A 97311-nucleotide genomic window follows, 5' to 3' on the forward strand; every position below is an offset into this window, starting at 1 on the left:
TATGTTCTCTTTTTCATAATAACGTAATGTATGTGTGCTCACTCCTAATAATTTAGCTACCTCGCTAATTGTGTACATACTCATACTCCCTCCACATGCCATTTACCATCATATATTTGACTGCTTTATTAAATGTATAAAAAACATTTGACTTAGAGTATACTCTAACAAATAAAATCTAACCATACTAAATTAATTTGAACTTAGGGGGATTTTATATGAAATATACTGTTATTACTGGTGCTAGTTCCGGAATTGGCTATGAATCGGCTTTAGCCTTTGCATCTCGCGGAAAAAATTTAATACTTGTAGCTCGAAGACAAGAAGAATTAGACGGATTAAAATTAAAAATTAACGAAATGCATCCAGAGTTGGATGTTGTCATTCGAAGAACTGATTTATCCGTCACTGAAAATGTTTATAAACTTTATGAAAGCCTACAAACTTTTCAAATTGAAACGTGGATTAACAACGCAGGTTTTGGGAATTTCGCCTCAATTGCTGAACAAAATTTAAATAAAATAGAAACAATGTTGCATGTAAATATAGAAGCACTAACAATACTCTCTTCCCTTTTCGTTCGGGATTATTCAATGGTTGATGGAACACAGCTTATTAACGTTTCATCAGGCGGTGGATATACGATTGTTGCTGATGCTGTTACGTATTGCGCTACAAAATTCTATGTAAGTGCATTTACAGAAGGATTATCTCACGAACTGAAAGAACAAGGTGCAAAATTACAAGCAAAAGTTTTAGCTCCTGCTGCAACTGAAACAGAGTTCGCGAAACGCTCATTTGATATTGATGAATTCCAATACGATAATGTTGTACCGAAATTCCACACTGCAAAACAAATGGCACAATTTATGCTCGACCTTTATGATAGCGATAAAGTTGTAGGGCTTGTCGATGGTTCTACGTATAACTTTGAGCTTAGAGATCCGCTTTATAATTTTGCAGTAAGACAAACGAATTCAAATTCTTAACAACATCTCATTTCTGAATAAAATATAGATACCCACTATTTCTTAAATAATAGTGGGCCTTTTTTCTCTCTAAAAATTTCACCCAACATACCGTATCATCGCCACCTCATCACAATAATCAACTTTGGGGCAATGTCTACAATCAATCCACACTTTTTCTGGTAATGCTTCTCTATTCACAAAATCAAACCCGCACTTTTGAAAAAATTCCGTTTCATATGTTAAAGAAATTACCCTGTTCACTTTTATCTTTTCCGCCTCATTCATTACATGATTTACTAACTTACGCCCTATCCCTTTTCCTGCATATGTATGCGAAACTACTAACGATCGTACCTCTGCAAGATCCTCTCCTAACACATGTAAACCAGCAACTCCAACGATTTCCTCTCCTTCTTTCATAACATATAAACATTGTAAATATTGATAGAGAGATAAAAGAGAACGCGGTAAAACCACTCCCTCTTTTGCATAAGCTTCAATGAGACTATAAATTTCTTTCACATCACTCGTAACCGCATTAAAGATTTTCATATTATATCCCCTTGCCCCCGATATTAATATTCATAACTCGAACTGTATTTTAATACATAATTTTATATAATAATACATCTCTCCTTTCTCCCCGTCAATCACTTTATACAAACAAAAAACCAAGCAATCTAATCGATGCTCGGTTCCTCATTTCGTATCGGTAATACTGTCGAATATTTAATTTCACGAAGTGCTAAACTCGTCTGTATCCGTGTAATACCAAGCTTATTCAGCTTTCTAATAAACTGCTCCAGTTCTTTACGATCACGATTTGCAACCTTTAATAAATAATCATACTCTCCTGTTAAACAGTGACATTCTAACACTTCTGGCATCGCTTCTAATTCTTTTTCCAACACTTCCAGCTTATCTGATTGATGAATATTCGTACTCATAAAAATGAAGCATAGTAAATCAAAACCAAGCTTTTCTTGATTTAAAATTGCTACTTGCTTATCAATAAAACCTTCCCCATCTAACCTTTTTATTCTTGCATGCATAGCAGCCGGTGATAAATTAACGCGCCGTGCAAGCTCTGCGTTACTTACTTGTGATTCCTTCTGCAATATATCTAAAATTTGTACATCTAAATCATCTAACACTTTAATAACAGATGACTCCATCAAAATTCCCCCTTTTTATTACCGATGATTATTCGAAAAAACACCTCACACCTTACATAAAGCTGAACGTTTTTCTGTAAATCGTATTTACAACAAAATATTTTATTGATTTTTAACCATTATACAAAAGAATATATTACAAAATAAAGAAAAATGCTAAAATTATTTACAATTCATATTAATTACGGCAAAGGGGATTTTTGTATGCCTTATTTTTACGTCTTTTTACTATTATTAACGAGCTTACTATGGGGAGGAAATTTCGTCGTTGGGAAATCGCTCGTTGATCATGCATCACCAATGACACTGACAAGTTTAAGATGGATGATTGCGATTGTTTGTTTATTACCGATGGTATGGTTTAAAGAAAAAAAAATCGTTCCGCCTCGTGCTGCAATACTTCCGTTAATACTTATGGGCATTTCAGGCGTTGCTCTGTTTAACATTTTTCAATTTTTAGCACTTGAAAAAACATCCGCAACGAATGTAGGACTTATTTCTACATTAAACGCGATCTCAATTGCACTATTTTCATCTTTATTTTTAAAAGAAAAAGTAAATACGCTTCAAATTTTATCAATGATTCTTTCTTTCTTCGGGGTTATTCTCGTCCTTTTAAAAGGAAATTTCGCACTTTTATTTTCACTACATTTTAATAGCGGAGATTTATGGATGATTGCGGCAGTTTGTATTTGGGGAATCTATTCTGTTTGTAGTAAATGGGCTACAAAAACAACTACACCACTCATGGCAACATTATATTCTGGTATTTTCGGCGTTATTTTATTACTGCCATTTAACATAGGTAGCTTCACTGTTTCCAATATTAATTCTTCTTTCATTACATCACTTTTATATACAGGATTAATATCAACAGTACTTTGTATGGTGTTTTGGAATATTGGCGTACAAAAATTAGGAGCTACAACATCAGGTATTTTTCTAAACTTCAATCCCATTTTTACAGCGATTTTAGCATTTATTTTCCTTGGAGAAGAATTAACATGGATTCAAATTTTCGGTACAATTATCGTCGTGACAGGATGTTATTTATTTTCTCATTTCAAAACCGTTGCTATTCAGCCAACTAGAGCTTTAATGCGAAAACATTCTTAATCAAAAACATCGCCACCAAAGTGGCGATGTTTTTATTTACCTTTCATTTCTTTCACATACTGCTTTTCTTCTTCTGGCGATAAACGTTCTGTTGCTTTTCCAGTATCACCACCTTGAATTTCCCACAAAAAGTTATGCTCCTCAACCGTTTGTGAAAAATCCCCTTTCTCCCAGCGTTCCAACGTAGAAAGTAGCTTTGATTTATATTTGAAATTTGTACTGCTTTCTACTGCGTTCTTCGCGATACGAATTTCCTTATTTGTCATTTCAATAAATCCCCATTTTTCAGAGGACTTCACTTTTTGATGTACCATCCTATGCATTGTAGAAATAATTTCATCTTCACTAGCTTGTGGCTTCTCTTCCTTAACTTTCTTCTCCTGTTGCCCCATTACTTTTTGTTCTTTAAGACTCTTCTCTTCTTCCTCTATATAATTAAGAAGTTTCGTAACACCGAATACAGCTCCTATCGCAATTACAATCATTGTAATTGTCCCTATTATCCATTTTTTCATATTATGTACTCCCCATTCCCCTAATAATTACATAAACAAATGGAATCGCCTGCGCACAGCCGATTCCATTTGTTTCCTTATTTCATTTTAAACCTTCATCGCTTCTCGTACAATAAAACTATCCACATATTGCTTTAATTTTACAATTTTTTCATTTTTAAGCTGCCATACATGAACGAATTCTGCTTCAAACGATTTTCCCGTTTCTTTATAAACTCCTGAATAAACCCCTTCAGCAATAATTACATCTTTTTCGTTTACTTCATGGTACGTATTTACACTCGCTTTATAGTTATCCCACTCTGATCCTAAACGGCTAAATACATTTTCTATTATAGCTTCTACACCTATATACGTTCCGCCATAAGGAAAACCTTCTGCCTCTGTCCATTCTACTTTTTCAGAGAGGGCTTCCGCTAAATGTTTTGCATTCGAAGAAGCTGATCCTTCATATGTGCTTCGAATAATTTCTAAATTTGATTTAGGCATAGTACTTCCTCCCTCGTTTATTTATTCTTTACACAAGTTGTAACTAATTTAGTTACAACTTGTGTAAAAAAATATTCAAATTATTTTATTCTTAATTCAGTTATTGTAACCATTATAGTTACAATAACTATTTAAGTCAACAATTTATAAATAAAATTTACTTCGTTTTCATTACTTTCTCTTTTAAGAAACGATCTACATATCCTTCTGCTTTTACAACGAATAAATACGCACCCATTGATAATAATGCAAGATCTAATTCATATCCTGGATTCTTTCCATCTCCTAATAATCCTGCTGCTCCATTTACCTTTACGATAGCTCCAGCTAAAATAAGAGCGAATAACAATCCTACATATCTTACGCCTAAACCGATAATTAATAATATACCACCTACTAATTCAACTGTCGCTACGCCATATGCAAGACCACCTGGTAATCCGATGCTTGTAAACCATCCTGCTACGTTATCTATACCTGATTGAAACTTTGCTAAACCGTGTGCAAAGAACGTTACTCCTAACACGATACGAATAATTAAATTCCCAATATATTGATTCATTTTGAACTCCCCTTTTTTGTTTTGTTATGGTGAACATTTATTCACAAGACAAAACAATACGGTATTTCTTTTCATTCGTCAAATGCTTTTTTTAAAGAAAACAAAAAACATTATCCGTTTTACGAATAATGTTTTTTATAAAATAGCGCTAATTCAAGCTTTTACTCTATCACACAGAAAAAGTTGAAACTTTTTTCCAGCACCAATATAAGGCAATAACAGCACGTCCTCTTCCACAACCATTCCAACAACATTCACTTTCTCATCTACAGGTAAATCATTTACAACAATTTGCATTTCTCCAGCATATCTACCGTACAATTCATTATCAATTGTAATGCTGCCTTTCTTTCTTACAATGGTCTGCATCGGCTGTAATACGACTTTAGTTTCCTCTCGTGATTCTACAGAACGAATGACATCACGAGCTGGATCTAGTCTATTTGTATGCACTTGTTCTACCATTTCTAATACTTCTCTTTCCTTGATCAATGGTTCATATCGCACTGGAATAATTCCTCTACTCGCACTCGCTATTTCTTGTACACTTTCTAGACTTCCGCTTATATCCCCGATTAACACCTTATCGACACCACAATCTTGCACAAGTTCTAAATACGCTTCAAGCGGCCGCATATAGCGGTGTTCTTCTAATGTCGGTAAACCTTCATATAATGGACCGCGTTTTTCACCATCTCCCGGAATAAATGCCATCGTTTTTATTCCGCACTCATGTAAGTATTGGTTTTGTTTTTGTAAGAAGGACTTGGCTAGTCCTGTTTCTGGGCGCGGGTAAAAATTATGCCACGCTTCTACACAATCTACTCGGATATTTTCCGTAAGTAACTCTCTCCAAAATGATTCTGTAATCGTACTCGCATTTAAAGCTACTTTCATCTTATGGGATACGCGTGCAATTTCTTTCGGCGTGATGCCATAATCCATGCGTAAACCAGTAATACCCCACTCTACTAACTCTTCCACATTTTCGTACGTCATCCCTAAATGATGTAACGATTTTGGAGAAACATCGACCATTAATTCCATTTCATTTTCGAGAGCTTGTTTCCCAAGTATTTGAATTAACTCTTTATACGTATTTGGATCATCTTCTGGAATGTGCAATGATGTAAAAATAGATGAAAACCCGTTTTTCTTCGCTACTTTTAGCCACTCTTCTTGCTTCTTTACTCGTTCTTTTGAAAGATAAATTGAAACTCCTATCATATGAATCTCCCTTTCTATGAATAAAAAAAGAGAAAGGAATCCCTTTCTCTATATGTTTTCTGCCATTTCTTCTTTAAAGCCAAAGAAGTACGTAAAGATGAAACCGAAAGTATATGCAACTACTAACCCAAGGAAATATAATAAATATTTATTATCAGCAATTAACGGAATTAATGATAATCCTGATACACCGATTCCAAGTGCAGCTGTTTTCATAACTGCTTGGAATGCACCGCCAACTGCTGCACCGAGACAAGCAGTAAGAAACGGTTTCCCAAGTGGTAATGTAACCCCGTATAATAAAGGTTCGCCAATTCCTAAAAAGCCAACTGGTAATGCACCTTTAATTACGTTACGAAGTCGTTTGTTTTTAGTTTTTACAAAAATAGCAATCGCTGCGCCTACTTGCCCAGCTCCAGCCATTGCTAGTACTGGTAATAAAGGTGTTACGTGCGTTTGATTAATAAATTCCATATGAATTGGTGTTAAACCGTGATGTAATCCGACCATAACGAGAGGTAAAAATGTTCCAGCAAGCACCGCTCCCGCAAACGCTCCGCCAATACTTAAAATACCATTAATTCCGCTTGTAATTCCTTCAGATAAGAAACCTGCTACCGGCTGAATTGCTAACATCGTTACGATACTTACCACTAACACAGTAATAAGCGGTGTCACGATAATATCAACTGCATTTGGTACAGCTTTTCGAACTTGTCTTTCCACTACAACCATAAGCCATGCTGCAAAAATAACTGCAAATAATCCGCCCCGTCCGGGTACTAGCGCTTCACCGAATAATTTTACAGTCGCCATCGCCGGGTTAAAAATTAAAATACCAGCAATTGCCCCAAGAACTGGTGTCCCGCCAAATTCTTTCGCTGTATTCCAGCCGACTAAAATGCCTAAGAATGTAAAGATACCGCCACCAATCAGTAGTAGCATTTGTAGCCACGTTGCATTCGGATCGGCACCTGCATTTTTCGCAAAGTTAGCAACCCCATTTATAATTCCTGACGCAACAAGCCCCGGAATTAACGGAATGAAAATACTTCCTATTTTTCTTAAAAAGTTTTTCACTGGTGTATTATTTTTCTTCTTAATCTCTGACTTCATCTCTTGCCCAAGATCTTCAAGGTGATGATCTGCCACCTCACCAATTCGCAGGCCTGTTAAAACTTCCATTTCAGCTGCTACTTTATTTACTGTCCCTGGTCCAACAACAACTTGAAGCGTCTCATCTTCAATAACGCCCATAACCCCTTCAACCTTTTTCAAAAGTTCCATATTCACTTTACTTTCATCATGAAGCGTTAATCGCAGTCTCGTCATACAATGAGCAATGCCACGAATATTTTTTACTCCCCCAAGTTGCTCTGAAATCTCTTTGGCCATTCTCTCTTCTTTCTTCATAATAGAATCCCCCTCCCTATTATTTTATAGTGCCTTCTTCACAAACCCTTTCGCTTCTTTTAATTTCTCCAGTGCTTCCCCATACTCACACTGCAATAACACCATAACAATCGCAGCTTTCACATTACGTTCTGCTTTTTCATAATACTCCGCTGCTACTTCATAACTAACCCCTGTTGCTTCCACAATAATTCGTTTTGATCGTTCTACTAACTTTTCATTTGTAGATTGAACATCTACCATTAAGTTTTTATATACTTTCCCAACACCAATCATAGAAGCTGTTGAAATCATATTGAGTACTAATTTTTGCGCTGTACCAGCCTTCAAACGCGTTGAGCCTGTTAAAATTTCTGCGCCTGTTTCTACTTCCACATTTAGTTTTGCATATTTACTTATTTCAGCATTTTTATTACAAGAAATACTCGCCGTGCTCGCTCCCACGCTAGCCGCGTACTTCAAACCGCCAATTACATAAGGAGTTCGACCACTTGCCGCAATTCCAATCACTGTATCTTTCTCATTTAATCCAATACTCTTTAAATCTTCTTCTGCTAACTCTTCACGGTCTTCGGCACCTTCCACCGCTTTAGTAAACGCTTTCAAACCACCTGCTATAAATCCTTGTACCATTTTATCATCTGTTCCAAATGTCGGCGGACATTCCACCGCGTCTAAAATACCTAAACGGCCACTCGTACCAGCCCCAATGTAAATTAATCGGCCCTCATCTTCAAAGGATTTAATGACAGCCCCTACAATCTTTGCAATTTCTTCTATTTCATTTTCAACTGCTAACGCAACAGTTCGATCTTCTTGATTCATACTTTGTAAAACTTCTTTTATGCTCATCTCATCTAAATTCATCGTCTTCTCATTACGATGTTCTGTCGATAAATTTTCTAACATATTACCACCCACTTTGAAATTTAATTTCATACTTTTATGATAACTTTAAGAAATTTAAAATCAACATTACTTTATTATTTTATGAAATTTTATTTCTTTTCATGACGAATTTATGTCAGTATGCAAAAAAAGATGGGTTTCCCCATCTTCTCATTTTAACTTCCGTAACCGTAGAGCTTCTTCTCTTGTCTCCATAAATTGATCCAACACTTTATTACCAATACGATTAAAAGTAATCACATATAAAGCATCAATCATATTCAGTTGCGTCATTCTTGAAGCAATACTTGCAATACGATGATCTTGCTCTACATCCGGCATACAAAGACGAATATCCGCTTCTTTATATAAAGGTGATGATTGGTCAAGCTTTGTAATCGCAATAACTGTTGCACCTTGTCTCTTCGCATATTGCGCCATTTCAAGTACATCTTTCGTACGACCAGATGTTGAAATCGCAACAAATATATCGCCTTCTTTTAAATTCGTCACAAGCGGCAACATCATATGAAAATCAGATAGCATCATCGCTGTAAATCCGAGCCTTGTAAATTTATAAGCCCCATCCATCGCCGGAGTAGCTGATCCGCCTACTCCATAAAATATAATTTTATCTGCATTTACAATACGATCTGCCGCTTTCTCAAGTTCCTTTTTATCTATCGCAGTAACGCTCGCCTCAATTGCAGCTTTATTCACATACGTAACTTTATTAAACAAGTCGTACGGTCCATCTTCCGTATTCATCACTGAAAAATCATTAATATTATAATCAGCAATTGTTAATTCACGAACGAGCGCTATTTTAAATGCTTTAAAGCTCCCAATACCAATCGATTTACAAAAGCGAACAACACTCGCCTCACTTGCGCCTGCATTCGTTGACACTTCTTTCGTCGTTAAGTTCGGAACAATCTCTGCATTCTCCATTATGTACATGGCAACCTTCTTTTCAGCTGGTGAAAATTGATCCATATTACTTTCAATTTTAAATAGTAATGTTGAAGCTTTCACTATTTAACCTCCACTTCTTACGGTTGCGTATATTCTCTAATATCATTTACATCATATAGATAAAAACCATCATTACCAGGTGGGTGGTGAACAATTACAGTTCGATTCTCTTTTTTATATGACGTTATTTCACCTTCAGATCGCTGTTTTTCCCATCCATGCATCCAAATTGCAAAGTCAGGTACAAAAGCAGTGTACTTATAGTCTTTCAGGTTTTCGTCTTCTACATAGGAAGAAAAAATAGAAACTGGAAAATCTTTCACTTTTGATTCTTTCCATGCGGTAAATGGTATACATAATGCAATAAGTATGATTACACCGATAACCTTCCCCTTTGTAATCCTCACACTTTTTCTCCCCCTCGACTTATCATATACGTAGATTTTACCATAATTACAACCTATTCACGCTATATGACTATTGCTTTTTTCCAATAAAAAAGAGCTTATCTACATCAGATAAGCCCTTCCTCTCTATACAAAATACTTCTTCAAAAGCGGAGGCGTAATAATTGTCGTCAATATAACAACAATAACAATCGCTGTGAAATTTTCTTTCGCTAATAAATTCGCCGCAAGTCCATTCGCTGCGATGATAAGCGCCACTTCTCCGCGCGAAACCATCCCCGCACCGATACTAATAGAAGATTGTAAGTTAAATCCTGTCAGTCTTGCACCTAAACCTGATCCGATTAACTTTGTGAATATCGCAATAAGCGTCATGATGATAATGAACCAAAGTTGGCTTCCGATACCTTGAAATGTAATTTCCATTCCAATACTTACGAAGAACACCGGTACAAATATCGCATAAGCAATCGGTTCAATTTTATGTTCTACTTCGTGCTTATACTCTGTTTGAGAAATGGCAATTCCAGCTGCAAATGCTCCAATAATACCTGCAATCCCCATCATTTCACTGTAATAAGAAAATGAGAAACAAATAATAAGAGCTGCACTAATTAATGCTTCTGTTACGCGAAGTGGTACGAGCATTTTCATAATCCATGGAACAACTTTCCAAGAGATGAAAACAATACTTACAAAAAAGATGATTTTCTTTGCAATGACAAGCGTTACATTTACATCTTGTGTACCTAAAAAACTCATCACAAATGCTAATAAAATAACGACAATTACATCATCAAATACAGCTGCCCCTAAAATTGTCGTACTTTCTCTCGTATTCATTTTCCCTAAATCTCTTAGTGTTTGAACAGAAATACTAACCGAAGTGGCACAAAGTAATAACCCTAAAAAGATCGCATGCGACTGTAACATTCCAAACGCAAGTCCTGCTAAATACCCACCAAGGAATGGGAAAATAATTCCTCCCATCGCTACTGCGAATGCAGATTTCAAATTCCGATTTAACTCTTCTAAATCCGTTTCAAGCCCTGCCATAAACATAAGTAGTAAAACACCAATCTCACTCAGTTCATCAATCAATTCAGAACTATTAATAATACCTAGCACAGCCGGACCAATAATAATACCAACAATTAATTTACCAAGTACAGAAGGCTGTCCCAGTCTCACGCTCATATCACCAGCTAATTTCGTACAAAGTAAAATGACGACAAGTTCAAAATAAAATAACATAGCATCTTCTCCTACTTTATAAAGTGAAACTTTAATGAGTGGGGAATTTTCCCATCCCCACTGATTATTAGCTGAACCAATCGGGCATTTACGGGCAGTTAATCTCCCACCTAACTTCTTTGCTCCAGCCTAGTTTTGAGGTGGGAATCTTACTGCCCGTTAATGCGGGATAAAGTGAAACTTTAATGAGTGGTTTTGTCACTCTGTTAACTCTCGTCTATTTCTGCAAGTAGTTTCCCCTATTCATTCGCATTTTATTTGTCATATTTTTATTTGACAAAATATTCTGAATTATAATAAAATTAATCCAGCAATTTTAAAAAACTACATACCATAACTGTACCTCCATTTACTTACATACTCTTTCTAGTGGGCTCATACTATATTCGCAGTTATGGAGATGAAAAATGGGAGGAGAGTCTAAAGTGAAATCATTATTACGAAAAAAAGCGCTTAGTACTGAATCACCAAGGCAGCTAGATCGAACATTAACGGCACTCGATTTAACGTTTTTAGGAATCGGCGCCGTAATTGGGACAGGGATTTTTGTATTAACAGGTATCGTAGCCGCGAAACATTCTGGCCCTGGTATTATGCTATCATTCCTTATTGCTGCATTTACTTGTGCTTGTGTAGCCTTTTGTTATGCCGAATTCGCTTCTTCTATACCAGTCTCAGGCAGTGTTTACACTTACGCATACATGACAGTCGGGGAAGTCGTCGCCTTTATCGTTGGTTGGTGTTTAATGCTCGAATATTTACTCGCTGTTGCAGCGGTAGCTGTTGGCTGGTCTGGATACTTACAATCATTGCTTCAAGGGTTCAATATACACCTTCCCACCATTATTTCCTCGGCCCCTGGTACAGGGAAAGGTGGTCTCATTGATTTACCAGCTGTTTGTATTTTACTTCTCATTACTGGTCTTTTAAGTTTTGGTATACGCGAAAGCGCACGCATTAATAATGTTATGGTCCTTATAAAATTAGCAGTTATTATCGCCTTTATTGTAGCAGGCGCAAAATATGTAAAGCCTGAAAATTGGACACCGTTCATTCCATTCGGGTACGACGGTATTATTACCGGAGCTGCCACTGTCTTCTTCGCCTTTTTAGGTTTTGATGCAATCGCAACCGCGGCAGAAGAAACGAAAAAACCGCAGCGTGACTTACCAATTGGCATTATCGGTTCCCTTCTTATTTGTACAGTTTTATACATGATCGTATCTTTCGTTTTAACAGGCATGGTCCCTTATACGCAATTAGACGTTTCTGATCCAGTTGCATTTGCACTACATTTCGTTGGTGAAGATACTATTGCGGGGCTACTTGCAGTTGGTGCGATGACAGGAATGACAACCGTTCTTTTAGTCGTTATGTATGGACAAGTTCGTGTTTCTTACGCAATGAGCCGAGACGGCTTACTCCCAAAAGCGTTATCACGCGTAAATAAAAAAGTGAAAATCCCTTTACTAAACACATGGATTACTGGGGTATTTGCAGCTTTATTAGCAGGACTTTTAGACCTACATTTACTAGCGAACTTAGTAAACATCGGCACGTTAACAGCCTTCACGTTCGTTTGCTTTGCTGTACTTATTTTACGTAAAACTCATCCTGATTTAAAACGTGGCTTCCGCACACCACTCGTACCTGTACTACCAGTTGTCGCTATTCTTTGTTGTTTATATTTAATGATTAATTTGTCTAAAACGACATGGATCAGCTTTGCAGTCTGGCTTATAATCGGTTTATGCGTCTACTTCTTCTACTCTAGAAAACATAGTCATTTAGCTAATGAAAAAACAAATGATGAGAAAAAAGAAGCATAAAAAAATAGCTCGCCTATAATAAAGGCGAGCTATTTTCATTAACGATTGTAAAACGAAAAATATACCGTTCAACTTTTGTATACTTATTTTTCCCTTACTTCGTCTCTTTCTTTTTCTTTCTCCACGCGTTTACGCTATCAAAGAAAAAGTTAATAAATAGCGTTCCTAATCCCGCTAATAAAAATGTCATTAAAAATAGAACCCATATACTTTTATCTTTTAATAAATAATATCCTACAAGGAGCACAACGGCGATCCATACATATTCAAGAATTCTTTTTATCTTTTTCTCTTCCAAATTATTCGCTCCCTTTTTCTATACTACTTTTAGTATAACAAAAAAGAAGCCTATCATGATAAGCTTCTTTTTCTTATACCTTACTTATTGATACTTTTTTCAGCCAATGAAATAGCATGCTCTAACGTACGATTCATTGATTCCACATACTCATCTTTTACATTTTTATCTTTTAACACAGATTCTGCAACTGTGATTTTTTGACTTAATGATTTAACAGAACCGTCTGTTACATTTCCATCTTGTGCTTTCTTTACTAAAGCTTTTGCAGATTCAATATTCACTTGTAATTTTTCTTTCGGTGTTTTTGGCTGTTCTTCTGCTACCTTTGATTGGACAAATGTTTGGTTTGCTGTTTTTAATTCATTATACGTTTGAACAATTTGTTCTCCTGTACTCGCTATATTCTCAAACACTTTCTTTGCATTGTCATAACCTTTTTGTAATTCTTTAAAAGCTTCTTGAGAATACTGACCTGGCTTTTCACCAAATTCATAAGTACCTGCCAATACTTCTTTCACTTTTCCGATTTCTTCATATAACGTATTTACTTGCTCTAATTTTGTACGAGTAGAAAACTCGTTATATGCCGCTACTACTTCTGAAGAACTTAATGCTTTACTATATAATTTTGCTAATGCAATTTGTCCATTTAACGGAATACCGCCATTTCCGTTGCTATCAGGATCTGCACCAAGTGCGAATGGTACGTTCGGGTGATATACTTTCCCTTGAGCTGGCTGACTATTTACTTTTTTACCATCTACATAAATTGCTACTTCACTGCCGTTATATGTTCCTGTTAAATGATACGTTTTGTTTGCTTCTAATTGAACGCCCACACGTTTATAGCTTCCGCCAATATGAGCCCATAATTCTACATAGCCACTTCCTGTAGACTCAAAACCAATTCCACCGCTCTCTGTATTTTGCAAAATACCTTGGCCGCGAATTTCATTCATTGAAAATACAGTTTCTAACGTAAATGAATTAGCTACTTTTTCTTTTTGTGCTGCTGAAAATGGAAGATATCCAAATGTATTTGCTTGTCCATTTAATTTCATTACATTTGTTTTTAAAGCTTTATTATATTCAATAGATACATTACCTTTCACATCACCTTTTGTTCCAAATGATGAGTTGTCTTTAAATGTTCCATCTAAGAAATTCACATCAAAAACGTCTGCCTTTGGTACTTTTACATTCGGATCAATGTTATCTTTTTTCGTTGTGATTTCTGCTGTTAATGGCTGCGCACTCTCATTTCCAAACGAATCAATTGCAACTACTTCAAGTGTGTAGGCTTTCCCGCCATCTAATCCTGCAAGTGTAAATGTAAGTTCTTTCGGCACTGGATCACGATAAAACTCTGAGAATGCTAATAACTTATTTTTAATCTCACCTGTTTGCTTATCCTTCGCTTGTACACGATAAGAATGGACAAGAAGGTTATCCACTGCTTGCGGGAATGTCACAGTTGCTGCGTTTTCCGTTACATTTGATACTGACAATTTCGCATCTTTCGCAAATGATGGCTTTTCTTTATCACGATCTTCTACATGCGTAAATGTTTCTTTCTTTGATGGCAACTGAATTTTCCATGGCTCGCCTGTCCAAGAATTTGTATGGAAATCACGGCGATTAATTGTTACTTCTTTATCATCTACTTCCACTAATAAACCTTGGCTTAATGTGCTAGCCCCTGGAGGAATATTCCCTTGCACTTTACCACCTTCAACTTCCATATAGCTTACAGAAGATGTACCAACGGACGTAAAGTCTTTTTGATGAATCGATCTTGGATCATCTAACGGATAATGTGAATGACCTGAGAACGTAATGACTTGTGGATATTCTTTTAATACTGCATTAATTTTCGCACTATCTTGCGTTCCCCACTCATGGCTACCATATACTGTATCTTTAATATGTTGATGTAAAAATACGAAAATCGGCTTTTCCGGATCATCTTTTTGCGCCTTTGCCATTTCTTCTTTTAACCAATTAATTTGCTTGTCCGAATAATATCCATGTGTTGTTCCATTCTCTGGAGACATAACAAGGAAATGATAACCCTTTACCACTTTATGATAATAAATCGATTCCATTCCTGTCTTTTCTAAAAAGCGCTTCTGTGCTCCCTCTACAGATAAACCGTTCCAATAATCATGATTACCTAGAGAATTCATTCGTACCGCATCTTTATTTGCATTTTCATTGTACACTTGCATGAAACGATCATATTGTTGCAGCGATCCTGTATCCGTGAAATCACCTACAATAACAAAAGCATCTTGCTTTGGTGCAAGCGTATTGAATTGCTCAATCGCTCGTTTCCAGCGAAACGTATCATCTGTTCCACTATTTTTAATATGTACATCACTTACAACTGGGAAAACGATTTTCTTCTCACTTGGTGCCTTTTCTTGCTTTTTCTCTTCCGCTTTAACCGACGTACTCCACGGTAATGATACAAATGCCAATACAAACACCATTAATAATCCAATAAGACCTTTTACTTTTCGTAAAGCAGTTCTTTCCACGTGAATCCTCCTCATAATAATTGATTCATTACAAGGGCTATTTTATCTTAAACATATTAATATCGTTTAAATAACAAATTAATTTTATTAGATTTTTGTAAATATACAGTTAATTAGGTGTTAAGTCCAACATTACTCGTACTATTGTATACAACCACCTTTTGTCTAAAAGAGTCTGATCATTCTTTTCCCATGTCTATTCACATATAATCTTTTCTATAACATTAATGATAAGTTAAGCTGTAAGCCTATTAGACAATCTTAATTTTAAAAATTTTCTTCTTTTCTTAACACATCGGCCATGCTTCTACATTTAATAGTAGTAAAAGACAACTTAAAAAGGAGGGGTTGTATTGAAGAACAAAAAAAATATTGGCTGTTTCGCTCCTTTATCTATCATTTGTCCAGACCCTTGTCCACCGCCCCCTCCTCCAAATCCAAGTTGTGAGCGAGTAACAAATGAATTTGCAGGGAATTTCCTCATAACTAACAACACCATTCTCTCTACCAAAGATGCACTACAATCAATGATACTGTGGCAAAGTGATGGGATACTGCTTATATCAGGTACTGTCTCGGTTTACAATAGTACTAGCAGCACTGAAGCAATTACAATTCAAATCATTGGAGCAGTAACCAATATTTTCACTGTGTTTCCTGGCAATACAATATCTTACACAGGTAAAGATTTAAAATCCGTTAGTATTATTAATATACAAAATAATCCTTCACTATATTTAGAAGGCAAGTACTGTTGCCAATTTACATGTTGCTTATAGAATACCAATTTTATTACTTCCTCAATTTTAAAAAAGCATACCATTTACGGTATGCTTTTTTTATGAAATTGGATAACGTACTGTAATACAAAACTCGCCTTGATTAACAGTTGTTCCTGTCGTAGTAATTCGGACAGTAGTAAAATATCGTACAGTGAAAGTACCACTACTTTGTGGTTGTACAGTAATTGTATCAACTACTGTAGCACCGACTAAAAAATCAACTGTAATGGGATTCGCGCCTACATCATATTTCACATAACCTGAACCATATATTTCTTGTGTAATATTATTCGTATATACAATTTGAGTACCAGCACCTGTAATAGACCAGTCTGTACATACTTGATCTTGCACAAGTGTTTTATTAGAACAACAAGACAAACCGGAACTTCTCATTCCCATTTCTATCCTCTCCTATTCTACTATGAAAGTGGATAACGTGTTGTAATACAAAATTCTCCCTGATACGTTCCACCAGGTGTTGCAGGTAACACAACTTGTATACTAGCAAAGCGGCGATACGTAAAAGCGATACTCGTTCCTGGGTTTAATGTTTGTGTATCAATTGTAGCCCCAGCAGAATCAAGCGCTTCTACAGTAATTGGACCTGGACCAACATCATATTTAACAAAACCAGTACCAACTACATTTTGGTTAATATTATTTGTATAAAGAACATTATCAATTGCTGTTGCAACTACAGTAGCAGACCACGGACTACACACTTTATCTTGTACATAATTTTTATCTGGACAACAAGTTAATGCTGACCCTGAGCACTCACAAGACATAGCTGTTTCCCCTCTCTCTTTTATATTCCCTATATGTGTATGTCCTTCAGAGTCTTTTGCCTGTACTATTCATCTATTTTCAAGAAATATGCAAATTCCATTACCAATGACTAGATAGATTCCGTTCTGTTTCTTTTTTTCATAAATTTATAGATTAAAATACCACCTACAACAATAACCACGACTAGTAATATCGGTAGCATATATTGTCCAACAACACCCGCTGCTTTTTCCCAATGTGGACCTAACTTCATTCCAAAATAAATATACAAAGTCGTTAACGGAAACATTGCTACAAATGTATATATACTAAATTTCCATATATTCATTTTCGCCATACCACATGGAACAGAAATAAGCGTTCGAACCCCTGGCACAAAGCGTCCAACAAATGCTACAACTGGTCCATATTTCTCAAAGAAATCATCTGCTTTTTGAATTTGTTCTTCTTTAATAAAGAAGTATTTCCCGTACTTTATTAATAGAGGACGGCCACCGTAATAACCGAGTGCGTATAACGTTAATGGTCCTGTCGTTCCGCCAAGTGTCCCAGCTAATACAGCTAACCAAAAATTCATATCACCCTCGTATACCCAATATCCAACCATGGGCAAAACAACTTCTGCTGGAATAAATTCAAACGTTAATGCTAGTACAACTCCAAAATAAGAAAACTGCTTTAAAAACTCGATTATATCTAAAATAATTTGCTCCATATTTTCAACTCCTATCCGATATTTACATTATGCTTTTCTTGCAATTGAACTGGCGCCATCTTTACAATTCGATTCAAAATGAATAACACAATTCCAATATCATCTAAAATACCGATAAACGGCAGGAAGTCTGGAATTAAATCGAGCGGCATCGCTACATAACCAACTAAAAAAGCAATAGATAAAATTTTCTTCTTTATTGAAACCTCTTTTGAAGTGAAAAAGTCAAATAAGAATGGAATGAAACGACGGACATGAAATACAACTCTTAATCTACTAATAAGTTTTTTCATTATTATTTCTCCTCTCTTTGTATACAAAAAGGACCCTACCAAATATGGTAAGGGTCCTAAAAAAGACAATAAGGGGCCTTTACCATTGCTGGTAAAGGTCTCACTAACAACGAAACGTTGCCAATAAAGCCGAGGGTTTCTCCCTGTAATGACGACTTTACTGTAATAAGTTACTCCCCTTTATATACACAGTTTTATACAATCACATTAAAATATTTGCCTAAGCTTGTCAATATTTTTCTCATTCACCATTCAGATTATTAGATTGTAAAAGGCCCTTTGCCATGTTCTCTATTGAAATAAATTGGAGTGTATGACCATCTGGATCAAGAAATATTATTTTAACTTCTTCACCGCGGCGCTCTTCTACAAATGATATTTGGTAAAGCGCTAACTTTTTCTTTAACCGCTCGATATTTGCAGTTTTTAACAATAGTTCCTTCACTGATGATGTAACAGTTTCTTGATACTCTCCCAGTCCCCTATTTACAACAAAACAAATTCTCGTTGAACCGATATCATACCACACACCTGTTACACGTATTTGTGGCCTCTCCTCGCTCGGTTTAAACCCTAGAATTCCTTCATAAAAATATAATGTTTCCTTTAAGTTTTTAGATTCTAATACAATGCATGTTGTAACACTTTCCATCCGCACTCCCCCTGCCCCTTTTAGTTTTCTATATGAGTCATAATTTGCAATTATGTACGAATACAATACGTAGTGATGAATATTTCATTTATAAAGGAGGCGTGTAACATGGATAAATTCATGAAATCTTACATACCTTATCACGGTCCAAATGATCCTTGCCCTCCAATTGGAAAGAAATATTACTCAACTCCCCCACACCTATTTATGGGCTTTCAACCACCTAACTTACCCCAATTCCCACCAAAAGAAGCTTTAAGAAAAGGGACTTTATGGCCTGCTTTTTATGATTTTTATGAAAATCCTCACAAAAAAGGACGGTGAATAAAAACGTGACACAAACATTGCCTGATGAATATTACAAATGGATTGAAGAACTACAAGAACTAGACTTTGTATTAGTTGAACTTACCCTCTATTTAGATACGCACCCCGACGATACTGCAGCTATAAATCAATTCAACGATTTCTCCTATAAACGAAGAGTATTACAACAAAAAATTGAAGAAAAATACGGGCCACTTCAGCAGTTCGGAAATAGTTATTCTAACGCTCCATGGCAATGGAGCCAAGGACCGTGGCCATGGCAAATATAAAGTGAAACTTTAATAAGTGGGGGTTTTGTTCATCCTCCACTTATTATTAGTTAAACCAATCGGGCGTTTACGGGCAGTTGCTCTCCCACTTAACTTCTTTGCTTCAACCGAATTTTGAGATGGTAGTCTTACTGCCCGTTAACGCGGGATAAAGGAGAGAAACTATGTGGATTTATGAAAAAAAATTACAATATCCTGTTAAAGTGAGTACTTGTAATCCAGCACTCGCAAGATTATTAGTTGAACAGTACGGTGGTGCGGACGGTGAACTAGCTGCCGCCCTCCGTTACTTAAATCAGCGTTATACTATTCCTGACAAAGTCGTTGGCTTACTAACCGATATCGGTACAGAAGAGTTCGCCCATTTAGAAATGATTGCTACGATGATTTATAAATTAACGAAAGATGCAACACCTGAACAAATGAAAGCTTCCGGATTAGATGCGCAGTACGCTAATCACGATAGCGCTTTGTTTTATCATAATGCAGGTGGCGTTCCTTTTACCGCTACTTATATTCAAGCAAAAGGAGACCCTATCGCAGATTTATATGAAGATATTGCCGCTGAAGAAAAAGCACGAGCAACTTATCAATGGCTAATTGATTTATCTGACGACCCCGACATAAACGACAGCTTGCGCTTTTTACGTGAACGAGAAATTGTCCATTCACAACGTTTCCGAGAAGCGGTTGAAATTTTAAAAGAAGAACGTGATAAAAAGATTTTCTTTTAACGCACATATCGTAACGATATGTGTTTTTTTATATTTAAAGTTAAATTATTCCTAATTAACATATAAATAGTATATTTATTCAATTTAATGCATTATTTTTTAATATTTATAAAATTCCCTCTTGCTTTCTAGTCATCAGACCTTTAAAATAATAACAGTTACTCGACAAATTATTTGAATTTTCGACAAAAACACTCATTAGGAGGCTTTTCTTTATATGCGTACAACTTTAAAACCAGCGCAAATACTTTCGATTAGTTTACTACTATTCGCAGTTTTCTTCGGTGCTGGTAATATGATTTTCCCGCCTCTTCTCGGTCTTTCTTCCGGAGAGAATATGTGGGTTTCCATTACAGGATTTATTATTACAGACGTCGGTTTATCTTTACTAGCTATCGTCGCTGTTGCCCTTGCTGGTGGTAGCTTTAATACTTTAGCGAGCCGTGTTCATCCAAAATTCGCAGCAGTATTCGCCATCATTATTTATCTTTCAATCGGCCCACTATTTGTTATTCCACGAACTGGATCTGTATCTTACGAAATTGGGATTTCACCACTATTCCCAGATCAATGGTACTCTATGTTAGTCTTTAGTGCGATTTTCTTTACAGTCGTCTACTTCTTATCATTAAATCCATCCAAATTAGTAGATCATATCGGTAAAATATTAACACCCATTTTACTTGTAATTATTGCAATTATGGCAACAAAAGCGATTCTTTCACCAGGATCATTTGCAGAACCTGTTGGTGACTATAAAGAAATTCCATTTTTCAAGGGATTTCTTGAAGGCTTTTTAACATTAGATGCAATCGGAGCACTCGTATTATCAACGATTGTTGTAAATGCCATTCGTCAAAACGGGATACAAGATAAGAAATCCATTGCGAAATATACAATTATTTGCGGAAGCATTGCGGCCCTGTTCTTAACAATTGTTTACTTCTTACTCGGCTATATCGGCGCTTCAAACGGGAACTTAGGACAATTTGAAAATGGCGGTCAGCTATTAGCTACTGTTATGTATCAATTCTTTGGGACAAGCGGTAATGTTTTATTAAGTATCGCAATTATCTTTGCTTGTTTAACGACAGCAATTGGTGTTGTAAGTGCATTCGCCAACTATTTCACAACAGTCCTAACAAATGTATCGTATAAAAAACTTGTTTTATATGTTTGTTTATTTAGCTTTGTTATTTCAAACTTAGGATTAAGCTTATTAATCAAAATTACATTACCCGTATTAATTATTTTGTACCCAATTACAATCATTTTAGTTTTCGTATCCTTTATTGATAAATATACGAAACGTAAACCTTCCGTCTATATCGGAGCGATGATTGCGGCATTCCTTATTAGCTGTATTCATGCACTTGATAATGTGGGAATGATACCAAGTTTTATCGCTAATATCGTACACGCAATTCCTTTTTATGAATTAGGTATTGGCTGGATTGTTCCAGCAATAATTGGTGGTATAGTCGGATACTTTATTCCGCAAACAGAAACTGAAGGTGAAGTTTCTACAAAATAGAAAAGAAGCAAGCATGAAATCCATGCTTGCTTCTTTTCTATCGCTGAATACAGTATTTGTGTACGAACGAACCGTTAACATATAGTAGCTAAAGTAAATGATGATATACACCCCTATACTCCCTAGTAAAGGAAGGCTATATTCAAACATTCCTGTAAAGCCCATCAAACTTAAAAATGCAAAGAATGTATGACAAATCGCAAGCAGTAATGGTACTACAAAAATCGCTCCTACTTGTTTTCTTACAGACTCTGTTGCTTCCCTTTTCGTTAGTCCGATTTTCTTTAACATTCCGTATGCCGGTCGCTCTGCCATCGCTTCTGTTATTTGTTTAAAGTATAAAATACATCCAGTAGCAAGAATAAAGACAATACCTAAAAATATACTTGCAAATAATAATACTGCACCATCTTGCAATTCAGATTGGCTCGCCTCTTCAAAGGATTGGAATTTTGCTTCCTTAGATAAGATAGTCCCTAACTCTTTCGTTAGCTCTCTACTACCGTTTCCTTCAACGATAAATCCACTAACTGTTGAAACAGCATGTCCTTGCTGCAGCTTATTAAATAACGAATCTTGAACAACAAGTCCAACCGGTGCAAGTTTCGCACTCACAATTGTTTCCTCACGATGATCAACGATTGTTATACCATTCCTCATCCCTTCAAAGGATACGTCGTTTCCTTCAAGCGAATTCTTTTCTATGTTATATGATTTATACGGATCTAATAAAACAACTCCCTTTTCAGAACCTAGAATGACTTGTTTATTACCTAACATAGAAGCAGATTTATTAAAATCTGACTCTTTTATAACTTGTACGTTACCATTACCTATTAAATATCCTGTTAATATTTGTTCTCCCTCTATCTTCCCTTGCATAGAGAGCATAGCTACAGACGTTTCATTTTTGATTCCTAACTCATGTTTTTGAATTTCTTTTCTAACTTTCTTATCTAACTCCTTTCCAGTTGTTACATACTCATAACTAACTGGATTCATTAACGTCGCCGTTTTCTGCGCTCCATAATACATACTAGAACTAATTCCAATTGTACATAGTGTCACTGCACTTAATAAAGATAATAGAGCAAGCATCTTTACGTTTCCTTTTATTCTGAAGAACAATGAAGAAATCGATAAAATGTTCGTTCCATTCCAATATTTCGTTTTATCTCCCTTTATTTTATGGAGTGATTTCACTGTATACTGCTCAAATAGTAAAAACGTACCTTTTACAATACACCCAAAAATAAGTAGACCTGTAATAAAGATTGCTCCAAATCCAAAAACTTGTGTGAGTAACGCAATGATATAACCTGTAATTAATAAAACAATCGCTCGTTTTGCCTTCTTACTTGAATACGTAGGTGCCTCTTCTTTCTGATTTTCACCATATAGTAATTCAACTAAACGATGCTCATAAATTAACTTTTTACTTTTCCATGATGCAATAAAGAAAATCGCACCTATCGTTATAAGGACTTCTACTATAGATAAAAATGAAATCGTAAATGTAAAAGTAAACGCACTTCCCATTAACTTCACAAGAAGCCCTGCACATATATTCGCTATAAATAAACCAGAAATAATACCTAATACACTTGCCGCAGCACCAACTAATAGTGTTTCATAAAAGAGTAACTTAGCAATTTCCTCTTTACGAATACCTAATAAACTGTATAGCGCAATTTCTTTTTTCTTCTTTCGCAAAAAGAAGCTATTACAATAAAAAATAAATATCGTTAAAAAGATAATCAACAATATTTGTGCAAACGTAAATGTCGTTTCCACTTTATCCGACTCTTTTAAAAGAGCTACTACACTTTCATTTCGTTTAATCGATACGAATGTAAAATAAATAATAATGCTGCCTACTAATGAAATAAAGTATAGAAAATAATCTTTCATATTTCGTTTTATACTACGTTTTGATACTTCTAAAAAATCCATCGTATACCTTCACCTGCTCTCGCATTTCTCTATACATGAAGTGTATACGAAATTGTATTTCTCCCCTATCGATTTTCATTACAGCTCTCTTACGATATTGTAATATAACAAAATAAAAGAACCTAGTTTCCTAGGCTCTTCACATCGTATGTTTAAAAGTAAATAACTCTTCTTTTGACTGCACAGCAGATTGTTCCTCTTCTACAACGTCCTTCTTCATCTCTCCCCCTAACCTTACTTTCATCATCGCCTCTTCTATACTTTTCACAATCATATTTCCTGAAAAAATAGTAAGTCCAAAAAATGTAATGGGAACGAGAGGAATCCATGGATGCACTGTTAATGACCTAAAGTATACTCCAATTAAACCTGACCATTCATGCGTATAAGATTCCACCTCTTTTATTTGTCCACCAAACATTACAGTCCCACCAAAGAACACTTCAAGTAATCCTAAGTGCAGTAAAATAGTAAGAGTCTGCGTAAACTGCTGAAGAAATACGAGTATAAACGGCATATAGAGATGCGGAAAAAGATGCTTTATAACAATATGTCTTCTTGATCCACCTAATATGCGCGCGGCATCAATAAATTCTTCCGTTTGTAATTTACGAACTTCCTTCGCCACATACAGTGCAATAACTGGCATCGCAAGCATTACAAGTAATACAACTTGAAACGAAGCCCTTTCAAAAAAGGTTGTTGTCTCCTCTCCGCTTCCAAATGCATTTGCAGATTGAAGAAAAAAATACGCAATCATAACTGTCGGAATAACTGTAAAACTATCAAAGAAAGCCTCAATTTTTGAAAATCCTCTTTTTATATACGTTCCGAGTACGACACCGAAAAACACACCTATTACCATTCTAAGTGCCGCAATTAAAATAGATATACCAATCGTCCACTTCGCGCCCTCAATGACTAAATGTAACAGGTCATACCCTTTCCGGTCTGTCCCGAGTAAAAATTGTAATGAAGGTGGAAACGGTGGCACTTGTGGATTTTCATCCGCATCATATTGCAATGTAACTTGTCTAATATGTCCATCATTCCATAACGTATTTCCGATGCTCAAAAGAACTAATAGGAGAAGAAACCCAATGCTTATCCAAAATCTTTTATCACGTTTTATATACGTCCACATATTATAATCTCTCCTTCATCGCAGCCGGAATGAGATAATGAAACAATTTAAATAAAATAAAAATCGGAATATATATAAGAAGCACACTAACGATGAAAACCTCAACTCTAATACCGAAATACGATTTCAAAAACATAAAAATACCACCCGTATTAAAAATCCATTCTATAATATATAAATTAGATAACATAAAAAAGATATTCGTTTTCGCAAAGAATAATGTACTAAGCAACACATTTCGTAAAATATGACGATTTAAAATATGAAAGCGCCCCAGCCCTTTCGCCTTAGCAAATAGTACATAATCTTTTTCTAGTTCATTTTCAAAACGAAGCACGACCATTTTTACAAACATAATCGTAGTCGGGATGCTCAAACACAATATTGGCAACCCTCTAATCGACTCGCCTCCAATTGAAGCAATTTGAAAAGGTAAAAAACCTGTTTGTTTAAAAAACCATACAACTAAAATTTGTGATACTAAAATAAGAAGGATATCTGGAATGGATTCTAGGAAGATGAGAAATGATTTAATGCGATGTTGTATACGCGGTGAACTACTCATAATCACATAAACAATACAAAATGCTACAAATAATGAAATGAAAAAAGCAGCCAAAAAAATAACAATCGTTTCTTTATAATGGACGAACAACTGCGGAAATAAAAATTTACCTCTCACATATTGCAAATTGGAGATATCCATTAAATTCACAAACACTTCTTTTAAACTCTGTATGTACGTTGATGCACGCAGCTCAAATCCATAAAACAACTTCGGCAGTGCCCCTAAACAAATAATACCCAAAATCGAAATAATAAATTGAATCGTCACTTCCATCCCATTCAGAAAAACTTTTTTGACCACGTTTTCCCTTCTCTCTATATGTAATTTACCCTCTAATTTTATTCTTAATTTTCTGAATTGTAAATATTTATAAAATAAAAAAATCACTAGGTTATGATCCTAGTGATTCTTTATGCGCATGCCCTTCCCTTTTCGCAAACGGCATATACAAAATAAAACATCCCGTAAGCGCAGCTATTTCTAATGAAATGATATAGTAAGGATGCGGTCCTAACATATCGAGTAATGAAGCAGTTTCTGGCTTACGAGCTAAAAACATATAATTACCGCCTGTTTTGTAATTCACAAACGAAACAATTGGAATCAATATATTTAAAAATATCATCGTCTGTTTAATAGATTGTAATGTCGGACGATATCCTTCCACCCATGTCATAAAGAGTGGTGCCCAAATGAGTAATACATGTGCAATGAAGAATTCTATAAAGCGAAAATGCGGAAAAGCATATTGCACGTTTGGCGTTAAAATGGCTTGCGATGCACCAATAATTCCTGTAAAAAACACAATCTCATATAATCGATAACTTTTCGTTACAACCATAACCGCCGCTAACAATAAACTAATCGTACATAACTCAAATGGTAATGAAGTGCCTAGCTCAAAAATCCCAGCTTTCCATTCCCACATATGAAGTCCAATCTCACTTCCTATAAATAGAAATGCAATCGCATATCGAACCGTTATATTCCACTCACTTTGACGCAATAAATCTTGGTATTGATACAGAAAAAATATCCCCACCAACATAATAAATAATATAATGACATGTTGCCTCGAGTACGGAATAAATGGTTTTAATGGATGCGCACTAAAATAAGCTTCCATCTTCCTTCCTCCTCTCCTTCATACAATATTATTATTAGAAAGAAACAACGAGTCAATTCATTTGCTTACACTTGGACAAGCTCTACCTTACATTTAGATATTCATACCTTACAAAACTGTAAGGTTATTGTAAGCTAAAACGATTTGTCAGATTCTTCACCTCTTTTATACTTAATGTAGATACTAAAACGAACGAAAAGGTGATAAATAGATGAAGAAGAAAAATAAAGTGTTAATTACTAGTGTAGTAGCAATCGGAATTGCAGCTGGATCATATTTTGCATTTGCTGGTGGTGGTTCAGAAGTAGCAATGGCATATAGCGGTTATAAAGTTACGGAAAAACAAATTGAAAATGCACAAAAATTTGGCGGCGAAGTTATTCCAAGCGGTATTGAAACAATTTCATTCGATCCAACAAAAGGCACGTATGAATTAGCTGTTAAAAAAGGTGATGAAGTGAAAAAAGGTCAGCTTCTGTTTAAATACAATGACCCTACTGCTAAACAAGGTGTAACGGAAGCAGAAATGCAAAAGAAAATCGCACAAAAAGAAGTAACATTGTTCCAAAAACAAATTGATGCAGCGAAACAAAAATTACAAAAAGATAAAAATGCAGGCCTTCCCGCTGAAGCATTAAAAGCATCAGAAATTGAAGTTGGGCAATTAGAATCACAACTTGAAATGAAGAAATTTGAAGTTGAAAAAGCTGATGAAATGATTAAAGTAGCAAAAGAAAAGGTAAACACCCTTTCTGTAACGAGCCCTACTGATGGTGTAATTGATGATATCGTAAAAACTGCTGATGAAAAAACAGGTATGAGCGGCATTACACTTCGTCACGCTGGTCCATTTAAAGTAAAAGGTCAACTCTCTGAATATGAGCTTGCTAGTATGAAAGTTGGGCAAGAAGTAACTGTTTCGTCAAAAACGGTCGCTGGTAAGACTTGGACAGGAAAAGTAACAGAAATCGGTTCTACACCATTAAAGAGTATGGACGAAAACAAAACAGTTTCTAATTACCAATTCACTGTCACATTAGACAATAGTGAAGAATTACAAAACGGCTTCCACGTATACGTGACAAGTAAATCTGGCGAAGCAACTGGTACAATTATTCCGAAAAGTAGCATCGTGAAAAAAGGTGACAAAAATGTTGTCTTCGTTATAAAAGACGGTAAAGCGAAAGAACAAGCGGTTACTGTTGAATTTGAAACAGATAGCGAAGCGAAAGTTTCTGGAGTGAAAAAAGGAGAGCAAATTATCTCTAAACCTGAAAAAGACTTAAAAGATGGTATGGAGGTTGTCGTTGAATGATTAACTTAAAAGGCATCACGAAATCTTTCCAAAATGGTGCAGAATCCGTTCAAATATTACACGGCATTGACGTAACACTGAACCAGGGAGAATTCACTTCTATTATGGGACCCTCTGGTTCTGGTAAATCAACATTAATGAACATTATCGGTTGCTTAGATAAACCAACAACAGGTGCGTATGAACTAGCTGGTCAAAATATTTCAAACATGTCTGAGACAGAACTTGCACATGTTCGTAATAAAGAGATCGGATTCATATTCCAAAACTTTATGTTACTACCAAGACTTACAGCAATGCAAAATGTTGAATTACCTCTTATTTATGCAGGTGTTGATAAAAAAGAGCGACGTGAACGTTCACTAGCAGCTTTAACAAAAGTAGGTTTAGCTGATCGTGCTACTCACTTACCAAATGAATTGTCAGGTGGACAAAAGCAGCGTGTCGCAGTCGCACGTGCAATCGTAAATAACCCGAAATTTCTCTTAGCAGATGAACCGACGGGTGCACTTGATACGAAAACGAGTACACAAATTATGGACCTCTTTTACGAACTAAACAAACAAGGCTCAACAATCATTATGATTACCCACGATCGTGAAATCGGGGAAGCGGCAGCACGTCAAATTGTAATTCGTGACGGAAATATCGTCCAAGATTGGAGAGGTTAATTTTGAACACGAGTGAAAATATACGCATGGCCCTTTCCTCTATCTTTGCCCATAAAATGCGTTCTATATTAACGATGCTAGGAATTATTATTGGTATTAGTGCTATTATTACTATCATTTCAATGGGTGATGGTACAAACGCAAAGTTTAAAGAAGAGTTAGGCCAAGGAAAAGATAATGAAATAACGATTTACTACAACAATCCTGACTACGGAACAGATAACGCAAAAATCACACCTGATATGCTAAACCGTCTTCAAACTGTACCAGGCGTAAAAGATGTTTATCCAGATGTAAGTATGAAAGTAAAAGCATCTTCTGGTTCAAAAGATGTCTCTCTTGATTTAAAAGGTGGAACAGGCGCCTTTATGACAGATTCGAAGATAAAATTAGTTCATGGTCGTGAATTAAACGACAGCGAATTAAATCAAGCAATTCCTGCTGTTATATTAAATGAAGAAGCTTTCAATAAATTATTTAGTGGTTGGGAATCAAATCTATACACAGATATAAAAGGAAAGCCATATAAAATAGTTGGTGTATACGAAACGAAAAACGAATTTGGAATGGCTATGCCTGAAGGTTATACATCACTTGAAAATGCGCCTGTCATTTCAGGAGTAAATGAGTATGACTCTGTAAAATTAACAATGACCTCTCCAACAGAACGTAAAAGTGTAGAAAAACAAGCTGTTTCTGTTTTAAACGAAATGAAAGCTCCTAAATTTGAGCACAAATTCGAAGCACAGGACTTAGGTGAATTTACGAAGCAATTAGACGAATCCATTGGTATGATGAAAATGGTATTCGGTGGTATTGCCGCTATCTCCTTACTTGTTGGTGGTATCGGTGTAATGAATATTATGCTTGTATCTGTAACAGAACGTACACGTGAGATTGGTATTCGTAAAGCACTTGGTGCAACGCGTGGTAAAGTATTAACACAATTCTTAATTGAATCTTGTATTTTAACAGGACTCGGTGGTTTCATCGGATTCATGCTCGGTATCTTCTTCGCTTGGATTGTCTCAATATTTGCCGGATGGCCACTCGTTGTCTCAACAGAACTTGGGCTTCTTGCAGTAGGTATTTCAATGCTAATCGGTATTATATTCGGTCTACTACCTGCTAACAAAGCTGCAAAACTTGATCCAATTGAATGTTTACGATATGAGTAAATAAAAAACGTAGGAGTTTACACTCCTACGTTTTTTATTTTATTGAAGGCAAATTCAATTTTATTGCTGTTTTATTAAAAATCTGCGTCTCTAACTTCTACTATATAACTCTGAAGCAATTCACGAACAAATTCATAACAATATCGTCCCTTTAAATCATGTTTCTTCTATTATATATGTTTCATGTTGCGATTACCTTTTTATCCTTGCAGCTTCCATTTCACATTACAACTATCCTGCAATCCTATTATTGCAAAAATACTATGTAATAACACAAATTCAAGGCGTAATTTTTTCCATACTACAACTTATTTTGTAACAATTATATCTCTATTTCATTAAAATCACCCCTATATATACGACTTCACACACAATAAGATTATATTTTCATAACTACATTACGATTCAAATAGTTAAATACCCCTTTTTCGTAACATTATAGAAACATTTAAGTAATACCACTGATATATTATTAATCTATTAGTAATTAAAATGGTGTTGATTTTATGAATCATATGTTCTAATCCCCAGAAAACCGCAAAGAAAACGTTATCAGGATATTAATGGAATTATTACAGAATATTAACGCCTCATTACGAATGCTTTGTAGTTTTGTGTTTTCCGCAAATAAGAAAATAATGGTTGCTATAATGAGGTCAACGAAAAACAAATGCAATGGAGGCTATTATGAAAAAATTTATGGGTATAGCAACAGCAGCGGTTTTTGGTCTTGGGATTTTCACAACATCTGCTAAAGCAGAAACGATTGTAACAACTGATGTACTAAATGTACGAGAAAACCCAACTACTGAATCAAAAGTTGTCGGAAAGTTATTAGATGGATATAAAGTTAACGTTTTACATACAGAAAACGGATGGTCAAAAGTTAAATTAAATAGTGGTAAAGAAGCTTTCATAAGCGCTGACTACACTAAAGATTCTTACTACGTAACAGCAAACGTATTAAACGTACGTGCTGGAGCAAATACAGATTCAGCGATTCTTGGTAAATTGAAAAAAGATGATGTAATCGAAACAACACACCAAGTACAAAATGATTGGATTCAATTTGAATATAACGGCCAAACAGCTTATGTACACGTTCCTTACTTAACAGGAAAAGCGCCAGTTAAAGTTCAGCCAGTAGTTAAAGCTGAAAAAGTAACTAAAGTTCAAGATACAACTAAAGTTCGTGAAGCAGTTAAAGCCGGGGAAGTAGCTGAAACTCAAGCAAAAGCTAAAGCTCAAGAAGCAACTAAAGCTCGTGAAGCAGCTGAAGCTCAAGCAGAAGCTAAGGCTCAAGAAGCGGCTAAAGCTCGTGAATCAGCTAAAGCTCAGGAAGCAGCTGAAGCTCGTGAAGCGGCTAAAGCTCAAGCAGAAGCTAAGGCTCAAGAGGCAACTAAAGCTCAAGAAGCAGCTAAAGCTCAAGAAGCGGCTGAAGCTCAAGCAGCAGCTAAAGCTCAAGAGGCAGCTAAAGCTCGTGAAGCAGCTGAAGCTCAGGAAGCGGCTAAAGCTCAAGAGGCAGCTGAAGCTCGTGAAGCGGCTAAAGCTCAAGAGGCAGCTGAAGCTCGTGAAGCGGCTAAAGCTCAAGAGGCAGCTAAAGCTCGTGAAGCGGCTAAAGCTCAAAAACCAGCTACACAACAACCTGTTGCAAAAGAAACTGAAACAAGTGCACCATCTTCTTCTCGTGAATTAAGAGTTCAAGCAACAGCTTACACAGCGGATCCACTTGAAAATGGTTACAAAGCAGGAGACCAAGTAAAATCAGCTATGGGTCATAACTTAACAGCTAATCCAAACATGAAACTAATTGCAGTTGATCCAAGTGTCATTCCATTAGGTTCAAAAGTATGGGTTGAAGGTTACGGAGTAGCAATCGCTGGTGATACTGGTGGAGCTATTAAAGGAAATAAAATTGATGTTTTAATGCCAGATAAAGGTACATCAAGTAACTGGGGACGTAAAACAGTTACAGTGAAAATTTTAAACTAATTATTAAAAAAAGAGTTAGTCTCATTATTGAGGCTAACTCTTTTTTTATGATTCTTACACTCTTTCTTTCTCTTGAAAGTAACTAATATTATCCCGAATCCATTTTCTCTCTGACATAAACAAGTTTCCTCGTTTTTTATATACTTTATCAAACGTCTTTAAAACTTCTTCATAAGTAGCAAACTTATGCAAGAAACGAAGAGCAATGACGATCTCTGATTCATCAGTAGGCTCTACTTCATTTTTACGTCTTCTAGAAACAACTTTAGTTACACGTTCGCAAATTGGCTTAATCGCCATTTCATCTCCATATGCATAAATAGCTCGAACAGCTTCGTATTTCACCCTAACATTTCTATCCTTTAAAGCTTCAATATAAACTATTTGTAAGTCCGCTCCCACTATTTTCGCTAAAACCTCAATAACAGTTGAACGAACATAAGCACTATCGCAATGTAAAAGCTTTGTTAAAGGTAAGATTGATCGCTTTGTTCCAATCTCATATAAAGTGGCACATATATTTACAATATCATCTCGATTCTCTTCCACTGTAAGTAACTTCAATAAAGCATCTTCTGCTTCCAACGATTTACACAACTTTAAAGCGATGACAGCAGAATAACGAACTCCACTATTTTTATGATATATGTAAGGAATAATTTTATGTGCATTGCTTGCTTCAGATAATTTACTTAAATCTATGAGCATGCTATCTAACACCATCCTGCTTTCTTCACTTTCTAACCGATCTATCAAATAATCTGCAATATACATCTCTTTAGTATTTATTGCAAGTCGTGTAATTAAAAAATAAAGATTTGTTTTTATATATACTTTTCGTGCTTCCATTACTTTCTCTTGAAAACAAGAAAAAAGCGATACATCATTTAACTGCCTCGCTTCTTCATACGCACATTGCCGAATACCTGCTTCTTCATCCGCCATCCGCCTTAATAAATCATCTATATACTCTTCCATCTCCTTCTCTCCCGTCCAAATTAAATCTATCTCTTTGCATTCTATATACGATAGACTACTATTTCAACAGAAAAAAGAGGATGCCGTAGCATCCCCTCCTATCTTCCCTATTCCACACAAGTAAACTGAGTCCAAGCCCCTACATAATCTAGTAAGAACAACTCCTCTTCAGCAATTGTACCGACAATATTTTTCCGTTCATCTATCGGCATTTCCTTCAAGATGATTTGTAGTTCACCTTTATACTTACCAAATGAGTTGTTACCTATTACAACTTGCCCTCTTTCCTGTCGTACACTTTCGCGCACTAGGAAGTCATAGTCTTTGTACTTTTTACGTACTTCTGTAGAACGTACCATATATTCTGTTATGTCGCCGCGTCTTACGTGTAATTCTTGCAGTGTTGCTTTCTTCTCTACTTCAGTCGCTTCGTCTACAAAGTGTACCTTTAGCTGTAACATGTAACGATTTAAGTTTCCTAGTTTCTCTAACTCTTCTTCACTCGCATAAGCATTTCCGATAATAACATCATCAATAAGCCCTGTCGCCCATAAATGTTTCGCTTGTACTTCAATCGGTAAGTTACGATGTTGTTCTAACGTACATAATCCGTCATTAATATCCCATGGACCGATGTCGGCTGCATGGGACGTAATAAAGGCTGCCGTGCGAATGCCATGCTTTTTAAAGCGTTCACTACAGCGAATGAAATAATCATATGGAAGACCAGTGAATTTTTGTGGATAGAAGTTATGACAGCCAATTAAAGCTGGTTTATTCGCCTGGTGCGAAAGAATATTTTCTAAGTATGCAATATCGTTACTTACGTTTAGCTCAATTTTTAAGCCGTACGGATTATTCGTCATTTTCGCCTCTGTTAATCCATCAAATCCTAGATCTAAACGAATACCGTCTGCACCTAACTCTGCGAAGAATGATAGATCACTATAGCTAATACCAAGTTGATCGAATACTGCCGGAGCTACATCTAAAATAACTTCCATATTGTATTCTTTTGCATGATTAATAATTTCTTTAAATTCAGCTACAATTTCTTCTTTCGGACGATTCACAGACAGTAAACAAGTGAATATTCTTGAAAAACCGTGGCGTGCCGCTGCCGAAATGTATGCCATATCTTTTTCTTTCGTTGAATGCTCTGGATAAAGTGAAATTCCTAATTTACGCTCCATGCTTTTGCATCTCCTTCACACGTTGTATTAATGCCATGCTCGTAAATCTATATTTTGCAGATAAACATGTTGCACATAAAATCGTTGGTACAATGATAAAGAACGGTGATTGTAAACTAAATGCTACATAAGCTCCCATTGAACACCCTATAAATAATATCGAAACAAGTAGTAAAACTAATAACGATTTACTTTGTACCCACTTTGAATAATATGCAATACACTGCCCCGCTACGAATGTAATTAAGATGATAATTGCTCCGAGCATTCTGTTTTCTCCTCTCCTGCTATTTGTTGTTTCTCATACATTTTGAAGAATGGATAGTAAATAATAAATGAGATTACAAAGTTAATAATTACAAGTACGCCAGCCATAATTGTCCAGTCCGTACTAATCACTGCTGCAATTGGCGCTAACATCGTAAATGGCAACTTCGCCATCATCAGCGGAATCATACCTGAAACAACTGCGAAATATGATACTGTCGTTGTAACTAACGGTGTAATAACGAATGGAATAATTAAGATTGGGTTCATTACAATTGGTGCCCCGAAAATAATTGGTTCGTTAATATTGAATAAACCTGGTACGAATGATAATCTACCTAACTCTTTTAGGAACTTAGATTTAGAGAACATAAACATAATAACTAAAGCTAACGTTGAGCCCGATCCGCCAATCCATACGAACCATTGAATAAATTGCTCTGTAAATAAGTTTGGTAATTGATGTGCATTTCCTGTAGCTGTGAATACTTCCATATTTTCAAGAATTGCTGAATCCCACATCGGACGAATGATCGGTCCTAAAATCGCAGGGCCATGTATACCGAATGACCAGAAGAACACGATTAAGAATACTGTTAATAAACCGCCGAATAAATTATTTCCTACTAATACTGATTTTAGTGGTGCGATTAAATATGTGATTGTTGTATTCACATCAAATTTCAAACCGTAACGAATACCCCAGAATAAAAGAATAACTACTAGAGTTGGAATTAATGCTGCAAACGAGTTTGCAACTGCTGGTGGTACACTATCTGGTAATTTAATCGAGATATTATGCTTAATCATAAAGTGATAAATTTCTACTGCAATTAATGCTGTAACAATTGCTCCGAATAAAGAAGTTGCACTTAATGTTCCTACTGAAATATATCTACCCGCATCAATAACACCTGGTACAGCTTTTGTTATTTGAATTGGTTCAACTGATGCTAGTAAAAAGGCGAGTACAGATAATAATCCTGCACTTAATTGATTGAGCTGATAAAAGTTCGCGAGTGAAGCCCCTACTCCAAACGCTGCGTATAATGCCATTAATCCTACTGTAAATCGGAATGGAATATCTAAAATATGGCGAAACGGTGCAATCCACTCCATATATGCATCAATTGGTAAGTTTAAAAAGATAACGAAAAATGATCCGACAATCGTTAATGGTAATGTAGAAATAACCCCGTTTCGAATTGCTAATAAATGTCGCTGTCCCGCAATCTTTTGCGTCGTTGGCATAATCTTCTGTTCCATAAAACTCATAAACCCATTCATCAATAGCCCTCCCTTTGTTCAATATGACGAAAAAGTTATAACATTATAATGTTTATGTTTAAAAAAATATAATTACGCTAAAACTAATTCCTCTGCCTGCTTAAGTACTTTTAAACCGTCACACATGCCATAATCTCGTTGGTTTATAATAGCAACTGGTATATCATATGAATTTGCAAGAAACTCTACGGCCGGAAATAAATATTTTACTTGCGGACCAATTAAAACGACATCAGCTTCCTTAATTTCAAGCTTCACAAGTTCTGAATCAACTGCTTTAATTTTATAATCCTTCCCTTGTTTCTTTGCCTCTTCTTGCATTTTTCTTACAACCATACTCGTTGACATACCTGCCGCGCAACATAATAAAATGTACATCTTATACTGTCACTTTCTCTTCCACTCGTTTATGAAGAGTAATAAATTCTTCAGCAAGTTCTTTCACTGTAATGGCATTCATTAAATGATCTTGTGCATGCACTAACAGTAAACTTATTTCTGCATGATTTCCTCTTGCTTCTTCTTGAATTAAGTCTGTTTGAATGCGATGAGCGGATGATATTTCTTCACTAGCAAGTTTCATCTTTTCACTCGCATTCTCAAAATCTCCTTGTCTTGCAAAAGCGATTGCTTCAAGTGCCGCGCTTCTCGCGTTGCCACCATGTAAAATTAACGCAAATGGAGTTTGCATATCAGTCATTTTAAATTCCCCCAAGCTATCTTTTTTCTATATTGTTATCTTATTATGAAAACGCATACAATTAAACATAAAAAACTTCCGTTATGTAACGGAAGTTTTTATATACTTTTCTTATAAAGATAATAATATCTCTTGAAAATCTGCAATTACTTCAGCCTGAGTTAATTTCTCTATCGTATTTTGACTAGACATAATATCGTATAAAAAATCATAAAGCTTTTGTAAATCTTCATTATTATTGCGCTTTACACTAAATAAAATAATAACTTGTACTTTCTTATCTCCCCAGTCAACTGCTTTCTCAAGTGTACAAAACATCAAAAATGTTTTCTCACTTAATAACTGCATCGGATGCGGAATCGCAACTAAATTTCCAACCGCTGTCGGAGATGTATTCTCTCTTTCCATAACAGAATCATAAAAGTTTGCAGGTACATAACTTTTCACAGCAGCTTTCTCACATAAAAACTGAATAACCTCTTCTTTTGTAGAAGCACTACGATTTAAGAAGATCAAATCTTCCTTAATATATTGCTGCACACTACTATTCACATGCGTAAATAACTGCTGACCAATCGATTTAATCTCTTTATTATCAAATATTGAATTCACTTTTATAACTGGCACAGGTAAACCACTCGGTATATGAATCGTACTAATAATACAATCTATTTTCTCTTTGTAAAGTTCTTCTACCTTCAATTGATAATAGCCTGTAATCCCTACAATCTCTAATTTATCTCGGAACTGTGATAGAATTTTATATTTCAATAGCTGTGCACTTCCTTGGCCAGTTGCACAAACTAATAAGCATCTTTTCTTTTGATTCTTTTCTTGCAAACGACTCATCGCTCCACCGAAATGAATAGCAATATAACCAATTTCACTTTCCGGAATCGACTCACCCGTATATTCACCAATTATGTCTCCAACAAGAACCGCAATTTCAAAGGCATATGGATAATTCTTTTTCACTTCTGCCAAAAGAGGATTTCTCGTATTTAATTTATATTTCAAACGGTTTAATAATGTTTTTAAATGAACACCAAACCCAAATAATAATTCCTCATCATAATAAAAAGTAAGATTCCGTTCTTCCGCCACTTTGAAAAGAATATGCTGCATGAATGCATATACGTCTTTCCCTAATAGCTCTTCCACATTTTTAGAGCGATCTCTCGCTGTAACAGCAGTACTTAATAAATGCATCGTCACATATAAAACTTCTTCTTCTGGAAATTGAAGTTTTAGCTCTTCCCCTAAATTCCCTAAAATCTGTTTCGCAATTTTATATTCTTTCTTTATTATAAGTTCAGATTCCTCTACATGCAGTGCTTGAATGTAATGGTCATCCCTGCATCTCTTTAAAGCAATCGCAATATGAATTGATAAATTATCAATTTCTATATCTGATAAATATATCGTTCCTCCCTCGATATACTTTAGTATAACTGAGCGGATGAGAGAAATATGGGGTAACGATAAATATGTGTCCGTCTGCTCATAGTTCTCGTGAAACGGAGTATGATCATAACGCGGTAAACCATATTGTGATAAACAAGAACGAATATTAAATTCTTCTCCCACAATACGTATACCATAATATGGTCTTTTTTCAATTTGTAACTCATAGCGACTACAAATATCCGTAACATCTTTCATAATTAAATTTACAGTTGATTTACTCACATAAATCTCTTCTGCTAACTGTGAAAGCTTCACATATCCCTCTGTCGTTAAAATGCGTTGCAGGATGTACGCTACTCTTTCTTCATAAGAAGTTGGGATCTTTTCCGCCTGTTTTTGAAATAGACTCACGCAAAACTCTTCAAATTTCTTCGTTTGTATAATTTCTAGTTCGTACCCAGTTCCTCTTTGCGATTCGATTTTCGCTCCGTTTTCTTCTAATATATCATTTAATAATTTTACATCCTTTTGAATCGTCTTCGTTGATACATGTAAACGGCTCGCTAAAAAAGCTCGATTTAACATCGATTTCTCTTCTAAAAACTCCTCTAAAATAGAAATTAATCGCTGATGCACTTTTGTCATAGCTCTTCCTCTCGCTCTTTATATAAAAGGGAAAAAGCCACTGAAATCAGTAGTTTTTTCCCTTTTATCCCCGATTAATGAAGACTAATAATCAGTGAGGATGAACTACATTCCCACTGATTAAAGCTTCACTTTATCCCGCTCTCATTATTTCTTTAATGTAAATCCGAATTTATCCCATGCTTGTAAATAATCTAATAAGAAAATTTCTTCTTCCACAATTCGGCCAACTACATTTGTTTTTCCTGTATTCACCATATCTTTTAAAGCAATTTGCAACTCACCTTTATATTGACCATACTGTTCATTATCAATTAAAAGATCACCGCGTTTAATTTCGCGTGTATTATGCGGTTTGAACTCTTCTTTCTTATATTTCACACGACTTTGTGTCGAGCGAATCATATATTCAGATACATCTCCGCGGTAAAAATGAGGCTCGTCTAATACGATAATTTTTTCTAGTTCTGTTGTTGTATCATATAATCCTATATCAAATGTTTGTTTCTCTTTATTTAATGCACCTAGTGCTTGTAATTCTTCTTCTGATGCATAAGCGTTTGCAATAATGACATCATCAATTAATTCTGTCGCAAATAAATGCTTCGCTTGTGTTGTCATCGGTAATTCACGATGCTGCTCTAATGTACATAAGCCTTCTGTTACTGGCCAAGGTCCGTATGTTGCATCAAATGATGAAATAAAAGCAGCCGTTCTCATACCGTAATCTTTAAATTGTTTCGAGCATTTAATGAAATGATCGTATGATAATCCTGAATAACGATGTGGATAAAAATTATGGCAACCAATTAAATTTTCACGATTTGGTCTATGGCTCATAATGTTATCTACATATTTCGTACCGTTACTCATATTAATTTCAATTTTTAAGCCGTATGGATTGTAAGTCATAATCGATTCTTCTAAACCAGAGAATCCAACATCTAAACGGATACCGTACGCTCCTAACTCATGGAAGAACGATAAATCATTATATGAAATACCTAATTGTGTAAAGACAGACGGACTAATATCAACTAATACTTGGAACCCTAATGCATTTGCATGAGAGATTGTTTCCTTAAACTCTTCTATAATTTTCTCTTTTTCGCCATCTACAGATAATAAACATGTGAATACACGTGTAAACCCATATTTACTTGCTAATGTTACATACTCTTTATCTTTCTCTACTGTCGAATGTTCTGGATAAATAGAAATACCTAATCGTCTCATATGTACACGCCTCTTTCTTCATCATATTGTAAACCTTTTCAAATATATGTAGCGAAAAAGTATGTATCCCCTTCTCTTCCACTACAATTTGAATCCGCTTTCTTTAAAGAAAAAACAATTTCTATCATTCATAACAATTACTAGTCTATACATCTATACTTTACATCTTTTTTTCATAGTTGTGTAGCCTTTACACAAATTTGTCAGTTTTCCACCTAAAAAATTGTTATCCGCTTTCAAGACACCTTCCTTGACTGTTATGTTGACCAATACATATACTCGAAAGAACAGAGATAAAGTGAAACTTTAATCAGTGGGGGTTTTGTTCATCCCCCACTGATTATTAGCCTTCACCAATCGGGCGTTTACGGGCAGCCCGACTCCCACCTAACTTCTTTGCTCCAGCCAGATTTTGAGGTGGGAGTTTTACTGCCCGCAAATAGCGGAAAACTTTTATATAGGGGATGAATATATGGGAGAGGCAATACTCGTAAAACGAGAACCGTTATGGACGAAAGAGTTTATTGCGCTAATTCTAGCAAACTTATGTATGTTTTTAGGGTTTCAAATGTTAATTCCTACTTTGCCTGTTTATGTGAAAGAAATTGGCGGCACAAGTTCCAATATCGGATTAGTTGTCGGTATGTTTACCGTTGCAGCACTTTTTATTAGGCCACTAACTGGAAATGCCTTGCAAAAATTCAACAAAAAAATCATTTTAATGATCGGTACCGCTATTTGTTTACTCGCTATGGGCAGTTATCTTTTCGCTTCAACCGTTTTCCTATTACTTGCCGTTCGAATTTTACACGGAGCTGGTTTTGGTATTACAACGACTACATATGGAACTGTCGTTTCAGACTTAATTCCGCAAGCTCGCCGCGGTGAAGGCATGGGGTATTTCGGTCTTTCTGGAACTATTGCCATGGCGCTCGGTCCCCTTATCGGACTTTGGCTTATGCAAGCATATAACTTCACGATTCTTTTTTTATGTGCACTTTCATGCACAATAGTTTCATTAATATTAACGAAACTACTTCAAATCAAAAAATCGCCGCAACCACCACAACAAACATCTGGTACCTTTCTCGATGGATTTATTGAGCGTAAAGCTTTACTTCCTTCACTATTAATATTATGTATTACATTAATGTACGGGGGAATTGGGAGCTTTATCACATTATTTGCTACGGAAGTCGGGATTGCTGATATTAGTCTCTTCTTTTTATTTAATGCACTTGCAATCGCTGTAACCCGCCCGTTTTCCGGAAAATTATATGATACGAAAGGCCATACATTCGTCATCATTCCAGGAGTTATTATTACGTTTACAGGTATTATTTTATTGTCGTATACAACTACAATTCCGAGCTTAATTATTGCCGCAGCGTGTTACGGAAGTGGTTTCGGAGCAATTCAACCAGCACTACAAGCGTGGATGATTGACCGAGTAGCACCACACCGACGAGGAGTAGCAACAGCAACATTCTTCTCAGCATTTGATCTTGGAATTGGTGCTGGAGCGATTATTTTTGGATTCATTGCACACTTTACCAACTATGCAACTGTATATCGATATTCCTCTTTATTACTTATTGCTTTCTTGTTCATTTATATTACAAGTATAAAAAAACAAAAGCATGGAGATAAAAATAAAGAAAAAGCTGCTGGATAATTCAGTGGCTTTTTTCATCCCACAATAACCTCATACTAATCAATACACGTTAAACATTCCCCATTTTTCGATGGTATAAAACTACAGGCATTTCCCTACATATTTTTTTAACTTTCATCAAAAAATATACGATGAACTCGCAGACGCTTTTTTTCATATCTAATCAAACAATACCATTCTAAAAAGTGTGATTTATTTACAAAATTAAGATTTATATAAGATGAAAACCAATAAAATACAGCTGTTTCTTTAAAGAATTGTAAACTTTTTATCCCTTTGTAAAGTTAGTGTAAATTTTACTGATAAACCGTTTACAGTGCCTCAAGGTTTAGTTAATAATTACATCGTACATGAAATTTAAGGAGTGGAATGCGTGGAATACAATATTCAAGATATGATCTTCCAGTTCATTGGTGGATTAGGTATTTTCTTATTCGGGATTAAATACATGGGCGATGGACTGCAACAAGCAGCTGGAGATCGTCTTCGCGATATTTTAGATCGCTTTACAACAAACCCACTTATGGGTGTACTAGCAGGTATGTTAGTTACTGTATTAATCCAATCAAGTTCAGGAACAACAGCTTTAACAGTCGGACTTGTAAGTGCCGGATTTATGACATTAAGACAAGCAATCGGTGTTATTATGGGTGCGAACATCGGCACGACAGTTACTGCATTTATTATCGGAATTAAAATCGGAGAATATGCTCTCCCAGTTATGGCAGTTGGAGCGATCTTACTATTCTTCTTTAAAAATAAAAAAGTACATTCTGTAGGTCAAGTTGTATTCGGTTTTGGTATGTTATTCTTCGGTTTAGAATTAATGAGCGCAGGTATGAAACCTCTTCGTTCTTTAGAGTCATTCCAAGAGTTAATGGTTAGCATGAGTGATAATCCAATTTTAGGAATTATTGTCGGTACAGTGTTCACTTTAATTGTACAAAGCTCAAGCGCAACAATCGGTATTTTACAAGAACTATTCGGTCAAGGTGCTATTGATTTACAAGCTGCTCTTCCTGTATTATTCGGTGATAACATCGGTACAACAATTACAGCCGTATTAGCAGCAATCGGTACTTCAATTGCAGCAAGACGTGCAGCATTAGTTCACGTTATCTTTAATATTATCGGTACCATTATCTTTACGATTATATTAATACCATTTACAAGTTTAATTCAATATTTCCAAACGTCATTAAATTTAAATCCAGAAATGACAATTGCATTTGCACATGGAACATTTAACGTAACGAATACAATCATTCAGTTCCCATTCATTGCAGTATTAGCCTGGATTGTAACAAAAATTATTCGTGGTGAAGATGCATCTATTAACTTCAAACCACAACATTTAAATCCAATCTTTATTGAACAATCTCCAGCTATTGCTTTAACAGAAGCTCAAAAAGAGATTATCCGTATGGCGGAGTTTTCATTAGATGGATTAAAAGAAGCAAATCAATTTTTAAATACACAAGACAAAAAACATGCTAACATGGCTACTCAATTAGAAGGCGCTATTAACAATTTAGATAAAAAAATTACCGAGTATTTAGTTTTACTATCAGAAAAACCACTTTCATCAGCAGATTCTGAGAAGCATTCTGTTTTAGCTGGTGTTGTGGGGGATATTGAACGTGTCGGTGATCATGTAGAAAACCTTGTCGAACTTGTAGATTTCCAAATTTCAAACCGTGTTTCACTATCGGATGAAGCACTAGCTGAACTAAATGAAATGCTTGAATTAACAATTTCAACATTACAAGATGCAATCAATGCTTTAACAAACTTTGACACTGAACTAGCTCAAACTGTTATTGCAAAAGAGCGTAAAATTGACCAAATGGAACGTGTTCTTCGCAAACGTCACGTAATACGTCTAAACGAACGTAGCTGTTCAGGCGATGCGAGTATCATCTTCGTTGACATGGTAAGTAACTTAGAGCGTATCGGTGATCACGCTGTAAATATTGCTGATGGTGTTTTAGGTGAGCAAGGTAAACTAGCAGTAAAACAATCATTATAATTACAAAAAGAGACGCTAATGTAAGCGTCTCTTTTTTCATTTCATCTTTACAACCGTTCTTCCTTTTAACTTTCCTTGCAGTATAAGTGCAAACTTCTCATCTAATTCTTCTAATGTACATTCTTCTGTATAAGATAATAGCTCTAAGTTTTTCCAATCGGTCGCTAACAATGCCCACACTTCTCTTCTCATGTCTACTGGACATTGCACTGAATCTATTCCTAAAAGGCTAATACCTCGTAATATGAATGGATATACCGTTGTATTTAACTCCTGCCCCGCTACATTACCACACGTCGTGACACAACCGTCATACTGTAGTGATTTTAAAGCTGTTTCTAACATCCTTCCGCCTACAGTATCGACAACCCCAGCGTATATTCCTTTAAGCATCGGTCTTCCTGATTCATCACTCAACTCCGCGCGGTGAATCATCTGTTTTGCACCTAAACGTAGCAACATCTCTTTCTCTTCTCTTTTTCCCGTTGCCCCTACTACGTTATATCCTAACTTCCCTAAAATACTAACTGCTACACTGCCTACTCCGCCCGTAGCACCCGTTACTAAAACATCTCCCATACTAGGCGTAATTCCCGCTCTAATGAGCTTATACACCGATAAGGCAGCTGTAAAACCGGCTGTCCCGTACATCATACTTTCCTTCAAAGACATTTCTTTTGGTAAAGGAACAACCCAAGATGATGGCACGCGAATATATTCTCCGAAACCACCAGAAGTATTCATACCTAAATCATATCCAGTTACAATAACTTGATCGCCTTCCTGAAATGCGTTATTTTCACTACTAACTACCTCTCCCGCTGCATCAATGCCTGGTGTATGAGGGTATGTTCTCGTTACACCTTTGTTACCCGTAGCTGAAAGGGCATCTTTATAATTTAATGAAGAGTAATGAACCCGTATTAGCACATCTCCTTCAGGTAAACTATTAATTTCTCTCTCAACAAGCTTTCTTTCAAATTGATTATTTTCTTTTTCGTTCACGACAATTGCTCGGAATGATGTATTATTCATTATGCTCTCTCCTTCATCCGTAAAATCTTTCTTTATTATATAAGAAGTACATATACAGCTCATCACATCTTCTTGGCTATATTTCAACAAATCTTACTTCTCTATCACTTTCTCACATTGCATATTTTCATTTCTACTAAAACAACTTATACTTATTCTACATCTCAAAAATAAAATATATAAAATCTGACTTTTTATAAATAAATTGAATTTTTACGAAATGTAAATGATTTGTAATGTTTTTTTTCGCTAAATTTCATTATAATAAGTGGATATGAGTGTCGTATTTCAATCCAAATGAAGGAGTACAGGAAATGGAGCAAAACCCATCTTTGCAAGAAAATACACGCAATAAACCGAAAAAAAGTAAGAAAAAAATAAAAATTATTATAAGCGCTATTCTATTCTTTTTAATAGTAGGCGGCGGTTATACTTGGTTTTTAGCAAATAAAGCATCTTCTGCTATTCGAAATGCCGCACACGATTTAGCGCGCGGTGATAAATCTGATTTACGTGATAAGGCTGTAAAACCTATTACAAACAATGTATCTGTCTTAATCATGGGTGTTGATGAAAGCGATGTCCGTGGGAAAGAATACGGTGAAGCTATAAGAACGGATGCACTATTACTTGCAACTTTTAATAAAGATAGCAAAACTGTTAAACTATTAAGTATTCCACGTGACACATATACTTATATTCCAGTAGAAAAGAAAAAAGATAAAATTACACACGCTCATGCATTCGGTTCTGCTAAAAACGGAAAAGATGGTGGACCACAAGCAAGCATTGATGCAGTTGAAAAATTAATGAATGTTCCTGTCGATTACTTTGTAAAATTCAACTTTAAATCATTTATAAAAATCGTCGATGACTTAGGCGGTATTGAAGTTGATGTACCCGTTGAATTTACTGAGCAAGATAGCAACGATAATGCTGAGGCAATTCACCTGCAAAAAGGTGTTCAAAAGTTAAATGGCGAAGAAGCACTTGCTCTTGCTAGAACAAGGCACATTGATAGTGATGCAATGCGTGGACAACGTCAGCAACTTGTTATTGAAGCTATTTTAAAGAAACTAACAAGTGTTGGATCTGTAACAAAAGTTGGTAATATCATTGATGATATTAACGGACAATTCGTTACAAACTTAACATTCGACGATATGCTTTCATTCTATAAATATGGAGCAGATTCTTCAATTGAGAAATTACAAATTGAAGGTGAAGATTGTTACATGGCAAAAGGTGATGATACATGTAGTAAGTCAGCTGGTGGTGGCCGAACTTACTATTACAATCCAGATAAAAAAGAATTAGCTAATGTTACAAACGAACTTCGTAGTCACCTTGGACTACCTGCCTATACAAAATCTGATTCTGATTCGAAAAAAACAAGCTCAGAGAAAACAAAAGAATCTACGTCTGAAAATACGAGTGAACGCGAATCAAGTAACCATGAGACTCAAAATAAGAATAACAGTGAAGATACAGAAACATCGACTAATGACAATGAATAAAGTGAAGCAGTGCTCTATCTCCATAGAGCACTGCTTCTTTTTAATGCTTTCAAAACAAAAAATCAGAACTTTCCAACTATCTTTTTTAATATTTTTAAATTATAATAAATAATAGTAATCTATTCCAATTATCAGGGGGCTCACACATATGAAAGCTGCAGTAAAACATAACATTTCAGATTTTAAAGAGTACTTAAAATCAAACGATATATATATGGAAGAAAATATAGATGAAAATGATGGTTCTGTACATTTCTCAGTAGGACTAGAAACAGAAGCTGGCGCAAAAATTCAACTTATCGCTGCTTTCGACAGCGAAAATCCTACTGTGGATATATACTGCTTCAATGTTGCTCACGTACCTGATTCGACAAATGACATTTTACACGTCATCAATGAATTAAACACATCTTACCGATTTGCAAAATTCACGCTAAATAAGCAAAATGCAATTGATATTTCAACATCTCTTGCATTCTCAGAACCAAACTTTAATCCAGCACTTGTCTTTGAACATACGAGAATGCTATATAAATTAGCAAATGACGAGTATAAAAACTTAATGAAAGTTATTTGGGCATAAGTAAAAGGATGGGCTGCAAGCAGCACCATCCTTTTCTATTCATATCATATCGATCCACATCTTTATAGCGGTGCCTACAATTAAAATAGACAATACATATTGTAAAACCTTTTGATTCACTCTCTTCCCTACTCTCACCCCAAGAGGAGCGGCAAATAAACTTGCTATCGCAACGATAAGAGCTGGCATAACAACTAATTGTCCAGTAATCACTTTCCCCGTCGTAATCCCTACCGAGGAAATAAACGTAATAGCGATAGATGTTGCTATTGTCGTACGTATTGGTAGTTTTAAAACAACTAGCATAATCGGGACTAAAAGAAATGCACCACCTGCCCCAATAATGCCGGAAACACTTCCTACAATAAACGCTAACATACTTGCTAACCATTTATTATAATTAACTGCTCTGCTATTATTTTTCTTCGGTACAAACATCATAATGGCCGCAATAGTAGCTAGTAATGTGTAAACAATGTTTACAGCATGCTCATTTAATGAATTCGCGCTAAAGCTACCTACAAAGCTTCCTATTAATATACTAGCTCCCATATACACAACTAAAGTTTTATCCATATCGTTACTTTTCCTGTACGCCCACGCGCCTGCAAAAGTTGCAAAGAACACTTGAATCGCTGTAATACCACTCACTTCATGTGATGTATAGCCAGTAAATCCTAGCAATACTGGAATGTATAAGATCATCGGATAATTAATGATTGCACCGCCAATTCCAACCATCCCTGATATGAATGACCCTATAAACCCAATAATAAATAGTAGCACTGTTAAACTCATATTGTACCCCTCGCCTTCTAAAAAGAAGGTAATTTAAATAAATAAATTTACATTTCCATCCGAAGCATCTGCTAAATATGCTCCTACCCCAGCAAATTCTACCCCTTCCATAATCTCTTCCTCTTTTAACCCTAATAAATCTACCGTCATTTGACAAGCTACAAGATTAACTCCCTGTTCTTTCGCCAAATCCATTAAATCTGGTAAAGGCATCGCATTGTGCTTCTTCATAATACCTTTAATCATCTTTGGTCCCATACCGGCAAAATTCATTTTTGATAATCCCATCTTATTTACACCGCGCGGCATCATTTTTCCAAATACTTTTTCTATGAAAGTTTTCTTTACCTTCACATGCTCATCTTTCCTTAAAGCATTTAAGCCCCAAAAAGTATGAAAAATAGTCACCTCTTGATCATACGCCGCTGCACCATTTGCAATAATATAAGCTGCCATCGCTTTATCATAATCTCCACTAAATAAAACAATCGTCGTTTTCTTCTGTTGTTCCATGTTGTTCTCCCTCCAATTACCTATAGGGGTATTTTATTGTTTGTAAAAAGATCAAATCGTTTATCTCCGTACTATACGACTTTACCTTCCCAAGCTAACATACCACCTACCATATTGATCGCTCGAAAACCGTAGCTCTCTAAAAACTGAACTGCTCTTGCGCTTCTTCCTCCTGAGCGACAAACGATAATATATTCCTGATTTTTATTTAGCTCATGCATACGAAATTCTAATAGTCCTAGCGGAATATTACATGCTTCTAGAATTTTCCCTTCGGCTACTTCTTCTACTTCACGTACATCTACAATATTTACCGCTTCTTTACGTAACAATTTTTCTTCTAATTCTTTTGCAGTCATTTCTTTCATTTTTCTATCTCCTTCTTAATTACAAGCGTTCATACCGCCTGAAACATTTATAACGTGCTGAAATCCTAATTTCTTTAATACCTTTGCTGCTTGCTTACTTCTCATCCCCCTCTGACAAATAACGATTACTTCCTTATTTTTATCTAATTGATTTGCTTTACTAGCTAACTCATTTAGCGGGATATTCTGAAATCCTTTCATATGATTTCCTCTATATTCACCTACTGTACGAACATCGATGAATTGTTTTCCCTTTTTCCCCACCATACTCTTTAATTCTGTTCCATTTATATTTTTGACACCTTTTACTGGTAAAAAACGTGAAATAACAAACCCTGCAGCAAGTACAATGAAAAGCGTACTTAATATTGTATTCATATAACCAACCTCTCTACATTTATAAAACTACTACGCCTTCTTAATCCAAAATTTCAGCACATCAGCTTCTTCTGCACGCTTTACGATGTCATGACCACCTTTATTTGCCCACGCTGGAATATCCTTAACTGACCCTTTATCCGTTACATGTACTTCTAACACTTCTCCAGTTTGTAAAGTATCCATCGCTCTTTTCGTTCTTACAATCGGCATTGGACATGCTAAACCTTTCGCATCTAATACTTGTTTTACATTCATCATCTATTCCTCCAGTTTGTTATTTTATAATGAATCATGAACTGCACAACGATTTGGACCAATCTCCATTTCACGCTCTTCTTCCACACTCGGATAAATCTTACCCATATTCGTTTGACGAATTTCTTCATAAGCATTCGGCTGAGGCGGTAAGTTCTCTGTCACCGTTTTACGAAACTCTACCTCATCGGCAATATTTAATCCTACATTCTCCTTAAATAAATCTTGTAAATGCGCACTCACAATACCTCTGTCGTCCATTTCACTTATTTTTGAATAATGAGCCGGTAAAACAATTAAATCTTGAGATAATTCCTTATAACGTTTATATAAAGTATTTCGTAAATCCCCTACCCAGTCTTCCGCCTTCCCAGCAAGATCTGGACGCCCGATTGAATCTACAAATAAAATATCGCCTGATAATAAATAGGAATCATCTACAATAAATGATGTACTTCCAATCGTATGCCCCGGTGAGTATAATGCGTCAATTTCAATTTTGGTACCCCCCACCGTAATGACAGCTCCTTCAACAAGCGGTTTATATGAGAAAACGACTTCCTCCGCATCCTTTGGAGGTAACCAATACGTACCGCCTACTTTTTCAGCTAACTTACGCCCACCAGAAATATGATCTGCATGTAGATGTGTATCCATTACGTTAGTAATAGTAGCTCCGTGCTCTTTTGCAAAATCTTCGTATGCTTCAATTGTTCTCACCGCATCAATGACTGCTGCTTCACCGTTTGAAATGACCATATAAGATAAACACCCTTTTCCAAGGCGATTAAATTGATATATACTTCCCTCGCCCTGTACATCTCCTACTTTTAATGGCTTCACATATTCACTCCAAGCTTTCATACCGCCAGCTAAATAATAAACATTATTGAAACCAGCATCTAACAATTGCTCAGCAACAAACTGTGAAGAACCTTCTTTCGCACATACGACTAAAATTTCTTTCTCCTTAGGCAATTCCTCTACAATATGATCTACACCATCTAATAAATCAAAATACGGTTTATTTATAGAAGAAATTTGTTTCCCTTCAATTTTCCAATCTTCATAATCCGTCTCGTTACGAACATCTAAAATAAACAACTCTCCGAATAAAACTTTCTCTGCAACATCTTTTGCATGTAACGGTTTAACAGTCATCCTATTACCCCCATAGGTATATTTTGATTTAAAAAATTTTATTTTTCCACATTCCCTTGCCACTCTAACATACCTGGAATGACATTCTTCACATTTGAATAACCTTTCTCTTTCAACATTTGACAAGCTGCATCACTACGGTTACCAGTTCGGCAAACAACATAAATTGGCTTCACATGGTCTAACCTAGCACTATCTATTTCACCTAATGGAACAGAAATGGCAGATGGAATATGGCCAAAGGCAAATTCCGCCGTTTCACGAACATCTAATACAGTACACTCTTCACCACTTAATAATAGATCTTGCAATTCCGCATTCGTAATCGTATGAGGATACTTCACAACTTCATTTACTTCATGTTCGTGTGCTTTTCTTACATAATGCTTTAATATATCTCCCTCTTGTTTCGTTCCAATATATTGATGCCCTACTTTACTTGACCAACTTTGAATATCTAGCGTAGAACCTTTATCTGTCGCCTCTATTTCAATAACTTGCCCTGATGCCAACCCTTCCATCGCCTTTTTTGTCTTCACAATTGGCATCGGACAAGCCAAGCCTTTACAGTCTAAACTCGTATCAACTTTTATACTCATAATCATTTCCTCCCTAATTATTATACATATACCTGTAGGGGTATAATAAAATGTTTTTGAAAATCTGTCAACACATAGGTTTGACAGATTATCTGCTTTTTACAAGTAATTGAACCGCTTCTTTAATTAACTCTTCATTTGAGCCATTACCTGCCTCAAACTGCTCACGTAAACATTGCTCTAAATTTGTTCCCACAACGAGTCCAATTGTACGATCAAGTGCAGAACGGGATGCAGTTAACTGTGTAATAACATCTCGGCAATCTTTTCCCTCTTCCATCATGCGAAGCACACCACGAACTTGACCTTCAATACGTTTCAATCTATTTTTCATATCTTGATTATATTCCATTCTACAATCACCTCATTACCATTATGTCACCATTTATAACTTATGACAATATATTATACCCTACAGGGTATTTTGTAAACCCCTATTTTTATTTTTCATCTTACATGTTCGCAAAACAAAAAGTGAAACCTTAATCCATGGGGTTCATCCTCCACCAAATTTTGAATTGAAAGATGAACAAATATCAATATACAATCCGGTCTGGTAATACTGTTCCGTATAATTTAAAGCCACCATCTACATTCTTTACCTTATATCCTTTTTCCATTAACATACGTGCTGCAACATATCCCCTCATACCAAGCTGACAAGTAATATATATTTCTTTATCTAATGGCACTTCATCCAAGCGATCACGTAATTCATCTAATGGAATATTAATAGAACCTTTAATCATTCCTTGCTTTAATTCATTAGGCTCTCGAACATCAATTAGATATCCATCATTTTCAACAATACGATCAATTTCATGCCATTGTACTGTATCAACAAAACCATCTACTATGTTGCTTGCCGCATACCCTACCATGTTTACTGGATCTTTTGCAGAAGAATACGGTGGTGCATATGATAATTCTAAATCCGGTAAATCAATTACAGTTAAATTCGCCTTCATCGCTGTTGCAATAACATCGATACGCTTATCTACCCCGTCACGTCCTAAAGCCTGTGCTCCATAAATTTTTCCACTCTCTTTATTAAAAATTAATTTTATTAGTACTGGCGTAGCATTCGGATAGTATCCAGCATGGGAATTTGCTTGTACGTGTACTACCTCATAGGGTATATTTAATCGTTTTAATATTTTCTCATTTACTCCAGTCGAAGCAACTGTTAAATCAAAAACTTTAGCTATAGAAGTTCCCATCGTACCTTTATATAAAGAATCCGTATGTCCATGAATAATATCTGCTAACATGCGACCTTGACGATTAGCTGGCCACGCTAAAGGAATCATCGTTTCTGTTTCTGTAACAAAATCTTTCACTTCAATCGCATCACCGATTGCATATATATGAGAATCCGACGTTTGAAATTTTTCATTTACTTTTATCGTTCCTCTAACTCCTAGTGCTAATCCTGCATCCTTCGCTAAACTACGCTCTGGTTGTACACCAATTGCTAAAATAATCATATCTGTCTTTATAATTGACCCACTCTTTAGACGTACAATACTCCCCTTCTCCTCTAATGCATCTACACCGTCTTCAAAAACAAGCTCAACATTGTGCTTTTTCATATGCTCGTGTACATATGCCGCCATTTCATAATCAATCGGTGGCATCACTTGATTGGCCATCTCTACGAGAGTAACATCAAGTCCTCGTCCTCTTAAGTTTTCAACCATTTCCACTCCAATAAATCCACCACCAATAACCGTCGCATGATGTGGTTTCTTCTCATCAATGTACGCTTTAATACGATCTGTATCAGGTACATTTCGTAACGTAAACAACGCCTTCGCTTCCTCAATACCCGGAATAGGTGGAACAATTGGTTTCGCCCCTGGTGAAAGAATTAAAACATCATATTCCTCGTTATATGTTTCATTTGTAGTTACATTCTTTATAGTAATTGTTTTCTCTTCTTTATTAATTTTTACTACTTCACTCAATACACGTATATCTAAATTAAAGCGCTTTGACATCTTTTCAACTGTCTGCACTAATAGTTTTTGTCTTTCTGTAATTACACCGCCAATATAGTATGGTAATCCACAGTTTGCAAATGAAATATATTCACCGCGTTCAACCATAATAATTTCATCTTCTTCACTTAATCGACGAAGCCTTGCAGCTACCGATGCCCCGCCCGCAACTCCACCTACTACAACAATTTTTCTAGACATATTTCAAACCTCCATGTTGTTTATTATTTAATTTCTTCATGTATTACAAACAAAAACTCATACCCGTATGGGTATATAATAAAATATACAAAAATCATTTTCAATATATATATCTTTTGTTCACAAATTCGAAACAAAAAAGAACTTAGATAGCTCCAAGTTCTTTTCTGTATGATTGAATCCATGCCTAAAGGCGGCGTAGTATGGAGTAATACTTATTTTTGACGGCTGAATTCATTTACGAATGAAGTAATTTGTCATACTTCCTATAAACTCTTTGTAAAACTATAATCCATTTCTCCACCTAACGCTTCAGGTGTATCACCAGTTTCTCTAAAATCATGTGTATAAATTTGTTCAAATGAACCGAAATCTACTTGCTTATAAAATTCGAAACAAGGGAATCCATCATGTTCTCCTTGAATATCGATACTACCATCCTTTTTCACACATACAGTTAATAAATAGTCCACAGGAGGGGCATACATATTTAACGGATTACTAGCGCTTGCACTCATTTTGAATTGCACACCGTCAGAATTCCATGAAATATCCGTACACACAATATTTTCAGTACTCGCTTTTCCTGTTCTTTTATTCGCAGAACCATCTGGATTTGTGACCTTCTCTGTCGTAATACCCGTGTTTGCATATGAAAACACTTCTTCTTTATAAAAGTCCACTACTACCTCTTGCTCAACTCTAGAGCGCATAGTATTTACCGCATGTGGTGTAAATTCACGTGAATCACCTTCGAATTGGATTACTTTCCCTGTTTGTACATCCTTCTTCGGTTCTGTCCAAGACATTGGAATAAATACGTTGGCTCTAATTTTAACGATATTGGCCATAAGAAACACCTCTATAATTTTATTTTAGATACTGCATACTATGGAGTAAAACAGACCACAATTTCGTTCCCATAATCAATAGCCTTCTCTTTTACATTTGCTACTTCCTTCTGAAAAATAGCGCTATATTTATTAGATTGTCGTTTTAAAACTATATTCCATTTCTCCCGCTAGTGCTGCTGGGGTATCATCCGTTTCTCTGAAATCATGCGTGTATATTAATTCAAATGAACCAAAGTCTAATTGTTTATAAAATTCATAGCAAGGGAAACCATCATGTACACCTTCAACATGCACAGTACCACTTTCATTAACTCGTATAGTCAAAAAATAATCAGCTGCAGGTGCTGCCGCGTTTAAAGGATTACTTGCACTTGCTCTCATTTCAAATGAAACTTCATCTTTACTCCATACAATGTTTGTACATGCAATGTTATCTGTACTTGTTTCTCCCTTTTGATACTCAATTGAGCCATCTGGATTTGTAATCTTCACAGTGACGATACAAGCATCTGCATATGTGAAAATTTCTCTTTTATAAAAATCAACAGTCACTTCTTGTTCTAATCTTGAACGCTTTGTGTTCACAGCGTATGGTGCAAATTCACGTGCATCTCCAGCATATTCAAATACTCTTCCTGTTGCAGGATCCTTAATAGGTTTCAGCGATGTATATGGTGCAAATTCACTCCCTCTAATTTTAACGATATTAACCATGTGAAACCTCCATTGCTTCTATTTAGATAAATCATTATTTGCTCTATCACTAATATATAGTCAATTTGATTGACTATATCCTGTATAGTACAATAGGTTTCACCTATAGTCAACTTAATTGACTACAATCACGGAGGTTATATATATGGATCATCAAACATTTAACGAACTAGACCTTACTTCACTTTTATCATTATCTTTCAGTACATTAATTACTGAACTACATGATAGATTAAGTGAATTGGGATTTGAAGATATTAGGCCAGCACACGGTTTTATGTTCAAACGCATCCTTCCTAATGGAGCAACCGGTATAGAACTAGCTGAATATTTAGGGGTTTCAAAACAGGCCATAAGTAAAATGGTAGATTCTCTGGAGAACAGTGGTTATGTCACACGCCAAACGCATCCTACTGATAAAAGAGGTAAAATTATTGTTTTAACCGAGCGTGGTTTAGCAGTAATGAAAGCAAAAGAAGAAATAGTAGCTGAAATAGAACAACGATGGATTGCAAACATAGGTGCAGAACGAATGCAAATGCTTAAAGAGGATTTAACAACATTCGTTACTAAAGAAAATACAGGAAAATTATCATCGAGCATACGACCTGTTTGGTAAACAAAAACTCCATATAAAAAACGAATCCACTTTGATTATTCTTTTTCAAAACGGATTCGTTTTCTACATTCTTACTAATAATTATTGTTTCCTTTAAATTTCATATTAAATATATGAGAGTCTATATTTTACGCATTATGTAATTTTATAACTCTCTGTACAATCAACTCCGCCGTATTCTCCTCTGGCGGCATCAACAAGTTTGTAACCGTTCCATACACAATAGGATTTAATTCCACTTCATACCCGCCATATGTAAACTCTTCCTTTGTCGGTAAATAACCAATATATCCATTCGTATATCCACCCAAAAAAGCTAGTTCATTTTGAAGACTCTCTTTCATTTCTAACGCAGTTTCTGAAAAAGGCTCCATCGGTATACCAGAGAACATACCATCATTAATTTGAAACAGTTGAACTTCTAAATCAACACTTAACTGCCGAATACCTTGCTTATATTTCTCTAAAACGATAGTAAGCCATTCATCCGTATTCACGCCCCACTGCTTCTCCGCTAATTGAGCCATGCTTCGTATCTCAACAATTTCGGGAATATCCTTCAACTTCATTTGCATCGTACTCGAAATTGTTCTTAAATTTATAATTGGGCTATATGTAACTATTGGCAACATCGTTAATACATGTCCACTAAGTGTGTAAGCCATTTGTTTTAATGCTTCCCTTGAACCGCGATATTTCGCATTCACATTTCCAGCAGCACCTTGAACGATAATAACAGGACAGTTTACTATCTTCTCAAGAATCTCTCTCGTCATTCCTGGATAATCCGCTGATAATACATCACTATCACCTTTTAAAACATTCGGATGCGCAGTGCAAAATACAACGATCCCTACTAACTCCTTTGATTCAGCATTTCTCATTGCTAAAACACCAATTCTTTTATCTACAATACCTTCTATATTTGTGCCCATCTTTGCTTTTCCATCAGGTGTTCTCTCTCTTCGGTTTACTCCAATATCACCTGTCGTAACACCCCAGCCAACTTCACATAACCGCATATTATTATTCGCAGTAATAGCACCTTGCACTACATTATTTAGTAAAATCGTTTTATACGACTTTAGTAAAGGTTGATCACCAACTGTTTCCGGACCAGAGTGTGTATGTGTATAAACAACTGTTATTCGCTCAAATGGTACATGAAGCCTACTCGCTACTCGCTCACGAATAATATTCGTATCTTCTACTAACATCCCAATATTATCAATACTTATAAACACAGTCTTCATTTCATCTTTTTCAAACACAAAGATCGTCCCATAGATACGCTCTTCAATATTATTAATCCCTGTTTCTCTATGATATCCGATAAAATCAATACCTAAAGGCGGCGTAATATCCACCTTGCATACCCCTATTTTGCTCATTTGAATTGCTCCATTTCTATATATAACTCCCTTTCTTCAAGAATAGCATATTTAACTTTGTTCCAAATAAAAAAGAACGGACATAGCATTTCTATGTCCGTTCTTTTCCTCACACATACTTCCGATGCACCATCTTCCCATCATAAGAAAACACAACGCCCTTACTCTCCACAATCGACTCCATATGCACCGTTCTTCCCCATAACTGATGAAGGTACGGTAATACTTTTTCTAAGTATTTTAAATCTAGTTCAATTCCTTCATAGCTATGTTTAATGTACAATTCCCCATTCTTTAAGTAGTCTCCATCTTCTACTACTAAGTACGGGAAACCTCCATTAGTACGCATATTTACAAGTTGATCACGCACATGCTCCCATTCTTTATCAATTACTTTATATTCTTTTCCTTGGCGCTGGAATAAGTACATATCTTCTCTCATTACAAGTTTTTTATTTAAATAGTTTCTTAGGAACGATACATCCCATTCAATTTCCCGTACTTCAAAGATTTTGTCACGACCAGAACCAGGCTTCACACCGCGTCGCTTCATTTCTTCTGTCGGGTTATTATAGCGCTCTTCAATATCTTCGAACATTTTAATACCGAGGTAGTATGGATTAATACTTGTTTTTGATGGCTGTACGACACCTGCGTTAAGCTTCGCGAATTCGATCGCTTCAGAAGATGTTAAATCTATTTCACGAAGTATACGTTGATGCCAGAAGGAAGCCCAGCCTTCATTCATAATCTTCGTTTCAAGCTGTGGCCAGAAATATAACATTTCCTCGCGCATCATCGTTAATATGTCGCGCTGCCACTCTTCTAGCTCACGGCTATATTCTTCAATAAAGAGGAGTAAATCTTTTTCTGGCTGCGGTGGGATTTTCTTCTTTTTATGCATATTAGGTCGTTCCCTCTTTTTGTTTCGATCATCTAAATTCCATAAATCATCGTACTGTGATATCTTTTTCTTTTCTACATCCTCTTCTAAATCTCCAATACTCCAAGCAAGTTTCGGACGCATAAGCGATGGATCAATATGTTCTTGAATGGCAAGTACGGCATCTAAAAATGTTTCTACCTCTTCTCTTCCATACTTATGTTCATACGCCTTCACACGATCTGCGGTCGCTGCCATACTCTCCACCATATCGCGTTTCGTATTAGAGAAACGAATATTATTTTTGAAGAAATCACAATGTGCTAAAACGTGCGCCACGATTAATTTATTTTGAATTAAAGAATTCGTATCTAATAAAAAGGCGTAACATGGATCAGAGTTAATAACGAGTTCATAAATTTTACTAAGTCCCAAATCGTATTGTAATTTCATTCTGAAAAATTGCTTTCCAAAACTCCAATGCGAAAACCTCGTCGGCATCCCATATGCACCAAATGTATAAATAATTTCCGCTGGACATACTTCATAGCGCATCGGATAAAAATCAAGACCAAATCCAGTCGCAATTTCCGTAATTTCAGCAATCGCATATTGTAGTGCTTTATCATCACTTGCTCTCATTATTTTCCCTCCTTACACTTTCCCTTAAGAAAGTGTATGATGAGGAACAAGCTTTCATGAGGATTGATTGCATAATAAAAAGACACTCTCGCAAAAACGAGAATGTCTCATCTATTAACCCTCAATAATCTCCATCTTCTCCGTAATCGGTGTACGAGCTTTTCCTTCTGGTGCTTTATCGAAATAGCCAAGGTGAAGAATTCCAACGATGCGTTGACCTCTTGTTAAACCAAGTCCTTCTATAAATAATGGGTTGTAGTTTAATCCGCCTGATTTCCAAACAGAACCTAATCCACGTTCCCAAGCAAGCAGTTGGAAGTTTTGCATAAATGCACATGTTGCAGCGTAATCTTCGTCACGTTGAATTTGACGTGGGTCTTCATTTATATATACGACGATTTGTGCAGGTGTGCTTAAGAAACGATCAGATAAAATTTTACCGCGCTTCGCTCTTTCTTCTTCTGTGAAAGAGTTTAATACTGCGTCTACTAATTTCTGACGGCCTTCTCCAATATATAATTTACAATTCCATGGTTCACGGTTTTTATGATTTGGCGCCCATGTTGCATCGTTTAATAGTTCAATTAATAATTCTTTTTCTACTGCTTTATCTGTAAATGTGCGAACAGAACGTCTTTCTTTAATCACATTTGCGATGGAAGTATATGTAGTCATATTTTTCTCTCCCTTATTTTCATCTATATGTATATGTTTGTTATTGATATTGATTTTCAATTTCGATTATACCCTAGTTTTTTACTATTAATCAATGTTTTATGTTGGAAAACTTCCAAAACGTCATTTCATACTGTGAAGAAAAAAACTTAACTTGTTCACAAGTATTTCACATTTTATGGAAATGATAAGTGTAAAGTTTTCCACATTATCCATCTAGGAGGAATTTATATGTACAAGAAAATCGTAGTAAGTATGACTATGGCAGCATTATTGTGCGGGATATCTGTCTTTCCTGCTTCCGCTGCCACGCCAAAAGAAGTAACAATGCACCATCATAAGCCTATTTCAAAAGAAGAAATGCAGTCGCTCGAAAAACTCGGCTATAACAAACATGAAATTTGGAAAGCTTCACACATTGCAAGAATAAGCAAAAAAGAAATTAAGGACGTTTTAGCTTACTATAAGCAAAATAAATCTTGGGAAAAAACAGCCGAGCATTTCGGTGTAGATCCAAGTAAATTGAAAAAACATCATATGAATAAAGAAACGAAAAAAGCACTACTGCAAGAATTAGCAAACATGCACAAATCTACACCTGATCAGCTAAAACAAAAAATGAAAGAGTATAACATCGGCTTACGTCAGCTCGCGGTGTTAACAATCATCGCTCAAAAAAGTAATACCCCTCTCGATGATGTACTAAAAATGAAAAAAGATGGAATGGAAATTAAACAAATTGCAGAAAAATTAAATGTTAAAAAAGAAGATATACGAGCTGAAATGATTAAATTAGTGAAATCTATTAAAGAAAAGAAAACAAATTAATATGCCAAAAAGGAAGAGATATTCATTACTCTTCCTTTTCCTTATGAACTTTCAATTTTCAAGTATAAATTCCCGTCTTTCCCAAAAACTAACACAAGTAAATGATGCATGTCAGGGGTGAGAAAATGTTACGTTCAACATCTAAAAAGAATAAAAAAACAATCTGTTCCATTCCCGAGTTTATCCACACGATGAAAGAATCTAGTGATTTCGTTTCTTATAACGTAGTAGACGATGGGACATTATGTTTGTTTTATTACAAATCTACAGCTGAATCACTCCTCATTAATCGATTTATTTTAACACCTATAAAAAGAGAATTAGGTCACATTGAAAATATAAGTGATATAGCAAATATCGTCACACTTGAGGAGATTATCACAGGCCCTTCTATTGACGATATTCGTAAAAAATTATTAGGTGGGTATGTGCTCATACAGCTAAAAAATGATTCTCAAGCAGCAGAATATGCACTTATTCGTGCTGAAAGTTCAGTTTTAGGTACACGATTATATAACGATACAGAAAATGAATATAGTGTAATCGGTCCCAAAGTCGGATTCGTTGAAAATATTGATACAAATACACACTTACTTCGCCGAAGTATTGTAACGGAGCAATTAGTTTTCAAAGAAGTTGTAGTTGGCTCTATATCAAAAACAAAGGTCATAGTTGCTTACATCGAAGGCATTACAAATGATCAGCACGTCAATACTGCAATGCAGCGTCTACAAGGCATTGACTTTGATGTTCCTTTCGATGCGACTATGATCGAACAATTTATTAGCGATAATAGTAACTCTCCCTTCCCTGTTTTACTACCTACAGAGCGCTTAGATCGTTCTGTTTATGCACTCATTAATGGCGGTGTTGTCATTTTAACAGATGGTTCACCATACGCATTAGCTGGACCGGCGACATTACTCGATTTCTTTGTATCTCCAGAAGATTATTATTTACCATGGATAGCAGGCTCATTTCTTAGATTGGTTCGTTTTTTCGGAGCAGCATTCTCTCTATTTTCATCAGCTATTTATACAGCTGTATTAACGTATCACTATCAAATGATTCCCGCAGATTTACTCGGTCCTATTATTTATTCTAGAGCTAACGTACCCTTTCCACCTGTTTTAGAAGCACTTTTTTTAGAAATTACAATTGAATTGCTGCGCGAGGCTGGAGCTCGTTTACCGACTAAAGTTGGTCAAACGATTGGTATTGTTGGGGGGATTGTCATCGGCCAGGCATCTGTTGAGGCTGCTTTAACGAGTACTATTTTATTAATTGCGGTTGCTTTATCTGCGCTTGCTTCTTTTACAACACCAACAGTAAAAATGTCTTCCACCATCCGGATATTACGATTTCCTCTCATCATTTTAGCTGGAGCATTTGGAGGTGTAGGGCTAATCGTCGGATTTGTATTCATATTAGCTCATTTAATTCGCTTAAAATCACTTGGATCACCTTATTTATTACCTTTATATCCATTTCGCGGGTTAGGTACAGCTGAGGGGCTCCTTCGTCTTCCATTTAGTCAAACTGCAGGACGGGCTTCTTTTCTAAGACCAAAAAAGAAATGGCGCTACGATCCAAACCAAGCAAAAGAAAAACGCGACGGTGAGGAAAAATGAAAAATATTTTATTACGCTTTTCCATCATCATTTTAATTTTTCTATCTGGCTGTACACAACCTAACATAGTAGATACACAGCGGATTATTCATGTGGGTGGATTCGATATAACGAAAGGGAAGAAATTTCGTGGGACGATTCTCTATCCAGATTACACAAAAGGAGTGCAATCAAAACCAGAGACTCAATCCACTACTGCTGGTACCATTGAAACAATCTCTTCACTTCTAAACGCAAAATCACCACATACGATTGCTGTAGGTCAAATGCGCGTTGTCCTATTTGGAAAATCATTTGGTGAACGTGGACTCGGAGATGTTATTAACAACTTACAACGTGACCCTAACATTGGCCGAGATGTGCAGCTAGCGCTTGTAGACGGTTCAACAGAAGAATTACTTAAACATGTCAAAACAAATGGATCGCTATATCTATCTGATTTATTGGAGCAAAATATAGAAACGGAGACAATCCCTCGGATGGCTTTAAATATTTTTCTATATGATTTTTATTCATCTGGCTGCGATCCATTTCTTCCTTACATTCAAGTTGCAGAAGACAAGTCTGCTTCCATTAAAGGACTCGCTTTTTTAAAAAAGGATAAAGTAGCTATGTATACAGATAAAACAGGATCTTTTTTATTTAAATTACTCATTAATCCAACTAAAAATGGACGTTACGAAGTTCCGATACGTCAAGGTAAACATAAAGGCTTAATCTCAACCCAAAACTTATCTGGAAATAGTGTTTGTTCCCTTTCCGACGCCGGTGACATTCCGAAAGTTCACATTCGACTGAAATTAAATGGACTTATAAAAAATGCCCCTGGCTGGCTTGATTTATCAAAGAGCGAAAATGTAACTTACGTAAAAAAACATGTAGAAAATACACTTGAAAAACATTTAAACGAATTAATAAAACAATTCCAAGAAAAAGAAATCGACCCAATCGGTATACGTGAAGAAATTCGTAGTCACTCAAGAAAATGGAGCATGAAACAAATTCAAGAAATGTATCCTAGCGTAGACGTTGCAGTTAATGTAAAAATTAATGTTGTACAATCTGGTATCGGAGAATAGTGAGGTGCTGTAATGGCTGGACAAGATAAAACACATACTGTTTCCCCTTATTTCACATTTCTTCTATTACACTCTCTTCAAATTGGAGTAGGTGTGTTAGGATACCAAAGGATTATTGCGCAATATGCCGGCTATGATTCTTGGATTTCTCTTATTGTTGCTGGCATTGTAACTCATATCGTATTATTTTGCATGCTAAAAATGTTAGAAAAAGATAATGATTTAATGAATATTCATACGACATGTTTCGGAAAGTTGATTGGAACATTTTTGTCCGTATGCTTTGCTGCATACCTTTTATTATTTTGCCTTACTGTCCTTCGTACATATATTGAAGTCATTCAAGTTTGGGTCTTCCCTACAATTAAACCGTGGAAATTAACTTTATTATTTTTACTTGTGACTTACTACGTAATTAAAGGTGGTTTTCGCTCTGTAACAGGAATGTGTTTTTGGGGCGTCATAATACCGATTTTCGTCCTATTTTTCTTAGTTTTCCCAATGAAATATGCGCATGTCCGTAACATTTTCCCAATTCTAACTCATTCACCTTTAGAAATTCTAACTGCAGCGAAATCATCTGCATTAGAATTTCTTGGATTTGAAGCAATTCTTGTTTTTTATCCATTTATCAAAAAAGAAAAATCATTAAATAAATGGGCGCACGGTGGTATTGCTTTTACAACAATTCTATACGTAATACTAGCCATCGTTTCCCTTATGTACTATAGTCAAGGACAACTACATCATACAATTTGGCCAACATTAACGATGCTAAAAATAATTAAGGTTCCTTTTATCCAAAGGTTTGAGTACATCATTATTTTCCTATGGTATCTTATTATTTTACCTAATCTTTGTTTAACGATTTGGTCTGCTTGTTGCATTAGTAAAAGGTCTTTTCACGTACCATTTAAAATTACACTACCATTTTTTATCGCAGCTATATTTATTTCATCCTTATTTTTCACAAACCGTGAAAGTATCAATACATTAAATACAGTACTGTCTCAAGCTGGTTTATATATTGTATACGCTTATATCCCAATTTTATTTCTATTCCATTCACTACGATGGCGCTTCAAAAATCAGTCGAAAAAATCTTCACCCGACACACCATGATATTTGATACAATTTGGTTAATACATTTGTAAAGGGGACAAGCGAATGAAAAAGTATGTATTTTCTTTACTTGCAGTACTGAGTTTAATTCTTGCTGGATGCGGGAGTACTGGTACAAATGAAAAAAAATCATCTGAATCAAAAGAAGAACATGATCATGCCACGCACACTCAGCAAGCTGACATTCAGGAAAAAACAAAAGGAGTCGACACACTCCCTACCTTCCTAGACAAGCTTGATCCACAAATGAAAGATATCTACACTGTCGCTGGACAAAATGCAGAGCTATTAGATTGGATTCCATGTTACTGCGGTTGCGGTGAGAGTGTAGGACATAAAAATAATAAAAACTGCTTTATTCGCGAAATTAAAAAGAATGGTGAAGTTGTTTGGGATTCCCACGCAACAACTTGCGTCAATTGCCTAGAAATCGCAGTTGAATCTGCTGCGATGAAACAAAAAGGAAAATCAACTCTTGAAATTCGTAACTATATTGACGATAAATACAAAGAAGGCTATGGCAAGCCAACACCTACGCCAATGCCAAAAGCATAAAAACGAGGAAATCCCTCGTTTTTTTCTTTTCATTCACTTTTTTTCTTAACAAATTCTTTCAAGTGTATTTCTCCTCGCTTGTCACACACTATATATAACTCCTCGGTAAGGAGGGTACACAGTGCAAACATATAACGACTACGATAAAGCTCTCTATTACACGTATTGCTGTAATTGGGATAAATTACTCGTTCTCATGGTTCAAACAAACGATCAATTATTTTCTAAGCGTATTGAACATTTTTTACACGCTTATCAATACAGTAAAGAACTACCAGAAGTTGATAAACAATTGCAGCTCCTATTTCAATACATTGACCATGCATCCCAAAAGTCACATGTAGAAGAAGTAGAGCAAATTCAAATGTAAAATATAGCGCTATTCTCTTTATGAGAATAGCGCTTTTTTAAAATGTTTATATCAATAAAAGTTTCTCCTTATAAAACTTTTATTGATAAACATATTTTTTCTTTCTTTTCCCTACCACTTCATACTATAATTTAGTATGTAACTATTATAAGTGAGGTATAAAATATGGGACGAGAAAAAAAGCAAGAGTATGCTTTATTTGCTGCATGGGGAGCTTCTTTTATTGCGACACTTGGTAGCCTATACTTTTCCGAAATCATGAAATTTGAGCCTTGTGTACTTTGTTGGTATCAACGTATCTTTATGTATCCATTCGTTTTATGGCTCGGCATTGCTGTAGTAAAAAAAGATTATCGCATTGCAAGTTATTCCTTACCAATTGCAAGTATTGGTGCTTGTATTTCTTTATATCACTATGCAATTCAAAAAGTCGCAGCATTTTCAGCTGCTGGGGCAGCTTGCGGCCGTGTGCCCTGCACCGGAGAATTCATAAACTGGTTTGGTTTTATTACAATCCCGTTTTTAGCACTTATCGGCTTTATTACAATCGCTGTTTGTAGTTTTATTGTAATAAGAAACAAATAAGGAGATGAAAAAATGAAAAAAATGCTTATATTTGGTGGTATTATTATCGCCTTGTTCGCAGCCATTTTCGCTGTAACACAAATGGAAGAAAAAAGCGCTACTAGCCAAAAAATTGATAATGCTACTGATAGTAAGACAAATGGCCCTGACTACTATACAAATAAAATCTCTCTTTCAGATCTCCAAAAGAATTTAAAAGAGAAAAAAGAAGAAACAGTATACTTTTATCAAACATCTTGCGTTCATTGTCAAAAGCTATCTCCTATCGTAGTACCAATGGCTAAAGACTTGAACGTTGATATGAAAGTTATGGACATTGAAAAACTAGATGCTCCTTGGGATGAATATAAAATTAAAGGAACTCCAACAATCATTCACTTTAAAGATGGCAAAGAAGTAAGCCGTATTAGTGGTGAACAACCGGAAGACAAATTAAAAGAATGGCTTGAGCAAACGAAAAAATAACGAGAAAAGGAAACTCCTTCTATACATGAAATGGACGTAAAATCCCACACTAATGTATAAGGAGGGGGTTTTATGCCTGAAGTAAAATGCTCTGTTTCCAATTGCTCATTTTGGGGACAAGGTAACTTTTGTCAAGCAAGTGCAATCGTTGTTCAACCGGATGCACAAGAGGCTGGTCAGAATACAAATGATTCGTTTACAAGCGCTACTTTAACAAACGAGACGCTTGAAAGTTCTGTAACAACGAGTGTAGAAACTTGTTGCCATACATTTAAACCAAAATATTAAACGTAAAAGCATACGATTAGTCGTATGCTTTTTTACATTCCTCTCCAAAAATCATGCATCATAAAAAAGTACAAAATAACAAGAAGGACCGTCCCGCATAAAGTGATGCGTCGATATACACTCTTCTCCCCTTCCCTCGCTTTAACAAACGCCCAAATAAATCCGACGAACAATATTAAATCAATATATGGAACATAAAAGGAGAAGACGAGTAACGCATATAAATACACGATAAATAAACAAGTCGTGATTAAGAAAATTTTAAATGCAAATTCACTTTTCATAATGTGACCGCCCCCCAATCTGTACTGTATTATATTCAGCAAAACATAATAGTTGCTGTTTCAATTTTTTTATCCCGCTATTTACATGAATCCCAGTTAGTATAAATTTATAATCAGCAAAGAAGAGCAATTCCCCCATTAAGTTTCACTTCATCACAAATAAGCTACCGCCTATACACGGTAGCTATTACGGAGCATCATATTTTCTTTTATATATATTACTTAAGATCGAATAAGGTAGTTGCTCATAACGAATTTTTTCTCCCGTTTCATCAACAATATACAAATTTCTTCCTATATAATATATCCCATCTTTTCGTTTGGAGTACACTGCATATTTTTCATTTGGCAATACCGTTTTTACTTTCGTCAATTGTCCATTTGGTTCTTGCCAATATATATTTACACGGTCTACTAGCGTAAGTGTTCCAATTTGTTCTTCTTCTACTTTACGACCATTCCAACTCACAACACGATAACCAAGCTTATTCGCTTCATATTCAGGGCTCGTATAAAAACGAGAAATGATTACTTTTGTTTGTAATTGGACTCGGTCATATAACCACTGTATATCCCTATCATGCATGCGAATACAACCATTTGATTCTCTACTTCCAATCGTCCATTCCCGATTAGTCCCATGAATCGCATATTCATTTTTATCTAGCCCAAGCCACCTCGTGCCGAGAGGATTATTCGGTGCACCCCCAGGTATTTTTTTTCGATGGTATTCTTTATTTTTATATTTAGTAATAATACAAAAATTACCTTCAGGCGTAGGTGTACGATCTCTTCCAGTTGTTATCGGAAACGTTTTCGTATAGTTTCCTTCTTCAAAGAAAGACAACTGATTCGTCGTAAGGTTCACTAAAATTAAATGATCTGTATTAGCAAAAGCGCTAGCTGGTAGGCAGAAAAATAGGATTACGATAAACAATACTTTCTTCATCTAAATCCTCCCTAGCACTAGTATCATAATAAATGCAATTAGCTTTACTTTGCTCTTATAAATGAAAACTATCCATTTACAATAACGCCCCCATTTACATGTATCATCTGCCCTGTTACATATGCCGAATCATTAGACGCCAAATATACATACGCAGGCGCTAATTCATACGGCTGACCAGGTCTTTGCATAGGAACATTGCTCCCGAACTGTGATACTTTTTTCTCATCAAAACTTGATGGAATAAGCGGTGTCCAAATTGGACCTGGTGCAACACCATTTACACGAATCCCTTTTTGTACTAATGATTGAGATAGCGACCTTGTAAACGCGACAATTGCTCCTTTCGTTGCAGAATAATCAATCAACGTTTCATTTCCTTCATACGCAACGATAGATGCTGTATTTATAATTACATCCCCCTGCTTTAAATGGGATAGCGCTGCTTTTGCAACATGAAAATAAGAGAAAATATTAATACGGAATGTCGTTTCTAGCTGTTCCGCTGTAATATACTCTAGTCCTTGCTGCGGATATTGCTGTGCGACGTTATTCACAAGAACATTTAAACTGCCCAACTGCCGGACGGTCTCTTCCACAATATCTTTACAATGTTGTTCACAACTCAAATCCCCTGGCAGTAATACACAATTCACGCCTTCTTTTTCAACAAGTTTTTTCGTCTCATTTGCATCTTCATCCTCATCTAAATAAGCAATCGCAATATTTGCTCCCTCTTTTGCAAAGGCGATGGACACAGCTCGTCCAATCCCGCTATCTCCCCCTGTAATTAATATATTCTTTCCTTTTAATTTTTCGCTTCCTTTATAATTTGGATCTTCAAACTTTGGAAGAGGACTCATTAACGATTCAATACCAGGCTGTTTATTTTGATGTTGTGCTGGCATTGTTAAAAAGTTTTTTTGCTGCGGCATAACTTTCTTCAACTCCTTTCCCCTTATCATGTGCACAATATTAAAAACTACTTACACATGAGAAAACCACAATTCCCACTCGTTTTTACGGCTAATATTCAAATTTAAGACATAAAATATGGATTGTTCTAAAGTTTTTATGCAAAACTATTGCAAAAAAGTCAAAAAACGAATATTATATATAACTGTTGTGAAAATTATTCGTAAAAAGAAAGGATGTTTATATGTTTAACCTTTCAAAACATAAAACTTCTATTAAAACTGAAATTATGGCAGGTATTATTACCTTTTTAACAATGGCATATATCATTGTCGTAAACCCTGTTATCCTTGGGGATGCAGGCGTTCCATTTGAACAAGCATTTACAGCTACTATTATCGCCGCTGTTGTCGGAACATTATTTATGGCAATCTTTACAAACTTACCAATCGCAATTGCACCAGGTATGGGATTAAATGCTTACTTCTCTTACTCTGTTGTAAAAGCTCATGAAGGCATGACTTTCGCAATTGCATTCTCTGCTGTATTCGTAGCAGGTATGATTTTAATTTTGTTATCATTCACATCTTTCCGTACGAAATTAATGGAAGTAATTCCTGAAAACTTAAAACATGCACTTACTGCTGGTATTGGTCTTTTTATTGCTTTTATCGGTTTGCGATTAACAGGCATTGTTACTAAAAATGATGCAAACTTAGTTGGACTTGGCGATCTTCACTCTGCTCCAGTTCTACTAGCATTAGCTGGTCTTGGAATTACAATTATCCTTATGTCTTTAAATATAAACGGGGCACTATTTATCGGAATGTTACTAACTGGTATTATCGCTTATTTCACAGGGCAATTAACGTTCTCAAATGGCGTTACGTCAATGCCTGGATTACCAGAAGGCATTATCGTTTCAAACCCAATTACTGCTGTATCTGATGTAATTAACTACGGATTATACGGCGTTGTGTTCTCATTCTTCCTTGTTACATTATTTGATACAACAGGAACATTACTTGGTGTAGCACAACAAGGTGGATTTATAAAAGACGGAAAGCTTCCAAAAGCAGGACGAGCTCTTCTATCTGACTCATTCTCAGCAACAATTGGAGCTATGTTCGGAACAACACCATCAACAGCTTACATTGAATCTTCTGCTGGTGTTGCAGCTGGTGGCCGTACTGGTTTAACAACTGTTACAGTAGCTGTTCTGTTTGCATTAGCAGCATTCTTCGGACCGTTAGTGAGCGCTGTTTCTGGCGTTTCAGCTATTACAGCACCATCATTAATTATCGTTGGTAGTCTTATGATGGGTTCAGTTCGCCACATCGATTGGGATACGTTCGATGAAGCATTCCCAGCATTTTTAGTAATCTTAAGCATGCCACTTACATCAAGTATTTCAACAGGTATTGCACTTGGATTTATTTCATACCCACTTATGAAAATGGCAAAAGGACAATTCCGTGCTGTTCACCCACTTGTGTATTTATTCGGAATCTTGTTCGCTTATCAATTAGTTTTCTTACCACATTAAAATCCCTCATAAAGAGGGATTTTTTATTTACAAAAAAACATTTGACAACAGCATACACTTATGGAATAATTCGAAATAGTTAAATATTCGATGTCTTATCAAGAGCAGGTGGAGGGATGAGCCCTACGAAGCCCGGCAACCGACCCATTTATGGGCACGGTGCTAATTCTTACAACACATTGTGTTGAAAGATAAGAGTAATATGATAAGACGTCTTTTCTATATGAAAAGACGTTTTTATTTTCACTCCCTCCTCTCTTTTCTTAATTTAGGAGGGATTTTTTTATGAAAAAATTATGTTCCACCGTACTCATTATTCTCTTACTCGCATTAACAGCTTGCACAAATGAACAAGATGCTATCTCTTCACAAAAGCAACAAACGGTGAAGAAAGAAACTACTACAGCAGCAAATCATTTACAAACAGAAATTCCAAGCCAAGTAAAAAAGCCATTAAAAATCGCATTAATTATGCAAATGTCCATCGGAACTTTTTCCTCTCAATATATTGAGGGTGTCAAAAAACAAGTCGAGCTATTCGGCGGCAGTGTGCAAGTCTACAATTCTGATAATGATTTAGCAAAAATGGCAGCAAATCTAGATACTGCTATTAATTCAAAAGTTGATGGTATTTTAATTGATCACGGTCGCTCTGAAGCACTAAAACCCGGAGTAGAAAAAGCATTACAAACGAATATTCCTGTAGTTGCATTTGATAACGATCTACGCTTACCGGGTGTAACGATTATTGATCAAGATGATTATAGTCTTGCATGGAAATCATTAAAAACGTTAGCGGAAGATCTGAATGGACAAGGGAATATCGCCGTCGTATGGGTTGGCGGATTTGCCCCAATGGAACGTCGCAATATTATCATTGATGCTTTTTATAAACGTTATCCAAATATAAAAGAAGTTGCACGCTTTGGTACCGCTAGTAATAACACACCACTTGATACGCAAACACAAGTAGAAGCTTTACTAAAAAAATATCCGAAAAAAGGTGATTTACAAGCTATTTTCGCTTCGTGGGATGAGTTTGCTAAGGGGGCCGTCAAAGCACTCGAACAAGCTGGTCGTACAGATATAAAAGTATACAGCATTGACTTAAGTAATGAAGATTTACAACTCATGCAAAAAGAAAATTCACCTTGGACTGCTACGGCTGCAACCGATCCAGCTGAAGTCGGTAAAGTTCAAGTGCGTTTCTTATACAAGAAAATCGCTGGTGAACAAACGCCAGATATTTATTCACTAGAACCTTATTTAGTAAAGAAAAATAGTTTGCCACAAGAAAATATAAAGATGGATCAATTATCAAAACATATAAACGGTTGGGGAGACTCGAAAGATGCATATTCACCTTGGATGAAAAAATTAGAGAAGGAGAAAAAATGATGACATTCTCTCTTCAAAACATTACACATTCTTATCACATCTCTACCCCTGTACTAGAAAATGTTTCTATTAACATACAAAAAGGAAAAGTTCACGCTTTACTAGGAATGAATGGTGCAGGAAAAAGTACTTTAATAAAAATAGCAACTGGTGAAATTCAACCAATTTCTGGAAATATAAAAATTGATAATCAGTCTATTTCCTTTACTTCACCACGCGATGCAAAAAAGCATGGTATTTCTTTCGTGACACAAGAAGTGGATCACGGACTTATTCCTGGATTATCTGTATTAGAAAATGTACTAATCGATCATTTAGCAATGCAAAATAAAGTACTATTTTCAAAGTCAAAGTTAGTCTCACTCGCTAAACAACATTTGCAAATTGTACAGGCTGATTTAAATGTTTCGGAAGATGTTTCAAACTGCTCATTACATGAAAAACAATTACTTCTTATCGCAAGAGCTTTATCCAACAATACAAATTATCTTTTATTAGATGAGCCTACTTCTTCTCTTGGACCGAAAGAAGTTGAAACCTTCGGGCAACTATTAAAAGATTTAACATTGAAAGGAATTGGCATCATCTTAATTTCTCATCGTTTATCAGAGATTCGAAATTTCGCGGATGATGTAACCGTATTACATAACGGTAAAGTTGCACTTTCTGAAGCGATTACAAAGGTTACAGATCAACAAATTGTGGAAGCGATGACTGGAAAACAACTTACACTTCCTATTAATACAGCACCAAAACGAGGGAACGAAGAATTATTTAAAGTACAAGAACTTCCATTACACAAAGACCATTCTCCCCTTTCTCTCACCGTACGGAAAGGTGAAACTGTTGTGATATACGGATTAATTGGCAGTGGCAAAACAACACTTGCTGAAACGTTATTTGGTACTCGTCATACTTATCACGCAGAAATAGATGGTCAAACAATAACAATTAAAACACCGCGAGATGCGATTAAAGCAAAGATCGCACTTGTACCAGAGGAAAGAAGAAAACAAGGCGTATTTCTTTCGGAAGATATTATAAGCCACACTAATTTACACCAATCAGGTTGGAGACGAAAGCAAACCGAAGTAAATAATGCTACTACAGCAATTTCTTCTTTCAGCATTTCACCCAATGACCCAAAAGCATTTATTCATTCACTTAGCGGTGGAAACCAGCAAAAAGTCTCCATTGCAAAGTGGCATGGATTCAAACCAAATCTATTTCTTTTGGACGAGCCAACTAAAGGTGTAGACATAGCTGCAAAACAAGACATTTTTCAATTCATTCGTAACATTACAGAAAACGGAAGTTCCGTAATTTACTTCACAGGAGAACAAGATGAAGCACTACATATCGCTGATCGCATTCTTATAATGGCAAACGGAGAATTTGTAGGTGAATACTTACCAGACGAACTATCTCCTGAACAGCTTTTACATTTATCTGAAGGGAGTTATTCCATTGAATCTCGTTCATAAAACCAAAACTAAGAAACTATATTTACCTACTCATCTTTTTTATCAATTTAGTACGATTGCTATCATTATAGGTGTTACAATTTTCTTCTCTATCGTCAACGATTCTTTTTTAACATACAACAATATTAGTGATATTTTACGTTCCATTTCTATCGTAACGTTACTTGCAATTGGTGTTACCTTTACATTAATTGTAGATGGATTTGATTTATCAGTCGGCTCTACCGCTAGTTTAGCAACCATTGCCACTGCTTCCTGTCTCGTTTTATATCGACAAGAACTATTAGTCACACTCCTTGTTCCTATTCTTTGTGGGCTATTAGTTGGATTATTAAATGCACTACTCGTTATCCGAATTAAACTACCAGATTTACTAGCTACATTAAGTATCATGTATATCGTGAATGGACTACACTTAACATTTTCAAAAGGATCTTCTATTTATGAAGGAATGTCTGGTGCCAAAGGACATTTTATTCCATCCTTTTTATTTATCGGCCAAGGTTCTGTGTTAGGAATTCCAGTCCCTGTCATTATCATGCTTATCGTCGTTTTAATTGCATATGTATTTTTAGAAAAAACAACGTACGGTCGTTTCTTTTATATGACAGGTGGGAATCGGGAAGCTGCTAGACTAGCTGGTATTCCTACTGATCGTTACCGTGTATATGCTTATATGATTAGCGGTTTACTTGCCTCTATTGGCGGTATTATTCTATGTAGCCGCGTTGGAACAGGACAAGTTTCAGCTGGCGCCCCATTATTAATGGATGCAGTTGCAGCTGCCTATATCGGTTATGCAATGTTCGGTGCTAAGAAACCAAATGTCATCGGAACATTTCTTGGTTCCGTATTAATTGGAATCATATTAAACGGCCTTACAATGATGAACGTTCCTTATTATGCACAAGATATCATTAAAGGCAGTATTTTAATTGCAGCTTTAGCCTTTTCATTTATTAAAAAGAAGCGTAAATAAAAAAGTAGCGCATCGAATTCCGATGCGCTACTTTCCTTTTGCAACAATCACACGAACTACTTTCAACGCAAAAAGCAAAAGACCGTTCGCTATTGCTGTAACACCTAAGAATATTGCTATCATAAGCTCTCTCATTCCGTTATTAAATACAAAAATAATAGAAGAAATGAAAGCCAAAATAAACAATATGAACGCTGGTATATATTTAATAAAAGGCTTCTCAAATGATCTTTTAGAAAGAAGAAATGTAATTAACAATGTCATAATAAAAACAAAATATACCGCAAATAAAAAAATCATATGAAAGCCTCCTCTACGACCAAACTACTTAAAAGAGGTTAGAAACCTTTAATATTTCTCATTTACCTGCAATTCTTTACTATACTTTTGAATGAACACTGATGAAATAACCATTACCATTCCTATACTAAAACCAATAAGCTGATCTAATAACATTTCATCATGAATGAACCAGCGCAGTAGAAATACGCCACCAAAAATAAGCAACATAGTAAATCCAGTATGTCTAAGCCCTTTATATACATTTTCCATATGTATCACCTCTCTACATACTTTTATCCATATTATACCATGACCTAAAAATGTATATAACCAACATTCGGTATTGAAACCAATAATAAAAAAGGCTGCAGAGAACTCCATCTCCACAGCCTAATACTTATTTTTGCAAAAACGCCTGTAAATCTGCAAATTGTCTCTTTGCATCCTCATAGCCTTGCTCATATAAACTTTGTAGTTTTGTCGCATCTTTTTCCATACGATCTACTTGAAGCGGCACTTCTGGGCGAATAACAAATAAATTACCCGCCTGCTCTTCTTTTTCAATGTAGTGAAGTGTTTCATTATACACTTCATAACGAGTTAGCATCGTATTAACAAGGTTCGGATATTTTTTATAAGCTTTCGCTGCAACCCAGCCAAATTTTGATTTTTTCTTTGCGTAACCATAATTTCTCGTCAAAATAACGACTGATTTTCTAAATCCATCCTCCTGTGCTTTACGGACTGGAATCGGATCAGAAATCCCGCCATCTAACAATTGCTTACCACGGTAATTTACTACTGGTGCAATGAAAGGTAATGAACTAGACGCTTGTAATAAATTGAGCGCATCATCATTCGTTCCCTCTTTTTCAAAATAAACAGACTGCCCTGTTTCACAATCCGTTGTTCCTACAAGGAAGCGTTCGGGACTATTAAAGTATGTTTCAAAATCAAACGGCACATGCTTTTCTGGTATTTCATGAAAAATGAAATCCATATCAAATAACTGACGTTTTCTCCATAAGTTTTTATATGATAAATACTTCGGATGTGATACATAATCAATATTGACCGTTTTATTTCTATTTCTTTGTCTGGAAAGATACGACGCTGCATGGCAAGCACCAGCTGATACACCGACTACATATGGAAAATATAAGCCTTGTTCCATAAAGTATTCTAGTATCCCGCCCGTATATACACCACGCATACCGCCGCCTTCTAATACTAACCCCGTATTTTCAAGCATGTTATTCTCTCCTCTTTATATATATTGACTCTTTAATTATTCACTATGTTAAGTATCTTTTTCTATTATATATGAGTTCTTTCAGAAATTATATTGAAAAGGCTTGAAATGGAGGGGTTTTTTCTTCCAATTATATTTCCAAATGACCAGAGACATCCTTTATAAACCTTTGAATAAAATCTTGCTCTTCTTTCGTATATCCATCTAAAAGTAACAGCCACTTTTCTTCAGCTTGTTTATGCAATTTTTCATGAGCTTTATATATTTCATTTCCTCTTTCCGTTAAGCGGAAGAAAATTTCTTTTTGATTATCTAACATTTGCATTTTCTCAACGAATTGCTTTTGAAACAACTTTGTACAAATTTTAGAGATTGCGCCTTTCGTCATTCCCATTTCTGTTGCAATAGCAGTTACATTCATCAGACCATTTTTTCCGATACACTCGATAACATGTAACTCAGATAAAGACATACCACTTACACCTGTCTCACGAAGAAACTTCTCATTATTTTCTTTCAAATACTCTTCTTTTTTATGAAAAAGTGTACGAATATCCGAAAGTATTTCCATTTGTTTCGCTGTACGTTCCAATCCATTCGCCTCCTAAGTTTCCAAAGAAACAATTTAACTATATACCATTTTAAAATCATTTTTTCATCTTTACAAGTGAGAAAATCATGTTAAAATTAATTTAGTTTCCAAGGAAACCAAATGACAAGGAGGTTAACATTATGGAAAAAAACAAACTGAATTTCATTTTATATGTTGTCTGTATGAGTGCCTTACTCGGTTCCTTCGCTCAAAATATTTATACACCTATCTTGCCGATGATTCAAAATTCGTTTCATACTTCTCTTTATCTTGTAAATTTAACCGTTTCACTTTTCACATTCGTTCTTGCGGTTATGCAGCTCATATACGGACCTTTAATTGATACAAAGGGAAGAAAATCTGTCCTTATCCCTAGTTTAATCATTAGTACAATCGGCTCAATTGGTTGTGCTTTCTCACCAAACATTTACTTATTTCTATTTTTTAGAGCTGTTCAAGCTATAGGAATAGCGGCTATACCTGTAGTTGCAGCAACGATTATCGGTGATTTATTTGAAGGAAAAGAACGCGGAGAAGCGATGAGCCTTTATCAAATGTTACTTGCTCTCGCACCTGCAATCGGTCCTCTCATAGGTGGCTATCTCGGCAGTATAAATGGCCACTTATCTGTATTTCTTTTTTTATCTACAATTGGCATCATCTTATTAATTATAAACATTTCACTACTTCCAGAAACAAAACCAAATGTAATTGAGAAACCTAAAGCAAAAAAGAATTACTGGCTTATCTTAAAAAATAAAACTGGATTTTCCATTACACTTATTGGCTTTATTCAATTTTGTATATATTTCTGTTTCCTCGTTTTTTTACCTAGCATATTAACAAATATATTTCATCTAAGCGCAAGCGAAATTGGTCTTATGTTTGTACCAATGTCCCTTTCTCTTATGTTAGGAAGCTATTGCTACAAATTTTTGCAAAAACATTTCAAAACAAGGCAGGCTTTATTCATCACTAGTTTCTTCAACATTATATGTGTCACTTTATTCTCTTTCACATATAGCATCACTATCCCATCCGTAATTATCGTTACCTCTTTATACGGTTTTAGTATGGGACTTTCTATGCCGACTCACACTACTTTATTAACGGAAGAATTCGTACAAGAACGCGCAACTGCCATCGGTATGTACAACTTCATTCGCTATCTTGGTATGGGTACAGGGCCTATTGTAGGTGGGTTTCTTTTATTTAATCAAAATTACTTTTGGATTTTCTTCCTAGGGGCAATTATATTTCTACTTATAGTTTTACACGCAATGAAAATGCTACATTCCCATGCTGCACAAAAAGCTTAAGAGACCTATAGATGGTCTCTTAAGCTCTTTGATCAGCAACGATATGAATATCAATATACTTCGTTTGTCTCATAATTTCATTTACAATAGAACCTTTTCGTATTTCTTCCCACCGTGTTCTCGCCGATTGCCCAAGTAAAACTTGTGTCACCTGTAGTCTTTTTGCAACTTCAATAATAACATCAGCGGGCTTTCTTCCCTTTGCTTCTTCTAATACAAAGCTCGCATCAAATTGATTCGTTAGCGATTTCCACTCTTCAATTGTTTGCTTTTTCCCTGCTGAAAGGGAATCTATATTTTCCCTTTCTACGTTTAACACATACAATTCAGCGTTTAACCGATCGGCCATGCGCCAACCTCTCCGTATTAATTTCTCTGCTGTTGAACTGTATTGTACACAAACGAGAATTTTTTCTTTCACCCCAATCGGTTCTATAACTGTTTGGCTAATTTTATCATCCATATCATCTGCAACTTCACGAAGCGACAATTCCCTTAGTGCCCCTAAATTATTAAGCGTAAAGAAGTTTTGTAAGCTTTGCTTTATTTTTTCTTCCTTATATATCTTTCCATCAACTAATCTCTTCCGGAGTACCTCAGGTGTTGCATCAACAAGTTGAATTTCATTTGCTTTTTGCAAAATAAAATCTGGAATACGCTCTCTTACTTTTACATTCGTAATTTGAGCTACAATGTCATGAACACTTTCTAAATGTTGAATATTAAATGCTGATAATACTGATATACCAGCCTCTAGCAATTCTTGAACATCCATATAACGCTTCTTATTTTTAGATCCAGGAATATTACTATGCGCGAGTTCATCCACTACAACTACTTGCGGCGCACGCTTTATAATTCCTTCCACATCAAGCTCATAAAATCCCTTTCCTTTATAATCTATTTCTTTTAAAGGGACTTTTTCTAAATCAGCAATTGCTTCTTCCGTCTCGATTCTGCCGTGCGTTTCAATTAAACCAATGACAATATCAATACCATCTTTTTTCATCTCTCTTGCATCAAAGAGCATTTTATAACTTTTCCCTACTCCTGGAGCTGCTCCTACATATAGCTTTAACTTCCCCCGATTTTGCTGACGAATATATTCTAAATATTCCTCTGGCGTTCGCCTTTGAAACGTTGGTTTATAGTCATCCGCATACAAAATACTCACAACCTTTCTTTCGAAACAACACTACCTCAATCCTTTAGATTGAGGTAGCACTGTTACTATTTCATTAGTTTCTGTAATTCTAAATTTAACTTTAAGACGTTCACGCGATCTTCTCCAAACAAACCAAGTGCAGCACCTTCCGTTTGATCCTTAATCAATTGATCTAGATTTTCTTTCGGAATATTCGTTATTTTCGAGATGCGATCCACCTGTACGGAAGCCGCCTTCGGACTAATATCAGGATCAAGCCCTGAACCTGAATTCGTCACTAAATCTATCGGCACTTCTGTAACTGGAATGGTTGGATTTTGTTTTTTCCAGTCTTCAATACTTTTCTCAACTCGTTTTGCTAAATCTGGATTAGACGGTGCATAGTTATTTGAACCAGACGCTTCTGCTTTATATTCTATACTAGAGACACGCCCATGAAAATAACGTGGATCTGTGAAATTTTGACCGATTAATTTTGAACCAACTACTTCATCCTCATCATTATATATAAGACTTCCATCCGCATTATCCTTCATTACCGCTTGCGCAATACCGGTTACAATAAGCGGGTATACAATGCCACACAAGACTAAGAACGTAAAAGTAATACGAATAATTGGTGAAAATATACTTTGTTTTTTCGCCATCTTTTTTCCCCTCTTCCTTATATGAACAGACCGACGATCATATCAATTACTTTAATTCCAATGAACGGAACGATAACTCCACCAAGCCCGTAAATAAGTAAGTTTCGGCTAAGTAGTGCATTCGAACTCATCGGTTTATATGCGATACCTTTCATCGCTAGCGGAATGAGTAATGGAATAATAACCGCATTAAATATTAATGCTGATAAGATTGCTGAAAGCGGTGATGTTAATTTCATAATGTTTAATGCTTCCATTTGCGGAATCGCAAGTGTAAACATTGCTGGAATGATTGCAAAATATTTTGCAATATCGTTCGCAATACTAAACGTCGTTAACGCACCACGTGTCATTAACAATTGCTTACCGATTCCTACAACCTCAATAATTTTCGTTGGATTCGAATCTAAATCGATCATATTTGCTGCTTCTTTCGCAGCTGTCGTACCACTATTCATTGCTAATCCAACATCAGCTTGCGCTAATGCCGGGGCATCATTTGTACCATCGCCGGTCATCGCTACAAGTTTCCCTTTATCTTGCTCTGCTTTAATAACTGCAATTTTATCTTCTGGTTTACACTCAGCAACGAATTCATCTACCCCTGCTTCTTTTGCGATTGTTGCTGCTGTTAATGGGTTATCCCCTGTACACATAACCGTTTTAATCCCCATTTGGCGCAATTGTTCAAAACGCTCACGCATACCGGGTTTTACTGTATCTTTTAAATAGATTAAACCGTAAATACGATTATCCACTGCAACTACAAGTGGGGTCCCGCCCTCTTTTGAAATGAAATCTGCTTTTTGATTCACATCTTTCGGGATCATTCCACCTTGTGATTGAACCCATTCAATCACGCTACCTACAGCACCTTTTCTCACTTTCGTTCCGTCTTTTAAATCAACACCACTCATTCTCGTTTCTGCTTTAAACGGAACAAATTCACCTTGTTCGGCAAGTTCTCTATTATATGATATAGATTTCGTTTGTACATATTCTATAACTGATCGACCTTCTGGTGTTTCATCTAAAACTGAACTAATTGCTGCCCACTTTCCTACTTGTTCAATCGTTTCATTACCTACAGGGAGCAGTGTATGTGCCATCCGGTTCCCGAAAGTAATCGTACCTGTTTTATCTAAAATAATTGTATTAATATCACCCGCAGCTTCTACTGCTTTACCCGACATCGCTAATACATTAAACTTTGTCACACGGTCCATCCCGGCAATACCAATCGCTGATAATAGCCCACCAATTGTCGTTGGAATTAAACAAACTAACAACGCTACAAGTACAGCTGTATCAATTTGAAATCCTAAATAATTTGTAAATATCGGCAACGTCACAACAACGATTAAGAAAATAAGCGTTAAACTCATTAATACTGTATTTAAAGCAATCTCATTCGGCGTCTTTTGACGAGCAGCTCCTTCTACTAAAGAAATCATTTTATCAATAAATGATTCACCAGGGTTACTCGTAATTACAATCGTAATCTCATCACTTACGACCATCGTACCGCCTGTTACTGAACAAAAATCGCCGCCCGCCTCTTTTATTACAGGAGCTGATTCCCCTGTAATTGCAGATTCATCGACAGACGCTAAACCTTTAATTACTTCACCATCATTTGGAATCATTTCTCCTTGTTTTACAATAACAACGTCACCTTTTCTCAGATCAGTTGCTGAAACTTGAACAATATCTCCATTTTCTTTTACAACATTTGCAAACACATCTTTCTTCGATTGTTTTAAAGAATCGGCTTGCGCTTTACCACGACCTTCAGCTAACGCTTCTGCAAAGTTAGCAAATAAAACTGTAAATAATAGAATGAGAGAAACTGTTATATTAAACCATCCTGGTACACTACTAGAACGACTTGGAAGAAACGATAAAATGAACGTAATGATAAATCCAATTTCCACAACGAACATAATCGGATTCTTTATCATTACTTTCGGATTCAATTTCGCAAAGGATTGTTTCATCGCATGTGTCACGATATCACGATCCATCGTTTTCGCTTGTCTAACCTCATCTTCTACAACATGTATTTGTGATTCATTTACTCTTTTTTCTTTTACTACTACCGGTCTCATCATTTACCCTCCATTACTTCAATGTAAGAAATTCTGCAATTGGGCCAAGTACTAACATCGGGAAGAATGTTAACGCACCGACGATTACAATCGTTCCGATGAAAATACCACCAAATAAACTATTATCCGTACGGAATGTTCCGACTGTTTCTGGTACTACCGTCTTCTCTTTCAGTGAAGCTGCAACAGCTAGCATCGTAATTAAACTGAAATAGCGTCCTAAAAACATAACTAAACCAGTCGTAATATTCCAAAACGGTGTATTATCTGCTAATCCTTCAAATCCGGATCCGTTATTCGCAGCTGACGATGTGTATTCATATACAACTTGCGTTAAACCGTGGAAACCTGAATGAGAAATTGCATCCGTTCCTAAGCTTGTTGAAAGAGCTAATGCTGAAAACCCTAAAATAAGCAATGGATGAAATAAAATCGTTACCGCAATCAATTTCATTTCCTTACCTTCAATTTTCTTACCTAAAAACTCCGGTGTCCGTCCAACCATTAAACCAGATATAAAGACTGCAATAATTGCATACATAATAATGTTCACAAAACCTGCTCCAACACCGCCGTATACTGTATTTAACATCATATTTACGAGTGGAACTAGACCACCAATTGGTGTTAACGTATCATGCATCGTATTAACAGCCCCTGTTTCAGCAGCTGTCGTTACTGTCGCATAAAGGGAAGAAAATACTGTTCCAAATCGTACTTCTTTTCCTTCTGTACTTCCTTGTACATGTTCGATACCCATTCCATTTAACGCTGGATTTCCATGTAATTCAGATGTCGTAATCGTTATAAATCCTAGTAAAAACACCATGAATAGTGACACGAAAAGGATGCGACCTTGTTTTTTATTTCCTACCATTCGTCCGTACGTAAATGGAAGTGCTGTTGGCAATAACATCATAAGCATCATTTGCAAAATATTACTCATTTGTCCTGGATTTTCGAAAGGATGTGTAGAGTTTGCCCCGAAAAATCCTCCGCCGTTATTTCCAAGTTCCTTAATGGAAACGAATGATGCAACAGGCCCGCGTAATATACTTTGCTTCGCACCATCAATTGTTTGTGCTGTAACCGCCCCGTCTAACGTTTGTGGTACACCAAGTGCGACAAAGACTAGCGCCGCAATAAATGCGATAGGAAGAAAAACTCTCGTTAATGCTCTCGTAAAATCAACGAAAAAGTTACCAAGTTCTTTTCCAGCAAGTCCTCTTATAAACGCCATAACAAGTGCTAATGTCGTTGCTGGTGCCGCGAACATTAAAAATGTAATCCCAATTAATTGTGATAAATAAGACAAACCATTTTCACCGCTATAATGCTGTAAATTTGTATCAGCCATAAAACTAATTGCTGTATTAAAAGCGAGCGTAGGCTCCATTCCCTCAATATGCGCTGGATTTAGCGGCAGCACACCTTGTAATCTGAAAATGAAATATACGACGACAATCATAAATCCATTGAGTAACACCAATGATAATGCGTACTGTTTCCACGTTTGATTGTATTCTTTTACACCCGTAATTTTAAAAATAAGTTTTTCAAAAGGCCCGAATACTTTATCTAGCGTTTTGCTACCTTGAAAAGCTTTTTCTAAATAAATCCCCGTTGGCTTTGCTACTAAAATAAACAAGAGCATTGTAATAACGACTGCAACCCAAATCATAATGAATGATTCCCCCTAATTAAAACTTTTCTGGATTTAATAATGCGTACACTAAGTACACCGTAATCGCTGCAACAATAACCGATAAGGCAATCGTCATGATTGCTTCCCTTCTTTCACAACTTTATCTGACCAACTTGCCAGGCTTGCCATCGATGCGACTAATCCAACAAAAATCCCGATCATTACCACATCTAACATAACTACCCCTCACTTTTTGTTAAAATTTACCATCTTATTATCAAAAAAAGAACACTAAGCTCTACTTAGTGTTCGAAATGAACAACACAAAGTAAACCTCCTCTCTAAACGCTTACGAGGTTAGCTGTCGGATTCGGGCCTAAAGAGTAGCCCTACTTTCAAAATTGAAAGATTCACCCCAAGTGACAATGCACAAAATTGGTTCCCCCGCTCCATTTCTGGAACTCAGCGATTTTAGGTTTTTTTTGGAAATTTCATGAATGATTTATGAGAGTAAATATACTCCTCTATTTTTAACTTGTAAAGAGCTAAATTACTGAAAATAAGAAAATATCCATCTATTTAAACGCTTACATTGAGTGTTATTAATATTATTTCATCTGTTTTCTCGTCTTTTCTTTCTTTTTCACAGAAATGATCTTTTAAATACGAAATAAAAAGAGCGAATGGCATGAAGTGCATAGCTTGTTGCACTCAGCATTCGCTCTTTTTTTCACTATTTATTCTCCACGCAAAAACACGCGCAAATTTCTCCCGCGAATATAAACTTGTGACAATTCTGCATGTAGCTGCTCATATTCGATAACATCTGTTTTTAAATATAAAGCGTCTTTCGATGGCAATATAATATAGGGCCTTGGAAAAATAGGATCAAGCACCACCAATTCTTGTACTCGCTCTACCGATACCGCCCAGCGATTCGCTATATCTCCTAGTAACAACACCTTCATCTTCTTTTCCCCCGCCCTATTCAAAAAATAAAAAAGAAATATTATCACAATTCGTAAACACAACAAATTTAGCTCCCATTGTTTCATAGAGCCTCGCTGGATATCGTTTATTCCTTGTAACAACAGTAATAGGTGCCTGAAAAGAAAAGCGAATGTGTTCTGTAAAGAAGCTAACGATTGAAAGCTCATCCCCTAGTAAAATCACCTTCTTAATACATTCACAAATACTAGTAAAATCTTGCGCCTTACTACAGCTATAAGTCCAATCAAACCCACAATTCCTAACTTCAGCAGCTATCTCTTCATTTGCTGTAAAAATAATTAACTCATGCTGAAATGCTGCTAGCTCTCTTAAACTCTTTACCTTATTTTCTTCTCCAACGCAAATAAGCGTTAATTCCATGTACCTCATCCTCCTTAGCATAAAAGAACTCAAACATAGATTGATATTCTCCTATACTAATCAGACCGACGAAGTGATATATCCATCATGGCACCGCCCTCTCTCAAGACGCTTACGAAGTTAGCTGTCGGATTCGGGCTTTGAGAGTAGCCCTACTTTCAAAATTGAAAGATTCACCCCTAGTGACGACGCACCAATTGGTTCCTCCGCTCCATACATTTGGACTCAGCGTATTACAAAAAATGTATTCTGGCTGATATATTACTCCTGTATTTGGAAAAAGTAAACAATGTAAAATCCTTAAGATGGATTTTGCATTGTTGCTAGACATTATAAATATTTATATTCAATAGGGATTTTCATGAGTCGTATTGTAATAATACTAAATAAAGAAATGATTAAAAATTAAACGTGAAACGAGGATGCTATATGAACGAGGGTAAAAAGAATAATTTTATTAAAATAATAAACATTCTAGGTAATTCGTTACTTTTAACTCTAGCGATTTTAGTTACTATTACTAGTTATACTGAATTCCGTACTACACTAGAAATCATTTTTTTAATTTCTTGTTTGTTATTAATTTATAGTAAATACTTAAGTAATAATAAGAAAGCCATGATTCCATACCTTATATTTTTAATATTAATATCATCACACCTTTTATATACTTTATTTATCTAAAAGGACGCATTTAAACAAGATACCCCAATCAAATTCACTACCATATATTAAACTTCTATTAATCATTAACGTTAATAACCAGTGAGGATATAGCCCCACTGGTTGAATTTTCACTTATGCTTGTGTTTTATTCAATTTATATGCAAAATGATTCGTCGGCCCATGACCACTTCCAATATTCAATGGCTCTTCAATCGCTATACTAATAAATTGTTTCGCCTCTTGAACTGCCTCTTCAGTTGAATACCCTTTAGCAAGTCCTGCTGTAACTGCAGACGCAAATGTACACCCACTTCCGTGCGTTTGCTTCGAAGGAATTCGTTCACTTCTAAATTCAATAAACTCTTCTCCATCAAAGAGGAAATCGATTACTTCATTACCTTGATATTCTGCATGCCCGCCCTTCATAAGCACATATTTAGCACCTAATTCATGCAATACTTTCGCAGCTTCTTTACTATCGTCTATATTATGAATCTCCATCCCAGTTAACACTTCTGCTTCAGGAACATTCGGTGTTACAACAGTTGCTAGTGGCAATAAATATTCTTTTAATGCTTGTACTGCTTCTTGTTGTAATAATGATGCTCCGCCTTTTGCAATCATAACAGGATCTAGTACAATATTATTCCAGCCGAATCTTTTAATATGTTCTGCAACAATTTGAATAATTTCACTACTAAATAACATTCCTAGTTTTACAGCATCTGGCGTTAAATCCGTACCAATTGAATTCAGCTGTTCCGTAATTCCTTCTAAAGAAACAGGATATACCCCTTGAACGCCAAGCGTATTTTGAGCAGTAATTGCTGTAATAGCCGTCATTCCATACACACCAAGCTCTTGGAAAGTTTTTAAATCTGCTTGAATGCCAGCGCCGCCTCCGCTATCAGACCCTGCAATTGTTAAAGCTTTATTCACTTTCATCCCACTCATCCTTTTCTACCCAAAATAGCGATGATAAATTGTTTTCGCTTCGCTTATATCTTTCGTTCCATGTACAAGTACACGGCCATCTTTAAAAGCCACTAATCTCTTTTCTTCAACCGAAAATGATAATAAATATGGATTTACATTCAAATCATTCACGCGATCATTCAGCAATTTTTTATATTGTTCAAAATCCATTTCCTCTTTATGAGGTGGTCTAATTTGAACTGTATTTCTCCCACATAACACTGCTGTTTTTGAAGTGTTTTCTTTATTTAAATACGGATATATTGCCTGTTCACCACACGATAGACAATTATGTTTACGAAGCTTTTGCACATTCATACATGAATATTCATTTTTCCATACATCAAATGATACAAGTCCCTCTCGAAGTGATTCGTAATCTTCCACTAACAGTTTAAGAGCTTCCGTTACTTGATGAGAAACGACAAGAGATACAGCAGGTGATATAATACCCGCTGTATCACATGTCGCTCCGCCAAGCGGAATCGATTGTAATAAACAAGATAAACATGGCGTTTTGTCTGGAAGAATCGTGTAAGAAAGGCCGTAACTCCCTACACATGCCCCGTAAACCCATGGAATAGAATATTTTTTCGATATATCATTCACAATGAAACGTGTTTCGAAATTGTCAGTCGCATCGATGATTACATCAACATTTGTAACGAGTTCTTCTAACTCTTCAGCCGTTACATCCTGAACGAGAGCTTCTACTCGTACTTCACTATTAATCTCTTCTAGACGTTTCTTTGCCGCTACAGCCTTCGGAAGATTATTCTCTACATCACTCTCTGCATACAATTGCTGCCTTTGTAAATTACTCCAATCGACATAATCACGGTCAACAATTGTTACTTGACCAACGCCTGCTCTTACAAACATCTCTGCGTTTGCACTACCTAATGCGCCTGCACCAATAATGAGTACATGCTTTTCTCTTATCTTTCGTTGCCCTTCTTCTCCAATTGGAGAAAATAATTCTTGGCGAGAATATCGATTATTCAACTACACTCATTCCTTCTAAAGGACTACTTGCTGTTGCACAACGTTTACGTGCAATACGACCTGCTTCAAACCCTAATCGTCCTGCCTCAATACCTAATTTCATTGCGTATGCCATTTTAATAGGATCGTTTGCTCCAGATACTGCTGTATTTAATAACACACCATCCGCTCCTAATTCCATTGCAAATGCTGCATCGGCTGGACTACCAATACCAGCGTCAACAATAACTGGTACTGTCGCTTGTTCAATAATGAAACTTAAATTTAATGGATTTACAATACCAAGCCCTGAACCAATCGGTGATGCTCCTGGCATAATCGCGTGTACACCAAGTTCTTGTAATTTACGTGCTAATACAACATCATCAGATGTATACGGAAGTACGATAAATCCTTCTTCTAGTAACATTTCAGATGCCTTTAACGTTTCTACTGGATCAGGTAATAACGTTCTATCATCACCAATAACTTCTACTTTGATCATATCGCAAAGCCCCGAAGCTTTTGCTAATTTCGCAATTCGAACAGCTTCTTCAGCATTTTTTGCTCCTGCGGTATTCGGTAATAACTTATATTTTTTTACATCAAGTTTCTCTAATAAATTCGGCTGCTTCGCATCGAATATATCCATACGACGTACTGCAAACGTTAAAACCTCAGCCTCAGATACATCAATTGCCTTTTGCTGTACATCAAAATCAGGGAATTTTCCTGTTCCTAATAAAAGTCTAGAATGAAATGAAAATGGTCCAATGTTTAACATAATCAACCGCCTCCTACGAAAGTTACAATCTCAATTTGGTCTCCATCAAAAACAGATGTATCGTTATGATCATCTTTTTGTAAAATATCTTTATTACGTTCTACTACAACAATTCTGTTATCTAATTCTAAATGTGTAAGTAACCCAGCTACTGTTTTTACACTCTCTGGCACTTCAATTTGGTTACCATTAATTTTTAAATTCAAACTTCCATCCCCTTTCTAAACTGTTTTAGAAAGCAATGAATCTAGCAAGTGATTCTCCTGCTTTCCTTCTATTAAATCAGCCATATACTGACCAGAAACAGGACTTAATAAAATGCCATTTCGATAATGTCCAGTACAAGCATATAAACCTTTTATTTCTTCATGCTCTCCCATATAAGGAGCTTCGTGATTAGACTGCGGTCTTAACCCAGCCCACGTACTTTCCCATTCTGCTTCTTTTAAAGCCGGCAATATTGTATAAGCACGCTCTAATATAGAAGTAATACTTTCTGGTTGCACAGTTTTATTAAACGTACGAGGCTTCATCGTTGCTCCAATTACGTAACGCCCACCGCGCTTCGGTGTAATATAAAAACGTTCTTGGAAAATAGGAGCTTTCAAGAGCTGTTTCTTGCTTCTTACTGCAACAACTTCACCCTTCACAGGATACGTACCCCAATCACTATGGAAATACTGTAGTAATTTCGTACTCCATGCCCCTCCAGCAATAACGACTTTTTCGCATATGATTACACCTTCACTTGTAACAATCCCAGTCACTTTATCATTTTCAATTCGAATATCTAACACTTCTGTTTGTTCATATATATCAGCTCCAGAAAATGCCGCGGAGTGTGCGAATGCTTTCGTAAGCTCTGGTGCAATAACATGACCATCTTTTGGATAATATACTGCTCCTATAATTGATTCGGATAGAAACGGCTCTTTTTCTCGCAAACGATCACCCGTTAGAAAATAAGAATCTTCACCTGTTTTCTGTTGCCAATCCATAATATGAAGAATTCTTTCCTTCTCATCTTCATTTTGAGCAATGCGATAAATGCCTTTTTCTTCATACCCAATATCGATGCCTGTCTTTTCACGTAAAACTTCTGCAAGTTGTGGAAATATAGCACGGCTTTCTCTAGCAAGTTCAAACAACGGATCATATTCATCCCACTCTGCCTGAACCCCAAGTAAACCAGCAGCTGCTTTCGAAGCTTCAGATGCGATTCTTTGCTTCTCTATAATCGCTACTTTACGCCCTCTTTCTGCTAGAAAATGTGCAACCGAACTACCAATTACACCTCCGCCAATAATCGCTACATCATACTTCTTACACATGTTTTTCCGCCCACTTTCTTATTGATTCCTTATAAGATTTCGCCTTGCTATAGGGATTACTACTGCTTATAATCCCGGACATAACAGCAATGCCACTTACACCATTTGCAAGAACATCACCTGTATTTTCAGGAGTGATTCCACCAATTGCAGTTATTGGTATGGATAAACACCTTGCCATATCAGCAATTTCTTCTAATCCTCTTGCTGGCACATCTTTTTTACAAGCCGTTGGAAATACATGACCGTAAACGAGAGAATCCGCTCCATTTTTAAATGCCACTATCGCTTCATCTAAAGAATGTACTGAATAACCAACATGCAAATAAGAAAACTTTTCTTTTACTAACCTTACATCTGCACTTCGATATCCTAGCTGAACACGCGGAATATTTAATAAAATAGCAATATCAATTCGATCATTTATTACTATCTTCGATGCCGGAAAGCCTTTCTTCAAAAGACTTTCCATACCTTCATGCAATTCCTTCGTACTTTTCTCACGCTCACGAATATGCAAATAATCAATCTCACTCTCAATTTGCATCGCTACATTCACTAACTCTTCGAATGGCATATGGCCATTTGAGATTACATGGAGCTCATTTTTCATATTCACTCGCCTACTTTAAAATGTTTTCAAATAATTCATCGGCTGGAACAATTTCTTTCGTCATTCCTTTGTCTTTCAACCATTTGTTTTGTTTCTCCCATGACTCTTTTGAATCCGATAAGAATGGCTCATCTTTCGTTTCCATCTTCTCTAATAAAATTTTCATACTTTCTTTTTCAACTTCTGGTACAAGCGGGAAGTTTTCTTTTTCTTGATGATCTAATAAAATATTTAATGCTTCATCAGGTTTTTTCTTCATAAATTCATACCCTTTTTGTGCCCCACGTAAAAAGGCTTGCAATGCTTCTTTATCTTTTTTCAATGTTTTATCACCCGTTACAAACACAAGCTCATGGTAGTTCGGTACTCCGTAATCAGCTGGATTAAAGTATGCTGGTTCATGGCCCTCATGACGCATAACAGGTACTTCATGGTTAATGTATGCTCCTGTTACAGCATCTACTTTTTTCGTAATTAACGCTGGTACTAAATCAAATCCAACATCGACTACTTTTACTGTATCTGGATTACCACCATCTTCTTTTACCATCGTTTTTAAATATGCTTCACTTAAAGGAGTTCCAGAATATCCAACTGTCTTTCCTTCTAAGTCTTTAGGTGACTTAATACCTGCTGATTTCAGTGATACAACATGATTTAACGGCGAACGTACGACAGCTCCAATTGATTTCACTGGAATTTGTTCATTTGCTTTTGCCATGACAACATCTGGTTGATAATACAAACCAACTGTCACTTTCCCTGCTGCCGCTAGCGTTAATGGATCAGTCGGATTAGAAGGGAATTTAATATTCACCTTTACTCCTTCTTCTTTAAAGTATCCTTTTTCAATTGCCGTATAAATAAAGCTATGTACCGCATTTGGGTACCAATCAAGCATTACTGTTATTTCTTTTTCTGTTTTATTCTTATCTGATGCTGAATTACTCGAACATCCTGCAATCATTGCAACTAATAATGTAAACACAAAGATGCGTTTTAATAATTTCATGAATGTTTCCTCCAACTAATAAATTTCTTTTCTAATATGGAAATAAGTATGACGAAGAAAATAGCTAATAATGATAACAATACAATGGGTGCAAATACACCAGCTCCGTCTAACTGCGTCATCATTCTTTTACTGAAATATCCAAGCCCAGCTTGTGCACCGAGCCATTCTCCAATTGCTGCCCCTATCACACTAAGCGGAACTGCAATTTTTAACGCTGAGAAAAAGTAAGGAAGAGCAGATGGCAACTTTAGCTTTAGAAAAATATCTTTTTTCGTTGCACCATACGTAACTAAGAGCTCCTCCCACTCTTTCTTCGTACTACGCAGTCCATCATACGTATTGACCGCAATTGGGAAAAACGTAATTAAAACTGTGACAACAACCTTACTCCAAATGGTATATCCAAACCATAAAACAAATAGGGGCGCAAGTGCTGTAATCGGGATGGTTTGTGAAGCTATTAATAATGGGTAAAATGCTCTTTCCATCCACGTACTCGCATTCATTAACATTGCTAGCCCCACACCTAATACGATAGAAATAGCAACACCTATTAAAACGACGTATAACGTTGCCGGTAAATGAACCGTAAATAATATGTCTTTTAGTTTCCATATCTTCATTACAATTGCAGAAGGTGATGGCAAAATGTACATCTCATCTACAATTCTTGCTCCTACTTCCCACATAACGAGTAAAATACTAGAAAGTGTAAGAGCAGGAACTAATTCTTTCAAACGGTTCATCATACAAGTACCTGCCTTTGTAACATACTAAGGAGCTCATCTTTAAGCGCCAATACTTCAGGCCTATATAAATCCTTTCTTGTTCGGTTACGATCAAGCGGTACAATTCGCTCAGTTAAAGTTGCTATCGGTTGATTTTCTACAACGAAAATTCGATTAGAAAGAAACAATGCTTCTTCAACATCATGAGTGATAAATAAAATTGTTTTTTCCCACTCTTTCCATTGTTCAAACAACCATTCTTGCAAAGATGCCTTCGTTAAAGCGTCCAATGCGCTAAACGGTTCATCTAACAATAATATCTCCCCGCCCGTTAATAAAGTTCGGATAAAAGATACACGTTGTCTCATACCACCAGATAAATCTTTCGGATATTTCGCCTCGTATCCTTGTAACCCAAATTTATGTAACAGTTCTTTCGCTTTTACTTGCGCTTCTTTTTTCTGCACACCTTGGCACTCTAGCGGCAGGGCAGCATTCTCAATAATCGTCCTCCACGGCAAGAGCATATCTTTTTGGGGCATATACCCTACAGGGTGGCTCTTTGTTTCTGTCAGCTCTATCTGTCCAGTACTTGCTTCTTCTAAACCTGTAATAAGGCGAAATAAAGTACTTTTCCCGCATCCACTCGGTCCGATAATACTTACAAACTCTTTATCTTGTATAGAAGCATTTAATTCATTGATGATTGGTTTCTCATCATAATGAAAAGAAACATTATGAAACTGTAGTATGTTCTTGCTCCTCAAATCCCCACATCTCCTTACGATAGGACATATCCCAGAATAAATATTCAAATCGACTGGAATATAGGAAAATCTCCTCTAATCGATCTAGCTCTTTTTCAGACTTTCCAACTGCCATTTCATTTAATAAATCTATTAACCAAATACAAAGGTTACCGTATTCTTCAGAACTATATCCTTGAATCCACTCACCAAAGAACTCATGATCTCTTGCTCCAGGAATATCATTTAAACGCTTTCCAATCTCCCAGTAGCTCCACATACACGGAAGAAGTGCTGCTATTAATTCCGCAAGTGTGCCATTTTGAGATACAGACATCATGTAATTTGTATAAGCTAAATTTTTAGCAGATGGTTTTGCTGACTCTATCTCCTCTATAGAAATTCCAAGTCTTTTTGCATACTGTTTATGGATCGTCATTTCTCCATTTAATATTCCATCAATTTGTTCAGCAAATTTCCCCATTACTTGTGGATTTGTTGCCTTTACAACACCGATGGCATATAGCTTTGCATAATCTAACAAATATAAATAATCTTGAATAATATAATACTGAAACTTATCTTTTTCTAACGTGCCATCCCCCATACCTACTACAAACGGATGATTATGACTCATCTCCCAAACTGGTTGTACAGTTTCTAATAATCTATCGCAAAATTTCATTTCTATTTCCCCTTCCGATATATGTATCTAAATAAAAAACCACTTCTATATAAGAAGTGGTTACAGCAAATAAAATTATACATTTATTCGTTGTCCACTTCCCTTCGCTAGTATTACCTAGATCAGGTCTGTAAGGGTTAAGGATTATTCCTCTCTCAGCACATCAAGCACCCCTAGTGGTTTCAATATGAAATTTTCAAATAAAAAAGCCCCGTTTCTATACGCAAAGAAACGGGGACTCATTGTTAGTGTCCGAATTGCTTCCCTACGCTAGCATAATCTAGATCAGGTAATGAAAAGGATCAAAGGCTTACGGCCTACTCTCAGCTGGCAACACCAGCTCTCCTAGCAAACTATAAAATTATCACTGTCAGTATAACACTGTAATAAGACATCATCAACTGTTTTAATTTTCTTAATTATCCATTAAATATTAATGTGTTTAACAAATATAAATGCGATCCCACAAATGATATATACAATGTTTATTTACGAACCTCTCTTCTAACATTATTTTTATTGATTTCATATTACATTTATGTGAATACGACCAATATATTATATCTTTATACTATAATAAAATTACAACTATACAACTAGAGGAGGTCTTTATTACATGAATATGAAAGCTACAGCTTTAACAGCCACTACTATCGCAATTGCTTCTTTACTTCCTTCTATGGGAGAATCCAATATACAAACAGCTGCTGCTAAGCAACCATCTAAAGTAAAAACTGGATATGTAAAAATTGACAACGTTGCACTACATCAAAATAACCATGCAGACAGTGCAATAATTGACAACATTCGATTTAATAGCCCGGTTACTATTCTTGAGACAACTCAAGATTGGTATAAAGTATCTGTTAACAACAAAACAGGCTACATAAAAAAAGATGCAATTCTATTCAAAAAAAATGTTCAATCAAAGAATCAATATATCGTAAATGCAAACGCATTAAACGTTCGCTCTGAACCTAATACAGAGTCTTCTATTCTAGATATATTACCAAATGGTCAATTCATTACCATTCAAGGTGAACAAGGGGATTGGTACAAAATATTACATAACGGTCAAATTGGATACGTACAAAAAAACTTTGTATCTAATGGATCCATACCTCTAGTAAAAGGTGTAGCTGTACAAGGTTCACCTTCTTATACTGTTGCAACACCAAAATTAAATGTACGTAGCAACGCTAGTACAAGTAGCTCTCTACTTGGTTCGTTACAAAATGGTACACAAGTACAAGTAGTAGAAACGGTAGGTACTTGGTATAAAATTCGTTTTGGCACAGGATACGGATATGTAGCAAAACACTATGTAGTGCAACATCAAAATCAATCACAAACTAAAACAGCTCAACCTTCATCAATTCCAGCTGTTTTCAAATTTCCTACTCAAGGAAGAATTAGCTCAACTTTTGATATGCGCTGGGAACAAATGCATTATGGTATAGATATTGCAGCACAAGGCAACATCTCTATTCAAGCCGCTGCTGCAGGTAAAGTTGTGAAATCTTATTATTCGGCTAGCTACGGCAATGTCGTGTTCGTTGCCCATCAAATAAACGGGAAATTATATACAACAGTTTATGCTCATATGAAAGATCGTGCTGTACAAGTTGGGGATCAAGTACAAGCTGGACAATTAGTAGGTCATATGGGAAACACAGGTCATTCATACGGGCAACATCTTCATTTTGAATTACATAATGGAGAATGGAATTTTGAAAAAACAAATGCAGTAAATCCACTGCCATATTTAGTTAGGTAAATTGTATGCCACGTAATATCAATATACCTCTCATAATTGAATACTTAGCCTTTTTAGGCCTAATCTGTTGTTTAATCATTTATAATACGAACACTGTATTTTTATCTATTATTATTACTTTTGTTGCCTTAGAAATCATTATGGAAGCATTACAAATGCGGCTAAAACAAAAAATAGCGCATATTTATAATGCAATTTTTCTTTTGAGTGCTCTTATAACAAATATAATTAGTACTGGTTTTTATTTATCTACCATACTTCCTGTACTCTTTATAGGTGTTTTATTATTCATAGCTAGATACATTAATGTTCCTCATAACCAAAAACATGAACAAGAAGCTTAGAAAGAGGAGACACTGTGTACCAATCTTTCAAAGATAATCCAACGAAATATATACTGCATTTATATGAAAAAATGAATACTTTTTTTGGTATACAAGGAAGTTATACTGCACAAATTCTCCTTTATGGAATGTTATTTCTTATCTTAGTTACTTTCTCCTTGTTTTACTAACAAAAAAGGATCTCACATAAACTTGAGATCCTTTTTAATTTATATTAATTTTTAATATGTAAAATACGGTTTAACCACAAGCATATTTTTCATAAATAAAACTAAGATTATATTTTTTCTCTAAACTCATTCTTTGTTCATCATCGCACCAATAGAAAAGAATATCATGAATCGTTGCATAACGCTTATTTTTAAGAAATAGTTTAAAGAAAGATGGTAAACAATCATGTAATTGTATAAATATATAATTGCGTAGTATTTCTTCTTTGTATTCAATGCCCTTACAAATATAAAGTAATTCTTCACAATAATATGCATGTTGTGGAACTTGAATCATTTCAAAAAATGGTACATATGATAGCAACTTTCCAATAAAATGACCATATCGATCCATTACCCCTATCGTCATATGCTCCATCATTTCTTTCATCACATATAAATAATCATCTACATGCGTTGTCTTTAATGGATCTAATCGATCTGAAATTTGAGAAAGTACAGCTCTTTGACAAGCTAAAACTGCTTGACTTGGTCCATAATATGATAGAAAATCTGTACACTTACGATACTTTCGTAATAAGTCATGTGTATACAAATCATACACAAAGGTATTACAATACATTGCTAGATTCATCATATCACTATTTAATTGCTCTTTTGACAGTAGCTTAGCTCGCTTACACATATAAAAGAATGTAAATTCCAATACTTCTTTATGCGATAATAGATGTTTACAATCTGTTATACATTTCTCACTAAATTTAACTCGATTCCAAATTTCCACATCGCCATCTGTTAATTCACCAATACGATATTTAATAATTAAATAGTTTAAAGCAACCGCTTGCGTCAAAAGATCCCATGTTTCATATTCCAATGAAGTTTGGACAAATTCTTCTAGCCCCTGGCTTATCATAAAAGCATTTGCCTCTTCATACCAACCAATCTCTTGACATAAACGCAGAATACGTACTAAAGTTGGAATTTCATCTTTATGAAACTGCGGTAAACCCTTTATTTTTTTCATTCCATATACGATAAATGCCGCTAAATTTTCTTCTTTATAAAACTCTTTTTCTTTCCATACTAATATAGTTCGCTCTTTCCCTTCACCTTTTGGATGACAAGGCACAAGCAAAGAAAATAACTCAGCGAAATTGTTTGGTTCTATATATGTATCTGTAACCAAATTCCAATTTGGATCGCCCTGTACAGCCCTCATATAATTCCCCTTTCCTTTTTATCCCGCTATTTGCGGGCAGTAAGACCCCCACCTCAAAATTCTGCGAATGCGAGGAAGTTAGGTGGGAGATAAAGCTGCCCATAAAAGCCCGATTGGTTCAACTAATAATTATTTTGGGATGGCCCCCCAATAATTAAAGTTTCACTTTATCTACGTAGGAAATATTAATTCATTATCACATCATTAACAATGAATATTGTTATATTCAAATTCTATCATAATACTTATATCTATTAGTATATCATTTTTCCTCTTATTAAAAATTAGGAATAACAAATTTTTAATAAACTGTCGGAAATATTAACGCTATATTTATTATATAATGTCTCAGATACATCACGCTAACATATTAGTTTAATCCATATATACTAGAATAATGTATCTGATCTTTATACATACTTTATTCCATGTGCTCCGAGATTTCACTTAAAGCAAAGCCAGCTTGATCATCAGCCGATTCTCTTATAGCTAAATCACCTAGGGCTAGCATACCCACAAGTTGCCCACTCTCAACTACTGGTAAGCGTCTAATTTGATACTGTGCCATTAATTCTGTAGCTTTTTCAATCGAATCATCTGGAGAAACTGAAACAATGTTTGTTGTCATTATATTTGTAATTTTATTAGATCCAGGATGTTTTTCAGCAATCCCACGAACAACTAGGTCTCGATCAGTAACAAGCCCAACAACTTGTTCATTTTCAACAACAGGAATCAATCCAACCGATTCTTCCTTCATTTTTACAGCAGCCTCATATACATTGTCTAGCGGTGTACAATGTACAACATGAGTACTCATAAAGTCTCTCACTCGTGTCATTTTTGTCTCCTCCTTTTTATACATACCATAGCTTTTCCTAAATCCCTTTATTTATTTCAGGAAAATCAGTTGATAAAGAAGGATTCTACAAAATAAAAAAGAGTCAGCATATTGCTGACTCTTTTTTTTATGACCCGTACGGGATTCGAACCCGTGTTACCGCCGTGAAAGGGCGGTGTCTTAACCACTTGACCAACGGGCCATGGCTCCGCAGGTAGGACTCGAACCTACGACCGATCGGTTAACAGCCGATAGCTCTACCACTGAGCTACTGCGGAATAATATATATGGTGGGCCTAAATGGACTCGAACCATCGACCTCACGCTTATCAGGCGTGCGCTCTAACCAGCTGAGCTATAGGCCCATATACTTACAGGGGCAGTAGGAATCGAACCCACACTGGAGGTTTTGGAGACCTCAGTTCTACCTTTAAACTATGCCCCTAAATGATGCCGGCTAGAGGACTTGAACCCCCAACCTACTGATTACAAGTCAGTTGCTCTACCAATTGAGCTAAGCCGGCATAAAAAAAATGGTGGCTCGGGACGGAATCGAACCGCCGACACGAGGATTTTCAGTCCTCTGCTCTACCGACTGAGCTACCGAGCCAACATAAATGGCGGTCCCGACCGGGGTCGAACCGGCGATCTCCTGCGTGACAGGCAGGCATGTTAACCACTACACCACGGGACCATTGGTTGCGGGGACAGGATTTGAACCTGCGACCTTCGGGTTATGAGCCCGACGAGCTACCGTACTGCTCCACCCCGCGACGATATTATATTGTTTAAAAAAATGGAGGAGGTAGAGGGATTCGAACCCCCGCGCGACTCTCGCCGCCTGTCGGTTTTCAAGACCGATCCCTTCAGCCGAACTTGGGTATACCTCCATGAAGGAAAATCAATATTTTTTTATATGTAACTAAACCACTTTTTTAAAAAAATGGAGGAGGTAGAGGGATTCGAACCCCCGCGCGATTCTCACCGCCTGTCGGTTTTCAAGACCGATCCCTTCAGCCGAACTTGGGTATACCTCCGACATATAAAAAATAAAGTGGAGCCTAGCGGGATCGAACCGCTGACCTCCTGCGTGCAAGGCAGGCGCTCTCCCAGCTGAGCTAAGGCCCCATGTTTTTTGGAAAATCGGGAAGACAGGATTTGAACCTGCGACCCCCTGGTCCCAAACCAGGTGCTCTACCAAGCTGAGCCACTTCCCGTTAATAAAAGCGCGCCCGAGAGGAGTCGAACCCCTAACCTC

General features: G+C 35.9%; 104 protein-coding genes, 12 tRNA genes, 2 pseudogenes and 5 riboswitches (1 of these 123 cut by a window edge). Of the genes and pseudogenes, 33 read left to right on the forward strand and 85 right to left on the reverse strand.

What is annotated here, in order from left to right:
- Positions 1-78 carry the beginning of a MerR family transcriptional regulator gene (locus tag Q3V31_RS22785; RefSeq protein WP_000288072.1) on the reverse strand. It extends 282 nt beyond the left edge of the window, so 78 of the gene's 360 nt are visible here — the first part of the coding sequence; it begins with the start codon at positions 76-78; its stop codon lies beyond the left edge, outside the window.
- A gap of 140 nt (positions 79-218) precedes the next feature.
- Here Q3V31_RS22785 and Q3V31_RS22790 point away from each other — a divergent pair, with 140 nt between their 5' ends.
- Positions 219-989, forward strand: coding sequence for an SDR family NAD(P)-dependent oxidoreductase (locus Q3V31_RS22790; protein ID WP_329767256.1), 771 nt, complete (start codon positions 219-221; stop codon positions 987-989).
- A 78-nt stretch (positions 990-1067) separates the two neighbouring features.
- Here Q3V31_RS22790 and Q3V31_RS22795 read toward each other — a convergent pair whose 3' ends face one another.
- A complete protein-coding gene (locus tag Q3V31_RS22795; protein WP_000689145.1) occupies positions 1068-1523 on the reverse strand; it encodes an N-acetyltransferase in 456 nt (151 codons plus the stop codon).
- A gap of 128 nt (positions 1524-1651) precedes the next feature.
- A complete protein-coding gene (locus tag Q3V31_RS22800; protein ID WP_000446106.1) occupies positions 1652-2146 on the reverse strand; it encodes an Lrp/AsnC family transcriptional regulator in 495 nt (164 codons plus the stop codon).
- Positions 2147-2350: 204 nt separating this feature from the next.
- On the opposite strand from Q3V31_RS22800, the gene Q3V31_RS22805 reads away from it, so the two are divergent.
- On the forward strand, positions 2351-3262 hold the full coding sequence (locus Q3V31_RS22805) for a DMT family transporter (RefSeq protein WP_001146284.1): 912 nt from the start codon (positions 2351-2353) through the stop codon (positions 3260-3262).
- A gap of 32 nt (positions 3263-3294) precedes the next feature.
- Here the strand turns inward: Q3V31_RS22805 and Q3V31_RS22810 are convergent, their stop codons facing one another.
- The 9 genes from Q3V31_RS22810 to Q3V31_RS22850 form a co-directional block, all read right to left on the reverse strand.
- Positions 3295-3777: a PRK06770 family protein gene (locus tag Q3V31_RS22810; RefSeq protein ID WP_000758761.1), complete on the reverse strand. Its 483-nt coding sequence runs from the start codon at positions 3775-3777 to the stop codon at positions 3295-3297.
- 87 nt (positions 3778-3864) lie between these two features.
- On the reverse strand, positions 3865-4266 hold the full coding sequence (locus Q3V31_RS22815) for a nuclear transport factor 2 family protein (protein ID WP_071735143.1): 402 nt from the start codon (positions 4264-4266) through the stop codon (positions 3865-3867).
- A 157-nt stretch (positions 4267-4423) separates the two neighbouring features.
- Complete coding sequence (locus tag Q3V31_RS22820; protein WP_001077751.1) at positions 4424-4828, reverse strand: DoxX family protein; 405 nt, start codon at positions 4826-4828, stop codon at positions 4424-4426.
- A gap of 153 nt (positions 4829-4981) precedes the next feature.
- Positions 4982-6055, reverse strand: coding sequence for a DUF871 domain-containing protein (locus Q3V31_RS22825; protein WP_329767284.1), 1074 nt, complete (start codon positions 6053-6055; stop codon positions 4982-4984).
- 48 nt (positions 6056-6103) lie between these two features.
- Positions 6104-7468, reverse strand: a complete 1365-nt coding sequence (locus Q3V31_RS22830) for a PTS transporter subunit EIIC (protein ID WP_097872502.1) — start codon at positions 7466-7468, stop codon at positions 6104-6106.
- A 24-nt stretch (positions 7469-7492) separates the two neighbouring features.
- Positions 7493-8377 (reverse strand): N-acetylmuramic acid 6-phosphate etherase, encoded by an 885-nt coding sequence (gene murQ, locus Q3V31_RS22835; RefSeq protein WP_033670043.1) that lies wholly within the window; start codon positions 8375-8377, stop codon positions 7493-7495.
- A 150-nt stretch (positions 8378-8527) separates the two neighbouring features.
- Positions 8528-9391: a MurR/RpiR family transcriptional regulator gene (locus Q3V31_RS22840; RefSeq protein ID WP_000648163.1), complete on the reverse strand. Its 864-nt coding sequence runs from the start codon at positions 9389-9391 to the stop codon at positions 8528-8530.
- Between the two features lie 17 nt (positions 9392-9408).
- Positions 9409-9738 carry an outer surface protein gene (locus Q3V31_RS22845; protein ID WP_329767285.1) on the reverse strand — a complete coding sequence of 110 codons (330 nt, stop codon included), beginning with the start codon at positions 9736-9738 and terminating at the stop codon, positions 9409-9411.
- Positions 9739-9864: 126 nt separating this feature from the next.
- Positions 9865-10992 (reverse strand): cation:proton antiporter, encoded by a 1128-nt coding sequence (locus Q3V31_RS22850; protein WP_016128772.1) that lies wholly within the window; start codon positions 10990-10992, stop codon positions 9865-9867.
- 425 nt (positions 10993-11417) lie between these two features.
- Between Q3V31_RS22850 and bcaP the strand changes: the two genes are divergently transcribed.
- On the forward strand, positions 11418-12821 hold the full coding sequence (gene bcaP, locus Q3V31_RS22855) for a branched-chain amino acid transporter BcaP (RefSeq protein WP_033670382.1): 1404 nt from the start codon (positions 11418-11420) through the stop codon (positions 12819-12821).
- A gap of 94 nt (positions 12822-12915) precedes the next feature.
- Here the strand turns inward: bcaP and Q3V31_RS22860 are convergent, their stop codons facing one another.
- Both Q3V31_RS22860 and Q3V31_RS22865 read right to left on the reverse strand, forming a co-directional pair.
- Positions 12916-13119 carry a hypothetical protein gene (locus tag Q3V31_RS22860; RefSeq protein ID WP_002170516.1) on the reverse strand — a complete coding sequence of 68 codons (204 nt, stop codon included), beginning with the start codon at positions 13117-13119 and terminating at the stop codon, positions 12916-12918.
- 80 nt (positions 13120-13199) lie between these two features.
- A complete protein-coding gene (locus Q3V31_RS22865) occupies positions 13200-15662 on the reverse strand; it encodes a LamG-like jellyroll fold domain-containing protein (protein ID WP_016128770.1) in 2463 nt (820 codons plus the stop codon).
- Positions 15663-16015: 353 nt separating this feature from the next.
- Between Q3V31_RS22865 and Q3V31_RS22870 the strand changes: the two genes are divergently transcribed.
- Positions 16016-16441 (forward strand): S-Ena type endospore appendage, encoded by a 426-nt coding sequence (locus tag Q3V31_RS22870; RefSeq protein ID WP_016128769.1) that lies wholly within the window; start codon positions 16016-16018, stop codon positions 16439-16441.
- Positions 16442-16501: 60 nt separating this feature from the next.
- On the opposite strand, the gene Q3V31_RS22875 is transcribed toward Q3V31_RS22870, so the two are convergent.
- The 5 genes from Q3V31_RS22875 to Q3V31_RS22895 form a co-directional block, all read right to left on the reverse strand.
- Positions 16502-16846: a DUF3992 domain-containing protein gene (locus Q3V31_RS22875; protein ID WP_016128768.1), complete on the reverse strand. Its 345-nt coding sequence runs from the start codon at positions 16844-16846 to the stop codon at positions 16502-16504.
- Positions 16847-16866: 20 nt separating this feature from the next.
- Positions 16867-17235: a DUF3992 domain-containing protein gene (locus tag Q3V31_RS22880; protein ID WP_002087413.1), complete on the reverse strand. Its 369-nt coding sequence runs from the start codon at positions 17233-17235 to the stop codon at positions 16867-16869.
- A 110-nt stretch (positions 17236-17345) separates the two neighbouring features.
- A complete protein-coding gene (locus Q3V31_RS22885; protein ID WP_016128767.1) occupies positions 17346-17951 on the reverse strand; it encodes a DedA family protein in 606 nt (201 codons plus the stop codon).
- Between the two features lie 11 nt (positions 17952-17962).
- On the reverse strand, positions 17963-18244 hold the full coding sequence (locus Q3V31_RS22890; protein ID WP_329767286.1) for a YkvA family protein: 282 nt from the start codon (positions 18242-18244) through the stop codon (positions 17963-17965).
- A 241-nt stretch (positions 18245-18485) separates the two neighbouring features.
- Positions 18486-18896 (reverse strand): VOC family protein, encoded by a 411-nt coding sequence (locus Q3V31_RS22895; RefSeq protein ID WP_016128766.1) that lies wholly within the window; start codon positions 18894-18896, stop codon positions 18486-18488.
- Between the two features lie 108 nt (positions 18897-19004).
- Between Q3V31_RS22895 and Q3V31_RS22900 the strand changes: the two genes are divergently transcribed.
- From Q3V31_RS22900 to brnQ2, 4 genes are all read left to right on the forward strand, one after another.
- Positions 19005-19220: a spore coat associated protein CotJA gene (locus tag Q3V31_RS22900; protein ID WP_000357170.1), complete on the forward strand. Its 216-nt coding sequence runs from the start codon at positions 19005-19007 to the stop codon at positions 19218-19220.
- An 8-nt stretch (positions 19221-19228) separates the two neighbouring features.
- Positions 19229-19492 (forward strand): spore coat protein CotJB, encoded by a 264-nt coding sequence (locus Q3V31_RS22905; RefSeq protein WP_000194953.1) that lies wholly within the window; start codon positions 19229-19231, stop codon positions 19490-19492.
- Positions 19493-19656: 164 nt separating this feature from the next.
- Entirely contained in the window at positions 19657-20226 is a 570-nt protein-coding gene (gene cotJC / locus Q3V31_RS22910) for a spore coat protein CotJC (protein WP_016128765.1), read from the forward strand.
- A 217-nt stretch (positions 20227-20443) separates the two neighbouring features.
- Positions 20444-21760 (forward strand): branched-chain amino acid transport system II carrier protein BrnQ2, encoded by a 1317-nt coding sequence (gene brnQ2, locus Q3V31_RS22915; RefSeq protein ID WP_016128764.1) that lies wholly within the window; start codon positions 20444-20446, stop codon positions 21758-21760.
- Between the two features lie 33 nt (positions 21761-21793).
- Here brnQ2 and Q3V31_RS22920 read toward each other — a convergent pair.
- From Q3V31_RS22920 to Q3V31_RS22935, 4 genes and pseudogenes are all read right to left on the reverse strand, one after another.
- Positions 21794-23713: pseudogene (locus Q3V31_RS22920) on the reverse strand (FtsX-like permease family protein); the annotation flags it as partial.
- Between the two features lie 139 nt (positions 23714-23852).
- Positions 23853-24857, reverse strand: a complete 1005-nt coding sequence (locus Q3V31_RS22925) for an ABC transporter permease (RefSeq protein ID WP_016128762.1) — start codon at positions 24855-24857, stop codon at positions 23853-23855.
- Position 24858: 1 nt separating this feature from the next.
- On the reverse strand, positions 24859-25725 hold the full coding sequence (locus Q3V31_RS22930) for an ABC transporter permease subunit (protein ID WP_033670041.1): 867 nt from the start codon (positions 25723-25725) through the stop codon (positions 24859-24861).
- Between the two features lie 91 nt (positions 25726-25816).
- Positions 25817-26551, reverse strand: a complete 735-nt coding sequence (locus tag Q3V31_RS22935; protein ID WP_329767287.1) for a YwaF family protein — start codon at positions 26549-26551, stop codon at positions 25817-25819.
- 211 nt (positions 26552-26762) lie between these two features.
- Between Q3V31_RS22935 and Q3V31_RS22940 the strand changes: the two genes are divergently transcribed.
- The 4 genes and pseudogenes from Q3V31_RS22940 (at position 26763) to entC (ending at position 31707) form a co-directional block, all read left to right on the forward strand.
- Positions 26763-27866 carry an efflux RND transporter periplasmic adaptor subunit gene (locus Q3V31_RS22940; RefSeq protein ID WP_000728824.1) on the forward strand — a complete coding sequence of 368 codons (1104 nt, stop codon included), beginning with the start codon at positions 26763-26765 and terminating at the stop codon, positions 27864-27866.
- Complete coding sequence (locus Q3V31_RS22945) at positions 27863-28537, forward strand: ABC transporter ATP-binding protein (protein WP_000609096.1); 675 nt, start codon at positions 27863-27865, stop codon at positions 28535-28537. Before Q3V31_RS22940 ends, Q3V31_RS22945 begins: the two co-directional genes overlap by 4 nt.
- 26 nt (positions 28538-28563) lie before the next feature.
- The gene (locus Q3V31_RS22950; RefSeq protein ID WP_425332960.1) at positions 28564-29715 is read left to right on the forward strand and encodes an ABC transporter permease; all 1152 of its coding nucleotides are present in this window, start codon (positions 28564-28566) and stop codon (positions 29713-29715) included.
- 563 nt (positions 29716-30278) lie between these two features.
- Positions 30279-31707: pseudogene (entC, locus tag Q3V31_RS22955) on the forward strand (cell wall-binding protein EntC).
- Between the two features lie 54 nt (positions 31708-31761).
- Here the strand turns inward: entC and Q3V31_RS22960 are convergent.
- From Q3V31_RS22960 to Q3V31_RS22995, 8 genes are all read right to left on the reverse strand, one after another.
- Positions 31762-32685: a HEAT repeat domain-containing protein gene (locus Q3V31_RS22960; protein ID WP_329767288.1), complete on the reverse strand. Its 924-nt coding sequence runs from the start codon at positions 32683-32685 to the stop codon at positions 31762-31764.
- 107 nt (positions 32686-32792) lie between these two features.
- A complete protein-coding gene (locus Q3V31_RS22965; RefSeq protein WP_016128756.1) occupies positions 32793-33878 on the reverse strand; it encodes a DUF871 domain-containing protein in 1086 nt (361 codons plus the stop codon).
- Positions 33868-34146 (reverse strand): hypothetical protein, encoded by a 279-nt coding sequence (locus tag Q3V31_RS22970; RefSeq protein WP_016128755.1) that lies wholly within the window; start codon positions 34144-34146, stop codon positions 33868-33870. Before Q3V31_RS22970 ends, Q3V31_RS22965 begins: the two co-directional genes overlap by 11 nt.
- Positions 34122-35432 carry a PTS sugar transporter subunit IIC gene (locus Q3V31_RS22975; RefSeq protein ID WP_016128754.1) on the reverse strand — a complete coding sequence of 437 codons (1311 nt, stop codon included), beginning with the start codon at positions 35430-35432 and terminating at the stop codon, positions 34122-34124. Before Q3V31_RS22975 ends, Q3V31_RS22970 begins: the two co-directional genes overlap by 25 nt.
- A 72-nt stretch (positions 35433-35504) precedes the next feature.
- Positions 35505-35810 carry a PTS sugar transporter subunit IIB gene (locus Q3V31_RS22980; RefSeq protein ID WP_016128753.1) on the reverse strand — a complete coding sequence of 102 codons (306 nt, stop codon included), beginning with the start codon at positions 35808-35810 and terminating at the stop codon, positions 35505-35507.
- Position 35811: 1 nt separating this feature from the next.
- Positions 35812-36132 (reverse strand): PTS lactose/cellobiose transporter subunit IIA, encoded by a 321-nt coding sequence (locus Q3V31_RS22985; protein ID WP_016128752.1) that lies wholly within the window; start codon positions 36130-36132, stop codon positions 35812-35814.
- 111 nt (positions 36133-36243) lie between these two features.
- The gene (locus Q3V31_RS22990) at positions 36244-38184 is read right to left on the reverse strand and encodes a BglG family transcription antiterminator (RefSeq protein WP_016128751.1); all 1941 of its coding nucleotides are present in this window, start codon (positions 38182-38184) and stop codon (positions 36244-36246) included.
- A gap of 147 nt (positions 38185-38331) precedes the next feature.
- A complete protein-coding gene (locus tag Q3V31_RS22995; protein WP_016128750.1) occupies positions 38332-39420 on the reverse strand; it encodes a DUF871 domain-containing protein in 1089 nt (362 codons plus the stop codon).
- Positions 39421-39892: 472 nt separating this feature from the next.
- On the opposite strand from Q3V31_RS22995, the gene Q3V31_RS23000 reads away from it, so the two are divergent.
- Together Q3V31_RS23000 and Q3V31_RS23005 are read left to right on the forward strand one after the other, a co-directional pair.
- Positions 39893-41095 carry an MFS transporter gene (locus Q3V31_RS23000; RefSeq protein WP_016128749.1) on the forward strand — a complete coding sequence of 401 codons (1203 nt, stop codon included), beginning with the start codon at positions 39893-39895 and terminating at the stop codon, positions 41093-41095.
- A 373-nt stretch (positions 41096-41468) separates the two neighbouring features.
- Positions 41469-43124: a Na/Pi cotransporter family protein gene (locus tag Q3V31_RS23005; protein ID WP_016128748.1), complete on the forward strand. Its 1656-nt coding sequence runs from the start codon at positions 41469-41471 to the stop codon at positions 43122-43124.
- Between the two features lie 36 nt (positions 43125-43160).
- Here Q3V31_RS23005 and Q3V31_RS23010 read toward each other — a convergent pair whose 3' ends face one another.
- The gene (locus tag Q3V31_RS23010) at positions 43161-44159 is read right to left on the reverse strand and encodes a YhdH/YhfP family quinone oxidoreductase (protein WP_016128747.1); all 999 of its coding nucleotides are present in this window, start codon (positions 44157-44159) and stop codon (positions 43161-43163) included.
- A gap of 314 nt (positions 44160-44473) precedes the next feature.
- On the opposite strand from Q3V31_RS23010, the gene Q3V31_RS23015 reads away from it, so the two are divergent.
- Both Q3V31_RS23015 and Q3V31_RS23020 read left to right on the forward strand, forming a co-directional pair.
- Positions 44474-45676, forward strand: a complete 1203-nt coding sequence (locus Q3V31_RS23015) for an LCP family protein (protein ID WP_000437397.1) — start codon at positions 44474-44476, stop codon at positions 45674-45676.
- 148 nt (positions 45677-45824) lie between these two features.
- Positions 45825-46259: a YbjN domain-containing protein gene (locus Q3V31_RS23020; protein WP_000642367.1), complete on the forward strand. Its 435-nt coding sequence runs from the start codon at positions 45825-45827 to the stop codon at positions 46257-46259.
- 39 nt (positions 46260-46298) lie between these two features.
- On the opposite strand, the gene Q3V31_RS23025 is transcribed toward Q3V31_RS23020, so the two are convergent.
- The 11 genes from Q3V31_RS23025 to Q3V31_RS23075 form a co-directional block, all read right to left on the reverse strand.
- The gene (locus Q3V31_RS23025; RefSeq protein WP_016128746.1) at positions 46299-47057 is read right to left on the reverse strand and encodes a sulfite exporter TauE/SafE family protein; all 759 of its coding nucleotides are present in this window, start codon (positions 47055-47057) and stop codon (positions 46299-46301) included.
- Positions 47058-47090: 33 nt separating this feature from the next.
- Positions 47091-47570 carry a DsrE/DsrF/DrsH-like family protein gene (locus Q3V31_RS23030; protein WP_016128745.1) on the reverse strand — a complete coding sequence of 160 codons (480 nt, stop codon included), beginning with the start codon at positions 47568-47570 and terminating at the stop codon, positions 47091-47093.
- Between the two features lie 71 nt (positions 47571-47641).
- Entirely contained in the window at positions 47642-47938 is a 297-nt protein-coding gene (locus Q3V31_RS23035) for a rhodanese-like domain-containing protein (protein WP_016128744.1), read from the reverse strand.
- A gap of 15 nt (positions 47939-47953) precedes the next feature.
- Positions 47954-48316 (reverse strand): rhodanese-like domain-containing protein, encoded by a 363-nt coding sequence (locus Q3V31_RS23040; protein WP_016128743.1) that lies wholly within the window; start codon positions 48314-48316, stop codon positions 47954-47956.
- Between the two features lie 30 nt (positions 48317-48346).
- Positions 48347-48577 (reverse strand): sulfurtransferase TusA family protein, encoded by a 231-nt coding sequence (locus Q3V31_RS23045; protein ID WP_002074592.1) that lies wholly within the window; start codon positions 48575-48577, stop codon positions 48347-48349.
- A 21-nt stretch (positions 48578-48598) separates the two neighbouring features.
- Positions 48599-49735: an MBL fold metallo-hydrolase gene (locus tag Q3V31_RS23050; protein WP_016128742.1), complete on the reverse strand. Its 1137-nt coding sequence runs from the start codon at positions 49733-49735 to the stop codon at positions 48599-48601.
- Between the two features lie 38 nt (positions 49736-49773).
- Positions 49774-50334 (reverse strand): sulfurtransferase TusA family protein, encoded by a 561-nt coding sequence (locus Q3V31_RS23055; protein WP_016128741.1) that lies wholly within the window; start codon positions 50332-50334, stop codon positions 49774-49776.
- 88 nt (positions 50335-50422) lie between these two features.
- Positions 50423-50686, reverse strand: a complete 264-nt coding sequence (locus tag Q3V31_RS23060) for a metal-sensitive transcriptional regulator (protein WP_016128740.1) — start codon at positions 50684-50686, stop codon at positions 50423-50425.
- Between the two features lie 184 nt (positions 50687-50870).
- Positions 50871-52535: a CoA-disulfide reductase gene (gene cdr, locus Q3V31_RS23065; RefSeq protein WP_000087571.1), complete on the reverse strand. Its 1665-nt coding sequence runs from the start codon at positions 52533-52535 to the stop codon at positions 50871-50873.
- A 266-nt stretch (positions 52536-52801) separates the two neighbouring features.
- A complete protein-coding gene (locus tag Q3V31_RS23070; RefSeq protein ID WP_001284286.1) occupies positions 52802-53386 on the reverse strand; it encodes a DUF3238 domain-containing protein in 585 nt (194 codons plus the stop codon).
- Between the two features lie 132 nt (positions 53387-53518).
- A complete protein-coding gene (locus tag Q3V31_RS23075; protein WP_016128739.1) occupies positions 53519-54103 on the reverse strand; it encodes a DUF3238 domain-containing protein in 585 nt (194 codons plus the stop codon).
- A gap of 145 nt (positions 54104-54248) precedes the next feature.
- On the opposite strand from Q3V31_RS23075, the gene Q3V31_RS23080 reads away from it, so the two are divergent.
- Complete coding sequence (locus Q3V31_RS23080; RefSeq protein WP_000350028.1) at positions 54249-54722, forward strand: MarR family winged helix-turn-helix transcriptional regulator; 474 nt, start codon at positions 54249-54251, stop codon at positions 54720-54722.
- Positions 54723-54850: 128 nt separating this feature from the next.
- On the opposite strand, the gene Q3V31_RS23085 is transcribed toward Q3V31_RS23080, so the two are convergent.
- The 3 genes from Q3V31_RS23085 to Q3V31_RS23095 all read right to left on the reverse strand — a co-directional run bounded on the left by Q3V31_RS23085 (position 54851) and on the right by Q3V31_RS23095 (position 58313).
- Complete coding sequence (locus tag Q3V31_RS23085; protein WP_329767290.1) at positions 54851-56113, reverse strand: neutral/alkaline non-lysosomal ceramidase N-terminal domain-containing protein; 1263 nt, start codon at positions 56111-56113, stop codon at positions 54851-54853.
- A 109-nt stretch (positions 56114-56222) separates the two neighbouring features.
- The gene (spoVR, locus tag Q3V31_RS23090; RefSeq protein ID WP_329767291.1) at positions 56223-57638 is read right to left on the reverse strand and encodes a stage V sporulation protein SpoVR; all 1416 of its coding nucleotides are present in this window, start codon (positions 57636-57638) and stop codon (positions 56223-56225) included.
- 114 nt (positions 57639-57752) lie between these two features.
- Positions 57753-58313, reverse strand: coding sequence for a nitroreductase family protein (locus Q3V31_RS23095; RefSeq protein ID WP_000214829.1), 561 nt, complete (start codon positions 58311-58313; stop codon positions 57753-57755).
- 231 nt (positions 58314-58544) lie between these two features.
- On the opposite strand from Q3V31_RS23095, the gene Q3V31_RS23100 reads away from it, so the two are divergent.
- The 9 genes from Q3V31_RS23100 to Q3V31_RS23140 all read left to right on the forward strand — a co-directional run bounded on the left by Q3V31_RS23100 (position 58545) and on the right by Q3V31_RS23140 (position 65236).
- A complete protein-coding gene (locus Q3V31_RS23100) occupies positions 58545-59141 on the forward strand; it encodes a hypothetical protein (protein ID WP_329767292.1) in 597 nt (198 codons plus the stop codon).
- Positions 59142-59266: 125 nt separating this feature from the next.
- Complete coding sequence (locus tag Q3V31_RS23105; RefSeq protein WP_016128736.1) at positions 59267-60772, forward strand: spore germination protein; 1506 nt, start codon at positions 59267-59269, stop codon at positions 60770-60772.
- A complete protein-coding gene (gene gerYC, locus Q3V31_RS23110) occupies positions 60769-61851 on the forward strand; it encodes a spore germination protein GerYC (RefSeq protein WP_016128735.1) in 1083 nt (360 codons plus the stop codon). Before Q3V31_RS23105 ends, gerYC begins: the two co-directional genes overlap by 4 nt.
- A 12-nt stretch (positions 61852-61863) precedes the next feature.
- Positions 61864-62973: a GerAB/ArcD/ProY family transporter gene (locus Q3V31_RS23115; protein WP_016128734.1), complete on the forward strand. Its 1110-nt coding sequence runs from the start codon at positions 61864-61866 to the stop codon at positions 62971-62973.
- Positions 62974-63018: 45 nt separating this feature from the next.
- Positions 63019-63528, forward strand: a complete 510-nt coding sequence (locus Q3V31_RS23120) for a PCYCGC domain-containing protein (protein ID WP_000761032.1) — start codon at positions 63019-63021, stop codon at positions 63526-63528.
- 121 nt (positions 63529-63649) lie between these two features.
- Complete coding sequence (locus Q3V31_RS23125; protein WP_001195459.1) at positions 63650-63898, forward strand: YhdB family protein; 249 nt, start codon at positions 63650-63652, stop codon at positions 63896-63898.
- A 165-nt stretch (positions 63899-64063) separates the two neighbouring features.
- Complete coding sequence (locus Q3V31_RS23130; protein ID WP_000532252.1) at positions 64064-64483, forward strand: disulfide formation protein C; 420 nt, start codon at positions 64064-64066, stop codon at positions 64481-64483.
- Positions 64484-64495: 12 nt separating this feature from the next.
- Complete coding sequence (locus Q3V31_RS23135) at positions 64496-64948, forward strand: thioredoxin family protein (protein WP_000738446.1); 453 nt, start codon at positions 64496-64498, stop codon at positions 64946-64948.
- 72 nt (positions 64949-65020) lie between these two features.
- Entirely contained in the window at positions 65021-65236 is a 216-nt protein-coding gene (locus Q3V31_RS23140) for a DUF1540 domain-containing protein (protein WP_001115400.1), read from the forward strand.
- A 32-nt stretch (positions 65237-65268) separates the two neighbouring features.
- Here Q3V31_RS23140 and Q3V31_RS23145 read toward each other — a convergent pair whose 3' ends face one another.
- The 3 genes from Q3V31_RS23145 to Q3V31_RS23155 form a co-directional block, all read right to left on the reverse strand.
- Complete coding sequence (locus Q3V31_RS23145; RefSeq protein ID WP_000834189.1) at positions 65269-65520, reverse strand: hypothetical protein; 252 nt, start codon at positions 65518-65520, stop codon at positions 65269-65271.
- Positions 65521-65707: 187 nt separating this feature from the next.
- Positions 65708-66469, reverse strand: a complete 762-nt coding sequence (locus Q3V31_RS23150; RefSeq protein WP_016128733.1) for a L,D-transpeptidase — start codon at positions 66467-66469, stop codon at positions 65708-65710.
- 68 nt (positions 66470-66537) lie between these two features.
- Positions 66538-67404, reverse strand: coding sequence for an SDR family oxidoreductase (locus Q3V31_RS23155; protein WP_016128732.1), 867 nt, complete (start codon positions 67402-67404; stop codon positions 66538-66540).
- Between the two features lie 224 nt (positions 67405-67628).
- Between Q3V31_RS23155 and Q3V31_RS23160 the strand changes: the two genes are divergently transcribed.
- From Q3V31_RS23160 to Q3V31_RS23175, 4 genes are all read left to right on the forward strand, one after another.
- Positions 67629-68930: an NCS2 family permease gene (locus Q3V31_RS23160; RefSeq protein WP_000482735.1), complete on the forward strand. Its 1302-nt coding sequence runs from the start codon at positions 67629-67631 to the stop codon at positions 68928-68930.
- A gap of 92 nt (positions 68931-69022) precedes the next feature.
- A riboswitch (SAM riboswitch) is annotated at positions 69023-69128 on the forward strand.
- 87 nt (positions 69129-69215) lie between these two features.
- Positions 69216-70328, forward strand: coding sequence for a sugar ABC transporter substrate-binding protein (locus Q3V31_RS23165; protein WP_000732099.1), 1113 nt, complete (start codon positions 69216-69218; stop codon positions 70326-70328).
- Complete coding sequence (locus Q3V31_RS23170) at positions 70325-71812, forward strand: sugar ABC transporter ATP-binding protein (protein ID WP_016128731.1); 1488 nt, start codon at positions 70325-70327, stop codon at positions 71810-71812. The genes Q3V31_RS23165 and Q3V31_RS23170 overlap by 4 nt, the downstream gene beginning before the upstream one ends.
- The gene (locus Q3V31_RS23175) at positions 71796-72791 is read left to right on the forward strand and encodes an ABC transporter permease (protein WP_259416826.1); all 996 of its coding nucleotides are present in this window, start codon (positions 71796-71798) and stop codon (positions 72789-72791) included. Before Q3V31_RS23170 ends, Q3V31_RS23175 begins: the two co-directional genes overlap by 17 nt.
- 27 nt (positions 72792-72818) lie before the next feature.
- Here Q3V31_RS23175 and Q3V31_RS23180 read toward each other — a convergent pair whose 3' ends face one another.
- The 4 genes from Q3V31_RS23180 to Q3V31_RS23195 form a co-directional block, all read right to left on the reverse strand.
- Complete coding sequence (locus Q3V31_RS23180) at positions 72819-73091, reverse strand: hypothetical protein (protein WP_000576470.1); 273 nt, start codon at positions 73089-73091, stop codon at positions 72819-72821.
- Between the two features lie 48 nt (positions 73092-73139).
- Positions 73140-73343: a hypothetical protein gene (locus Q3V31_RS23185; RefSeq protein WP_000432819.1), complete on the reverse strand. Its 204-nt coding sequence runs from the start codon at positions 73341-73343 to the stop codon at positions 73140-73142.
- 127 nt (positions 73344-73470) lie between these two features.
- Complete coding sequence (locus Q3V31_RS23190; RefSeq protein WP_000892709.1) at positions 73471-74325, reverse strand: patatin-like phospholipase family protein; 855 nt, start codon at positions 74323-74325, stop codon at positions 73471-73473.
- A gap of 130 nt (positions 74326-74455) precedes the next feature.
- The gene (locus Q3V31_RS23195) at positions 74456-74917 is read right to left on the reverse strand and encodes a MarR family transcriptional regulator (protein WP_000442450.1); all 462 of its coding nucleotides are present in this window, start codon (positions 74915-74917) and stop codon (positions 74456-74458) included.
- Positions 74918-75057: 140 nt separating this feature from the next.
- Between Q3V31_RS23195 and Q3V31_RS23200 the strand changes: the two genes are divergently transcribed.
- Positions 75058-76236 (forward strand): MFS transporter, encoded by a 1179-nt coding sequence (locus Q3V31_RS23200; RefSeq protein WP_016128730.1) that lies wholly within the window; start codon positions 75058-75060, stop codon positions 76234-76236.
- 19 nt (positions 76237-76255) lie between these two features.
- Here Q3V31_RS23200 and kdpDN read toward each other — a convergent pair whose 3' ends face one another.
- The 18 genes from kdpDN to tenA all read right to left on the reverse strand — a co-directional run bounded on the left by kdpDN (position 76256) and on the right by tenA (position 91699).
- A complete protein-coding gene (gene kdpDN, locus Q3V31_RS23205) occupies positions 76256-77410 on the reverse strand; it encodes a KdpD-like non-kinase potassium sensor (protein WP_080119853.1) in 1155 nt (384 codons plus the stop codon).
- Between the two features lie 56 nt (positions 77411-77466).
- Positions 77467-78048, reverse strand: a complete 582-nt coding sequence (gene kdpC, locus Q3V31_RS23210) for a K(+)-transporting ATPase subunit C (RefSeq protein ID WP_016128728.1) — start codon at positions 78046-78048, stop codon at positions 77467-77469.
- Between the two features lie 17 nt (positions 78049-78065).
- Positions 78066-80156 (reverse strand): potassium-transporting ATPase subunit KdpB, encoded by a 2091-nt coding sequence (gene kdpB / locus Q3V31_RS23215; RefSeq protein ID WP_016128727.1) that lies wholly within the window; start codon positions 80154-80156, stop codon positions 78066-78068.
- Between the two features lie 13 nt (positions 80157-80169).
- Positions 80170-81837 (reverse strand): potassium-transporting ATPase subunit KdpA, encoded by a 1668-nt coding sequence (kdpA, locus tag Q3V31_RS23220; RefSeq protein ID WP_000638365.1) that lies wholly within the window; start codon positions 81835-81837, stop codon positions 80170-80172.
- A gap of 19 nt (positions 81838-81856) precedes the next feature.
- The gene (gene kdpF / locus Q3V31_RS23225) at positions 81857-81937 is read right to left on the reverse strand and encodes a K(+)-transporting ATPase subunit F (RefSeq protein ID WP_000150656.1); all 81 of its coding nucleotides are present in this window, start codon (positions 81935-81937) and stop codon (positions 81857-81859) included.
- A complete protein-coding gene (locus Q3V31_RS23230) occupies positions 81934-82038 on the reverse strand; it encodes a SipW-dependent-type signal peptide-containing protein (protein WP_000887888.1) in 105 nt (34 codons plus the stop codon). Before Q3V31_RS23230 ends, kdpF begins: the two co-directional genes overlap by 4 nt.
- Before the next feature lie 95 nt (positions 82039-82133).
- Positions 82134-82279, reverse strand: a riboswitch (cyclic di-AMP (ydaO/yuaA leader).
- A 259-nt stretch (positions 82280-82538) separates the two neighbouring features.
- A complete protein-coding gene (locus Q3V31_RS23235) occupies positions 82539-82769 on the reverse strand; it encodes a hypothetical protein (protein ID WP_000866317.1) in 231 nt (76 codons plus the stop codon).
- Positions 82770-82785: 16 nt separating this feature from the next.
- On the reverse strand, positions 82786-83172 hold the full coding sequence (locus Q3V31_RS23240; RefSeq protein WP_000424065.1) for a hypothetical protein: 387 nt from the start codon (positions 83170-83172) through the stop codon (positions 82786-82788).
- A gap of 93 nt (positions 83173-83265) precedes the next feature.
- Positions 83266-83413, reverse strand: a riboswitch (cyclic di-AMP (ydaO/yuaA leader).
- 557 nt (positions 83414-83970) lie between these two features.
- Positions 83971-84792, reverse strand: a complete 822-nt coding sequence (gene thiD / locus Q3V31_RS23245; RefSeq protein WP_141435236.1) for a bifunctional hydroxymethylpyrimidine kinase/phosphomethylpyrimidine kinase — start codon at positions 84790-84792, stop codon at positions 83971-83973.
- A gap of 6 nt (positions 84793-84798) precedes the next feature.
- Positions 84799-85818 carry a thiazole biosynthesis adenylyltransferase ThiF gene (gene thiF, locus Q3V31_RS23250; RefSeq protein ID WP_016128724.1) on the reverse strand — a complete coding sequence of 340 codons (1020 nt, stop codon included), beginning with the start codon at positions 85816-85818 and terminating at the stop codon, positions 84799-84801.
- On the reverse strand, positions 85811-86581 hold the full coding sequence (gene thiG / locus Q3V31_RS23255; RefSeq protein WP_000931991.1) for a thiazole synthase: 771 nt from the start codon (positions 86579-86581) through the stop codon (positions 85811-85813). The genes thiF and thiG overlap by 8 nt, the downstream gene beginning before the upstream one ends.
- 2 nt (positions 86582-86583) lie before the next feature.
- Positions 86584-86787, reverse strand: a complete 204-nt coding sequence (thiS, locus tag Q3V31_RS23260; protein ID WP_001049509.1) for a sulfur carrier protein ThiS — start codon at positions 86785-86787, stop codon at positions 86584-86586.
- 15 nt (positions 86788-86802) lie between these two features.
- Positions 86803-87912 (reverse strand): glycine oxidase ThiO, encoded by a 1110-nt coding sequence (gene thiO / locus Q3V31_RS23265; protein ID WP_000335195.1) that lies wholly within the window; start codon positions 87910-87912, stop codon positions 86803-86805.
- Positions 87905-88525, reverse strand: coding sequence for a thiazole tautomerase TenI (tenI, locus tag Q3V31_RS23270; RefSeq protein WP_016128723.1), 621 nt, complete (start codon positions 88523-88525; stop codon positions 87905-87907). Before tenI ends, thiO begins: the two co-directional genes overlap by 8 nt.
- Before the next feature lie 10 nt (positions 88526-88535).
- Positions 88536-89537, reverse strand: a complete 1002-nt coding sequence (locus tag Q3V31_RS23275; protein WP_000771331.1) for an ABC transporter substrate-binding protein — start codon at positions 89535-89537, stop codon at positions 88536-88538.
- Complete coding sequence (locus Q3V31_RS23280) at positions 89534-90286, reverse strand: ABC transporter permease (RefSeq protein WP_033658277.1); 753 nt, start codon at positions 90284-90286, stop codon at positions 89534-89536. The genes Q3V31_RS23275 and Q3V31_RS23280 overlap by 4 nt, the downstream gene beginning before the upstream one ends.
- Positions 90286-91035 carry an ABC transporter ATP-binding protein gene (locus Q3V31_RS23285; RefSeq protein WP_001256819.1) on the reverse strand — a complete coding sequence of 250 codons (750 nt, stop codon included), beginning with the start codon at positions 91033-91035 and terminating at the stop codon, positions 90286-90288. The genes Q3V31_RS23280 and Q3V31_RS23285 overlap by 1 nt, the downstream gene beginning before the upstream one ends.
- The gene (gene tenA, locus Q3V31_RS23290) at positions 91004-91699 is read right to left on the reverse strand and encodes a thiaminase II (RefSeq protein ID WP_000666826.1); all 696 of its coding nucleotides are present in this window, start codon (positions 91697-91699) and stop codon (positions 91004-91006) included. The genes Q3V31_RS23285 and tenA overlap by 32 nt, the downstream gene beginning before the upstream one ends.
- Positions 91700-91781: 82 nt before the next feature.
- Positions 91782-91884, reverse strand: a riboswitch (TPP riboswitch).
- Positions 91885-91944: 60 nt separating this feature from the next.
- Positions 91945-92056: riboswitch (TPP riboswitch) on the reverse strand.
- 259 nt (positions 92057-92315) lie between these two features.
- Between tenA and Q3V31_RS23295 the strand changes: the two genes are divergently transcribed.
- Complete coding sequence (locus Q3V31_RS23295) at positions 92316-93476, forward strand: SH3 domain-containing protein (RefSeq protein ID WP_016128721.1); 1161 nt, start codon at positions 92316-92318, stop codon at positions 93474-93476.
- A gap of 5 nt (positions 93477-93481) precedes the next feature.
- Positions 93482-93820 (forward strand): hypothetical protein, encoded by a 339-nt coding sequence (locus Q3V31_RS23300; RefSeq protein ID WP_016128720.1) that lies wholly within the window; start codon positions 93482-93484, stop codon positions 93818-93820.
- Positions 93821-94060: 240 nt separating this feature from the next.
- Here Q3V31_RS23300 and Q3V31_RS23305 read toward each other — a convergent pair whose 3' ends face one another.
- From Q3V31_RS23305 to Q3V31_RS23370, 14 genes are all read right to left on the reverse strand, one after another.
- Positions 94061-95212 (reverse strand): DUF3965 domain-containing protein, encoded by a 1152-nt coding sequence (locus tag Q3V31_RS23305; RefSeq protein ID WP_016128719.1) that lies wholly within the window; start codon positions 95210-95212, stop codon positions 94061-94063.
- A 421-nt stretch (positions 95213-95633) separates the two neighbouring features.
- Complete coding sequence (locus tag Q3V31_RS23310; protein ID WP_000199003.1) at positions 95634-96053, reverse strand: CBS domain-containing protein; 420 nt, start codon at positions 96051-96053, stop codon at positions 95634-95636.
- Positions 96054-96183: 130 nt separating this feature from the next.
- A tRNA-Glu gene (locus tag Q3V31_RS23315) sits at positions 96184-96255 on the reverse strand.
- Position 96256: 1 nt separating this feature from the next.
- Positions 96257-96331, reverse strand: a tRNA-Asn gene (locus tag Q3V31_RS23320).
- Positions 96332-96341: 10 nt separating this feature from the next.
- A tRNA-Ile gene (locus Q3V31_RS23325) sits at positions 96342-96418 on the reverse strand.
- A gap of 9 nt (positions 96419-96427) precedes the next feature.
- A tRNA-Trp gene (locus Q3V31_RS23330) sits at positions 96428-96498 on the reverse strand.
- 6 nt (positions 96499-96504) lie between these two features.
- Positions 96505-96577 (reverse strand) — tRNA-Thr (locus Q3V31_RS23335).
- A gap of 10 nt (positions 96578-96587) precedes the next feature.
- A tRNA-Phe gene (locus Q3V31_RS23340) sits at positions 96588-96663 on the reverse strand.
- An 8-nt stretch (positions 96664-96671) separates the two neighbouring features.
- Positions 96672-96747: transfer RNA gene (locus Q3V31_RS23345), tRNA-Asp, on the reverse strand.
- Between the two features lie 2 nt (positions 96748-96749).
- Positions 96750-96826 (reverse strand) — tRNA-Met (locus Q3V31_RS23350).
- A gap of 24 nt (positions 96827-96850) precedes the next feature.
- Positions 96851-96943, reverse strand: a tRNA-Ser gene (locus Q3V31_RS23355).
- Between the two features lie 54 nt (positions 96944-96997).
- Positions 96998-97090: transfer RNA gene (locus tag Q3V31_RS23360), tRNA-Ser, on the reverse strand.
- A gap of 18 nt (positions 97091-97108) precedes the next feature.
- A tRNA-Ala gene (locus tag Q3V31_RS23365) sits at positions 97109-97181 on the reverse strand.
- Between the two features lie 15 nt (positions 97182-97196).
- Positions 97197-97270: transfer RNA gene (locus Q3V31_RS23370), tRNA-Pro, on the reverse strand.
- Positions 97271-97311 lie beyond the last annotated feature (41 nt).

It is taken from the genome of Bacillus nitratireducens (assembly GCF_036320425.1).
Lineage (GTDB): Bacteria > Bacillota > Bacilli > Bacillales > Bacillaceae_G > Bacillus_A > Bacillus_A nitratireducens.

Coding starts and splice junctions, on each gene's coding strand:
- Q3V31_RS22970 (WP_016128755.1), bottom strand. CDS start 34,146: ATGCTCGGAGCAATTATCATCTTAATTACATTCGTAGCGGGGCAGTGT.
- Q3V31_RS23085 (WP_329767290.1), bottom strand. CDS start 56,113: ATGAGCAAAATAGGGGTATGCAAGGTGGATATTACGCCGCCTTTAGGT.
- Q3V31_RS23275 (WP_000771331.1), bottom strand. CDS start 89,537: ATGAAATTATTAAAACGCATCTTTGTGTTTACATTATTAGTTGCAATG.
- Q3V31_RS23145 (WP_000834189.1), bottom strand. CDS start 65,520: ATGAAAAGTGAATTTGCATTTAAAATTTTCTTAATCACGACTTGTTTA.
- Q3V31_RS23280 (WP_033658277.1), bottom strand. CDS start 90,286: ATGAACCGTTTGAAAGAATTAGTTCCTGCTCTTACACTTTCTAGTATT.
- Q3V31_RS23070 (WP_001284286.1), bottom strand. CDS start 53,386: ATGGCCAATATCGTTAAAATTAGAGCCAACGTATTTATTCCAATGTCT.
- Q3V31_RS23230 (WP_000887888.1), bottom strand. CDS start 82,038: ATGTTAGATGTGGTAATGATCGGGATTTTTGTTGGATTAGTCGCATCG.
- kdpF (WP_000150656.1), bottom strand. CDS start 81,937: ATGACGATTGCCTTATCGGTTATTGTTGCAGCGATTACGGTGTACTTA.
- gerYC (WP_016128735.1), top strand. CDS start 60,769: ATGAAAAATATTTTATTACGCTTTTCCATCATCATTTTAATTTTTCTA.
- Q3V31_RS23300 (WP_016128720.1), top strand. CDS start 93,482: ATGCCACGTAATATCAATATACCTCTCATAATTGAATACTTAGCCTTT.
- Q3V31_RS23150 (WP_016128733.1), bottom strand. CDS start 66,469: ATGAAGAAAGTATTGTTTATCGTAATCCTATTTTTCTGCCTACCAGCT.
- Q3V31_RS22850 (WP_016128772.1), bottom strand. CDS start 10,992: ATGTTATTTTATTTTGAACTTGTCGTCATTTTACTTTGTACGAAATTA.
- Q3V31_RS23190 (WP_000892709.1), bottom strand. CDS start 74,325: ATGCTTGAAAATACGGGGTTAGTATTAGAAGGCGGCGGTATGCGTGGT.
- kdpC (WP_016128728.1), bottom strand. CDS start 78,048: ATGGCGAAAAAACAAAGTATATTTTCACCAATTATTCGTATTACTTTT.
- tenI (WP_016128723.1), bottom strand. CDS start 88,525: ATGAAAAATGAGCTCCATGTAATCTCAAATGGCCATATGCCATTCGAA.
- Q3V31_RS22990 (WP_016128751.1), bottom strand. CDS start 38,184: ATGACAAAAGTGCATCAGCGATTAATTTCTATTTTAGAGGAGTTTTTA.
- Q3V31_RS23115 (WP_016128734.1), top strand. CDS start 61,864: ATGGCTGGACAAGATAAAACACATACTGTTTCCCCTTATTTCACATTT.
- Q3V31_RS22795 (WP_000689145.1), bottom strand. CDS start 1,523: ATGAAAATCTTTAATGCGGTTACGAGTGATGTGAAAGAAATTTATAGT.
- Q3V31_RS23185 (WP_000432819.1), bottom strand. CDS start 73,343: ATGGAAAATGTATATAAAGGGCTTAGACATACTGGATTTACTATGTTG.
- Q3V31_RS23140 (WP_001115400.1), top strand. CDS start 65,021: ATGCCTGAAGTAAAATGCTCTGTTTCCAATTGCTCATTTTGGGGACAA.
- Q3V31_RS22935 (WP_329767287.1), bottom strand. CDS start 26,551: ATGGAAGCTTATTTTAGTGCGCATCCATTAAAACCATTTATTCCGTAC.
- Q3V31_RS22805 (WP_001146284.1), top strand. CDS start 2,351: ATGCCTTATTTTTACGTCTTTTTACTATTATTAACGAGCTTACTATGG.
- Q3V31_RS23100 (WP_329767292.1), top strand. CDS start 58,545: ATGTACAAGAAAATCGTAGTAAGTATGACTATGGCAGCATTATTGTGC.
- Q3V31_RS22940 (WP_000728824.1), top strand. CDS start 26,763: ATGAAGAAGAAAAATAAAGTGTTAATTACTAGTGTAGTAGCAATCGGA.
- thiG (WP_000931991.1), bottom strand. CDS start 86,581: ATGTTAAACATTGGACCATTTTCATTTCATTCTAGACTTTTATTAGGA.
- Q3V31_RS23165 (WP_000732099.1), top strand. CDS start 69,216: ATGAAAAAATTATGTTCCACCGTACTCATTATTCTCTTACTCGCATTA.
- Q3V31_RS22815 (WP_071735143.1), bottom strand. CDS start 4,266: ATGCCTAAATCAAATTTAGAAATTATTCGAAGCACATATGAAGGATCA.
- murQ (WP_033670043.1), bottom strand. CDS start 8,377: ATGTTAGAAAATTTATCGACAGAACATCGTAATGAGAAGACGATGAAT.
- Q3V31_RS23030 (WP_016128745.1), bottom strand. CDS start 47,570: ATGGAACAACAGAAGAAAACGACGATTGTTTTATTTAGTGGAGATTAT.
- kdpB (WP_016128727.1), bottom strand. CDS start 80,156: ATGAGACCGGTAGTAGTAAAAGAAAAAAGAGTAAATGAATCACAAATA.
- Q3V31_RS23305 (WP_016128719.1), bottom strand. CDS start 95,212: ATGAGGGCTGTACAGGGCGATCCAAATTGGAATTTGGTTACAGATACA.
- Q3V31_RS22980 (WP_016128753.1), bottom strand. CDS start 35,810: ATGTACATTTTATTATGTTGCGCGGCAGGTATGTCAACGAGTATGGTT.
- Q3V31_RS23200 (WP_016128730.1), top strand. CDS start 75,058: ATGGAAAAAAACAAACTGAATTTCATTTTATATGTTGTCTGTATGAGT.
- Q3V31_RS23010 (WP_016128747.1), bottom strand. CDS start 44,159: ATGAATAATACATCATTCCGAGCAATTGTCGTGAACGAAAAAGAAAAT.
- Q3V31_RS23025 (WP_016128746.1), bottom strand. CDS start 47,057: ATGAGTTTAACAGTGCTACTATTTATTATTGGGTTTATAGGGTCATTC.
- Q3V31_RS22975 (WP_016128754.1), bottom strand. CDS start 35,432: ATGAATGGGTTTATGAGTTTTATGGAACAGAAGATTATGCCAACGACG.
- Q3V31_RS22895 (WP_016128766.1), bottom strand. CDS start 18,896: ATGGAAAGTGTTACAACATGCATTGTATTAGAATCTAAAAACTTAAAG.
- kdpA (WP_000638365.1), bottom strand. CDS start 81,837: ATGATTTGGGTTGCAGTCGTTATTACAATGCTCTTGTTTATTTTAGTA.
- Q3V31_RS22950 (WP_425332960.1), top strand. CDS start 28,564: ATGGCCCTTTCCTCTATCTTTGCCCATAAAATGCGTTCTATATTAACG.
- Q3V31_RS22800 (WP_000446106.1), bottom strand. CDS start 2,146: ATGGAGTCATCTGTTATTAAAGTGTTAGATGATTTAGATGTACAAATT.
- cdr (WP_000087571.1), bottom strand. CDS start 52,535: ATGTCTAGAAAAATTGTTGTAGTAGGTGGAGTTGCGGGCGGGGCATCG.
- Q3V31_RS23035 (WP_016128744.1), bottom strand. CDS start 47,938: ATGAAAGAAATGACTGCAAAAGAATTAGAAGAAAAATTGTTACGTAAA.
- Q3V31_RS23095 (WP_000214829.1), bottom strand. CDS start 58,313: ATGACTACATATACTTCCATCGCAAATGTGATTAAAGAAAGACGTTCT.
- Q3V31_RS23080 (WP_000350028.1), top strand. CDS start 54,249: ATGGATCATCAAACATTTAACGAACTAGACCTTACTTCACTTTTATCA.
- Q3V31_RS22790 (WP_329767256.1), top strand. CDS start 219: ATGAAATATACTGTTATTACTGGTGCTAGTTCCGGAATTGGCTATGAA.
- Q3V31_RS23045 (WP_002074592.1), bottom strand. CDS start 48,577: ATGATGAATGTAAAACAAGTATTAGATGCGAAAGGTTTAGCATGTCCA.
- Q3V31_RS23310 (WP_000199003.1), bottom strand. CDS start 96,053: ATGACACGAGTGAGAGACTTTATGAGTACTCATGTTGTACATTGTACA.
- Q3V31_RS23060 (WP_016128740.1), bottom strand. CDS start 50,686: ATGGAATATAATCAAGATATGAAAAATAGATTGAAACGTATTGAAGGT.
- Q3V31_RS22825 (WP_329767284.1), bottom strand. CDS start 6,055: ATGATAGGAGTTTCAATTTATCTTTCAAAAGAACGAGTAAAGAAGCAA.
- Q3V31_RS23015 (WP_000437397.1), top strand. CDS start 44,474: ATGGAGCAAAACCCATCTTTGCAAGAAAATACACGCAATAAACCGAAA.
- Q3V31_RS23130 (WP_000532252.1), top strand. CDS start 64,064: ATGGGACGAGAAAAAAAGCAAGAGTATGCTTTATTTGCTGCATGGGGA.
- Q3V31_RS22820 (WP_001077751.1), bottom strand. CDS start 4,828: ATGAATCAATATATTGGGAATTTAATTATTCGTATCGTGTTAGGAGTA.
- thiO (WP_000335195.1), bottom strand. CDS start 87,912: ATGTGTAAGAAGTATGATGTAGCGATTATTGGCGGAGGTGTAATTGGT.
- cotJC (WP_016128765.1), top strand. CDS start 19,657: ATGTGGATTTATGAAAAAAAATTACAATATCCTGTTAAAGTGAGTACT.
- Q3V31_RS22925 (WP_016128762.1), bottom strand. CDS start 24,857: ATGTGGACGTATATAAAACGTGATAAAAGATTTTGGATAAGCATTGGG.
- Q3V31_RS23235 (WP_000866317.1), bottom strand. CDS start 82,769: ATGAAGGTGTTGTTACTAGGAGATATAGCGAATCGCTGGGCGGTATCG.
- Q3V31_RS22810 (WP_000758761.1), bottom strand. CDS start 3,777: ATGAAAAAATGGATAATAGGGACAATTACAATGATTGTAATTGCGATA.
- Q3V31_RS23180 (WP_000576470.1), bottom strand. CDS start 73,091: ATGATTTTTTTATTTGCGGTATATTTTGTTTTTATTATGACATTGTTA.
- tenA (WP_000666826.1), bottom strand. CDS start 91,699: ATGAAATTTTGCGATAGATTATTAGAAACTGTACAACCAGTTTGGGAG.
- Q3V31_RS22885 (WP_016128767.1), bottom strand. CDS start 17,951: ATGGAGCAAATTATTTTAGATATAATCGAGTTTTTAAAGCAGTTTTCT.
- Q3V31_RS22875 (WP_016128768.1), bottom strand. CDS start 16,846: ATGGGAATGAGAAGTTCCGGTTTGTCTTGTTGTTCTAATAAAACACTT.
- Q3V31_RS23160 (WP_000482735.1), top strand. CDS start 67,629: ATGTTTAACCTTTCAAAACATAAAACTTCTATTAAAACTGAAATTATG.
- spoVR (WP_329767291.1), bottom strand. CDS start 57,638: ATGAGAGCAAGTGATGATAAAGCACTACAATATGCGATTGCTGAAATT.
- Q3V31_RS23240 (WP_000424065.1), bottom strand. CDS start 83,172: ATGGAATTAACGCTTATTTGCGTTGGAGAAGAAAATAAGGTAAAGAGT.
- Q3V31_RS22985 (WP_016128752.1), bottom strand. CDS start 36,132: ATGACTGATATGCAAACTCCATTTGCGTTAATTTTACATGGTGGCAAC.
- brnQ2 (WP_016128764.1), top strand. CDS start 20,444: ATGCGTACAACTTTAAAACCAGCGCAAATACTTTCGATTAGTTTACTA.
- Q3V31_RS22890 (WP_329767286.1), bottom strand. CDS start 18,244: ATGAAAAAACTTATTAGTAGATTAAGAGTTGTATTTCATGTCCGTCGT.
- Q3V31_RS23040 (WP_016128743.1), bottom strand. CDS start 48,316: ATGAATACAATATTAAGTACGCTTTTCATTGTACTTGCTGCAGGGTTT.
- Q3V31_RS23050 (WP_016128742.1), bottom strand. CDS start 49,735: ATGACTGTTAAACCGTTACATGCAAAAGATGTTGCAGAGAAAGTTTTA.
- thiD (WP_141435236.1), bottom strand. CDS start 84,792: ATGAGTGGGATGAAAGTGAATAAAGCTTTAACAATTGCAGGGTCTGAT.
- Q3V31_RS23135 (WP_000738446.1), top strand. CDS start 64,496: ATGAAAAAAATGCTTATATTTGGTGGTATTATTATCGCCTTGTTCGCA.
- Q3V31_RS22995 (WP_016128750.1), bottom strand. CDS start 39,420: ATGAGACGATTAGGTATTTCTATTTATCCAGAACATTCGACAGTAGAG.
- Q3V31_RS23020 (WP_000642367.1), top strand. CDS start 45,825: ATGAAAGCTGCAGTAAAACATAACATTTCAGATTTTAAAGAGTACTTA.
- Q3V31_RS23155 (WP_016128732.1), bottom strand. CDS start 67,404: ATGCCGCAGCAAAAAAACTTTTTAACAATGCCAGCACAACATCAAAAT.
- Q3V31_RS23170 (WP_016128731.1), top strand. CDS start 70,325: ATGATGACATTCTCTCTTCAAAACATTACACATTCTTATCACATCTCT.
- Q3V31_RS22965 (WP_016128756.1), bottom strand. CDS start 33,878: ATGGAGCGTAAATTAGGAATTTCACTTTATCCAGAGCATTCAACGAAA.
- Q3V31_RS22900 (WP_000357170.1), top strand. CDS start 19,005: ATGGATAAATTCATGAAATCTTACATACCTTATCACGGTCCAAATGAT.
- Q3V31_RS23120 (WP_000761032.1), top strand. CDS start 63,019: ATGAAAAAGTATGTATTTTCTTTACTTGCAGTACTGAGTTTAATTCTT.
- Q3V31_RS22880 (WP_002087413.1), bottom strand. CDS start 17,235: ATGTCTTGTGAGTGCTCAGGGTCAGCATTAACTTGTTGTCCAGATAAA.
- Q3V31_RS23000 (WP_016128749.1), top strand. CDS start 39,893: ATGGGAGAGGCAATACTCGTAAAACGAGAACCGTTATGGACGAAAGAG.
- Q3V31_RS23075 (WP_016128739.1), bottom strand. CDS start 54,103: ATGGTTAATATCGTTAAAATTAGAGGGAGTGAATTTGCACCATATACA.
- Q3V31_RS22960 (WP_329767288.1), bottom strand. CDS start 32,685: ATGGAAGAGTATATAGATGATTTATTAAGGCGGATGGCGGATGAAGAA.
- Q3V31_RS22830 (WP_097872502.1), bottom strand. CDS start 7,468: ATGAAGAAAGAAGAGAGAATGGCCAAAGAGATTTCAGAGCAACTTGGG.
- Q3V31_RS23295 (WP_016128721.1), top strand. CDS start 92,316: ATGAATATGAAAGCTACAGCTTTAACAGCCACTACTATCGCAATTGCT.
- Q3V31_RS23105 (WP_016128736.1), top strand. CDS start 59,267: ATGTTACGTTCAACATCTAAAAAGAATAAAAAAACAATCTGTTCCATT.
- Q3V31_RS22945 (WP_000609096.1), top strand. CDS start 27,863: ATGATTAACTTAAAAGGCATCACGAAATCTTTCCAAAATGGTGCAGAA.
- Q3V31_RS23055 (WP_016128741.1), bottom strand. CDS start 50,334: ATGAGTATAAAAGTTGATACGAGTTTAGACTGTAAAGGCTTGGCTTGT.